Source organism: Streptomyces sp. NPDC051776 (assembly GCF_040681345.1).
GTDB lineage: Bacteria > Actinomycetota > Actinomycetes > Streptomycetales > Streptomycetaceae > Streptomyces.
Genome location: NZ_JBFAYQ010000009.1, coordinates 1 through 115,343, shown reverse-complemented (window position 1 = coordinate 115,343; position 115,343 = coordinate 1). Strand labels below are relative to the sequence as shown.

97 protein-coding genes and 1 riboswitch (1 of these 98 running past the window's edge) are annotated in these 115,343 nt (G+C 70.7%); of the genes, 42 read left to right on the top strand and 55 right to left on the bottom strand.

Translation table 11 applies throughout. The features are described 5' to 3' along the window. Both AB0M26_RS10260 and AB0M26_RS10255 read right to left on the bottom strand, forming a co-directional pair. Positions 1-516: the 5' portion of a diacylglycerol kinase gene (locus AB0M26_RS10260; protein ID WP_365257582.1), read on the bottom strand. 366 nt of this gene lie to the left of the window's left edge; 516 of the gene's 882 nt are visible here — the first part of the coding sequence; its start codon is at positions 514-516; its stop codon lies beyond the left edge, outside the window. Beyond that, positions 513-2,120: an FAD-binding oxidoreductase gene (locus tag AB0M26_RS10255; RefSeq protein ID WP_365257580.1), complete on the bottom strand. Its 1,608-nt coding sequence runs from the start codon at positions 2,118-2,120 to the stop codon at positions 513-515. Before AB0M26_RS10255 ends, AB0M26_RS10260 begins: the two co-directional genes overlap by 4 nt. Positions 2,121-2,137: 17 nt before the next feature. Between AB0M26_RS10255 and AB0M26_RS10250 the strand changes: the two genes are divergently transcribed. Both AB0M26_RS10250 and AB0M26_RS10245 read left to right on the top strand, forming a co-directional pair. Beyond that, complete coding sequence (locus AB0M26_RS10250) at positions 2,138-2,728, top strand: helix-turn-helix domain-containing protein (protein ID WP_365257577.1); 591 nt, start codon at positions 2,138-2,140, stop codon at positions 2,726-2,728. After that, positions 2,725-4,260: a glycerol-3-phosphate dehydrogenase/oxidase gene (locus AB0M26_RS10245; RefSeq protein WP_365257574.1), complete on the top strand. Its 1,536-nt coding sequence runs from the start codon at positions 2,725-2,727 to the stop codon at positions 4,258-4,260. Before AB0M26_RS10250 ends, AB0M26_RS10245 begins: the two co-directional genes overlap by 4 nt. Positions 4,261-4,552: 292 nt before the next feature. Here AB0M26_RS10245 and AB0M26_RS10240 read toward each other — a convergent pair whose 3' ends face one another. The 4 genes from AB0M26_RS10240 to AB0M26_RS10225 form a co-directional block, all read right to left on the bottom strand. Continuing rightward, complete coding sequence (locus AB0M26_RS10240) at positions 4,553-5,239, bottom strand: HAD family acid phosphatase (RefSeq protein WP_365257571.1); 687 nt, start codon at positions 5,237-5,239, stop codon at positions 4,553-4,555. Positions 5,240-5,617: 378 nt separating this feature from the next. Then, positions 5,618-6,391 carry an FAD:protein FMN transferase gene (locus AB0M26_RS10235; RefSeq protein WP_365257568.1) on the bottom strand — a complete coding sequence of 258 codons (774 nt, stop codon included), beginning with the start codon at positions 6,389-6,391 and terminating at the stop codon, positions 5,618-5,620. Next, the gene (locus tag AB0M26_RS10230) at positions 6,384-6,818 is read right to left on the bottom strand and encodes an FMN-binding protein (RefSeq protein WP_365257566.1); all 435 of its coding nucleotides are present in this window, start codon (positions 6,816-6,818) and stop codon (positions 6,384-6,386) included. Before AB0M26_RS10230 ends, AB0M26_RS10235 begins: the two co-directional genes overlap by 8 nt. A gap of 20 nt (positions 6,819-6,838) precedes the next feature. Further along, positions 6,839-8,218 carry a ferric reductase-like transmembrane domain-containing protein gene (locus AB0M26_RS10225; RefSeq protein ID WP_365257563.1) on the bottom strand — a complete coding sequence of 460 codons (1,380 nt, stop codon included), beginning with the start codon at positions 8,216-8,218 and terminating at the stop codon, positions 6,839-6,841. A gap of 275 nt (positions 8,219-8,493) precedes the next feature. Between AB0M26_RS10225 and AB0M26_RS10220 the strand changes: the two genes are divergently transcribed. Both AB0M26_RS10220 and AB0M26_RS10215 read left to right on the top strand, forming a co-directional pair. After that, the gene (locus AB0M26_RS10220) at positions 8,494-9,294 is read left to right on the top strand and encodes a response regulator transcription factor (RefSeq protein ID WP_365257560.1); all 801 of its coding nucleotides are present in this window, start codon (positions 8,494-8,496) and stop codon (positions 9,292-9,294) included. Next, positions 9,291-10,739 (top strand): HAMP domain-containing sensor histidine kinase, encoded by a 1,449-nt coding sequence (locus AB0M26_RS10215; RefSeq protein ID WP_365257557.1) that lies wholly within the window; start codon positions 9,291-9,293, stop codon positions 10,737-10,739. Before AB0M26_RS10220 ends, AB0M26_RS10215 begins: the two co-directional genes overlap by 4 nt. Positions 10,740-10,883: 144 nt before the next feature. Here AB0M26_RS10215 and AB0M26_RS10210 read toward each other — a convergent pair whose 3' ends face one another. Further along, positions 10,884-12,491 (bottom strand): proprotein convertase P-domain-containing protein, encoded by a 1,608-nt coding sequence (locus AB0M26_RS10210; protein WP_365257554.1) that lies wholly within the window; start codon positions 12,489-12,491, stop codon positions 10,884-10,886. A gap of 772 nt (positions 12,492-13,263) precedes the next feature. Between AB0M26_RS10210 and AB0M26_RS10205 the strand changes: the two genes are divergently transcribed. Further along, positions 13,264-14,511: a spermidine/putrescine ABC transporter substrate-binding protein gene (locus tag AB0M26_RS10205; protein WP_365257551.1), complete on the top strand. Its 1,248-nt coding sequence runs from the start codon at positions 13,264-13,266 to the stop codon at positions 14,509-14,511. A 181-nt stretch (positions 14,512-14,692) separates the two neighbouring features. Here the strand turns inward: AB0M26_RS10205 and AB0M26_RS10200 are convergent, their stop codons facing one another. The 3 genes from AB0M26_RS10200 to AB0M26_RS10190 all read right to left on the bottom strand — a co-directional run bounded on the left by AB0M26_RS10200 (position 14,693) and on the right by AB0M26_RS10190 (position 15,804). Continuing rightward, the gene (locus AB0M26_RS10200) at positions 14,693-14,830 is read right to left on the bottom strand and encodes a hypothetical protein (protein WP_365257548.1); all 138 of its coding nucleotides are present in this window, start codon (positions 14,828-14,830) and stop codon (positions 14,693-14,695) included. Between the two features lie 84 nt (positions 14,831-14,914). Further along, complete coding sequence (locus AB0M26_RS10195) at positions 14,915-15,193, bottom strand: hypothetical protein (protein WP_365257545.1); 279 nt, start codon at positions 15,191-15,193, stop codon at positions 14,915-14,917. After that, positions 15,190-15,804 carry a ParA family protein gene (locus AB0M26_RS10190; protein ID WP_365257542.1) on the bottom strand — a complete coding sequence of 205 codons (615 nt, stop codon included), beginning with the start codon at positions 15,802-15,804 and terminating at the stop codon, positions 15,190-15,192. The genes AB0M26_RS10195 and AB0M26_RS10190 overlap by 4 nt, the downstream gene beginning before the upstream one ends. 826 nt (positions 15,805-16,630) lie before the next feature. On the opposite strand from AB0M26_RS10190, the gene pglW reads away from it, so the two are divergent. After that, complete coding sequence (pglW, locus tag AB0M26_RS10185) at positions 16,631-21,379, top strand: BREX system serine/threonine kinase PglW (protein ID WP_365257539.1); 4,749 nt, start codon at positions 16,631-16,633, stop codon at positions 21,377-21,379. Continuing rightward, complete coding sequence (pglX, locus tag AB0M26_RS10180; protein WP_365257536.1) at positions 21,376-24,975, top strand: BREX-2 system adenine-specific DNA-methyltransferase PglX; 3,600 nt, start codon at positions 21,376-21,378, stop codon at positions 24,973-24,975. Before pglW ends, pglX begins: the two co-directional genes overlap by 4 nt. 209 nt (positions 24,976-25,184) lie before the next feature. Here pglX and AB0M26_RS10175 read toward each other — a convergent pair whose 3' ends face one another. Beyond that, positions 25,185-25,394 carry a DUF397 domain-containing protein gene (locus AB0M26_RS10175; protein ID WP_365257533.1) on the bottom strand — a complete coding sequence of 70 codons (210 nt, stop codon included), beginning with the start codon at positions 25,392-25,394 and terminating at the stop codon, positions 25,185-25,187. Continuing rightward, positions 25,376-26,218 carry a helix-turn-helix transcriptional regulator gene (locus AB0M26_RS10170; RefSeq protein WP_365257530.1) on the bottom strand — a complete coding sequence of 281 codons (843 nt, stop codon included), beginning with the start codon at positions 26,216-26,218 and terminating at the stop codon, positions 25,376-25,378. The genes AB0M26_RS10175 and AB0M26_RS10170 overlap by 19 nt, the downstream gene beginning before the upstream one ends. Positions 26,219-26,394: 176 nt before the next feature. Here AB0M26_RS10170 and AB0M26_RS10165 point away from each other — a divergent pair, with 176 nt between their 5' ends. The 5 genes from AB0M26_RS10165 (at position 26,395) to pglZ (ending at position 37,478) form a co-directional block, all read left to right on the top strand. Further along, positions 26,395-26,718, top strand: a complete 324-nt coding sequence (locus tag AB0M26_RS10165) for a hypothetical protein (protein ID WP_365257527.1) — start codon at positions 26,395-26,397, stop codon at positions 26,716-26,718. Beyond that, entirely contained in the window at positions 26,715-26,984 is a 270-nt protein-coding gene (locus AB0M26_RS10160) for a hypothetical protein (protein WP_365257524.1), read from the top strand. The genes AB0M26_RS10165 and AB0M26_RS10160 overlap by 4 nt, the downstream gene beginning before the upstream one ends. Positions 26,985-27,104: 120 nt before the next feature. Further along, positions 27,105-30,455, top strand: a complete 3,351-nt coding sequence (locus AB0M26_RS10155) for an AAA domain-containing protein (RefSeq protein ID WP_365257521.1) — start codon at positions 27,105-27,107, stop codon at positions 30,453-30,455. 211 nt (positions 30,456-30,666) lie between these two features. After that, positions 30,667-34,569, top strand: coding sequence for a DUF6079 family protein (locus AB0M26_RS10150; protein ID WP_365257519.1), 3,903 nt, complete (start codon positions 30,667-30,669; stop codon positions 34,567-34,569). Then, entirely contained in the window at positions 34,566-37,478 is a 2,913-nt protein-coding gene (gene pglZ / locus AB0M26_RS10145; protein WP_365257516.1) for a BREX-2 system phosphatase PglZ, read from the top strand. Before AB0M26_RS10150 ends, pglZ begins: the two co-directional genes overlap by 4 nt. A 6-nt stretch (positions 37,479-37,484) precedes the next feature. On the opposite strand, the gene AB0M26_RS10140 is transcribed toward pglZ, so the two are convergent. Together AB0M26_RS10140 and AB0M26_RS10135 are read right to left on the bottom strand one after the other, a co-directional pair. Next, complete coding sequence (locus AB0M26_RS10140) at positions 37,485-38,525, bottom strand: CBS domain-containing protein (protein ID WP_365257514.1); 1,041 nt, start codon at positions 38,523-38,525, stop codon at positions 37,485-37,487. Beyond that, entirely contained in the window at positions 38,522-40,345 is a 1,824-nt protein-coding gene (locus AB0M26_RS10135) for a DUF262 domain-containing protein (RefSeq protein WP_365257511.1), read from the bottom strand. The genes AB0M26_RS10140 and AB0M26_RS10135 overlap by 4 nt, the downstream gene beginning before the upstream one ends. 152 nt (positions 40,346-40,497) lie before the next feature. Here AB0M26_RS10135 and brxD point away from each other — a divergent pair, with 152 nt between their 5' ends. Further along, positions 40,498-41,832 carry a BREX system ATP-binding protein BrxD gene (brxD, locus tag AB0M26_RS10130; RefSeq protein ID WP_365257508.1) on the top strand — a complete coding sequence of 445 codons (1,335 nt, stop codon included), beginning with the start codon at positions 40,498-40,500 and terminating at the stop codon, positions 41,830-41,832. Continuing rightward, entirely contained in the window at positions 41,832-44,039 is a 2,208-nt protein-coding gene (locus tag AB0M26_RS10125) for a DEAD/DEAH box helicase (protein WP_365257505.1), read from the top strand. Before brxD ends, AB0M26_RS10125 begins: the two co-directional genes overlap by 1 nt. 112 nt (positions 44,040-44,151) lie before the next feature. Here AB0M26_RS10125 and AB0M26_RS10120 read toward each other — a convergent pair whose 3' ends face one another. The 3 genes from AB0M26_RS10120 to AB0M26_RS10110 form a co-directional block, all read right to left on the bottom strand. Beyond that, on the bottom strand, positions 44,152-44,637 hold the full coding sequence (locus AB0M26_RS10120) for a hypothetical protein (protein WP_365257502.1): 486 nt from the start codon (positions 44,635-44,637) through the stop codon (positions 44,152-44,154). Then, on the bottom strand, positions 44,528-44,878 hold the full coding sequence (locus AB0M26_RS10115; RefSeq protein WP_365257499.1) for a hypothetical protein: 351 nt from the start codon (positions 44,876-44,878) through the stop codon (positions 44,528-44,530). The genes AB0M26_RS10120 and AB0M26_RS10115 overlap by 110 nt, the downstream gene beginning before the upstream one ends. A gap of 207 nt (positions 44,879-45,085) precedes the next feature. Further along, positions 45,086-45,559 carry a cation:proton antiporter gene (locus AB0M26_RS10110; RefSeq protein WP_365257496.1) on the bottom strand — a complete coding sequence of 158 codons (474 nt, stop codon included), beginning with the start codon at positions 45,557-45,559 and terminating at the stop codon, positions 45,086-45,088. A 326-nt stretch (positions 45,560-45,885) separates the two neighbouring features. On the opposite strand from AB0M26_RS10110, the gene AB0M26_RS10105 reads away from it, so the two are divergent. Next, positions 45,886-47,028 carry an alpha/beta hydrolase gene (locus AB0M26_RS10105; protein ID WP_365257493.1) on the top strand — a complete coding sequence of 381 codons (1,143 nt, stop codon included), beginning with the start codon at positions 45,886-45,888 and terminating at the stop codon, positions 47,026-47,028. Positions 47,029-47,134: 106 nt separating this feature from the next. Here AB0M26_RS10105 and AB0M26_RS10100 read toward each other — a convergent pair whose 3' ends face one another. From AB0M26_RS10100 to AB0M26_RS10080, 5 genes are all read right to left on the bottom strand, one after another. Continuing rightward, positions 47,135-47,986 (bottom strand): methyltransferase domain-containing protein, encoded by an 852-nt coding sequence (locus AB0M26_RS10100; RefSeq protein WP_365257490.1) that lies wholly within the window; start codon positions 47,984-47,986, stop codon positions 47,135-47,137. A 124-nt stretch (positions 47,987-48,110) separates the two neighbouring features. Further along, positions 48,111-49,100 (bottom strand): NAD-dependent epimerase/dehydratase family protein, encoded by a 990-nt coding sequence (locus AB0M26_RS10095; protein ID WP_365257487.1) that lies wholly within the window; start codon positions 49,098-49,100, stop codon positions 48,111-48,113. A gap of 152 nt (positions 49,101-49,252) precedes the next feature. Next, positions 49,253-50,059 carry a class I SAM-dependent methyltransferase gene (locus AB0M26_RS10090; protein WP_365257484.1) on the bottom strand — a complete coding sequence of 269 codons (807 nt, stop codon included), beginning with the start codon at positions 50,057-50,059 and terminating at the stop codon, positions 49,253-49,255. A 68-nt stretch (positions 50,060-50,127) separates the two neighbouring features. Beyond that, positions 50,128-51,036, bottom strand: coding sequence for a methyltransferase domain-containing protein (locus AB0M26_RS10085; RefSeq protein ID WP_365257481.1), 909 nt, complete (start codon positions 51,034-51,036; stop codon positions 50,128-50,130). Positions 51,037-51,084: 48 nt separating this feature from the next. Continuing rightward, the gene (locus tag AB0M26_RS10080) at positions 51,085-52,320 is read right to left on the bottom strand and encodes a cytochrome P450 (RefSeq protein WP_365257478.1); all 1,236 of its coding nucleotides are present in this window, start codon (positions 52,318-52,320) and stop codon (positions 51,085-51,087) included. Between the two features lie 94 nt (positions 52,321-52,414). Between AB0M26_RS10080 and AB0M26_RS10075 the strand changes: the two genes are divergently transcribed. Together AB0M26_RS10075 and AB0M26_RS10070 are read left to right on the top strand one after the other, a co-directional pair. After that, positions 52,415-53,002, top strand: coding sequence for a TetR/AcrR family transcriptional regulator (locus AB0M26_RS10075; protein WP_365257475.1), 588 nt, complete (start codon positions 52,415-52,417; stop codon positions 53,000-53,002). 416 nt (positions 53,003-53,418) lie between these two features. Next, the gene (locus tag AB0M26_RS10070; RefSeq protein WP_365257472.1) at positions 53,419-54,678 is read left to right on the top strand and encodes a cation:proton antiporter; all 1,260 of its coding nucleotides are present in this window, start codon (positions 53,419-53,421) and stop codon (positions 54,676-54,678) included. A 100-nt stretch (positions 54,679-54,778) separates the two neighbouring features. Here AB0M26_RS10070 and AB0M26_RS10065 read toward each other — a convergent pair whose 3' ends face one another. The 8 genes from AB0M26_RS10065 to AB0M26_RS10030 form a co-directional block, all read right to left on the bottom strand. Next, complete coding sequence (locus AB0M26_RS10065; protein WP_365257469.1) at positions 54,779-54,991, bottom strand: helix-turn-helix transcriptional regulator; 213 nt, start codon at positions 54,989-54,991, stop codon at positions 54,779-54,781. 72 nt (positions 54,992-55,063) lie between these two features. Next, positions 55,064-55,930: a TauD/TfdA family dioxygenase gene (locus tag AB0M26_RS10060; protein ID WP_365257466.1), complete on the bottom strand. Its 867-nt coding sequence runs from the start codon at positions 55,928-55,930 to the stop codon at positions 55,064-55,066. A gap of 75 nt (positions 55,931-56,005) precedes the next feature. Then, positions 56,006-57,295, bottom strand: coding sequence for an NAD(P)/FAD-dependent oxidoreductase (locus tag AB0M26_RS10055; RefSeq protein ID WP_365257463.1), 1,290 nt, complete (start codon positions 57,293-57,295; stop codon positions 56,006-56,008). Then, a complete protein-coding gene (locus tag AB0M26_RS10050; RefSeq protein WP_365257461.1) occupies positions 57,295-59,007 on the bottom strand; it encodes a prenyltransferase/squalene oxidase repeat-containing protein in 1,713 nt (570 codons plus the stop codon). The genes AB0M26_RS10055 and AB0M26_RS10050 overlap by 1 nt, the downstream gene beginning before the upstream one ends. Before the next feature lie 40 nt (positions 59,008-59,047). Beyond that, positions 59,048-60,034 (bottom strand): UbiA family prenyltransferase, encoded by a 987-nt coding sequence (locus AB0M26_RS10045; protein WP_365257458.1) that lies wholly within the window; start codon positions 60,032-60,034, stop codon positions 59,048-59,050. A gap of 1 nt (position 60,035) precedes the next feature. Beyond that, complete coding sequence (locus AB0M26_RS10040) at positions 60,036-61,061, bottom strand: polyprenyl synthetase family protein (RefSeq protein ID WP_365257455.1); 1,026 nt, start codon at positions 61,059-61,061, stop codon at positions 60,036-60,038. Continuing rightward, the gene (locus AB0M26_RS10035) at positions 61,058-61,906 is read right to left on the bottom strand and encodes a fumarylacetoacetate hydrolase family protein (protein WP_365257452.1); all 849 of its coding nucleotides are present in this window, start codon (positions 61,904-61,906) and stop codon (positions 61,058-61,060) included. The genes AB0M26_RS10040 and AB0M26_RS10035 overlap by 4 nt, the downstream gene beginning before the upstream one ends. A 55-nt stretch (positions 61,907-61,961) precedes the next feature. Further along, entirely contained in the window at positions 61,962-63,245 is a 1,284-nt protein-coding gene (locus AB0M26_RS10030) for a cytochrome P450 (RefSeq protein WP_365257449.1), read from the bottom strand. A gap of 713 nt (positions 63,246-63,958) precedes the next feature. Between AB0M26_RS10030 and AB0M26_RS10025 the strand changes: the two genes are divergently transcribed. The 9 genes from AB0M26_RS10025 to AB0M26_RS09985 all read left to right on the top strand — a co-directional run bounded on the left by AB0M26_RS10025 (position 63,959) and on the right by AB0M26_RS09985 (position 71,735). After that, positions 63,959-65,506, top strand: a complete 1,548-nt coding sequence (locus tag AB0M26_RS10025; RefSeq protein ID WP_365257446.1) for an AMP-binding protein — start codon at positions 63,959-63,961, stop codon at positions 65,504-65,506. 1 nt (position 65,507) lies between these two features. Next, entirely contained in the window at positions 65,508-65,783 is a 276-nt protein-coding gene (locus AB0M26_RS10020; RefSeq protein WP_365257443.1) for an acyl carrier protein, read from the top strand. 141 nt (positions 65,784-65,924) lie between these two features. Beyond that, the gene (locus AB0M26_RS10015; RefSeq protein ID WP_365257440.1) at positions 65,925-66,503 is read left to right on the top strand and encodes a flavin reductase family protein; all 579 of its coding nucleotides are present in this window, start codon (positions 65,925-65,927) and stop codon (positions 66,501-66,503) included. 161 nt (positions 66,504-66,664) lie between these two features. Beyond that, positions 66,665-67,873: a cytochrome P450 gene (locus tag AB0M26_RS10010; RefSeq protein WP_365257437.1), complete on the top strand. Its 1,209-nt coding sequence runs from the start codon at positions 66,665-66,667 to the stop codon at positions 67,871-67,873. Positions 67,874-67,964: 91 nt separating this feature from the next. Continuing rightward, a complete protein-coding gene (locus tag AB0M26_RS10005) occupies positions 67,965-68,816 on the top strand; it encodes an alpha/beta hydrolase (RefSeq protein WP_365257434.1) in 852 nt (283 codons plus the stop codon). A 44-nt stretch (positions 68,817-68,860) separates the two neighbouring features. After that, the gene (locus AB0M26_RS10000) at positions 68,861-69,577 is read left to right on the top strand and encodes a tryptophan 2,3-dioxygenase family protein (protein ID WP_365257431.1); all 717 of its coding nucleotides are present in this window, start codon (positions 68,861-68,863) and stop codon (positions 69,575-69,577) included. Positions 69,578-69,617: 40 nt separating this feature from the next. Continuing rightward, positions 69,618-71,189, top strand: a complete 1,572-nt coding sequence (locus tag AB0M26_RS09995; RefSeq protein ID WP_365257428.1) for a tryptophan halogenase family protein — start codon at positions 69,618-69,620, stop codon at positions 71,187-71,189. Then, complete coding sequence (locus tag AB0M26_RS09990; protein ID WP_365257425.1) at positions 71,189-71,479, top strand: DUF6059 family protein; 291 nt, start codon at positions 71,189-71,191, stop codon at positions 71,477-71,479. The genes AB0M26_RS09995 and AB0M26_RS09990 overlap by 1 nt, the downstream gene beginning before the upstream one ends. 115 nt (positions 71,480-71,594) lie before the next feature. Continuing rightward, positions 71,595-71,735, top strand: a complete 141-nt coding sequence (locus AB0M26_RS09985) for a hypothetical protein (protein WP_365257422.1) — start codon at positions 71,595-71,597, stop codon at positions 71,733-71,735. 219 nt (positions 71,736-71,954) lie between these two features. Here AB0M26_RS09985 and AB0M26_RS09980 read toward each other — a convergent pair whose 3' ends face one another. Continuing rightward, positions 71,955-72,596 carry a hypothetical protein gene (locus tag AB0M26_RS09980; protein WP_365257419.1) on the bottom strand — a complete coding sequence of 214 codons (642 nt, stop codon included), beginning with the start codon at positions 72,594-72,596 and terminating at the stop codon, positions 71,955-71,957. Positions 72,597-73,066: 470 nt separating this feature from the next. On the opposite strand from AB0M26_RS09980, the gene AB0M26_RS09975 reads away from it, so the two are divergent. Beyond that, positions 73,067-74,080: an NAD-dependent epimerase/dehydratase family protein gene (locus tag AB0M26_RS09975; protein ID WP_365257416.1), complete on the top strand. Its 1,014-nt coding sequence runs from the start codon at positions 73,067-73,069 to the stop codon at positions 74,078-74,080. 29 nt (positions 74,081-74,109) lie between these two features. Here the strand turns inward: AB0M26_RS09975 and AB0M26_RS09970 are convergent, their stop codons facing one another. Beyond that, on the bottom strand, positions 74,110-75,222 hold the full coding sequence (locus AB0M26_RS09970) for a HAMP domain-containing sensor histidine kinase (RefSeq protein WP_365257413.1): 1,113 nt from the start codon (positions 75,220-75,222) through the stop codon (positions 74,110-74,112). Between the two features lie 2 nt (positions 75,223-75,224). Then, positions 75,225-75,980, bottom strand: a complete 756-nt coding sequence (locus AB0M26_RS09965; RefSeq protein WP_365257410.1) for a response regulator transcription factor — start codon at positions 75,978-75,980, stop codon at positions 75,225-75,227. Positions 75,981-76,105: 125 nt separating this feature from the next. Here AB0M26_RS09965 and AB0M26_RS09960 point away from each other — a divergent pair, with 125 nt between their 5' ends. The 3 genes from AB0M26_RS09960 to AB0M26_RS09950 are packed head-to-tail and all read left to right on the top strand — an operon-like array spanning position 76,106 to position 78,272. Continuing rightward, on the top strand, positions 76,106-76,843 hold the full coding sequence (locus AB0M26_RS09960) for a glycosyltransferase family 2 protein (RefSeq protein ID WP_365257407.1): 738 nt from the start codon (positions 76,106-76,108) through the stop codon (positions 76,841-76,843). Then, positions 76,840-77,457, top strand: coding sequence for a DUF2064 domain-containing protein (locus AB0M26_RS09955; RefSeq protein ID WP_365257405.1), 618 nt, complete (start codon positions 76,840-76,842; stop codon positions 77,455-77,457). Before AB0M26_RS09960 ends, AB0M26_RS09955 begins: the two co-directional genes overlap by 4 nt. A 14-nt stretch (positions 77,458-77,471) precedes the next feature. Then, positions 77,472-78,272 (top strand): class I SAM-dependent methyltransferase, encoded by an 801-nt coding sequence (locus AB0M26_RS09950; protein ID WP_365257744.1) that lies wholly within the window; start codon positions 77,472-77,474, stop codon positions 78,270-78,272. 337 nt (positions 78,273-78,609) lie between these two features. Here the strand turns inward: AB0M26_RS09950 and AB0M26_RS09945 are convergent, their stop codons facing one another. Next, the gene (locus AB0M26_RS09945) at positions 78,610-79,884 is read right to left on the bottom strand and encodes a molybdopterin-dependent oxidoreductase (protein ID WP_365257402.1); all 1,275 of its coding nucleotides are present in this window, start codon (positions 79,882-79,884) and stop codon (positions 78,610-78,612) included. Positions 79,885-79,997: 113 nt separating this feature from the next. On the opposite strand from AB0M26_RS09945, the gene AB0M26_RS09940 reads away from it, so the two are divergent. The 3 genes from AB0M26_RS09940 (at position 79,998) to AB0M26_RS09930 (ending at position 82,700) form a co-directional block, all read left to right on the top strand. Further along, complete coding sequence (locus tag AB0M26_RS09940) at positions 79,998-81,350, top strand: hypothetical protein (RefSeq protein WP_365257399.1); 1,353 nt, start codon at positions 79,998-80,000, stop codon at positions 81,348-81,350. 673 nt (positions 81,351-82,023) lie between these two features. Beyond that, on the top strand, positions 82,024-82,305 hold the full coding sequence (locus AB0M26_RS09935; protein WP_365257396.1) for a hypothetical protein: 282 nt from the start codon (positions 82,024-82,026) through the stop codon (positions 82,303-82,305). Beyond that, positions 82,302-82,700, top strand: a complete 399-nt coding sequence (locus tag AB0M26_RS09930) for a PIN domain-containing protein (RefSeq protein WP_365257393.1) — start codon at positions 82,302-82,304, stop codon at positions 82,698-82,700. The genes AB0M26_RS09935 and AB0M26_RS09930 overlap by 4 nt, the downstream gene beginning before the upstream one ends. A gap of 1,609 nt (positions 82,701-84,309) precedes the next feature. Here AB0M26_RS09930 and AB0M26_RS09925 read toward each other — a convergent pair. Then, complete coding sequence (locus tag AB0M26_RS09925; protein ID WP_365257390.1) at positions 84,310-85,647, bottom strand: TRAM domain-containing protein; 1,338 nt, start codon at positions 85,645-85,647, stop codon at positions 84,310-84,312. A gap of 217 nt (positions 85,648-85,864) precedes the next feature. After that, the gene (locus AB0M26_RS09920) at positions 85,865-88,006 is read right to left on the bottom strand and encodes an APC family permease (protein WP_365257388.1); all 2,142 of its coding nucleotides are present in this window, start codon (positions 88,004-88,006) and stop codon (positions 85,865-85,867) included. A gap of 185 nt (positions 88,007-88,191) precedes the next feature. On the opposite strand from AB0M26_RS09920, the gene AB0M26_RS09915 reads away from it, so the two are divergent. Both AB0M26_RS09915 and AB0M26_RS09910 read left to right on the top strand, forming a co-directional pair. Continuing rightward, entirely contained in the window at positions 88,192-88,860 is a 669-nt protein-coding gene (locus tag AB0M26_RS09915) for a TrkA family potassium uptake protein (protein WP_365257385.1), read from the top strand. Continuing rightward, positions 88,857-89,528, top strand: coding sequence for a TrkA family potassium uptake protein (locus AB0M26_RS09910; protein WP_360852162.1), 672 nt, complete (start codon positions 88,857-88,859; stop codon positions 89,526-89,528). The genes AB0M26_RS09915 and AB0M26_RS09910 overlap by 4 nt, the downstream gene beginning before the upstream one ends. A 172-nt stretch (positions 89,529-89,700) precedes the next feature. Here AB0M26_RS09910 and AB0M26_RS09905 read toward each other — a convergent pair whose 3' ends face one another. From AB0M26_RS09905 to AB0M26_RS09885, 5 genes are all read right to left on the bottom strand, one after another. After that, a complete protein-coding gene (locus tag AB0M26_RS09905) occupies positions 89,701-90,483 on the bottom strand; it encodes a DUF3159 domain-containing protein (RefSeq protein ID WP_365257381.1) in 783 nt (260 codons plus the stop codon). A gap of 3 nt (positions 90,484-90,486) precedes the next feature. Continuing rightward, positions 90,487-90,885, bottom strand: coding sequence for an OB-fold nucleic acid binding domain-containing protein (locus AB0M26_RS09900; protein ID WP_360852168.1), 399 nt, complete (start codon positions 90,883-90,885; stop codon positions 90,487-90,489). Between the two features lie 161 nt (positions 90,886-91,046). Beyond that, positions 91,047-91,877, bottom strand: a complete 831-nt coding sequence (locus AB0M26_RS09895) for a DUF3710 domain-containing protein (protein ID WP_365257378.1) — start codon at positions 91,875-91,877, stop codon at positions 91,047-91,049. Next, positions 91,837-92,352: a dUTP diphosphatase gene (dut, locus tag AB0M26_RS09890; protein WP_365257375.1), complete on the bottom strand. Its 516-nt coding sequence runs from the start codon at positions 92,350-92,352 to the stop codon at positions 91,837-91,839. Before dut ends, AB0M26_RS09895 begins: the two co-directional genes overlap by 41 nt. Then, complete coding sequence (locus AB0M26_RS09885) at positions 92,349-92,933, bottom strand: PaaI family thioesterase (RefSeq protein WP_365257373.1); 585 nt, start codon at positions 92,931-92,933, stop codon at positions 92,349-92,351. The genes dut and AB0M26_RS09885 overlap by 4 nt, the downstream gene beginning before the upstream one ends. A gap of 59 nt (positions 92,934-92,992) precedes the next feature. On the opposite strand from AB0M26_RS09885, the gene AB0M26_RS09880 reads away from it, so the two are divergent. After that, positions 92,993-93,436, top strand: a complete 444-nt coding sequence (locus AB0M26_RS09880; protein ID WP_365257370.1) for a DUF3093 domain-containing protein — start codon at positions 92,993-92,995, stop codon at positions 93,434-93,436. A 49-nt stretch (positions 93,437-93,485) separates the two neighbouring features. On the opposite strand, the gene AB0M26_RS09875 is transcribed toward AB0M26_RS09880, so the two are convergent. The 4 genes from AB0M26_RS09875 to AB0M26_RS09860 form a co-directional block, all read right to left on the bottom strand. Next, positions 93,486-94,184, bottom strand: coding sequence for a hypothetical protein (locus tag AB0M26_RS09875; protein ID WP_365257367.1), 699 nt, complete (start codon positions 94,182-94,184; stop codon positions 93,486-93,488). A 126-nt stretch (positions 94,185-94,310) separates the two neighbouring features. Next, the gene (locus tag AB0M26_RS09870) at positions 94,311-94,610 is read right to left on the bottom strand and encodes a DUF4193 domain-containing protein (protein ID WP_360852194.1); all 300 of its coding nucleotides are present in this window, start codon (positions 94,608-94,610) and stop codon (positions 94,311-94,313) included. Positions 94,611-95,001: 391 nt separating this feature from the next. Then, positions 95,002-96,243 (bottom strand): HAMP domain-containing sensor histidine kinase, encoded by a 1,242-nt coding sequence (locus AB0M26_RS09865; protein ID WP_365257364.1) that lies wholly within the window; start codon positions 96,241-96,243, stop codon positions 95,002-95,004. A 4-nt stretch (positions 96,244-96,247) separates the two neighbouring features. Further along, on the bottom strand, positions 96,248-96,901 hold the full coding sequence (locus AB0M26_RS09860; RefSeq protein WP_365257361.1) for a response regulator transcription factor: 654 nt from the start codon (positions 96,899-96,901) through the stop codon (positions 96,248-96,250). 296 nt (positions 96,902-97,197) lie between these two features. On the opposite strand from AB0M26_RS09860, the gene AB0M26_RS09855 reads away from it, so the two are divergent. After that, entirely contained in the window at positions 97,198-97,371 is a 174-nt protein-coding gene (locus AB0M26_RS09855; RefSeq protein WP_365257358.1) for a hypothetical protein, read from the top strand. 153 nt (positions 97,372-97,524) lie between these two features. Here AB0M26_RS09855 and AB0M26_RS09850 read toward each other — a convergent pair whose 3' ends face one another. Next, positions 97,525-98,325, bottom strand: coding sequence for an inositol monophosphatase family protein (locus AB0M26_RS09850; RefSeq protein WP_365257355.1), 801 nt, complete (start codon positions 98,323-98,325; stop codon positions 97,525-97,527). Then, positions 98,322-99,473 (bottom strand): ferrochelatase, encoded by a 1,152-nt coding sequence (locus AB0M26_RS09845; protein ID WP_365257352.1) that lies wholly within the window; start codon positions 99,471-99,473, stop codon positions 98,322-98,324. Before AB0M26_RS09845 ends, AB0M26_RS09850 begins: the two co-directional genes overlap by 4 nt. A gap of 311 nt (positions 99,474-99,784) precedes the next feature. Here AB0M26_RS09845 and AB0M26_RS09840 point away from each other — a divergent pair, with 311 nt between their 5' ends. The 3 genes from AB0M26_RS09840 to sepH all read left to right on the top strand — a co-directional run bounded on the left by AB0M26_RS09840 (position 99,785) and on the right by sepH (position 104,052). Then, a complete protein-coding gene (locus tag AB0M26_RS09840; RefSeq protein WP_365257349.1) occupies positions 99,785-101,017 on the top strand; it encodes an MFS transporter in 1,233 nt (410 codons plus the stop codon). Next, positions 100,989-102,296 carry a D-arabinono-1,4-lactone oxidase gene (locus AB0M26_RS09835; protein ID WP_365257346.1) on the top strand — a complete coding sequence of 436 codons (1,308 nt, stop codon included), beginning with the start codon at positions 100,989-100,991 and terminating at the stop codon, positions 102,294-102,296. Before AB0M26_RS09840 ends, AB0M26_RS09835 begins: the two co-directional genes overlap by 29 nt. 697 nt (positions 102,297-102,993) lie before the next feature. Next, positions 102,994-104,052, top strand: a complete 1,059-nt coding sequence (gene sepH, locus AB0M26_RS09830) for a septation protein SepH (RefSeq protein WP_365257343.1) — start codon at positions 102,994-102,996, stop codon at positions 104,050-104,052. Between the two features lie 228 nt (positions 104,053-104,280). On the opposite strand, the gene AB0M26_RS09825 is transcribed toward sepH, so the two are convergent. After that, the gene (locus tag AB0M26_RS09825) at positions 104,281-105,123 is read right to left on the bottom strand and encodes a sulfurtransferase (protein WP_365257340.1); all 843 of its coding nucleotides are present in this window, start codon (positions 105,121-105,123) and stop codon (positions 104,281-104,283) included. A 329-nt stretch (positions 105,124-105,452) separates the two neighbouring features. On the opposite strand from AB0M26_RS09825, the gene AB0M26_RS09820 reads away from it, so the two are divergent. Further along, positions 105,453-106,223 (top strand): VOC family protein, encoded by a 771-nt coding sequence (locus AB0M26_RS09820; protein WP_365257337.1) that lies wholly within the window; start codon positions 105,453-105,455, stop codon positions 106,221-106,223. Between the two features lie 73 nt (positions 106,224-106,296). On the opposite strand, the gene AB0M26_RS09815 is transcribed toward AB0M26_RS09820, so the two are convergent. The 4 genes from AB0M26_RS09815 to AB0M26_RS09800 form a co-directional block, all read right to left on the bottom strand. Next, positions 106,297-107,031 carry a thymidine kinase gene (locus tag AB0M26_RS09815; protein ID WP_365257334.1) on the bottom strand — a complete coding sequence of 245 codons (735 nt, stop codon included), beginning with the start codon at positions 107,029-107,031 and terminating at the stop codon, positions 106,297-106,299. Between the two features lie 138 nt (positions 107,032-107,169). Then, entirely contained in the window at positions 107,170-108,378 is a 1,209-nt protein-coding gene (locus AB0M26_RS09810; RefSeq protein WP_365257331.1) for a nucleotide pyrophosphatase/phosphodiesterase family protein, read from the bottom strand. After that, positions 108,378-108,971, bottom strand: a complete 594-nt coding sequence (locus AB0M26_RS09805; RefSeq protein ID WP_365257328.1) for a DUF5998 family protein — start codon at positions 108,969-108,971, stop codon at positions 108,378-108,380. The genes AB0M26_RS09810 and AB0M26_RS09805 overlap by 1 nt, the downstream gene beginning before the upstream one ends. Positions 108,972-109,061: 90 nt before the next feature. After that, on the bottom strand, positions 109,062-111,914 hold the full coding sequence (locus tag AB0M26_RS09800; RefSeq protein WP_365257325.1) for a GNAT family N-acetyltransferase: 2,853 nt from the start codon (positions 111,912-111,914) through the stop codon (positions 109,062-109,064). A 117-nt stretch (positions 111,915-112,031) separates the two neighbouring features. Between AB0M26_RS09800 and AB0M26_RS09795 the strand changes: the two genes are divergently transcribed. After that, positions 112,032-112,313: an HPr family phosphocarrier protein gene (locus AB0M26_RS09795; RefSeq protein WP_365257322.1), complete on the top strand. Its 282-nt coding sequence runs from the start codon at positions 112,032-112,034 to the stop codon at positions 112,311-112,313. 174 nt (positions 112,314-112,487) lie between these two features. On the opposite strand, the gene AB0M26_RS09790 is transcribed toward AB0M26_RS09795, so the two are convergent. The 3 genes from AB0M26_RS09790 to AB0M26_RS09780 form a co-directional block, all read right to left on the bottom strand. Then, positions 112,488-113,249, bottom strand: a complete 762-nt coding sequence (locus tag AB0M26_RS09790; RefSeq protein ID WP_365257319.1) for a GntR family transcriptional regulator — start codon at positions 113,247-113,249, stop codon at positions 112,488-112,490. A 129-nt stretch (positions 113,250-113,378) separates the two neighbouring features. Then, a complete protein-coding gene (locus tag AB0M26_RS09785; RefSeq protein ID WP_365257316.1) occupies positions 113,379-114,155 on the bottom strand; it encodes a M23 family metallopeptidase in 777 nt (258 codons plus the stop codon). 15 nt (positions 114,156-114,170) lie between these two features. After that, positions 114,171-114,367, bottom strand: a riboswitch (cyclic di-AMP (ydaO/yuaA leader). A gap of 246 nt (positions 114,368-114,613) precedes the next feature. After that, positions 114,614-115,343, bottom strand: a 730-nt coding sequence (locus AB0M26_RS09780; protein ID WP_365257313.1) for an insulinase family protein, incomplete at its 5' end; no start/stop codon positions are given.

Sequence of the window (115,343 nt, the reverse complement as noted above, 5' to 3'; positions counted from 1 at the left end):
CAGCTTGGCCAGCTCGGCGAGGATCGCCAGGTTGTAGCGGGCCCGGCCGCGCGGCCAGGACATGGAGTTGGCGCGGTGGGTGACGAGCGAGTCGAAGCCCGAGGTCAGCACCGTCCCGAACCAGCGGTCCCCGCACCGACCCAGATCGACGTACCGGCGGGCACCCTCCGCGATCACCCGCGCCGCCGACGGGGCGTCGTCGCGCGGGATGCCCAGGGACCGGGCGAAGTCGTTGCCGGTGCCCGCCGGGATGACGGCCAGCGGGGTGTCGCTGCCGGCCACCGTCTGCAGGCCGATGCTGACCATGCCGTCGCCGCCGGCGACGGCGAGCACATCGACTCCGGACGCCACGCACTCCCGTGCCCGCGCACGGGAGTCGTCCGCATCCGTCCCGGTGACGACCCACGCCTGCCAGCCGGCCGAGCCCAGCACCCGTACGGCCTCGTCAGCGGCCCGTCGGGCGGCTCCTCGTCCCGCGGCCGGGTTGACCAGCACCGCGGCGCGACGTCCGGTCATGACGGCGTGGGGATGAGCTTGCCGGGGTTGAGGATGCCGAGCGGGTCCACGGCCTTCTTGACCGCCGTCAGCACCTCCACGCCGAGCGGACCGATCTCCGCCTCCATCCACGGGGCGTGGTCGACGCCCACCGCGTGATGGTGGGTGATCGTGGCCCCGCTCGCGGCGATGGCGTCGCTCGCGCTCCGCTTGGCGGCCCGCCACCGCTCCTCCGGTTCGGCCCCGGCGTCCGTGGCCACGGTGAAGTAGAGCGAGGCGCCTGCCGGGTAGGCGTGGGAGAGGTGGCAGAAGACCACCGGGGCCGGACCGTCCGCACCCAGGCTCTCGGTGAGGGCGGCCGTCACGCGCTCGCGCAGCGGGGCGAGACCGGACCAGATCGCCGCGGTCTCCAGGGTCTCGGTGAGGATGCCGGTGTCCAGCAGCGCGTCCCGCAGGTACGGGCCGGAGAAGCGGGAACGGCGCCAGTCACCGGCGGTGTCACCGCTGAGTGGAGTGGCATCGTGTTCACGGAGGACGGCGTCGACCGCGGCACGGCGTTCGGCGATCCGCTCCTCGGTGCCCTCGTAGCCGACGACGGCCAGACAGCCCGCGGGTGCGGAGGCTCCGGCGACGGCGGCGTTGACGAAGGTTTCGGTCTCGTCCGAGACACGGATCGAGGTGGGCAGCGCGCCGGACTGGGCGAGTGCGCGGACAGCCGCGACGCCACGGGCGAAGTCGGGGAACGACCAGGCGTCGTCGCGGCGTTCCTCCGGGACCCTGCGCACACGCACCGTCACCTCGGTGATGACGCCGAACGTGCCCTCGGAGCCGAGGAAGAGCTGACGGAGGTCGGGCCCGGCGGCGGACGCGGGGGCGCGCCCGAGATCCAGGGTGCCGCGCGGGGTGGCCACCCGCAGCCCGGTCACCATGTCGTCGAAGCGCCCGTAGCCGGCGGACGCCTGGCCGGAGGAACGGGTCGCGGCATACCCGCCGATGGTGGCGAACTCGTAGCTCTGCGGGAAGTGGCCGAGCGTGAACCCCTCGGCGTTCAGCAGCTCTTCGGCCTCCGGGGTGCGCAGACCCGCTTCCAGGGTTGCGGTCCCCGACTCGGTGTCGAGCTCGACCAGACGGTCCAGCCGCCGCAGGTCCAGGCTGACCAGGGAGCCGAACTCCCCGCGGAGCGGCTCGACCCCGCCGACCACGCTGGTGCCGCCGCCGAACGGCACGACGGCCACCCGGTGCCATGCGCAGGCAGCGAGCACCTCCTCCACCTCCTGGTGGGTGCCCGGCCGTACGACGGCGTCGGGCGCGGAGGCGACGTCTCCGGCTCGGCGGCGGAGCAGGTCGGGGGTGCTCTTGCCGCCGCTGCGCAGGACGCGCGTCCGGGCATCGGTGAGCACGTGCTCGGAGCCGACGACGGTGACGAGGGCCGCGCGGGCGGCGTCGGGCAGAGCGCTGGGCTCGAGGACGAGTCCGGCCTCCGGTACGGGGGCCTGGGCCTCGGTCGTGACGCTGAGCGCCTGGGTTATCAACTGGCGTACGGAGTCGTTGAGAGTGCGCGCCTGCCCGGGGTCGCCCCAGGCGTTCCAGGCCATCTCACCGACGCGGTGGTGGGGACGAGTCATGGAGTACAGTGTTACACATGACGTCAATGCGTAAAAGAGAGGACGCGATCCTCGACGCAGCCCGGCAGTGCATCGAGGCCTTCGGAGTCCGCCGCACCACGCTCACCGATGTCGCCCGTCGCGCCGGCGTCAGCCGCCCCACCGTCTACCGGCACTGGCCCGACATCTCCTCGCTGGTCGCCGATCTGCTCACCCGCGAACTGCGTGCGGTCTTCGACGCATGCGCCCTTGAGGCGGACGAGGCGACGGCCCGCGAGCGCCTGATCCACCAGTGCGGGGGCACGGTCGGCGCGCTCTGGGCCCATCCGCTCTTCAACCGCTTCGTGGACACCGAGACCGATGTGCTGGCCACGTACGTCTTCCACCGCTTCGGATCCAGCCAGCGCGCGGCCCTCGGCCTGATCCGCGCCGAGATCGAGGCCGGCCACGCCGACGGCTCCGTCCGGAAGGAGGACGCGGGGCGACTTGCCCGGCTGGTCCTCCTCACCGTCCAGGCCGTGACGACCTCGCGCCGCCTCGTCGCGGACACCCTCTCCGACGACCGGCTCCTGGAGGAGCTGCGTCTGCTCCTGGACGGATACCTGCGACCGCTGGAGGCCACGCGATGAACCGCCGCTCCGACCACCGGCCCGGCTCCCTCAACGCCGCACGTCGCGAACGCTCCCTGGACCACCTCACCCACCGGCCCGGCATCGACGTGCTCGTGATCGGCGGCGGCATCACCGGCACCGGCATCGCCCTGGACGCCGCCTCCCGCGGACTGAGCGTGGTCCTCGCCGAGCGCCACGACCTCGCCTTCGGCACCAGCCGCTGGAGTTCGAAGCTGATCCACGGCGGCCTGCGCTATCTCGCCACCGGCGACGTGGGCATCGCGTACGAGAGCGCCCGCGAGCGGGGCGTGCTGATGAGCCGCACCGCCCCCCACCTGGTGCGCGCCCTGCCCATGGTGCTGCCCGTCCACGACGACACCCCCTGCCTGCGGGCGGCCACCACGCGCGCGGGCTTCCTCGCCGGGGACCTACTGCGCCTGTCCGCACGGACCGGGGCCGGCGCCCTGCCGCACTCCCGCGGGATCTCCGCCGCCCTCACCCTCGCCCTCGCCCCCGCTCTGCGCCCCGCCGGCCTGCGCGGCGGGCAGCTCTCCTACGACGGGCAACTCATCGACGACGCACGGCTGGTGGTGGCACTCGCCCGTACGGCCGCGGCCCACGGCGCGCACATCATCACCCGGTGCGCGGCCGTCGAGCTGGACGGGAAGACGGCCGAACTGCGCGACGAGCTGACCGGCGAGACCCTCGACGTCCGCGCGCGGTGCGTCATCAACGCCACCGGCGTCTGGGCCGACACCCTGGCCCCCGGCGTGCGGCTGCGGCCCAGCCGTGGCAGCCACATCGTGCTGCCGGGTTCGGCGCTCGGGCATCCGCGCTCCGCGCTGACCGTTCCCGTGCCCGGCGAGACCAATCGCTTCGTCTTCGCGCTGCCCCAGGCCGACGGCCGGATCTACGCGGGTCTGACCGACGAGCCGCTGGACACCCCACTCCCCGACGTCCCCGAAGCGCCCGAGCGCGACGTCGACTTCCTGCTCGGCGTCCTGTCCCATGTGCTCGCCGCACCGCTGACCCGCGAGCAGGTCATCGGCACGTACGCGGGACTGCGTCCGCTGCTGGACTCCGGGACGGGGCGCAGCGCCGACCTCTCGCGGCGGCATGCCGTTCTGACCTCCTCCGCGGGGGTGATCACCGCGGTCGGCGGCAAGCTCACCACCTACCGGGCGATGGCCGAGGACGCCGTCGACGCAGGGCTGGCCGGGGCAGGGATCGCCGCTCGGCCCTGCCGTACGCGGTCACTGCCACTGATCGGCGCCGCAACTCCGGCCCGGCTCGCGGCGGTTGCCGCCCCGCCGCGCCTGGTCGCCCGGTACGGCACCGAGGCCGACGCCGTTCTGGCCGAGGCCGCGGGCGACCCCACGCTCCTCGAACCGGTCGCCGCGGGCATCACCGGCGCTGAGCTGCGCTGGGCCGTACGGCATGAAGGGGCCCTGGACGAGGACGACTTGCTGGACCGCCGGACGCGTATCGGCCTGGTGCCGGAGGACCGCGCGTGGGCGCTGCCGGCGGCGCGGGCGGCGCTCGGCGCCTGACGCGGCGGGAGGCGCTCGGCGCCTGACCCACCGGGCCCCTGCCGGCCTCCGGCGGCGGCCCCGCGACACGCGCGCCGCCCCTCCGGGGTGCTTTCCGGGAGGGGCGGCTGACGTGGGTCGCCGGGGAGAACGGTCATGCCGGGCGCGCCGGTTCGCGAGGCGGCCAGGTGCGAGCCCATTCAGGCACGCGCCCGTTCAGACACCGGCCCGTTCAGGCACGCGCCCGTTCGGACACACGCCCAAACACGCGCCCGTTCAGACGCGCGCCCCGGACCGGCGCCCGGCAGGGGCGTCAGGACAGAGCACCGTCGTAGTCGGGGAGTTTGAAGGTCTTTTCGGCGTGGCCGCCGACCATGTCGGTCGGGGTGTTGCCGATATTGGCGATGATCTTGTAGCCCTTGGCCTCGATCTCGGCGCGCTTGGCGGTCTTGTACTTGCTGACCTCCTCGAAGAGGTCGGGCAGATCACGCACGTACAGACCCGAGATCGGGAACCCGGTCTTCTCCAGGTTGCATTTGGTGAGCGAGTAGATGATGCCGGGTCGCGCCGTCACGAAGTACACCGCCACACCACGGGAGTCGGCGTAGCGGGCGAGATCCAGGGTCTGCTGGACCGGAGGCGTCGGGTACTCCCAGAGGGGGTGGAAGTGCGTCTCCAGCGAGGTGTTGTCGATGTCGAGGACTATCGCCATCTTCTCGCCGGAGCCCTGGGAGATGCGCTGTTCGAGGTAGGGGCGGGCGACGTCGGTCACCGCGCTGACATCGCGCTTCCAGGTCTCGTAGTCGACATCCGCGAGTCCGGCGTGGGCGCCTGCCGCGGGGGCCGGTGCCGTCGGCACGGCGTACGTGGCGGTCGCGCTCCGGGCGGCGGCCGGTGCGGATGCGGCTGTGGCCGGCGCCGCGCCGACCGCCGTCAGCGAGGTGACGGCCACCGCGGCGACGGATACCGCAATCCGTGTTGTCCAAGTGCGTCCATGCATGGGGGGTTCACTCCTGGGTCGCAGATTCCGACACGGGAAACTCCGGTCCTTCGGTTGGGTAGCCGAAGGACCGCTGGCATGTTCACGCCTCATCATGGACGGAAGAAGTCGTTCCGACTACTGTTCGGTAGCGAGAACTTGCTGTCATGCCGAGGACCGGGCCGCCGGACGCGATGCCCTTACCGGTGAGGGGCCCGTACCGCCGAGGCGTTCACGCTCCCGTGAACCGGTCCGCGGGCGCCGGGTCCCCGCCTCCGCCGAGTCGGGCGGCTCCGGGTCAGCGAGCGCCACGCGGGCGCCGGGTCCCCCGCGTCCGCCGAGTCCCCCAACCCGGGCCGTCCCGCGCCGAGTCCACGCCCCCACCCGCTCGGCGTCCCCTCAGGGGTTGAGCACCGGAACGCATGCGGAGTAGCCCGGAGTCCACCAGGTCTCCCCGTCCCCGGTGACCGCGAACGCCTCGACTCCCGCCATCCGCCCCACTCCCGTACGCGCCTCCTCCCCCATCGCGAACACCGCCGTGGCGAGCGCGTCGACCTCCGTGAGATGACGGCCCACCAGCGTGACCGAGGCGAGACCTGCCGCCGGTCGGCCCGTGCGGGGATCGATGATGTGGTGGCCGCGCTCGGCGATGCCCGACGTCGCGACCGCCACGTCCCGGCCGGACACCACGGTCGCCAACTCCCCGCGCCGCAGCGGGTGGGCGACGCCGATCCGCCAGGGGATTCCGGGCGCGGCCTCGCCCCGGCACTGCACGTCACCGCCGCCGTTGACGCTGTGATCGCGCGCGCCCGCGTCGTGGAGCATCTGCGACGCCCGCTCGATGGCCCAGCCCTTGACCATCGCCGAGGGGTCGAGGCGCCCCCCTGCGCGGGCGTCGAACCAGCCGCCGCTCAGGCGGGTGGCGCACCGGCACAGCTCCAGCACGGTGGCCACCTCCGGTTCGCACTCCGCCACCGTCAGCTCCCCCCGGTCCAGGCGGCTGATCCGGCTGTCCGGCCGGTAGGTCGAGAAGAGGGCGTCGACGTGGTGCAGCCAGGCGACGGAGCGGGCCAGCGCGTCGCGGGCCGCGGGCGTCGCGGGGCCGCGGACATCGAAGGAGAAGACGGTGCCCATGACGTGCTCCACGTGGCGCAGCCGCTCCGGCTCATGCATCGGCGCGGTCCAACGCGCTCTGCAGAGAGGTGATGTAGCCCTCACTGGTGTAGGTGGCCCCCGAGACGCTGTCGATGTCCGCGGACTGCGCGGTCAGGGTCGCCTGCTTGAGCTTCGGTACGGCTTCGGCGCTGGGGCCGCCCGCGTGGACGCCCTGGATCACGTCCACCGCCGTGATCCGTCCCTGGTCCAGCATGACCTTCACCTGCACCGGGCCGCGCTCGGTGTTCACCGTGTCCCCGGTGTAGGCGCCGCTGGCCCCCGCCTCCTGCGATGAGGAGGAACGGCCGCTCGCCGAGGCGCTGGGGCCGGGCTCGGCGGCGAGCGTTCCCGATGCGGTGGCCTCCGGCTCCTCGTGGGGCTTCAGCGAGAGCAGCAGGACCAGTCCCGCCACGGTCGCGGTCGTCGTGAGGACGAGTCGTTTCATGGTCGGCCTTTCGTGCGGATTCAGAACGCGAACGTCTCGTGGTGGATGCGGTGGCGCGGAACTCCCGTGCGGCGCAGGGCGGTCCGGGCCACCGCCGTCATCCCAGGGGGCCCGCACAGATAGACGTCGTGGCCCGCCAGGTCCGGCACCAGCGCGCTCAGCGATTCCGGTGTCAGGGCCACCGCGGCCCCGCCCGGCTCGTCCACCGCGTAGTGCACGCCCGCGCCACGGGCCGCCGCGATGTCGTCCAACTCCTGGCGCAGGGCGAGGTCCTGGAAGGTGCGCGCGAAGTACAGGAGCGTGACCGGTCCCGGCAGGGTCTCGAAGAGCGACCGCAGTGGTGTGATCCCCACCCCGCCCGCGACGAGCAGCACCTTCGTACGGCTGCGACGCTCCGGCGTGAAGGCGCCGTACGGGCCCTCGGCCCAGACGCGGGTACCGGGGCGCAGGGTGGACAGGGCCCGGCTGTGGCCGCCCGCCGCCTTGACCGTGATCCGGAGGAAGCCGGACTCGGCTGGTGCGGAGAGCGAGTACGGGTTCGCGGCCCACCAGTGGCCCGGCATCAGGAATCGCCAACGGAAGAACTGCCCGGGACGCGCTCGCAGCTTCTCGATGTGCCGGCCCGTGATGTGGACGGAGACGATGCCGGGAGCCTCGGGGTGGACCTCGGCCACCCGCAGCCGGTGGCGCAGAGCGCGCCGTACGGGGGTGAGGAAGCGGTGCCAGAGGAGTGCAGCGGCGACGCCGAGATACAGCGCGTACCAGGCGGTCCGCGCGGTGGCCCCGCCCGCGAAGTCCGTCCCGTTGGAGAGCTGGTGGAAGAAGGCGAGGAAAACCGCGAGATAGGTGAGGAAGTGCAGGTAGTGCCACGTCTCGTAGGAGAGCCTGCGGCGGGCGGCGCGCGCGGAGACGATCCCGACGGCCAGGAGGAGCGAGAACCCGATGGCGGCCCAGAGCATGTCCTCGTACTCGAAGACGAGGGTCGCCGTCCGATCGACGACGCCGGTCCCCGTGGTGACGGAGGAGCCCCAGATGATCAGCAGGGTGTGCGCGACGGCAAGGGAAACGGTGTAGCGCCCGCCCATCGCGTGCCAGCGGGCGAGCCGGTCGGACCCGACCGTACGGTCCAGGGCCGGTATCCGCGCCATCAGGCCCAGTAGGATCGCGCATGCGTATCCGGCGAGCAGTCCGGTCAGCCGGCCCGCGTTGCTCAGCCAGCCCCCGAGGCCCACCACCGACTCAGTGTTCCGCCACCACAGGGCGATCACGGCGGCGGCACCGGAGTGGACGAGCACCAGGACCGCGGCACCCGTCACGTACCAGGGCGGCCGGAAGCGGGGCGGAGCGTGCTGCGGGGCGCGCCGGGGGCCGGCGCCGGTGGTCTGCTGAGCGGTGGTCATCACTTCTCCCCGGGTCGGACGTGTCGCGGCCGCCGTCGCGGGCTCGGCTGCCCCGGGCGGCGGTCGGCCCACCGTCGCAGCGCATCCTCTGTGTTTCCTCTGAGCCGCCGGACCGGGGAACGGGCCCCGGCGAGGGTCACGGCGGGCTGGGCGGAGCTCGCGGCGGGCCGGAATCACGGGCGAGGGGCGGGCCGAGGGGCGTTTCCGGATCGGCCGGTGACCGGTATCCGGACTCATAGGAAACTCAGAGGCCGGACCGCGATACTGCCGAAACCATGAGTTCTTCCGAGACGCGCCGCACGCCCGAGACCCGCGCGCCCGAAGCCCGCCGCACGCCCGAGACGCGTACGACCGCCGCCGCCGGGCTGCATCACCCCGACGGCTCGCCGGTGCGTGTCCTCGTCGTCGACGACGAACCCGACCTGGCCGGCATCCTGGCCGATGTCCTGCGCAGCGAGGGCTTCGAGGTGAGGACGGCCGGCACGGGCGGGCAAGCGGTCGCCACCGCCACCGGATTCCGCCCCGACGCGGTGGTACTGGACGTGATGCTGCCCGACATCAACGGGCTGGAGGTGCTGCACCGGCTGCGGGCCGAAGCCCCGGGCGTGTGCGTGCTGTTCCTGACGGCGCGCGACGCGGTGGAGGACCGGATCGCCGGGATCACGGCGGGCGGCGACGACTACGTCACCAAGCCCTTCAGCCTGGAGGAGGTGCTCGCGCGGCTGCGCGGGCTGCTGCGCCGGGCAGGGATGACGCGGGCCACGGACGCTGCGAAGCTGCTGACCGTCGGAGACCTGGTGATGGACGAAGAGGCGCGCGAGGTCACCCGGGGCGGCCGCATCGTGGACCTGAGCCCGACCGAGTTCGAGCTGCTGCGCTTCCTGATGCGCAACCCGCGCCGTGTCCTCAGCAAGGCCCGGATCCTCGACCGCGTGTGGTCCTACGACTTCGGCGGCCAGGCGCACGTCGTGGAGCTCTACATCAGCTATCTGCGGAAGAAGATCGACCAGGGGCGCAGCCCGCTGATCCACACCGTCCGCGGCGTCGGCTACGTCCTCAAACCGGATCCGCGATGAGACTGCCACGCCCGCGTGCCCCACGGAGCCTGAGAGCCAGACTCACGCTCGGGCTGGTGGTGCTGCTCGCCCTGAGCTGCCTGGCCGTCGGCGTGGCGACCACCACCGCGCTCCAAGGGTTTCTGGTCCACCGGCTCGACCAGCAACTGACCGCGGTCGGCGGGCACTTCCCGGCGAGCCTGGACCCGGCGAAGAAGCGCACCTCGTACGGCGGTGGTCCCGACACCCGCGGGCAGGCGGCCGGCACCTTCGGCGCCTGTGTGCTGCGGGGCCGGGTGACCCGGGCGGCCGTGGTCCGCGACCGGTCCGAGCGCACCGTTTCGCTCACCGCCGCCGAGCGACGCGTCCTGGCGAAGGTGCCCGCGGACCGTGAGGGGCGCACGATCACGCTCGCCGCGCTCGGCGAGTATCGGGTGATGGGCGCCCGCGGACCGGCCGGCGACGTCCTCGTCACCGGCCTGCCGCTGGAACCGGTCGAGGACACCGTCCGCAGGCTGGAGTTGGTGGCGGCCGTCGTGTTCGGGGCGGCGCTGCTCGTCACCGGCGTGGCGGGCGCGGTGTGGGTACGGCTGTCCCTGCGGCCGCTGCGCCGTGTGGCCGCGACCGCGTCCGACGTCGCCCGGCTGCCGCTCTCCGACGGCGAGGTGGCCATGCCGCCACGGGTACCGGACACCGACACCCGCACCGAAGTGGGCCGCGTGGGCGGCGCGTTCAACCGGATGCTCCAGCACGTCGAGGAGTCGCTCACGCGCCGGCATGCCAGTGAGGAGCGGCTGCGCCGGTTCGCCGCGGACGCCAGCCACGAGCTGCGCACCCCGGTCGCATCGATCCGCGGGCATGCGGAGCTGGCCATGCGCCACTGCGGGCCGGTGCCGGACGAGGTCCGCCACGCCCTGGGCCGTATCCAGTGCGAGTCCGTACGGATGGGCGAGCTCGTCGACGACCTCCTGCTGCTGGCCCGCCTGGACGCGGGCCGCACGCTCGCGAGCGCACCCGTGGACCTGACCCGCCTTGTCCTGGACGCGGTCGGCGACGCCCGCGCCGCGGGCTCCGATCACCGCTGGGTGATGGACCTGCCGGAGGAGCCGGTGGTGGTGCACGGCGACGAGCGCGGACTGCAGCAGGTGCTGACGAATCTGCTGTCCAACGCCCGTACGCACACACCGTCCGGCACGCGCGTGAGGGTGGCGCTGGCCGAACGGGACGGCGCCGTGGAGGTCCTGGTCGAGGACGACGGCCCCGGCATACCGCGGGAGATGCAGTCCGGGATATTTGACCGCTTCGTCCGCTCCGACAACGGCCGTTCGCGCAGCGAGGGCGGCACGGGACTGGGCCTGGCCATCACCCACGCCGTCACCACCGCCCACCGCGGCGTGGTCGACCTCACGAGCAGTCCGGGCCGGACGGTCTTCCGCGTCCGCCTTCCGCGGGAGGCGGAGGGCTGAGGACGAAGGCCGCGCGTGCGGGCGGCACGGAGGGGCACGCGTGCGGGCGGCATGCGGGCGGCTCGGTGGGACGCCGCCCGCACGGGAACCTCCGCTGCGGCCCCGCGGGGCACGGGACCGGTCGCCGGGCCGGTGCCGCAGACATCAGAACGTCGCCAGACTCCAGGTCGTCACCTTGCCGTTCGTGCCGCCGGTGTGGTCGAGCACCTCCAGCGTGTACGTGCCCGCCTCGTCCTTCTCCAGCGGGACCGTGAACCGCTTCACCTTGGTGTGGACTGACAACGTCCCGGCCTTGGCCAGCGTGTGGACCTCGCCGCTGGGCGTACGGAGCCGCATGCTCAGGTCCGTGTTGCGCGGGTGGTCGAGTTCGACCTCGACATGGCCCAGACCGCCCGGGGTGTCCAGCCCCGGCGGCACCGTCACCGTGGTGCTGTACGGCCTGTCCTCGCTGCTTCCCGGGATCGGTCCCGCGCCGGGGTGGTGGAACTGCGGGGTGACGTCCGCGCGCATGTGCATCGCCGTCGGTGCGATGCCCGGCCCGCCGCTGCAGCGCACCGTGGTGTAGCTGCGCCGGTACGCCTTCTCCAGGCAGTTGCCGAGCGCCTTCTGACCGGAGGCGTTGGGGTGCAGGCTCTCCTGGCCGCCGTCGCCCTGGCCGTGGATGGTGAGCCAGTCGAGGAAGCGGTGGTCGTAGTCGAGGAACCGCCCCCACTCGGCCTTCTCGGGGTACTTGGCCGGTTCGCCCGTCACCCCGCGCACCGTGCGCTTGTCGCAGACCCCGTGGCCGTCGAAGGCGTCCCGGGTGTCGAGGAACGCGACGCCCGGCACCTGGTGGGCGGCCAGCCGCATGCTCGCGTTGAGGCGCGGCACGAAGCCCCCGTCCATGTAGTCGAAGTCCTCGTCCCAGAGCGGACAGTGCCCGGTGTAGGCGCGCCCCGGGCCGTGCTCCTTGTACGCCACGTTGCGGGCGTCGGGGAACACATTGGGGTAGCCCGTGAGGTAGAGGCGGTACTCCGACGGGCTCTTGCCCGCCTCCCTCATGACCGCTCTGATCTCCTTGAGGGACTTGACGACCTTCTCCCGCACCTGGGCGAAGCGGCTCTCGAACTCCTCGCGGATGTTGGCGCGGCAGCGGTTCTCCAGCCCGGGGGGAGTTGTCAGGTAGCCGCGGATGCAGATGTAGGCGATCTTGGCGAATCCCGCGTCGTTACCGCCGATGCCGAGGTAGATCGCCTTGATGTCATGGGTCTTGGCGACGGCGGCGAGCTGCTCGGCCTGGGGGGCTTCACCGCGCGTGGACTCGCCTCCCTTGCTGCTGCGCCAGACGTTCTTGGCGTTCGCGCCCGAACAGGCGAGGTTGATCCGCGCGTCGACGTCGATCGAGGGGGTCGACATGATGGCCGAATTGCCGGCGCGGTGGCAGCGGTTGTCGATGGAATCCATGGTGTAGACCCGGTTCTTGTCCGTACGCCACTTTCCGGCGGCATCACGGTATTTCGCGAGATCCGTTCCACGGAAGTTGTGGCTTCCCGGCTCGTCGGGTTCGCTCGTGTTCCCCGCCCAGCGTCCGCCTTCCCCCGAGGCATAGGAGTCGCCCATGTGCACGACGGCTGTGGGACGTGCTTCGGCGCGGGCGGGCGTCTGAGGGCCGAGGGCGGCGAGCGAGGAGGCGAGTACGCCCAGGAATGCGCAAGCGATCAGCGTGCGTCCGGGCCTGCGATGTCGGCGCGGGGCCGGTCGGTCGTCGTTCACTCCGTGATGTCCTTCCGTGTTCTCACCGAGGCGGTGCGCCTTGGCCGCGCACGGCACTGGCTGTACGGCTCGGGACGGGGAGGCGGTTCTCCCGGGGGCGGCGACTGGCGAGGGGCGACGGGCGCGGCGCGACCGGCGGGGCGCGACGGGCGCGACGCGACCGGCGGGGCGCGCCTGGCGCGTACCGACCGGGCGCGGGCGGCGCATGCCGGCCGGGCGCGGGGCCGGGGGCATCACGCCGGTCACGCCACCGGTGCGGGAGCCTCGGTGAGGAAGCCCCGGGTGAGGGAGCCCCCGGTGCGGGACTCCTCGTGCGGAAGCCCGGTGCGGGAGGCGGTGGCGGATCCTTGGAAGCCGTACCGCCCAATCCCGGTGGCCGGTCCACCGGGAAGGCCCGGAGTTGCGCAATTCAATCCCCGGGGCCCGCATTTCGAACACCTCGGAAGCGCGCCCGGGCCACGGCCTCACCGGCCCCGGAAGACCCCGGCCATTCTGACTGTTCTGTCAGCGGGGCGCGCTACGCGCGATGAAAGGTGTACGGGTCATGATTTCGGCCGCGGCGAATCCCGGCCTCTGCGATTCGGCGTACTCACCCACAGCCGGCACACTGCGCGGTATCACGGCCGAACCGGCGAAGTGCGGTAAGAATTTCGGCGAATTCGGGATCCCGTTCACCCTTTCCCTGCGTAGTGTCTGACGGCAGCGGCGCCAGGGCCGATACCCCGAGTGGAGGGCCCTGCCGCCATGGATTGTTCAGAGAGGTGGCCACCACATGGAGCGGCACCACCGGCCGGACCGGCTCACCCGGCCGCAGCGGGAGGCGATGCTGCGCAGTCTCACCAGCGGCCGGGGAGCACTGACGCGCAGAACCATGCTGCGTACGGCGGGCGGATTCGCGCTGGGCACGGCCGGGGCGGGGGCAGTCGTCGGCTGCGGCGAACCGGTCGGGAGGCAGAGCGCGAGCAGCAGCACCGAGGACTTCTCCGGCGACGAGAAGAGGGTCGACTTCTCCAACTGGCTCGGCTACATCGACGTCAGCGAGGACCGGAAGCGCCGTCCGACACTCGACACTTTCCGGCGCCGCACCGGCATCAAGGTCGAGTACACCGAGGACATCAACTCGAACCTCGAATTCTACGAGAAGCTCCGTCCGCGCCTGATCGCGGGCCGGGACACCGGGCGGGACCTGATCTGCCTCACCGATTGGATGGCCGCGCGATTCGTCCGCAACGGCTGGGTGCAGAAGCTGAACGTGAGCAATCTGCCCAACGCATATGCCAATCTCTCCGCGCAGTTCCGTGGGCTCGACTGGGATCCCGCACGCATTTATTCCTACGCCTGGACCGGAATTTTCGCGGTGATCGCGTACAACGAGAAGGCGACCGGCGGGCGCAAGGTCGACTCCATGGAGCAACTCCTGGAGGACGACCGCCTCGAGGGCAAAGTCGGTCTGCTGACGGAGATGCGCGACACCGTCGGCATGACGCTGCTCGACATGTCCCTGCGACCCGAGCAGTTCAGCACCGACGATTACGACGCCGCGCTCGCGCGGCTGCAGCGCTCGGTCGACCGAGGACAGGTCCGCCGCTTCACCGGCAACGACTACATCGGTGACCTCAAGAAGGGGAAGATCGCGGCCTGTCTGGCCTGGGCCGGTGACCTGGTCCAGCTCCAGACCGACCATCCGGAGATCAAGTTCGCGATACCCGACGCCGGTTACATGACCTCCACCGACAACCTGCTCATCCCCAACAAGGCGCGCCACAAGGAGAACGCCGAGCGGCTCATCGACTACTACTACGAGCCCAAGGTGGCTGCCCGTCTCGCCGCCTGGATCAACTTCGTGTGCCCGGTCGACGGCGTCCGGGAGGAGCTGGAGCAGATCGACCCCGATCTCGCGGACAACCCCCTGATCCTGCCGGACGAGGAGATGGCGGAGAAGTCGCACACGTTCCGCTCGCTGACCCAGGACGAGGAGACGGAGTACGAGAGGAAGTTCAGCCGGCTCATCGGCGCATGAGGCGTACCGGGTTCGCGGCGGCGGACGGCGGCCCAGCACCGGTGCCGCGTCCGCCGCCGCCCGGACGTCGCCTACCCGTACGCTCGCCCGCGCCCTACCCCGAGGGCGCCGAACTCGCCCCGCTTCAGCGGCGGGTGAGCGATCCCGCAGTCCGCGCACCTCGAGATAGCCGGCCGTACCGTCATGTCAGACGGGCACAGACCAGGGTCCCGGCGTCCCCGCCGTCACCCGCCCTGCTGCGAAGGGTGAAGACCGTCGCGATCCGGCTGACCGCGGAGCCCAGCGTCCCGGCGGCCGTGTACCCGTCGGAAACAGACACCGTTCGATACCTCGGGTATTCCGGCGCCGCGGTCCGCTGTGAGAATCCTCAGCCCGTCGCGGCCCGCCAGTGGCGGGCGCGGCGCTAGACCTGGGCGGGACGGGGGCGGTCGCCGGCGGGGCGGGAGACCTCCGCGGCCGTTCCGGTCAGGGTGCGCAGGAGCGTCGAACCCGCGATCACCAGAGCGGACACCGGCGTGCTCACCCATCGCGTCAGATCTCGCTCCAGGTCGGGAGCGACCTCGATGGTCACCCGGACGTACCGGCTGTTCAGCGTGGTGACCCTGGCCGGACGGGGGGCGGTCGCGAGCGGCTCCTCCCCGCGCTGCAGGGCGGCCCGGTACTTGTCCTTGCGCTGGTTCATACCGCTTCCTGACGCTCGATGAGTTCCTCGGCGACGTCCATGTACGCCGAGCCCTTCGCGTGCACCGGGCTCCCGAACGACTGCGCGTACAGATCGAGCCGGGCGATCTGGGTGTCCAGCACCTCGAAGCCCCACTCGGTCAGCGCCTCGCGGGCGTCGGCGTCAGGGCCGGTGCGCGTGGCGTCGGCCCGGTTCGTACGGTTCAGCAGCACTGCGGTACGGGCCGGCTCCGGCCGCAGTGACTGCACGTCACCCATCTCGCCGCGGATGGGAGCCATCCGGTCCAGTTCGATCGGGGCGGGGGTGACCGGCACGATCCATTCGCCCGCGTACCTCATGATGCTGCGGGCGATGCGCGGGTGGTCCTCGAGCTGTGGCGCGTCCAGCACGACGGCCTGCCGGTTGCCGAGGAAGTCGTTCACCCTGCGGTGCACGTCGCCCACGGGCAGGGCGACGACGGGAAACGGAAATCCGTCGGCCAGCTCGCTCCATCGCAGCGCGGAGGCGGCGGGATCGCCGTCGACGAGCAGCGGCGAGAAGCCGGACTCGTGCAGGGCGTGCGCCAGCCACACGGCGCTGGTCGTCTTCCCGACTCCGGGCTTGAGGTTCACGAATGCACAACTCAATAGCACGCGAGCCAACATAAGAGGCTCGCTCGGGCGACCGGGGGTTGGCGCGAGGGCGGAGGCTCCCCGTTCACTCGCACGCAGGCAGGCCCGGGGCCGCACGGCGGCGCCGGGCCTGCTCAGCCCTGCCGCGGGAGCTGGCAGCAAGGGGGCCTCGGTCCGGCGGAGCCGCGCGACGGCGACGCGGAGGACCGTACGGAGACCGGCGCGCCGTCCGCTCCCGCCACCATCGGCTCCCAGCTCCTACCTGCTGGCGGTGCGGACCCCGGAGTCAGGGCGGCGAAGACGACGAGGCCGGCGACGCCGAGGCCGAATCCCGGGTAGGCCAGGTAGGCCCTGTTCCCGTGTTGTGTGCGGTGCCGTGACACAGCGCAAGCGGCAGGGTCGAGGAAGGGCACGGCCGAGGGCCATCCGGCGTGACCGGGTGAGGACGATCACCGACGGTGGAAGGGCACGCCGGGCTACGCGTGGTGGTCGACCACGCCTCGTGGGGAGTTGCTTGCGCAGCCCGCACGGCCTCTTGGCCCAGTGCACACTCAGAAGCACCGGAGGCTGCCGTGGCCTGGTCCACGAGCCGATGCCGGTCGGATACGACGTCCCGGCCGGCTGAGGGCGGCGGCCGGCCCGCGCGGATTTCTGCCCACGAGGCGCGTCTCCGACGCTCCCGCTCATCCGCTGCTCATGCGTGATGAGCACTCCCCAACTGGCTTGCCACCACTAGGATTTGCTCCGAACTCATCACTGGCGGTGCTCGATTCGCGCGACCGGGTCGGGTCGCTGGAGCACATTGATCGAGGAGCGGGGACAGCACATGCGGGAAGGCCGGTGGACCGCGGTCACCGAGTCCGAGTTCGACCATGAGCACCGCGGTCTGGAAGCCATCAGACAACAACTGCCGGACGCCGACCCGTGGCGGGCCTGGTCGAATTTCACCTTCACTGCGAATACCGGCCACGTCCGCGAGGTCGACCTACTCGTCGTCGCCCCCGGCGGCGTATGCATGATCGAGCTGAAGAACTGGCACGGCGCCCTCACCAGCCAGAACGGCACCTGGGTCCAGACCACGTCCACTGGTTACCGCCGCACCCACGGCAATCCGCTGCACCTGGTCAACAAGAAGGCAAAGGAACTGGGCGGGCTCCTCGGCCAGAACGGCAAGCGCGTCCATGTCGGCGAGGCCGTCTGCTTCACCGAACGGTCCTTGCGCATCCGGCTTCCGGCCCATGACCAGAGCGGCGTCTACACCGTCGACGAGCTGATCGCGATACTGAAGGGGCCCCCGCGCGACGAACGCCACCGCATCACGGCGGCCGACTCCCGCCAGATCAAGGCCGCCCTGGAGCGCGTGGGCATCCGCCGCAGCGACGCCGAGTACAGGGTCGGCCCGTACCAACTGGAGCGCAGGGCCTTCGACTCCGGGCCTAGCTGGGCCGACTACCTCGCCCAGCACAGCGAGCTGCCCGAATCGGCTCGCGTCCGCGTCTACCTCCGCGAGCGGGGCTCCGACGCCACCATCCGGCAGTCGGTGGAGAACGCCGCCCGCCGTGAGGCCGCGGTCCTGCAGCGTTTCCAGCATGTGGGCGTCGTGCAGCTCAAGCAGTACCACCCCTCTGGGCACTCGACGGGCCCGGCGCTGATCTTCGACTACGACCCTCAGACCCTGCGCCTGGACGAGTACCTGCTCCAGTACGGGGAGAAGCTCGACATCCTCGGACGCATGGCGCTCGTACGGCAGTTGGCCGAGACGATGCGATCAGCCCATCGCAGCCGCATCTACCACCGCGCGCTGGCCGCCCGCTCCGTGCACGTCCTGCCCCACAACAGCGGGAAGCGGGGGCAGTCGATCGGCGAGGATGCCGCCTGGCGGGCCCCGGATCTCCAAATATCCGACTGGCAGATCGCCACGCAGCGCAGCGGTACCGGCAGCTCCGGAGCCGGCGGGCCCCGGCTCGCGCCGACGGCGCTGTCCACCACGCATCTGGCCGAGGGCTCCGACGCCTATCTCGCCCCCGAACTGCGGGCACTCAGCGCCGACCCCGTGTATCTGGACGTCTACGGCCTGGGCGTCCTCACCTATCTCCTCGTCACGGGCAGGCCACCGGGCGCGAGCCAGGCAGAGCTGCACGCCCGCCTCGAAGCCGGTGAAGGTCTGCGCCCCAGCTCCCTGGTGGACGGCCTGTCCGAGGACATCGACCAGCTGGTGCAGATGGCCACCGCCTACCGGCCCGAGCGACGCCTCTCCACGGTCGACGAGTTCCTGGAGATGCTGGAGCTCGTCGAGGACGCGCTCACCGCCCCCGCTGCCGCGCCCGCACCCGAGGCCCCCGAGAAGGACCCCCTCGAAGCGGTGGCCGGAGATGTCCTCGACGGCCGCTGGGAGGTGCGCCGCCGCCTCGGCACAGGTTCCACCAGCCGCGCCTTCCTCGTCCGCGATCTCGAGGCCGAGGCACGCAGGACCCGGCCCCTGGCCGTCCTGAAGGTCGCTCTCTCGCACAGCCGCGGCGAGGTCCTCATCCGGGAAGCGGAGGTGATGGGGCGGCTGCGCCCCCACTCCGGCGTCATCCGCCTCGTCGAGCCGCAGCCCCTGCGCATCGCCGACCGCACGGTCCTCGCCCTGGAGTACGTGGGCGATGAGCGCGAGGAGACCGGCGAGGGCGCCGAGTCCGCCGGCGGGCGCCGCCGCCGCGAGGAGACGGTGGCCCGCCAGCTCCGCGACGGGGGCCGGCTCCAGATGGACCAGCTGGAGGCGTACGGCGACTACCTGTTCAGCGCCGTGGACTTCCTGGAGGGCGAGAGTGTCTGGCACCGGGACATCAAGCCCGACAACATCGCGATACGCATCCGCCCGAACCGCACCCGCGAACTCGTCCTCATCGACTTCTCCCTCGCCGGCTACCCGGCGCGGGACTACGAGGCGGGCACGGACGGCTATCTCGACCCGTTCATCGGCACGCTGACCCGCACCGCCTACGACTCCCACGCCGAGCGGTACGCCGTCGCCGTCACCCTGCACCAGATGGCCTCGGGCGAGCTGCCCAAGTGGGGAGACGGCTCGGTCCTGCCCCGCCAGACGGACCCCGGGGAGTTCTCCCACCCGACCGTCGCCGCCGACGCCTTCGAACCCGCCGTACGGGACAGCCTGGTGGCCTTCTTCCGGAAGGCCCTGCACCGCGACGCCTCCCGCCGCTTCCCCGAGCTGAAACCGATGCGGGACGCCTGGAAGAAGATCTTCCTGGACGCCGCGCAGACCGTGTCCTCCGGCCACAGGGCCCGCTCCCCCGAAGCACTGGCCGAGGCCCCGCGCTCCGGTGGGCCCGCCATCGCGGACGCCGAACCGCTTACCGCGGAGCAGCAGCGCGACCAACTGGCCCTGCAGGTCAACCGGGACACGCACCTGTCGGCCGCGGGCCTCACCCCGGCCGCGGAGTCCTTCCTCTACGGCCTCGGCATCACCACGGTCGGCGGCCTCCTCGACTACAGCCGCCGCAAGCTCGTCAACGCCCCGGGCCTCGGCGCCAAGACCCGCAGCGAAGTGCAGCGCCGCCAGCGGGAATGGGGTCAACTGCTGCGCGAGGCGCCCGTCACTCCGCTCACCCCGCGCGGACGCGCGGAGGCCAAGGAAGAGCTCGCGCAGCTCACCGCCGCCGAGTCCGCCCTGCTCGACAGGCTCGCCACCAGCGACAAGGCCGACGGCATCCCCGGGTCCGCTCTGCGCTCGGTGAGCCTCGACACGCTCGCCACGATCCTCGTGCCGGAGTTGAACAACAACGGCTCCAACCGCAACAAGGTCGAAATGGTCCACCTCCTGCTGCGCCTCCCCGACGAGCAGGGCGCGCTACCGGACATCGGCGTCTGGCCCAAGCAGAAGGACGTGGCCGGCGCGCTGGGGCTGTCCGCGGGCCGCATCCCGCAGATGCTCAAGGAGGAGCGCAAGCGCTGGAAGAAGAACCCGGCCGTGCGGGCGCTGCGCCAGGAGATCGTGGATCTGCTGGCGGGCCTGGGCCGGGTCGCCTCCGCCGCCGAGATCGCCGACGCGCTCGCCGTACGCCGGGGCACGCAGCTTTCCAAACGGGAGCAGCGTCGCGCGCTCGCCCTCGCGGCCGTACGGGCGGTGGTGGAGATCGAGCAACTGGAGCCGCAGAACGCCCAGTTCCAGCACCAGCCGAACCGCAAGGCCACGGAAGAAGCGCTCGGTGCGGGCCTGCTCGCGCTGGACGTACGGGAGGCCGACGAGGACACGGGAACGGACGGCGACCCGCCGGACACCCCCACCGCCCCCGGTCTCCTCGACTACGCGACGCGCCTGGGCCGGACCGCCGACCGGCTCGCGAAGCTGGACACCCTGCCCACCGCGACGACCGTACTCGCCGAACTCAGCGCGCTCACGCCGCCGCCCGGCACGGTGGAGTGGGACGAACGGCGCCTGGTCGAACTGGCCGCATCCGCCTCCGTGAACGCGGCGGCGACACCGCGTCTGGAGATTTATCCGCGGGATCTGGACCTGGTGCGCGCCCTCCGGCTCACCCAGGCCGGCCTGGTCCGTCTGAATCACGGCATGCCCGAGGGGCGCCAGCCGGGTCTGACCGGCGAGGACGTGCACGAGCGGATACGGGCGCGCTTCCCGGAGCTGGTGGTACCGGACGGCCGCGGCGGGGCCGCGCACGACCTGCCGACCGGCGGCCCGCTGACGAAGGCGCTGCGGGACGCGGGCTTCGACCTCACCCTCTCGACCCGGGAGGACACCGGGACGCTGCGCTATCTGCCGACGCGGATGGACCACGCGTCCAGCTATCTGACGACCGACGCGTGGCGCCACTCCACCGACACCGGCGCGGTGACGCGGTACGCGGACGATCCGCTGCTGGCGGGTGCCGTGCGCGCCGAGGAACAGATCACGGCCTCGGCGCGCCGCGACGGCTACCGGGTTCTGACGGTACGCCAGGGTCTGGCCCAGGACGCCGTACGGGAGTTGGGAGCGGCGGGCGGCCGGATCGACGCCCGTGTGGTGTCGGTGACGGCCCTGTTCCTGGAGTCTCTGCACGCACTCGTCCCCCCGGGGACGAAGCCGACCTGGGAGACGCTGCTGAAGGCGGACGTGGCGGAGCCCGGGTCCCGGGGCGCGCTCAAGTTCGCGGAGTACGCGCGGACGGCGTGGGGATCGGTCGAACCGCGAGTGCGGGAGCTGCTGGGAGACCGCGATGCGGCGTCCGCCGGGTCGGCATCCACCAGGGGTGCGGGCGGAGGCCCGGTGCTGCTGACGGATGCCTCCGTCTTCGCCCGGTACGACGCGATGGGCGTCCTGGACCGGCTCGCGGAGGCAGCCCGCCAGGGCGGTCGGGGCCTGTGGCTGCTGGTCCCGCAGAGCGACCCTGCGCGAGAACCGAAGCTGGGGCAGGTCGCGGTGCCCTACCAGGCGGGCCTGGGCGAGTGGATCGACCTTCCGGACTCGTGGGTCCAGAACGCACACCGGGCAGGCGCGGCACGCAAGGGCGAGCGTGGGCGCGACGCAGGACGGGATGCCCAGGGTGGCACCGAAGGAACCGAGGGAGACGCCAAGTGATCGACCGCAAGGCTCTGTTAGATGACCTGAAGCAGCAGGTGAAGGCGGTCGAGACCGATCTCGCGAAACAGGTGAAGTTCGCCGGGGACATCGGCACGCGCCTGCGCGCCGAGTACGACCGGGCGCGGAAGCTGGGCCGTACGGCGGCGACGTGGAACGCGTGGCTCGATGAAAGGGTCACGCAGGTGGCGGTGGCGTGGGTGCTGGGCACGGTCTTCGTCCGCTTCTGCGAGGACAACCGGCTGATCCCGGAGCCGTATCTGACGGCTCCGGAGGACGACCGCCGGGACTTGGCGCTCGCACGGTACGAGGAGTACGTCGCGACGGCGGACGACCCCACGTATCGCGGTTGGCTGGAGCGGGCGTTCGCGGAACTGGGCGCCGGACAGGCGGGCCGCCTGTTGTTCGACCGCAGGCACAACCCGCTGTTCCAGATCCCGCTGTCCCACGACGGGGCACGGGACTTGGTCGAGTTCTGGCGGGGGCGTGACGAGGCGGGTGTCCTTGTCCACGACTTCACGGACCCACTGAACGAGGACGGCACGGAGGGCTGGGACACCAGGTTCCTAGGCGACCTGTACCAGGACCTGAGCGAGGCGGCCCGGAAGACGTACGCGCTGCTCCAGACGCCGGAGTTCGTGGAGGAGTTCATCCTCGACCGCACGATGGACCCGGCGGTGCGAGAGTTCGGCTACGAGGGCCTAAAGATGATCGACCCCACATGCGGGTCGGGCCACTTCGTGCTGGGGGCGTTTCGGCGGTTGGTGCGGCTGTGGGGGGAAGGGCAGCCGGGCAAGGAACTGCACGAACGGGTGCGCGCAGCGTTGGATTCGGTCCACGGGGTGGACTTGAATCCGTTCGCGGTAGCCATTGCCCGGTTCCGGTTGCTGGTTGCGGCGATGGCGGCGAGCGGAGTGCGGACCATGGCTGAGGCAAGTCAATACGAGTGGCCGGTGCACTTGGCTGTGGGGGATTCGCTCATCAAGGCACGGCAGTTGGAGCTGACGCTGGATGGGGGTAGGGATGGGGACGGGGAGGATGATCCGCTGGCCTCGTTTGCGTACGCCACAGAGGATGTGCACGAGCACCCTGGGATTTTGAAGCCGGGGCGGTATCACGTGGTGGTGGGCAACCCGCCTTATATCACGGTGAAGGACAAGAAGCTCAATGCGCTGTATCGGGAGTTGTACGACGCATGTGCGGGAAAGTACGCACTGTCCGTGCCATTCGCACAGCGGTTCTTTGAGCTGGCTGTGCAGGGTGATGCGGGCGGCCACGGGTACGGCGTGGTCGGTCAGATCACCGCAAACTCCTTCATGAAGCGGGAGTTCGGTACGAAGCTTATCGAGACGTTCTTCGGGCACGAGGTGGAACTGACCGAAGTAATCGACACCTCGGGGGCTTACATCCCTGGGCACGGGACGCCCACGGTCATCCTCGTAGGGAAGCGGCGTGCGGGTAATGATCGGTCCGGGACGATTCGTACGGTACGTAGTGTCCAGGGCGAGCCCAGCGCGCCTGAGAAGGGCGAAGAGGGCAAGGTTTGGAGGGCGATTGTCGATCAGATTGCCGAACCGGGTTCAGTGAGCCAGTGGGTGTCAGTCGATGACCTGGGACGTAAGCGCTACTTCGGCAAGCAGCCATGGGTTCTTACGGATGGCGGACTAGAGATGGTCGAGCAGCTCGAAGGAGCGGCGGAAAAGAAGCTCACAGCCATGACCGAATCCAGCGGCTTCTCAGCAATTACCGGCGACGATGAGGTCTATGCTTTTCCTAGGCCACTTGCCACTTGGGTGCCTGCCCGTGCCGGGCGTATGAGGCCCTTCCTAGAGGGCGATCAGGTTCGCGACTGGGACAGCGACCCTGTCACAGAAGTGATCTATCCAATCAACGCCGATTCAGCCGAGCGCAAGTTGTTGGAGACGGGTGTCCTGTGGCCTGGACGACACATCCTTCGCAACACCCTCTACTTCGCGAAGACCAAGGAAGAGCGTGGGATCCCCTGGTCAAACTACGCTTTCTACAAAGAAGACCGCCTCAATGCGGATCGTCTGATCACGTTCGCATTCGTCACGACGCACAATCACTTCGTCCTGGATCGGGGCGGGAAGGTGTTCAACCGTTCCGCCCCGGTAATCAAGCTGCGGGAGGGGGCAAGCGAGGAGGAACATCTGCGGCTACTTGGGCTGCTAAATAGCTCTATCGCCTGTTTCTGGCTTAAGCAGGTCAGCCATAACAAGGGAGGGCCAGGCGGGGGCTACTCGAAGGGAGAAAAGTGGCGCGACTTCTACGAGTTCACTGGCACCAAGCTCATGGACTTCCCGCTCCCCAACGGATACCCCACCAGGTTCGCCGCCGCCATCGACACCCTCGCTCAGCAGCTCGCGGCCACCAGCCCCTCCGCCATCGTGGCCAAGGCTACTCCCGCCGCGGCCACTCTCCGCGAGGCCCGCGCCACCTGGCACTCCATCCGCGCTCGCATGATCGCTCTCCAGGAAGAGATGGACTGGCAGGTGTACTTTCTCTACAATCTCCTCTCTGAGAATCTGCGCCTCCCCGACCCCTCCACTATCCCCGAACTCGCACTTGGCGAGCGCGCCTTCGAGATCATGTTGGCCCGACGCATTGCCGCAGGCGAAGCTTCGGACAGATGGTTCGTAGACCACGGGTCCACCCCGATCACTGAGATCCCCCCTCACTGGCCCGCCCATTATCGCGAGGTCGTCCAGAAGCGGATCGACGCAATCGAATCGAACCGTGCCATTGGCATGGTCGAACGCCCCGACTACAAGCGCCCCTGGGAAACCGAGGGCTGGGACGCGCTCCAGGAGAAGGCCCTCCGGGCCTGGTTGCTCGACAGGATCGAGAAGCGGGAGCACTGGTTCGACGAGAACGGGATGCCCGCCCTCGTCGCCCTCTCTCAGCTCACTGATGCCCTCGCCCGGGACGACGACTTCGTCTCCGTGGCCAAGATTTATGCTCCTCGCAAGGAACTCCCGGCCGTCGTCGCCGAGTTGATAACCGACGAGCACGTGCCATTCCTCGCCGCCCTCCGCTACAAGCCCTCCGGACTCAAGAAGCGTGAGGACTGGGAGCACGTCTGGGACCTTCAGCGGGAGGAGGACGCCGCGCCGGACGAGCCGACCAAGCGGAAGATCCGCGACTCCATACCCGTGCCGCCGAAGTACACCTCCGCCGACTTCCTCCGAGCCTCCTACTGGCGTGCGCGCGGCAAGCTCGACGTACCCAAGGAGCGTTTCATCTCGTATGGGCAGAGCAACGTCGCCACGCCCACCCTGTACGGCTGGGCCGGTTGGGACCACCGCGAGCAGGCGTACGCACTGGACGCCTACATCGCCTCCCACGAGACGCTGACCACCGAGGAGTTGACCCCGTTCCTCGCCGGGCTACTGGAACTCCAGCCCTGGCTTGACCAGTGGCACAACGAGTTCGACGCGACCTATGGAGCCTCGCCGGCCGCCTTCTTCCGAGGCGACCGGCAAATGGTCCAGGGCGAACACGCCCTAACTGACGACGACCTTCGCGCCTGGCGCCCCGCCGCCGCAGCGCGCGGACGTCGTAGGACCAAGAAGTAGTTCCGACGGCCAAGACCCGGCAGCCCCCGGCGGTACGGGAGGAGGGCGGTGTGGCGGGGTGTCCCCGCAGGGCGGCGAACGAACACGGTGGGAAAGCCGACAGAATTACCCGCACGTTCGCCGCCCGAGGAGATACCCCGGCGCGCCGCCCGACCCACGACGTACGCAAACCATCAAGTGGTCCGCCGGGGGGCGTCGCGCCTACCGGTTCAAGCGCCCAGCTCGCTTTTCTTCACGGCGTCGACGAACGACGACCAGCCGTCCGCAGGGAACACGAGCACCGGGCCGTGCGGGTCCTTGCTGTCACGCACAGGGACGACGGCGGCGAAGTCGTCGGAGACCTCGACGCACGCGCCACCGTCCGGGTTGCTGTAACTGCTCTTGCGCCATGTCGCGGCGCTCAGTTCGATGGATCGCACGGCACTTCCTCCAACATGCGCAGGACGAATTTCCGCGACTCGGGCGGGGACAGTGCCAGGTCGCGCAACGCATCGTACGCACGTTGCAAACGCTCGACCGATCCGTTTTCCTCCACCAGTTCGCCCCGGTAGGCGTTCTCCGCGTACGCCACGGTGCGCCCGTCCGGTAGCCGTAGGAACCATACGTCGGTGCCCACCAAGCCGTGCACCCCGACGCTGAACGGCAACACGTGAACCGTGACGTTCGGCCCCTCCGCAACCTCCCCCAGGTACTCCAACTGCCCCCGCCACTCCCCCACATCCCGCAACGGCGTCCTCAGCACCGCCTCTGACAGGATCGTCCGGAACAGCGGCGCATCGTCCCCCTCCAGCAGTTCCCGCCGACCCATCCGGGCTTCGACCTGCTGATCCAGCTCTTCCCCCTTGAGGCCACCCGCGGCCAGTACCTCCCGGGCGTACCCAGCCGTCTGGAGCAGGCCCGGCAGCACGCTCACCGCGAAGTGCCACAGGCTGGTGGCCTCCGCCTCCAGCGCCATGTAACGCCGGTATCGCTCGCGGAACTGGGTCTGGTCGCTCACCGCAAGCTCCCAGAGGGCAAGCAGCAGGCCCGGTGTCCCGTAGTGCTGGTCGAGGGCCTGGACGACTTCGGGGCCGCCCACCGTCTCGCCGTTCTCCATTTTCCCGAACAACGACCAGTCCCAGCCGAGCCGTTCACCGAGCTGCCGCAGGCTGTCGCCGCGCTGCGTCCGCAACAGCCGCAGCTCCTCGGCGAACCGCGCGCGTGGTTCCCGGCTGCGGCCCGTGACCGCTCGCCTCGTCGGCATGGTGCCCTCCGTGGAAGGTGTGGAACTTGTGCTGTCCTGCGGGGAAGCACATCCCCTCGACGGTGTGTCCGCCCGGATCCGGAGCCATTCTCGTAGCGCCCCCATCACGCACCGTAAGGCAGGTCGTACGGCCGGGGCAGCGAAATCCCACAAGGAACAGGCGAAGGAGCACCCCCATGTCGACCCGGCGTCCCGAAGTCCCCGAGGACCACGACCGAACAGACGTCGATCCCGACGCGACCACCGCGCCGGCCGCCGGGAGAGCCAAGATCCGGGAGGCGGTGCGGGCCCGCGACGCCCTCGCTTCCGCGCTCACTCGCGCGGGCATCCAGCTCCCCGCGATGGACGTCCGCACGCCCTGGCAGGACGTGGCGAGCGGATACGACCACGACTGCGAGGCCGGACGGGCCGCCCGCTACGCACTCGTCCACCTCGGCGTCTGCTCCGCCCCCGTCGCCCGCGCCCTGGCAGCTGTGATTGTGAAGGGCGCCGGGCGGTGACCGGCGGACCGCACGGCAGCCCGCAGCCCCCGCCGGGCAGCGGCCCGCGACCGGAACCGGCCGTCGGCGTCCCGGTCCGGGACACCCTGCTCGACCGGGTCGGTGTCGTCATGGGGCAGGAAGGCCCGTACCTGCGGCTCCGCCCACTCAGTGGCGGCCGCGAATGGGACGCCGACCCCGGCAGCATCCAACTGCTCACCCAGGCCGAGCTGTTGAGCGCTCGCGTCGCCGAGTTGAACGCACGCAGCCGGAAGGACGGCTGCTGAGCACGGCGGGCGGGAGAGCGGACAGACGCGCTCCCCGGCGGCCGGGGTTCACCCTGCCCGGAGCACCCCGTCGGATAACCGACGGTGTTCTCTGGGTAGGGTCCGCTCGGCATCTGCCGATTGCGTGATCTGACGGGGTCGGGGGATCTGCCGGACAGTCAGGAAGCGGGGGCGGCGGCAGTGGGGTGGCGCGAGGAGATCGTTGCGGCTCTGGGCGAGTTGCTTGCGATCATGGGTGGCACGGGTAAGGAGCCGCGCTGGCAGCGGGTGGGGCGCGCGGCCCACACCAAGGACGCGGGCTGGTACGCGGTGGACCTGCGCGGCTCCGACATCGGACCGGATCAGTTGGACGCGCTCCGGCTCGCCGGCCCGGAGCCGGACGGCATCGAGACCAAAGGTTTCGCTGTCTCGGAGACCGTGCAGAACGGCTCCCTGCTCACGCTGAAGGTCGCGAAGTTCGCCGACGTTACGGACCCGTATCTGTGGCTGCTCAAGCAGCCGCCGACCTTCCTGGTCGAGGCGTTACGCGACGGTATCGCCGGGCTTGGCGAGGCACCGCTGGCGAGTGCCCTGGCCGCGGGCTCGATCGGTGGTACGTCCTCACCCGATCCCAGCCCTCCGGGGTTCCACCCGGCGCAGGGGGACGCGTACCGCGCGTGCCTCGGCCAGGGCGTACACCTGGTGTGGGGTCCACCGGGCACAGGCAAGACCACGGTGCTGAAGCGGGCCATCGGCAACCTGATCGCCCGGGGCAACCGCGTGCTGCTGGTGTCCGCCACGAACATCGCCGTGGACAACGCCCTGTTGGGCGTCGTCAGGGAGAACCGGCACAGTCCGGGTGACATGGTCCGCGTGGGCCCGCCCCAACTGCGGGAGATCGCCGAGAATGCCGAGGTGTCCCTGCCGCTGATGGTGCGCGAGCGGCTGGCCGCGACGGCCGAGCGGCGACGCATCGTCGAGGCCACGCTCGTGGAGATCCGGACACGCGCTGCGCAGCTGTCTGCGCTGGACGCCACGCTCACCCGCTTCGACCCGGCCGCGTACTTCGGGGCGCTGGAGCTGCTGCGCACGCCGGGTCGGGACCCGGTGTCCGTCCGCGAGCGGGCGGAGACTGCGGTGGCCCGGCTGGAGGAGTCGAAGGCCGCCCGGGATGCGGCGGAGCGAGTCGCGGTGGCGGCCCGGCAGAGTCTGGAGGCGGCCGACGAGTCGCGCCGGAAGTGGGCCGAGGCCGGCCGGTTACGCACGGAGCAGTCCCGTATCCACAAGGCCGCTCAGAGGAAAGAAGCCGAGGCTTTGATCGCCGAGGACCGCTTGCGCGACCGGAGCGAGGAGTTGCGGCAGCTCGACTCCCAGCGGTCAGTTGCCCGGTGGCGTGCCAGGGACAAGCGGCAGGCCCTACGGGATCAACTGGCCGCCGCCGAGCAGGAGGCGGCCCGCGCCCGCCGGGCAGCACATCACGCGCGCACTACAGCCATGGCACACGCCACCGCGTTGGAGACGAAAGTCGCCGAGCTGATTGCCGACATCACGCACACTCCGGAACAGATATCCGGCCTGGACCAAGCGCTCGACTCGGCAGAGTCCGCCCTCAGATCGGCCGTGCAACTCGCGGAAAGACGCAGCGAGGAGGCCACCCGACTGGAACGGGCCGTCGTCCGCGCTCTGGACGCCGCGGAGCTCACCGCCCGCGCCGAGCAACAGGACTGGCCGGCCCGTCATGCCCGAGCCGAGCGGCTACGTCCCGAGGTGACGGCGGACGCCTCCCGCCGCTCCGCGTTGGAGAAGGAGTTCGAGCAGGTCCAGGAGGAGTACGAACGCCTCTCCCGCAACGCCGAAGGCGAGATCATCAAGAGCGCGAAGCTGGTGGCCACGACTCTCGCCCGGTTCCGTACGAACAAGTCCGTATTCGAGGGCCCGTACGACGTGGTCCTCGTCGACGAGGCGGGCTCGGCGACGCTTCCCGAGGTGATCCTCGCGACGGCGAAGGCGACCCGGACAGCCGTCCTGCTCGGCGACTTCATGCAGCTCGGCCCGATCATCGAGGCGCAGCTGAATGATCTCCACCGTCCCGACGTCAAGCGCTGGCTGCTCCCGGACGTCTTCCAGCACTGCGGCATCCGGGACCCGGCGGATGCCCAGCGGCACCCCGCCTGTGTCACCCTGACCGAGCAGCACCGATTTGGTCCCGCGGTAATGCGGCTGGCGAACGCGCTCGCGTATGGAGGAATACTGTGCGGCGGCAGACAGACTGCGGCACCACGGCCGGCCGACGACCCCGAGATCGTCGTCGTCGACACCGACGGTCTGCACGAACTGGCCAGGCCCCATCTGACGGGCAGCCGAAGCGGCTGGTGGCCGGCCGGGTCGCTGATCGCCAGAGCCCTGGTGGAGTACCACCGCGAGAAGGGTGAGGAGACCGGCGTCGTCACGCCCTACGGTGTCCAGGCGGACGCGACCCTGGAGGCTCTGCGGGACGTCGAGAGCGGCGGCGGCCCGCTGGCCGAAGTGGGTACGGCGCACCGCTTCCAGGGCCGGGAGTTCCCAGTCGTCGTCTTCGACACGGTCGAGGGCGCGGCCGGCCGCGAACTGTGGATGTCACTGGCGCACCGGGGGCCGAACGCAACGGACTGGAATCGGAACGGCTTGCGTCTGTTCAACGTGGCGGCCACCCGCGTCCGGACCCGCCTCTATGTCATCGGCAGCTGGGAGCGCATCCAGGCCGCCAAGGACGGCAGGGCCTTCACCCACCTGGCCGCCATGGTCGGCACTCCCGGCATACGACGGCTGCGGGCCAGCCACCTGATCACCCCGCCTCACGAGGACACCCGGGATCTCGGCGGCTTCGGCACCGCGCTGGCCGAGGTCCTGGCCCGGCACGTCGAGGTGACGGGCATCGACGACGAACGGACCTTCTTCACCACGTTCGAGGAGGCGATCCGCGGGGCCCGTACCTCGATCTGGCTGTGGGCGCCATGGGTGGCGAACCGCGTGCGCGGCATCCTGCCGCTGCTGCGCGACGCCGTCGAACGCGGCGTCCGCGTGACCGTGTTCATCCGCGACGATACCGACCAGATCCAGGCCCGCCCGGACAACCAGAGCCTCATCGCAGATCTCCGGTCCATCGTGCACACGGTCCCGGTGAACGTGATGCACCAGAAGATCGCGGTGATCGACGAGCGCACCGTGATGATCGGCAGCCTCAACGCGCTGTCACAGTCGCGGACCCGCGAGGTGATGGTGACGATGCGCGGCGGCCACTTCGCCCGCAAGCTCCTGGAGCACGAGCACGCGGAGCAGTTCAACCGCCCTCCGAAGTGCGCGCGCTGCGGCGGCACCAGCATCGAATTGCGGAAACGTACGAACGGCACGTGGTTCTGGCGCTGCTACGACGCGGTCTGCAAGACCGGGCCGAACGGCCGGAGCAACGCCTGGAATCAGGACATCAGGCCGGGTGGGGCCGCCAGGCGCTGAGCGCAGTCCACCACATGGGCCGGTTCGGTACGCGCCGCTCACCGCGGCCCGTGCGCGTCCCGGGGACGAATCTCGCGGATGGCCCCAACTCCCCTACGCATAAAGGAGAATGATCCGAGGGGACCTGGGGAAAGGCCCTCGACACCTGCCCTGGACGCCCACGGACGGCGACGCCTGCGTGCACGCCGCCGGAAGGAGAGCGAGTCCCGCAATGGCCTTGGCCCAGCAGCCGCCTCTGCTCCGCGAAGTCATCAAGATCAAGGAGTCGATCTCCACCTCGGACTACGTCCTCCAGTTGTCCGAGGCCACGACCGCTCAGGGCGCCGAGCAGGCCCTGCAGGACTATGTGGTCACTGAGCGGCTTCTGGAGAACTTCGACGAGGCGCTGGGCCTCATCAAGTCCGCGGTGGACGGGCACACGTCCAAGGCGGCCTATCTGCACGGGTCGTTCGGTTCCGGTAAGTCGCACTTCATGGCAGTGCTGCACGCGCTGCTCAGCAGGAGCCCGGTGGCCCGCCGCCGCGGTGACTTCGATCCTGTGCTGACCAAGCACGACTGGCTGGGCACGGACGGGAAGACGTTCCTCCTCGTGCCGTACCACATGCTCGGGGCGAAGTCTCTGGAGCAGCGGATCCTCGGCGGCTACGTCAGCCACGTCAAGAAGGTGCGCAAGGACGCGCCGACGCCGCAGGTGTACCGGACGGACGCGCTCTTCGACTCCATCCGGGCCATGCGGGCGCGCCTGGGCGATCAGGCCGTCATCAGCGGACTGGCCTCGCCGGAAGGGGCCGACGGGGGCGAGGACGACGAGTGGGGCGAGTCGTTCGCCTGGGAGCCGGGGCTGCTGGACACCGCACTCGCGGCCGAGGAGGTGCACGAGTCGGGCCAGACCCTCAACGTGGTCAGCCCCTCCACCCCGGCCGAACTCCGCGCCCGCCTCGTCCAGGACGCCGGCACCAATCTGCTGCCCGGCTTCGCGAAGAACGCCGCCGAGGACGAGCACGGGTTCATATCCCTGGACGCGGGCCTGTCCGTGATCGCTGAACACGCCAAGTCCCTCGGCTACGACGGGCTGATCCTCTTCATGGACGAGCTGATCCTGTGGCTCGCCACCCTCATCCACGACGAGAAGTTCGTGGCCCGCGAGGCCAGCAAGATCACCAACTTTGTTGAGGGCGGCGACGCACGCCGCGCGATACCCGTGGTGTCCTTCATCGCCCGCCAGCGCGATCTGCGGGAACTCGTCGGCGAGGAGGTGTCGGGAGCGGCCGAGGCGTCCATCCAGGACACCCTCAACCTGGCGTCCGGCCGCTTCGACAAGATCACTCTGGAGGACCGGAACCTCCCCCAGATCGCACACGCCCGTCTCCTGAAGCCGAAGGACACCGAAGCCGCAGCGCTCATCAACGCCGAGTTCGAGAAGACCCGCAAAATCCGCCAGGAGGTGTGGGACACCCTCCTCGGCTCCGACCGCGGCGCCGATGGCGTGGGGGCCGACGAGGAGAGCTTCCGGCTCACGTACCCCTTCTCACCCGCTTTCATGGACACACTCGTCCATGTCTCTTCCGCGCTCCAGCGCAACCGAACCGGTATGAAGCTGATGGGGCAGCTGCTCGCCGACCACCGCGACGAGCTGAAGCTCGGCGACCTGATCCCCGTCGGCGATCTGTATCCGCTGATCACCGCGGGCGGCGACAAGCCGTTCACCGACAGCTTGAAAGTGGTCTTCGACGCGGCCGACAAGCTGTACCGGACGAAGCTGCGCCCGTACCTCCTCGGCACGTACACCGTGTCGGAGGAGGACGTCGAGCAGTACACGCACCGCGGCCCGGACAGCATCACCGACCCGGAGCTGCGGGGTCGCGTGAAGGCGTTCACCGGCGACAACCGCATCATCGGCACCCTGCTGCTGTCGGCCCTCGCGCCCAGCGTTCCGGCTCTCGCCGACCTGACGATCCGCCGGCTCTCCGCCCTCAACTACGGCTCCGTCGTCGCCCCGATCCCGGGGCGCGAATACGGCGTCCTGAAGGACAAGGTCGCCGAGTGGGCGGGCCGCTTCCCGGAGATCAAGGAAACCGGCACCAAGACCAACCCGGGGGTCCGCCTCGAACTCTCCGGGGTCGACGTCGACTCCGTGATCGCCAACGCCAAGGTCAACGACAACCCGGGCAACCGCCAGGCACTCGCCAAGCGGTTGCTGTCCGAAGAACTCGGCATCGATCAGGGCCAGTTGATCGGACGTGTGGACTTCGTATGGCGCGGCACGGACCGCAGTGCGGAAGTCGTCTTCGGAAACCTCGCCGACGAGGACGACCTGCCCGACCACGACCTGATGCCCCAGCAGGAGGGGCTGTGGCGGATCGCCATCGACCTCCCGTACGACGAGGGCGTCTTCGAGCCGATCGACGACGTCCACCGGATACAGCGGCTGCGCGAGCGGCAGCAGGAGGGCGAGCGGTCCCGCACCGTCGCCTGGGTTCCGACCCACCTCTCCGCCCAGCGGTACGCCGACTTCTGCCGCCTCGTCGTCATCGACAAGGCACTCGCCGACGAAGCGCGCTTCGACAGCCAGTACGCCGGACACCTCAACGCCGACAGCCGGGCCCGCGCCAAGGGGCTTCTGGAGACCCAGCGCGAGTCTCTGCTCAACACGGTGAAGGCCGCCTTCAAACAGGCGTACGGGCTGGCCGACAAGAAGGCCGGCGATGTGCACCTGGACTTCAACGACCATCTCCAGTCGCTGCGCGAGGTCGACGGGCTCACCCTCTCCTTCGGCCAGTCACTGCGCGACGGGCTGCGGCACATCACGGGCAGGATGCTGGCAGGCCAGTTCCCGGACCACCCGGATCTCGATCCCGATCACACCGGTACGACCGTGAAGGCGGCCGACACCCGCAGGGTGTTCACGCACATCCGAGCCGCCGCGGAAGCCCGTGACGGCCGCACCGAAGTCCCCGCCGGAGACCGTACGTTGATGGAGCGCATAGTCGGTCCGCTGCGGCTGGGAAAGCAGAAGGAGGCGTACTTCGAGCTGTCCCGGTTCTGGGCCGATCACTTCCGGCAGCTCGCGCGAGAACGTGGGACCACCGGCGACCTCAGCCTGATCACGCTCACCGACTGGACGGACGAGCCGCAGCCGCGCGGACTCCCCGATGACCTGGCCAGGCTGGTCGTCGCCTCGTTCGCCGAGATGGACGACCGGGTGTGGGTGCGCGGCGGCATGGCGCTCGACCCAGCACCCGAGCTATCCCAGATCAAGGACCACGACGCGCTGCGCAGCCAGCCGCTCCCGTCCGAGGAGGACTGGGAGCGGGCCCGGCAACGCTTCGCGACGGTGTTCGGCCGCCCGGCGCCGACGCTGCGGCGCGGGCGCATGGTCCACCAGTTCGCCCGCCAGATCGTGGAGGCGGCCCGCTCCCACCAGGAGCACGCGGCCGATCTTGTACGGAAGTTGGAGGAGCACGGGGGCTTCCTCCGGCTCGACGAGACCGACGAGACGGGGCGGCTCGGGCTCGCCCGGCGGTCCGCCGAGTTGCTCGCCGTCGTCACCCGCGCGTCGGGCCAGGGTGCCGCCGGGGCGAAGAAGACGGTGGAGGCGCTCGCCGGGTTCGATCTCGGACGTGTCAGCGCCGAACGCTTCGGCACGTCGATCACGCAGGCACAGGCCGTGGCGCAAGCGCTGGACGCTGCGTCCTGGACGACTCTCGACCTGGCGTCGGGTGAGGGCCCCGAGGGCCGGGCTCTGCTCGACTCGCTGTGCAACGTGGCCCAGAGCGACCAGCGGACCAACGACCTGTGTGCCGCCCTGACCCGTACCCAGCGCGACGTGCTCGCCCTGGTCAAGCGCAACCGGGCCACGCCCCAGCCCGCGCCGCCACCGCCGGTTCCGGCACCGTCGGGCCCGGGTGACATGCCGCTGGACAAGCCGAGCAGCCACCCTCCCGTACGCGAGAAGACCTCCGCGGAATCCGGTACCGGCCGGGTGCGCCGCTCCGGTGACCGGCGGACCACCGCGGCCCGCGCCGCAACCGAATTCCAGGCGGAAATAGCTGAATTGGCGGCTCGGGAGCCCGGCGCTGCGATCGAGATCAGCTGGCGGGTCGTCGAGTCATGAGTGCAGCGGTCACCTCGGTGGCGGCCCGGCTGAATGTCGCGACCGTCACGCAGTACCTGTCGTCCCAGACGTCGCTGGCAGCCTCCCTCGCCCGTGCGGACCGGCGTCGCGTGGTCCTGCTGCGCTCCGCACCCCAGTGGGACGGCCCGGCCGAACCGGTGTGGGGAGATGGCCGTACAGCCCGGATCACCGCGGCACCGTCACCGCTCGCTGTCCACGAACTGATCCTGGACCATCTCGCGGAGCGGGAAGCCGATGCGGCCGTCCCCGCTGTCCTCGTCGTGCTGACCGATCGCGAACCGAGCGAACTCGACCCGGCGGTCCTGGCCCGCGCGCACAAGAAGCGCATCGACACCGTCGACCGATGGGACGTGGTGCGCGAAGCGTTCGGTGCAGAGCAGGTGGATCCGCGGCTCCGGAACGCGAACTGGGCCGCGGAGGCCCTGCTGGACGCAACCCCGCCGGGCGGCTGGCCCCGCCTCCCCGGAGGCATGCTGTCCTGGCGCAAGGCCCTGTCCGACCTCGCGCTGCGACGACTGCGGCTCGGCACGTACGCAGCAGAGCCGGGCCCATCTCGGCGCACCCGGGCCGGCGACACCCTGGACACCCATGCCCTGCTCGGCTGGTCCCTCTCCTCCGGGGGCCCCCAGCGCCTACTGGAGCTGCGCGGCCCCGAGCGCAGGGGGCTGGCGGAGTTCCTGGGCGAAGGAGACCAGGCCGGCCTGGCCGGACAGGCCCTCTTGGCCCTGGTCGAGGCCGAGCACGGCGAGGAGGCGGTCGCGTTCGGGCTCGTGTGCGGCGCGCTGTGGCTGCACGCCGCTCCGGACGCCGACATCTACCGAGCACGGGGCCGCGCCGAGCGCTGGTTGGGCGAACCGTCGCCTGTGACCGGAGAACAACTCGACGCCCTCGCCTCCGTGTTCGCGCAGGCCTGCGAGGAGTACGTCGCTGTGCTGCTCACCACGGCGGCACGCGGCACCGGCACCGACACGGACGAAGCCCGGGAGGCACGCCGCACCAGTGACACCGTCCTGGACCGCGCGTCCGCTCTGGTCCGCCGATTCGGCGCGGAATCCGCCGCCCAGGCGAGCCCGCTGCTGCCGGCGGGACTGGAAGCCAGGTTCACAGCGGTGGGGCGGGCTCTCCGGACCATGCGCCCGGAACCCGTCGCCGAGGCGGTCCGGTCCTTGAACGCGCACAAGCGTGCCGAAGGCGCAGAGGCGCAGGTAAGGATCGAGCGGACTCGTATGGGCCAACGCCTGACCCAGTGGCTCGCGGGCGACCCATCCGTCGGGCCCGGTACCGCGGACATCTGCATCGAGCGCCACATCACGGAGACAGGGTGGGTGGACCAGGCCCTGGAGTACATCGAGGCCGGCGGCGACCCCGACCCCGTACTGGGGACCGCGTACGACCGGCTCGCCGCTCGCGCGCGGGCACGGCGTCACGAGATCGACCGGAACTTCGCGCACACGCTGGCCTCGTGGACCGCTGCGGGCACACCGCCGGGTTCTCTGCTGACGGTGGAGTCCTTCCTCGGCCGGGTCGTCGAACCGATCGTCCGCGCGGAGGGCGGGCGGCGCATCCTCCTGCTCGTCCTGGACGGGATGAGCGCGGCGATCGCGAGCGAGCTGGGCGAGGAACTCCGTGCCTCCTGGGCGGAGTTCGACCCGGTGGCGGAGGGTGCGCCCCGGCGGCGGGGCATGGCCGCAGCCCTGCCCTCGCTTCCCGCCGTCTCGCGTACGTCGCTGTTCGCGGGCACTCTGCTGCAGGGGACGCAAGACGACGAGAAACGGCTCTTTCCCGCTCAGGAGCTGTGGGGTGGGGCGTCCGCAGCGGTGTTCCACGAGGACGACCTGCGGTCCGAGCGCCCCGGGGAGACCTTCGGTCCCGAACTTGCCGCGGCACTCGCCGATGGGGGCACCCATGTGGCAGTTGTCCTGAGCTGCAGCGACGACCGGACCGCCGGGGGCCAGAAGCGCGGTGACGGAGTCTGGCGGGCCCATCGGGTCTCCGGACTCCTCGACCTGCTTCAGGTGGCCGCCGTCGAGGGCATGGCTGTGCTCATGACGAGCGGCCACGGTCACGTGGTGGACCGGCACGCCACGAAGGTCCACGCCGAAGCCCCGGAATCGCCGCGCCATCGCCTGCCCGGCGGGGCCCTGGACGCATCCGAGATCGTGCTCTCAGGGCCGCGCGTCGTCCGGCCCGAGGCGGGTACCCCGATCGTCGCCCTGTGGGACGCGAACTCGCACTACATCGTGCCCGAAGGCGACTGCAACGGTGGAGCGTCCCTCGCCGAAGTCGCCGTGCCGGTACTCGCATTCCTGCCCTTCGGCGCGACGCCACCGCGAGGGTGGCGGGAACTGGGCGACCAGCGGCCATCCTGGTGGCGGCTCGACGAGCAGGCCCCGGAGCCGGGCACGGCGGAAGTCGTCCCGGCCCCCGTCCCCGTGGCGAAGAAGCCCTCTCGCCAGAAGTTGTCCAAGGTGCAAGCCGAGCTGGCCGACACGCACGACTCCCTGTTCGAAGTCTCCGCGGTCCCCGTGGACGACGGCGGCAAGGCCGCTGGCACCCCGGCCCAGGTCCCTGCGGCGGAAGCGCTGATCGGGGCCCTCTTCGCGTCGGACCCCTTCCGGGACCAGATGGAGCTCCTGGCCCGCAAGCCGCGCGAGGGAGACATGGAGAGGTTCCGGCAGGCGGTCCGCGTTCTCCTCGATTCGGGCGGCACGCTGCCCGTGAGCGCGCTGGCACAGCGCGTCGACTTCCCCGCCACCCGTGCGGACGGTTTCGCCGCGGTGCTGCGCCAGCTCCTCAACTACGACGGTGTGCAGGTGCTGGAAACCCTGCCGGACGGTCGGACACTGCGGCTCCACCGGGGCCTGCTGCGTGAGCAGTTCGGTCTGTGATGTGTGTCAGGCGACGCAGTCGCGCAACAGGGCGGTGAAGGCTGTCAGTTCGCGCATGGCTTCGGCCGGAAGCGGTTCCGCGTCGAAATGGGCGATGCGGTTGCGGATGTCCCCCACCCGTTGGAGGTGACGGACGAACTGGGCGCGATCCAGGAACTCGGCCTGCATCGCGATCCAGTTGAGGTCGGCCTGCTGGGCCATCGCCGCCTGGCGCTGCTGTCCGTCCAGCAGACGCACATAGTCGCCGAACGTCAGATCGTCGACTCTCTCCGAGCGGCGTTCAGCTCTCCTGTTGTTCTGGACCGACCTGATCGCCTCTCCGGTGAGCTTGGCGCCCAGCCACCTGCGGAGCAGTGATTCGATCTCCCCGAGCTGGAAGAAGGGGCGCGCCGCACTCTCGAAGCGGTCCACGACGTGTGCCGGCGTGACGAGCCCGGACAGCCCGCCGTCCTCGCCTCGCACCAGGAGATAGCCCTGCTCCGTGAGCATCGGCAGGCAGGCGAAGAACTCCTGCCGGGCATCGGCCACCGGCAAGGAGTCCTGCTGCATGGCGTTTTCGAGCGCCACCTCCTTGCCCTTCTCGTACATAAGCGCCAAGGAGCGCCAGGTGATCACGCCGTGGAGAGTCGTCATGCCTGTGGTGACGGGAAGTTGCCCGTAGCCGCGGTGGCGCATCAGGTACGTCGCCTGGGACAGCGGAGTGTTGGCCGATACGCACTGCACTCCGCCACTGGCGGACGGTAGGTCGCCGATCCGCATGCGCCGGGGAAGCGCGCCGGACGGCAGCGAGTCCTCGGCGGCGCCTTCCTCGGGCTCACCGGACGGTGACGGCGCGGCGGCGAGTGCGACGATCTGCACTCGCTCCCGGGCACCGCAGGTGGCGAAGTCCGGGAGCGTGGCGAGACCCGCGTCGGCCAGCGCCTGGCCGATGTCGTGCACGTTCCAGGGCCGGCGGACCCGGACCCCGAAGAGATCGAGGAGCTTCTCCAGGGACACTTCTGTGCCTTTGAGGACCAGGAGTTCGGCCCGGGTCGGCCTCCTGCTCACCGGGCAGCCTTCTCGTCGGTGATGTCGCGCAGGATCGTCCGCTTGCCCATGGCCGCGTACACCATGTCCTCCAACTGCTTCGCACGCGCCGAGTAGAACGCCTCGTAGTCGTTGGTACGCAGCAGATACGGGTCGATCAGATGGGTGGCGATGACGTCGTCGAACCACTCTCGGCGCAGGTCGGAGGCGGCGGCCAGGGAGTCGAGGTAGGCGGCCGGCGGACCAGTGAGGGACTGGGCGGCGCGCAGGGAGAGCGGTGTCTTGTTGACGATGGAGTTCGCCGGGAAGCCGCTGCTCCCGGACCGGCTCCTGCGCACCCAGCCTCGCGGGAAGACCTGGCAGATGTTGACCCCGTACTCGTCCAGGAGCGCCGGCTTGAGAGGAGCGTCCGTGTAGTGCCAGTCCACCGCGCCCTGCTTGATCAGCAGGGCGTAAATGCCCTTGTAGGCAGCACTGTTGCGGGTGGTCAGGGTGTCGAGCCGCTCGGGGAAGAAGTAGGCGTCGGTAACGGTCTCGGGAGCGACGCCGCGGCCCCCGATCCAGCCGACGAGTTGCTCGACGTCGCGGGTGAAGCGTGTCTCGGTCGAGCCCCCGTACATCTCACCGAGCACGCCGCACCAGTACCACTGGGTGATCATGTCCTCGGCGCCAAGGGAGTCGGTGGCGTCGCGGAGAATGGCACGGACAGCGGCGAGCGGAACCAGCTGCGTGCGATAGGGCAGATCGCTGGCCCGCACGATGCACTGCTTCTCGAGGAAGGCACCGACCCAGGCGAAAGCGTCGGCCAGCCGTGGTGCGAGCGATTCGAAATCGGCGAGAGGCAGTTCCAGCAGGTCGGGCCGCTTGCATGAGACCCCGGTGCCTCGGCCTTCCTGTTTGAGCTGCCATGTGCGGACCAGCGCGACGGCCTGCAGAAAGTCGCTGCTGCTCAAACCGTCGTCGATGCCCAACTCCAGTCGGCCGAAGACCGGGTAGCGGCCTGCCAGTTCCTCCTTCACCGCCTGCCATGCCTGCGGAAGCTGGTAGTAGTCCCCGGTCCGTTCCCGGTAGGCCCGGTCTCCCGCATACGTAGCGGTGAGCAACTCGAAGACGTTGAGCGGGACGCCGCCCGTGTTCACGCGCTCGAAGACCGCGCAGACGGCGTCCATGGAGGTGGAGGCGGCCAGCTTGATCATCGGGACCTGGAACGAGCGGACGTGCTCGAGCACCTGCTCCTCGAATCGGCTCCACCGGTCGAGGTGGGACTCATCCTCCCTCTCGTACACCCGACGCCAGGCGTTGACCCTCGGGGTGTCGAACACGATGTGCAGCGGGAACAGTCCGGCCGCGCACTCCCCCTCGGTACTCGTCAGGTCGTGCACGATGTCACGGGCGAAATTGGTGCGCAGGACCTTGTCTTCCGGAACGGAGACAATCGCCTCGTCGCGGTCCGTGGGAGAGCCGGTGGCCTTGACGATGTCCACGTAGTACCAGCGCTTGACGGGATTGCCCCGGGCGTCATCGGTCTCGACCGGGCCGTCCTGGAACAACGCCTGGAACAGCGAGGTGAGACGCTGCTGACCGTCGAGGAGCAGCAGGCCGGGCTCCATCTCCACCGCCATGCGCGCACCGGTGAGGGCACGGGCCCGGAAGCGGGAATCGCCGCCCGTCTCCAAGGTCATCACCACGCCCAGGGGATAGTCGAGCGTAACCGTGGCAACAATGGCCCGAATTCGATCGTCTTGCCATTTCCACTCGCGCTGGAAATCGGGGAGCTGGAGCGCCCCCGATGCCACATCAGCGAGGAGTGTCTTCAGCCGTACGTTGTCGAGTCCTGCCACGTGCCGGTACCCCACCCTTGCCGTTCTTGCTTACGTCTCGCGAGCGGGCAGCGATTAGACCAACGGTGTCGGCGGCCGTCAACGCAGCCATCCGACGAACGTTCAACTTCGGCCACCCTTCACGGTTCCGACCACGATGGGACACTGGTGACGTGAGTACCGTTGAGCCATTCCGCCCTGCCAACGCCAGCGCGGCGCGGCGCCGTACCGTGATCGACGCGCTGAGACGTGGCGCCGTCCCCGAGAGCGGTCTGGATCAACTGGCCACCGGCCTGGGCCGGTTCGAGGCTGCCATCGACGCCGAGCTGGATTCGGCCGCCTCTGGCGGATCGGTGTTCAAGGCCGTAAGAGGCGAGTACGGCTCCGGCAAGACGTTCTTCACCCGGTGGCTCGGCGAGCGGGCCAAGCGCGCCGGCTTCGCCGTCTCCGAGATCCAGATCTCGGAGACCGAAACCCCGCTGCACAGACTGGAAACCGTGTACAGGCGCCTCACCGAGCGACTGGCTACGGCCAGCTTTCCGCCGAGCGCGCTCCGGCCGGTTGTGGACGCCTGGTTCTACGCCCTCGAGGAAGACGCCCTCGCGGCCGGGGCAGGCGAGGGCGGCCTCGCAGATGAGGTCGAGCGCCTTCTGACCGCCCGCCTGGCCGAGGTGTCGCGGCACGCTCCGTCCTTCTCGACAGCGCTGCGCGGCTACCGGACCGCACTCGCAGAGGGCGACGAAGCGACAGCGGCGGCGATCATGGCCTGGCTGGGCGGACAGCCCCACGTGGCCGCGGCGGCACGGCGCTCCGCAGGAGTCCGCGGCGATCTCGACCACTTCGGAGCTCTGGGCTTTCTGCAGGGGCTGCTGACGGTGCTGCGTGACTCGGGGCACCGGGGGCTGTTCGTCGTCCTGGACGAAGTCGAAACCCTCCAGCGGGTGCGGTCGGACGCCCGTGACAAGGCGCTCAACGCGCTGCGCCAGCTCATTGACGAGGTGCACTCGGGCCGCTTTCCCGGCCTGTATCTGGTGATCACCGGCACCCCGGCCTTCTACGACGGCCCACAGGGCGTACAACGACTTGCTCCACTCGCTCAGAGGCTGGCCACCGATTTCACCACCGATCCGCGCTTCGACAATCCCCGCGCCGTGCAGTTGCGGCTGCCCGGCTTCACCCAGGAGTCTCTGGTGGGCCTCGGCGAAACCATCCGCGATCTCTACGCCTCGGGAGCTGGCGCGCCCGGCCGCATCAAGGCTCTCGCGGATGACCGCTACCTCGCCGATCTCGCCCGAGCGGTCACCGGTGCGCTCGGCGGCAGGGTCGGGGTGGCCCCCCGGTTGTTCCTGAAGAAACTGGTGGGCGATGTCCTCGACCGAATCGACCAGTTCGAAGAATTCGACCCGAGGCAGCACTACCGGCTCACGGTAAGCGGCAGCGAACTCACCCGTGTGGAGCGGAATGCCGCGGCCGCTGCGATGGCGGACGACGTCGAACTGGACGTGTGATGACCGGCACAGGAGACTCTGCAGCCACCGCGCCGCATAGCCGTGCTCGCCGCTCGGACCAGGACGACCCCTTGGACCGGCTCGATCCCGTCGTCCTCCACCACGTGGTGAACACGCTCGGCTGGCCCGACCTGCGCCCCTTGCAGCGCGCGGCGATCCATCCGCTGATGGACGGCGAAGACGCGGTGCTGCTCGCCCCGACGGCAGGCGGCAAGACCGAGGCTGCCTGCTTTCCATTGCTGTCCGCCATGTCCGAACGGCGCTGGACCGGCACCTCCGTGCTCTACCTGTGCCCCCTCAAGGCGCTGCTCAACAACCTGGTGACGCGCATCGACTCCTACGTCCAGTGGCTGGGTCGCCGCGCAGCGCTGTGGCACGGGGACACCAAGGAGTCACAGCGGCAGCGCATCCGCACCGAGCGACCGGACGTTCTGCTCACCACACCCGAGTCCCTGGAGGCCATGCTCATCGGGGTGAAGACCGACCACTCCCATCTGCTGGGCCGAGTACGGGCGGTCGTCGTCGATGAGGTGCACGCTTTCGCGGGGGACGACCGCGGCTGGCACCTGCTGGCCGTTCTGGAACGCTTGGAACGGGTCGTCGGGCGGCGCATCCAGCGGATCGGGCTGTCAGCGACCGTCGGCAATCCGCATCATCTGCTCACCTGGCTGCAGGGTGCCGGCGCGGGGAAACGGACGGGGCGGGTCCTCGCACCGGAGCTCGCCGTCGGACCAGCGGCTCCCTCAGGTGCGGCGACCGCGGAGAACGCCCGCCCTCCGGGGGATGTGGAACTGGACTACGTGGGTTCCCTTGACAACGCCGCCAAACTCATCGCCGCTCTGTACCGGGGTGAGAAGCGTCTGGTGTTCTGCGACTCGCGGCGGCAGGTGGAACAACTGGGTGCGGCACTGCGAAACCGCGAAGTAACGGTATTCCTGTCACACGCGTCCCTGTCGGCAGAGGAAAGGGCCCGCTCCGAGCAGGCTTTCGCCGAGGCTAGGGACTGCGTCATCGTGTCCACATCCACCCTTGAGCTGGGCATCGACGTCGGCGACCTGGACCACGTCATCCAAATCGACTCGCCCAGCACCGTCGCCTCATTCCTGCAGCGCATTGGACGCACGGGGCGCCGCCAGGGCAGCACACGCAACTGCTTGTTCCTCGCGACGCGCAAGGACACCCTGCTCCAGGCCGCAGCGTTGCTCTTGCTCTGGGGGCGGGGATGGGTCGAGCCGGTGTCCGCACCGCCCGATCCACGCCACCTGGTGGCGCAGCAGCTCTTGGCCCTGGTCCTCCAAGAGCACACGATCGGCGACGCGGTGTGGCCCGACGAGTGGAACGGGCTGGCTCCCTTCGACCGCTCGGCCACGCCCATCCTCCACCACCTGATCACGGATGGCTTCCTCGACCGGGACGGAGGGCTGCTGTTCATAGGTCCCGAGGCCGAACGGCGCTTCGGCCGACGGCATTTCATCGAGCTGACCGCGTCGTTCACTGCGCCCCCGCAGTTCACTGTCTTCGCCGGGCGCACAGAGATCGGGCAGATAGATCCCTCCATCCTGTCCGAGGAACGTGCCGGCCCCCGTCGGCTCCTACTAGGCGGACGCAGTTGGCAAGTGATGTTCATCGATTGGGGACGCAGACGGGTCTTCGTCGAGCCGACTGAGGGTGGTGGTGTCGCCAAATGGACCAGCAGTTCCGTCGCGGGACTCTCCTACTCCCTCACACGTGCGATGCGGGACGTACTCCTGGGGGCCGAACCTCCGGTGTCGCTCACGCGACGCGCTGAAGCATGCCTGGCCGCGTGGCGGGAGGAAGACGCCCCTGACCTTGTAGACCCCGGCGGGACACTGGTGGCGCGGATGGGGGGCGATACTCGCTGGTGGACGTGGGCCGGCTTCCGCGCGAACGCAACTCTCGCAGCAACGCTCCGGTCGATTGCCGATCCCGTCCAGCGACCCACGGACTGCTCGCTGAGGCTGCGCGAGGACCTGACGCCCGAAATGTGGCGCGCCGCCCGCGAAGCCACGGCCGGTGATGAGGCAATAGTGCTGCCGGACGTCGACCGCCGTGCGGTGCACGGTCTGAAATTCTCGACCGCACTGCCCGAGCGACTCGCGATGGCCACAGTCGCCGCCCGACTCGCCGACATCGACGGGGCGAAGGCCGCACTGCGGGAAGCCGTCCGTTTTCACGGACGGCCTTAGAAAAACTCCCGCCACGAAACCGCGTGCGGACATGGCGGGCTCTTTGCGGGCGGGCTCCCGTCCGGCCGAGTGCTCCGAAGTCGCGTCGGCCTGCGGAGTCCGGAGTTCTGTGTCACCCCGAACTCGCATCCCCGACGTGGTCTCCTAGATGGCGTTCGAGCCAGTGGCCGGTCCGGCTGTCCTGGTTCCTCATCAGCTGCGCCGGTGTGCCCTGGGCGACGATGCGGCCGCCGTCGGGGCCGGCGCCGGGGCCGGCGCCGGGGCCCATGTCGATCACGTGGTCGGCGTTGGCGATGACATCGAGGTCGTGGTCGATGACGACGACGGTGGCGCCGAGGTCGAGGAGTTGATCGAGGACGCCGAGGAGTGTGCGGACGTCGCGGGGATGCAGGCCGATGGAGGGCTCGTCGAAGACGTAGAGGCTGCCGGGACGGCGTTTGCTCAGGCCGGTGGACAGGCGCAGGCGCTGCGCCTCTCCGCCGGAGAGTTCAGGGCGAGGACGTCGGCAATGTCGTGCCCACGGTGCTGCGCCGTCCGGGGACCGGTGGACGCTGGTGCAGGGCGAGGGCGGAGGGCAGGAACTCGATCCGGTCGACATCGGGACGGGCGACCTGGCCGATGCGCCGGCGCGTGTACGCGGACAGGGCGTCGAGGTAGCGGCGGGAGCCCTCCCCGTACATCACCCCCATCGCCAGCGACGACTTGCCGGAGCCCGAAAGACCGGTCAGCAGCACCAGCCGCCACAACGGCACCTCGATATCGACGTTCTTGAGGTTGTTGGTCCGGGCTCCGGTGATCCGTATGGCACTGGGCAGATGCGTGTCGTTGCTGTACTTCACGGCAGGACTCTCTGTTGGGGGAAACGGCCGGCGTGAGGGGGTCCGGGCCGGTTCATGCCGGCGCATCAGCCGATGAGCTCCCCGATGGGGTGCTGTCCGGGCCCGGTGCCGGTGCCTTCCCCTTGAGCAGCTTCACCGCCGTGGCTGGGAACACAAGTACCGACACCACGCCGGCGCAGGTCAGAGCAGCCGCGTTGATGGGCGTGATCAGCCGCAGCTACAGCAGGATGACCGCTCCGAAATCGGCCATGGCACCCCCTGCCATGGCGGTCTGGCCCAGATCGGTCTCGTGACGCCGGCGCCCTTGAGTACCGAAGCGATGAGGCCCGACGACGCTCCCGACAGGGTGATGGCGATGAGCACCAGACTTTCCACCCAGCCCGCTGCTCCGAAGCCGAGCCCCGCCACCGCACCGATGGCCAGGGTGAATCCGTAGCCGCCGAGGGCGAGCCGGAGCCTTCGCCCACGCAGTCGGTGGACGTCTGTCTCCAGACCCGCGAGGAACAGCAGGAAGGACAGCCCCAGGAGCGAAAGGATCTCCACGGGGAGGTCCGCCTTCACCCAGCCGAATCCCGATCCGGGTACGGAGGCCCCGGGTACGGCGCTGCCACGGCAGGAGCGGGTCCGGCCATCGCCCCCGCCGGGGGCCGCGCCGCGCTGCCCGTTCCGCCGCTGCCACATCCATGACGCCTCCGGACGCGCACTCCGCCCATGTTCCGGAAACGGCAACAGAGTGGGCCGGCGTCGGCCCGCGCCCTGCGCCCGGCACTCCACGCCCGGCACCCGGCACCCGGCACCCGGCACCCGGCACCCGGCACCCGGCACGACTGAAACACAACTTCCGCGATTCCAGGAGCGCTTGCCGTCCCCGCTGCAGGGGCGCCAGCCCTCGACGCGGTGCGTCATCGCAAGAGCCGCGCATCGTTCGGGGAGCAACAACAAGGAATCGCACGCCTCTTCGACAAAATGGGGTGGGCAATTGCCCATTTCCTTGTAGCGTGAGGTCCATGCCCCAACGATTCATACGCCTTGTCGCCCCGTTGGCCGCTCTCCTCGGACTACTGCTGGTGACGGGCGCGCCGTCCGCGTCTGCGGCTCCTGCCCAGCCGTTGACGCCGGCCACCGCCACCGGTCCCGAGCTGCCCGCGCCGACGGGCAACCGGCCGGTCGGCACCAGGACGCTCCATATGAAGGACACGTCACGACCCGACCCGTGGAAGCCGGACATCAACTTCCGGGAGCTGATGGCCACCGTCTGGTACCCGGCGTCCGTCCCCTCGGACCGCAAAGCTCCTTTCATGTCCGCGCAGTTGTCCACGACGGCCTTCGGCACGGACGCACTCAGCACGGTGCGCACCCACGCGACCATTGACGCGGTCCCGCTGCCCGGACGGCATCCGCTGGTCGTCCTGTCCCCCGGATTCGGAATGAGCCGCGTCTCCCTGACGGCGCTGGCCGAGGACCTCGCCTCCAAGGGCTACTTGGTGACCGCACTGGACCACACCTACGAAGCGGTCGTCGAGTTCCCCGGGGGCCGTCTGGAACCCTGCCTGAACTGCACCGGCCAGGGCGGCCCCGATGTCGTCCGCAGCCGTGTGAAGGACGTACGTTTCCTCCTCGACCGGCTGGCCGGTCCCCGCTCCGGATTCCTGGTCGACCGTTCCTGGATCGCCGTCGTCGGCCATGCCGTCGGTGGTTCGAGCGCCGTCGAGACCGCGGCCCAGGACCCGCGCGTCGACGCCGCCGTCAACATGGAGGGCACCTTCGTCACGCCGCCGCCCGCGCAACCGCTGGCGCGGCCGGTGCTGCTCCTCGGCGCCCAGTGGCCCACGGCCGGAGGCACTCCTGCGGCCAACTGGGCCGACCGCTGGGCCGGTTTCGCCGACTGGAAGCGCTGGCTGAGTGTTCCCACCGCCGGCCACATGTCCTTCAGCGACGCCCACTGGCTGTACGAGCACTTCGATCTGACGAAGGTGATCCCGCCCGCCCTGGCCCCCGCCATGTTCGGGACCGTCTCGGGTGAGCGTGCCACCGAGATCACCCGCGCCTACGTCGGCGCCTTCCTCGACCTGCAGTTGCGCGGCGTCCCGAGCACACTGTTCGACAAGCCCTCTCCGCGTTTCCCCGAGGTCGGGTTCGTGCAGCCGTAGCGTGCCGCGGTCCTGCCGCCGTCCTGCCCGCGCACGCACGAGCCGGCCCGCAACCGCCCGGAAGGGACTGATGCGGGCCGGCTCGCTGCGGCGCCCTGGTCTGTGCCTAGTGCCCGGGCCGGTCGGCGACGACGATGCCGTAGCCGAATCCGGCGGCCTCCAGGCGCAGGACGATGCCGTCGAACCGGTCCACGACCTGAGCGCCGAACCGCCGTGTGAGCGACGCGCGGTCGCCCTCCAGTGTCCGACGCATGCAGCCCAAGGTCCGGGCCACCGTCCGGTCGCTGACGTCGGTCATCTCGACGGGCACCAGGCCGGCTTCCTGGAGCAGCACCGGATAGTCCTGAAGCAACATCAGTTTGCCCAGCAGCACCGCGTACTGCGGCGCGTCGGTCTGCTGCGCGCCGAAGGATGACGCAGTCCTGTCCAGGAAGTCGGTGAGGGCAAGGCGCCCGCCGGGCCTGAGGAGGGTTGCCGCCTGCCGCAGCATGGCGAGCCGGTCCGGCATGGCCATGATCGACTCGAGCAGCCAGACCGCGTCGAAGGACCGCCGCGGGAAGTCGAGTTCCCCGGCATCCTCGCAGCGAAAGCTCACTCGGTCGGCGACTCCGGCTTCCCGAGCCTGCTCCGTGGCCAGCCGGGCCTGGACCGGACTGTTGGTGACCCCGACGACCACGGCGCCCGTCGACTGCGCGAGCTGGATCGCCGGCGCGCCCGTCCCGCAGCCGATGTCGAGGACCCGGTCCCCCGGGCCGATCTTGAGCCGATCCCCCATGAGTTGGGTGAGCCGCCGGGATGCCTCGGCCATCGTCGCACGGTCCGACGGGGACTCCCAGTAGCCCATGTGCAGGCTTCCACCCGACAGTTCGGCCAGAAACTCACTTGTGTCGTTGTAGAAGCCGTCCTCCGCCTCCTGCTGGGAGAGACGGCCCGCCGGCGACCCCGCACCCCTCGTCATTTTCCCTCCATCGGTTCGACCACGGCTGCCGCCGGGCAGGATGCCGTCGGTGTGCCATGGCCGACCCCATCGTCGTTGCCGGTCACGCTGTCATCCGCTGCTCCGCCGACTCCGCGCGGAGCGTTCAGAGGACCTGGTCCAGTACGCGTTGCTCGACGGCCGGGTCCAGCCCCCGAGTCGTCGCACCCTGCCACGGCGGCTCACCCTCACGCTCCAGCCAGGACCAGCTGTCGGCCAGGGTGTTCCGGAGCGGGCGGCCGGTGTCGAGCCCGGCGCGGTGGGCCGCCGAGACGTCGACGTCGTTGATGCCTCCCCTCATGGCGGCGGGGAGCCACAGCGGGATGTCGACGTAGGGACGGACGCCCGCGGCCAGGAGGTCGTCGTCACCGACCCAGGCCAGCTCCGCGTCGGAGCCGGTCACCTCCCGCATCGTCTCCAGCAACTCGCCCATCGTGCAACGGCCGCGGCCACACACGGTGTTGAACACCCCGCCGGTGCCGCGCTCCGCGGCGTCCAGCAGCCAGGGCGCGTGGTCGCGCACGTCGACGTACTGGAACGGGTCGTCCGCACGCCCGGGAGCCAGGACCCGCCCGCCGCGACGGATACGGCGCAGCCACCAGGTCAGCGAACCGACATCCTCGTAGGGGCCGAACATCGGCCCGGGGCGGGTGATCAGCGCGCGGTCGGCGAAGGCGCGCTGGACGGCGAGCTCGCAGCCGCGCTTGGCGACCGGATAGAAGCCGTCGGCCTCGTCGTCCGGATCGCCGTCGATCGTGGCCGCGCTCTCGTCGGCCCCACCGGGAACCGGCGGCCGGTACACCACCCAGCTGGAGACATATGCGAAGTGACCGGCCCGGTCCACCAGTTGCGCGCAGGAGTCGCTCAGGACCCGGGGCGCACCGGTCCAGGTGTCGATCACCACGTCCCATTTCCGGTCGCCGACCGCTCGGCTCAGCGCCTTCGGGTCGGTCCGGTCGACGATCAGCGACTCGACCTCCTCACCGGCCGGGCGACTGCCCCGGTTGAGGATGCTGACCTCGTCACCGCGCTCCAGCGCGGCGCCGACGATGCTGCGTCCCACGAAGTGCGTTCCACCCAGCACCAGAACTCTCATGACGCCCTTCCCAAGGAATCCGGCAGAGTGCCCAGGTCCGCGGTGCGGCGAGCGATGCCGCGGCCACCCTGCCCAGCTCGGGCGGGCGGCCGCGGGATTCACCTTCCGCCGCCGACGCCCCCTGCGATGTCGGACGCAGCGGGCCGGCGGCTTCAGGCAACGGGGCGCGCCGCGGTGACGGCCACCGTCGCGTAGTTCATCGTGAAGCTTCCGCCCATGGCATCGATGGCGGCCCCGGCGCCTTCCAGCACCTCCGCCATCTTGTCCGCCGGGAGCCGGGTGAAGGCACCCAGCGTGGGCATCTGGTCCAGCCAGGCATCGCGGCTGTAGGTCCACTCCCAGTCGAAGCGCCACTGCTCCGGCTCACCGAAGCCGCCCGCCTCGCGGATCCCGTCGGAGGTCTTGGCGAAGAATGCCTGGTATCCGTCCATGGCGCCCTTGAGCATCGTCCGGAAGTCGAAGGGCGCGTCGGGCATGACACGCTGGCAGACGTCGGCGATCGTGTCCGCCACCTCGGGCGGAAACCGGAAGACGTTCCAGAAGGCCGCCAGGCGGCCACCGGGACGCAGGATCTGCGCGGCCTTGGTCGCTCCCGCGACCGGGTCGACCCAGTGCCAGGCCTGAGCGGCCACGATCGCGTCGAACCGCCGACCGGCCGGCTCCCAGTCCTCGAACGTCGCCACATCGACTTCCAGGCCGAACTGGCGCGCCAGTTCGGCCAGTCGCTCGTCCGGCTCGACCCCGATCACGCTGCAGTCGGCCTTCTGGAACTGACGGGCGGCGATGCCGGTGCCGGTACCGACGTCGAGGACCTCGCGGCCGGAGCTGCCGGCGACGATCTGCTCCACCATCGGCTCGGGGTAGCGGGGCCGGGCCCGGTCGTAACGTTCAGCGTCCGCACCGAACGACTCCGCCACCTGTCGCTGCTGGTGGACTTCACTGTTCGAGTTAGTGGGCATGCGCCCATTCTAAGTGGGCACATGCCCACTCGTCAACTCGGCGCGGAGCGGCACGGCCTGACTAACCGTCAGGCTAAGTGCTCGTCACGGCCGCTCGGGGCGGCGGCGACCACCACGCCGTAGCCGAATCCGGCCTTCTCCAGGAGGGGAAGGACGGACTCGTACTGCCGCACGACCTGACCCCCGTACGTGCGCACGAGTTCCGCGTGGTCGTCGGCGAGCCTCTGCCGCAGGCAGGCGAGGGTCGGGGCCACCGTGTGCTCGGTGACGTCGTTCCGCTCGACCAACACCAGACCGGCCTGCTCCAGGAGAGAGGAGTACTCCTCCAGACGGACCGGCTTGGCCACCAGGGCGGCGTGGCCCTGCTCCCGCGAGTGCTCGGCCAGATCGCCCACCGCCTGCTCCATCGGGGCCGGCGCAGGGTCCAGGTCCAGAAGGTCGGTCAGAGCCACCCGGCCACCGGGCCTGAGCACCCGCGCCACCTCCCGCAGCGCACCGAGCCGGTCCGGCAAGTGGAAGATCGACTCGATCATCAGGACGGCGTCGAACGACTCCGCCTCGAAGTCCAGGACCGTCGCGTCCGCGCAGATGAAGGACACCCGGTCGCCCAGTCCCGCCTCCTGTCCGTTGCGGACGGCGGCCTCGATCTGCACCGCGCTGTTGGTGATGCCCACCACCTGCGCGCCCGTCGTCCGAGCGAGCCTGATGGACGGAGCGCCCGATCCGCACCCGAGGTCGAGGACCCGGTCCCCCGGCTTCACTTGCAGCTTCTCCGTCAGCAGATCGGTGAGCTGCCGGGAGGCCTCAGCCATCGTCGCCGGGTCGTCCGGGGACCTCCAGTAGCCCTCGTGGAGGCTCCCGCCGAACAACTCGGTCAGCAGACCGCTGAGATCGTTGTAGAAGCCGGCCACCTCCTTCGACGGCGGGGCCTCGGCCGTCTGCTCCGGAGTTCCGGGAGTGGCCATCTGATCGGGCATCAGCTCATCCTCTTTCACGGTCGGACACGGAAGGCGGTGTGTGCGGAATCACCAGGTGACGGGCAGCGCCTGCATCCCGCTGATCAGCCGGCCCCGGGCGTTGGCCAGTTCCTCGGCGGGGACGGCCAACCGCATATCGGGGAAGGCGGCGAGCACACCGCTGAACGCCACCTCCAGTTCCATCCGGGCCAGTTGGGCACCCAGGCAGCGGTGCGCGCCGTACCCGAAGGTGACGTGGCCGCCGGTGTCCGGGCGGGTGATGTCGAACCGCTCGGGATCGGGGAACGCCCCCGGATCGAAGTTGGCGCCGGGCAAGCTGGCGAAAACCACACTCTGCGCGGGGATCAGCACACCGCCGAGTTCGACGTCGCACGTGGTGGCGCGCACCTGGCCGGCGTTCTCACGGGCGCTCAGCGGCGCGTACCGCAGTACTTCCTCCACGGCGGCGGGCACCAGTGCGGGGTCGGCGCGCAGCGCCGCGAGCTGAGCCGGGTTGTCCAGCAGGGCCGCCAGTCCCTTGCCGAGCTCGGTCGCGGTGGATTCATTGCCGGCCATGAGCAGGCCGCACCCGAGGTGGACGAGCTCCTCCTCGCTCAGCCGGTCCTCCTCGTCGCGGGCCGTGATCAGCTCCTGGAGCAGGCTGTCGTCCGGGGTGCAACGCTTGGCCGCGACCAGGTCGGTCATGTAGGAAACCACCGACTCGAGCGCCTTCAGCGATTCCCCGGGCGGGTAGGCGGTGGTGGCCATGACGCGGTCGGCCCAGTTGCTGAAGCGTGCCCGGTCCTCCTGCGGGACACCGAGGATCTCGAAGATCACTGTGAGCGGCAACGGGCGGCAGAGGCCGGCGACCAGGTCGGCCGGCGGGCCAGCGTCGGCCAGCGGCGCGATCAGCTCGTCGGCGATCTCCTGGATGCGCGGCCGCAGTGCGCGGATCCTGCGGGCGCTGAACGCTCCTGCCACCAGGCGGCGCAGCCGCGCGTGCTCGGGTCCGTCGAGATCGTTGATGCCGGGCTTGGCCAGGACCGCCGACGGAACGACCACCGCACCGATCCGCCGCGCCTCGGCGCGGCTGAACCGCGGGTCGGACAGCACGGTCCGGACCTCGGACATCCCGGTGACCAGCCAGCCCTTCTGGCCGGATTCGGTGGTGACCTCGCGAACCGGCGCCTGCCGCCACGCCTTCAGCACCCGCGTCGGCACGGAGTAGGTGTCACGCCCGGCGGCCGCCGCCCGGGGGCACCCCGAGGGCATACCCGTTGACGAATTCGGGGGTATAGTGGGCATGCGCCCACCCTAAGTGGGCGCATGCCCACTCGTCAAACATTGCCCATCCCAGCGCCACGGAAGACCAGGCCTGCAAGGAACGGAAGGAGGCACGATGCCGACAGGGACAGCAATCCGTGACGTTCCCCGGCAACTGTTCGACGCTGCCGAGCGGGTCCTGCTCCAGGGCGGGCCCAACGCACTGACCAGCCGGGCGGTCACCACCGAGGCGGGCTGCGCCAAGGGTGTCCTGCACCGGCACTTCGCCGACTTCGACGCCTTCCTCGCCGAACTCGTGATGGACCGCCTCGGCCAGATCCGCAACCAGGCACGGGCGCTTCAGAACGCGGCCGGAACCAACACCGTCGCCGACAACCTCACCAAGGCGCTGACGGACCTGTTCGGATCAGTCGCCGTGGCGATCGTCAGCCTCGTCACCGCTCGGGACGAGTTGCGCAACCGGCTGCACCAGGCCGGGTCTTCGGGTGTCCCGGTGCTGACGGAGGCCACCGCCATGATCGCCTCGTATCTCACCGCCGAGCGCGAACAGGGCCGTATCGCGCCGGACGCCGACGTCGACACGCTCGCCCTCACCCTGATCGGCGCCGGCCACCTGCTGTTCGCCGGCCGGCAGGGCGTCGCACCGAAGACCGGCGAGGTCCACAAGGTCGTGACCTCGGTCATCGCCGACGCCGCGAGGTAGCCGCAGCTCCCACCGCCCGGACGTGCAAGCACGGCCGGGCGAAGGGCATTCACGGGTTGACGAGTGGGCAGGCGCCCACTAACGTGCGGCGTATTCACTTCCGCGCTGACGCACGCGGGTTCCGCCTCACGCGGCACCAGGCGCCCCGGGCAGTCGGCCGTCGGATTCCGGCCCGGCACCGTGGTGCCCCACACCCGGGATCCTGCCGAACGCGCGGACGCGGCACTCCTCTTGGCGATCCGTCGCCACGTGCTGCTCGAACCGCCGCTCCGGCCCGGGACATGCCACCGGACCCGAGACGGATCCATCGAACGACGGGGGATCACGACCGCTGTGCCCACCGGCCGCCGGACCACCGGGGCCGGTTCTCGGTCCAGTGCGTCCTGTTCCTGCCCGTCACACCGAAACGGGGGCCAGTGAAAGTCCAGCACACCACCGAACTTCTCGTCGGACTCGCGGCCGTCGTGTTCCTGGCTCGGCTGCTCGGAGCGCTGGCCCGGCGGTTCGAGCAGCCTGCGGTGACAGGCGAGGTCCTGGCCGGCATCCTGCTGGGGCCCACGCTCTCCGGCGACGTGATCTCGAGCCACCTCTTCCCAGCCGGTATCCGGCCGCAACTCACCGCCCTGGCCACGGTCGGGGTGGCCGTCTTCATGTTCACCGTCGGCCTGGAATGGGACCCCTCGAAGGCCCGAGGCTCCGGCGGCTTCGTCCTCTCCGTCTCCCTCGGCTCCATTCTCCTTCCGTTCGGTCTCGGATCCGCGCTGGGCCTGTACTTCCTGCGGGAGCACCAGAGCCCGAACGGCACCGCCTTCATCCTCTTCATGGGGCTCGCGATGTCGATCACCGCGTTCCCGGTGCTGGCCCGCATCCTCACCGACCGCGGCCTGGGCCACACCACGCTGGGCACCTTGGCGCTCGCCTGCGCCTCCATCGACGATGTCCTGGCCTGGTCGATCCTGGCCTCGGTGACCGCGATCAGCGGCGCGGCCGGCGCCGGCCAGTGGCGCATCCTGCTCGTCGTGCCCTACCTGCTGGGCATGATGTTCGTGGTACGGCCGCTCCTGCGACGCCTCCGGACGAGTTCAGGCGCCCTCGCCCCGGCCGGATTCGCCTGCGTTCTCGCGGGGCTGCTGCTGTCCGCGGGCGCGACGGAGTGGACGGGCCTGCACTTCATCTTCGGGGCGTTCCTGTTCGGCGCCGTCATCCCGCGCCGGCGGACGGCGCGCCTGCGCGCGCAGATCCACGACCAGTTCGGGAGCCTGGGCCGGACCCTGCTGCTGCCGGTCTTCTTCCTCACCGCCGGTCTCAACGTCGACCTGTCCGGGATCGGCCCGGGCGGTCTGCGCGACCTGGGCCTGATCCTCCTGGTGGCCATCGGCGGCAAGTTCGCGGGGGCGTATCTCGCGGCCCGCGGCCACGGGATGCCGGCCCGGCAGTCCGCGGCGCTGGCCACCCTGATGAACACCCGTGGCCTGACCGAACTCATCGCGCTGAGCGTGGGATTGAGCCTGGGAATCATCGATCGAGAGCTTTACTCGCTCATGGTGGTGATGGCGGTGGTCACCACGGCGATGGCCGGGCCACTGCTGCGGTGGATCCTGCCCCGGCGGCTCATCGAGGCGGAGGCCGCCAGGGAGACGGTCTCCGGCCCCGTACGCACCGCCCTGGGGAAGTGAGCGCATTGCGGAGCGGCCACCGGACAAGGAGGGCGGCGGCCCGATCGTGCACAACTGGGCCGCCGCTGTCCCGCCGAGCACCCTCTTCGGGGACGGGTCGTCAGAGCTGGACGATCCCGGACGCGACCGCCCATCCGATCAGCCGGGACTTACTCGCCGCCCCGACCCGCAGCCGGGCGTCCCGCAGGTGCTCGTCGACGGTGTTCTTCGAGATGCCCAGACGGCGAGCGGTCTCCTTCGCGGTCAGGCCCAGAACCGCGAGCCGGACCACTTCGGTCTGCCGGGGGGTGAGTAGTTGGGTTGTTCCTAGCATGTCACTCAACACCTCGCATTTCACGTGCATATGACATCGAGCTGTCCATCGGCGCCCTCCCGGTAAGGGGCGTCAGTAGGACTCCTTCGCATTCATCCGGGCCGGTGCGTAGCGCTCGCCCGGCTTGGGCCGGTAGTGCTCCCAGCGGGCCTCGTTCCCGGTGGGGGTATCGCCGAGCACGACGACGCGCAGGCCGGTCCGGCGCTCCTGGTAGTCGTCGACGGCGTAGTGCTGGGTGACCCGGTTGTCCCAGATGGCCACATCGCCCGGCCGCCACCGGTAACGGCAGGTGAACTGCGGGGAGGTGGCGAACTCGGTGAGGTACTGCAGCAGCGCGTCGCTCTCGTTCCGGCCGAGTTGGGCGATGTGCGAGGTGTGGGCCCGGTTGACGAACAGCGCGCGGCGGCCGGTCTCCGGGTGGACCCGGACGACGGGGTGCTCCGCCCGGCTCGCCAGCCCCGGAATCCGGATGGCATGGACGGCGGTGAGTCCGCCGAGCATGTCTCTCAGCGGGGCGGACAGGGCCTCGTAGGCCAGGTACTGGTTCGACCACATGGTGTCGCCCCCGACACCGGGGCTGCGGACGATCTGCAGGATGGACCCGATGGGTGGGTTCGGCGAGTAGGTCATGTCCGTGTGCCAGATAGGGATCTTGCCGTCCTGCTCCGAGTCGATGATCTGAATCTCGGGATGCCCGTCCAGGTGGGGCAGGTAGGGGTGCACCTCGAGTTCCCCGAAGCGGCGGCCGAAGGCCGTACGCGATTCGGGCGACCATCCCTGCTGGTCCGGGATGAAGAGCACCAGGTGCTTCAGCAACAGCCGACGCAGTTCGGCGAACTCGTCGTCGGTGATCTCCTCCAGGCGCAGGCCGTGGATCTCCGCGCCCAGAGCGGCGGTCAACGGACGGACGTCGAAAGCCGTCCCGAGTGTGTCCGACATCTTTTCAAACCCTTCTCATCTTGCGGCTGTTGGCCGCCCTGCATGGATCCCCGCTCACCGACCCGCGACCGTGGATCACCGTGTGGCGACGAGGGGCCCCGTCCTGCGGTCGGGCACCACCCCGAGCTGGACCAGCCGGTCCAGGGCGCCGAGCGGACGCATGCCGAGACCGGACATGTTGTAGGTGGTCAGATAGCGCAGCCGGCCGCTCCTGGCAGTGCCGCTCAGCAGGCGGTGGCCGAGGATCCGGCCGCCGCGCGAGGTGCTCGTCATCATCCGCGCGGCGTTGTGGCTCATCCTGTGGATGTCCTTGATCCGCCCCAGGCGTTCCGTCTCGTAGGCGCGCAGCGCACCGTCGACCGCCGTCCGGTCCTCGAGGTCCACTCCGGCCAGCCGGGGGGCGAGCGCGGCCGCGTCGCCGATGGCCGTGTTCATCCCCTGGGCCGCCAGCGGATGGACGCCGTGCGCCGCCTCGCCGACCAGTGCGATGCCCGGTCGCACCAGAGACGGCGCCCGGAAGTGGAACACCGGCAGCAACTGCCTGCTGTCCAGGCCGTCCCCGAGCACCGTGGCCAGCGGGCCGAGTGCGGGCACGTCCGCGAGGAGTGCCTCGCACCACTGCCGCAGCCGCGCACGGTCCGCCTTCCGGAGCTCGTCCGCCGTGACTTGGACGTAGACCCGGATCCGCTCGTCCGGCAGCGGATAGACCATCACCAGCCCGCGCTCCGTTACGTAGGCGGACACCTCGTCGGGCACCGGCGGCGTTCCCGAGAGCTCGAAGGAGAGCAGCCGGTGACCGTACGCCACCGGGTTCGCGGTCATCCCGGACAGGCGGCGCAGACGGGAGGACCTGCCATCGGCGGCCAGCACTACCCGCGCGCGGATTTCACGTCCGCTCCCGCCGCCGGTCCGCACGCCCCTGATACGGCCGTGGTCGTCCTTAAGGAGATCGTCGACCAGGACGCCGCGCTGCCGGTGCACGCTGTCCCCCAGCGACTCCGCCAGACACTCCAGGATCGTCGCGTAGTCGTGGGACAGCATCCAGGAGCGCTCGGTGTCGAGCTCGCCGAAGTCCATGGTGAGCAGTTCGGAGCCGTCGGCCCGCCTGGCGACCAGCCGGTTGAGCCGGACGGCCCGCCTGGCCTCCAGCGCCGGCAGCACACCCCAACCGTGCAGGATGTTCAGCGAACCCGGCTGGAGGACCTCGCCCTTCGCCACCGGGGGCTGACGCCGCTGCTTCTCCAGCAGCAGGACGTCGAGCCCCAACCGGCCGAGCGCGCAGGCCGCCGCAAGGCCCGCGACCCCGGCACCGCAGATCACGATGTCCACGTCCACCGGTCCTGCCGTCTCCTGCCCCACGCTCATCACGCCTCCCGTTCTTCGTGGTTGTCCGCCGCCAGCGCGGCTCGATAGCTTCCGAGCGCCTTCAGGGCGAGTCCGTTGACGATCAGGCCGTCCACGTAGTACGCGAAGTTCCGGATGTGCATGCAGACTTGAGCCGCCTGCCACAGGCCGTCCGGCTGCTGCGCCGCCAGGGTCCAGTCGGCCGCACGCCGCACGTGCGGGTCGTCGGCCGGTACTCCGGAGGCGAGCAGCGCCCGCAGGGCCCAGGCGGTCTCCTCGACGGTCCCCGGGGAGGGATCGTCGCCTGGCGTTCCGGTCTCGCCCGGACCCCAGGAGCCGTCCGGGAGCTGGGCACGCAGCAGGGCATCGCGGGCGCGCCGGGCCACCGCGTGGCCGGAGAGTCCGGCGCGGCCGAGGACGACCAGCGCCATGGCGGTGCCCGGGGTGAGCCCTCGGTACCACAGCGCCTCGAAGGTTCCGTCCGGCCGCTGGTGGGCGAGCAGCCAGTCCAGGGCCCGGCGTACGCCGGGGTCGTCCGGGGAGGCCCCGCTGTCCAGCGCAACCTCGACGGACTGCGCGGTGGTATAGGGGCAGGGGCCGTCGTTGGGCAGCGTGGTGTCCGGGACGAAGGTCCCCCACGAGCCGGTGCGATCCTGCCGCGATTCCAGCCATCGCAGCCCGCGGCGCAGCCGGCCGCCGCCCTCCTCCTCGCCGGCGACGACGAGCGCGGACAGCACATTTGCGCTGTCCAGGAAGTTGGGCCAGCCACGGGGCCCTTCCCATCCCCAGCCGCCGGACGGCGCGTCGAAGACGGGGAACCCCTGGTCCTGCTGGCAACCGCGGAGCCACTGCCGTGCCCGTGCCAGGCGTTCGTCGTCGGCGTAGCCGGCGTCCGCCAGGCCGCGGGCCACATAGGACCCGCCGATCAGGTCGAGGCCCTGCATGATGTGCCAGGAGCCGTCCGCCTGCACGTTGGAGCGGAGGTAGCCGACGGCGTCCGCGATGTCCGCGGGCGGGGCCCCGGCACAACTGAGGCCGATGCAGACCACCGCGACCAGCCAGTTGTCCCCGCCATAGCCGCCGCGATCGTTCTCGCCGCGTTCCACCTGTTCCAGCAGGCGCAGCCCGGCCTGCCGGGCCGCGCGGTGCAGCAGGCGCCCGAGGCCGGTCGGCGGGCTGTGCCGGGCCTGGATGAACGCCATCGCGACGAACGGGGCCAGCCGGAAGGACAGCTGGCCGCGCCAGAGGCGAGGGGGCAGCAGGAGCAGTTCGAGCGGGATACGCCGCGAGCCTTTCAGGTCCCCGAGGCCCGCGAGAGCGAGAAAGGTCCTGGCCATATGGGCCATACCGGGATCGGTGAGCGCTTGGACCCCACCGTGGGAGCGCACCAGATCCAGGGCGCGGCGTACGGGCTTTTGGTGCTCGTCGGGGTCCAGCAGGTGCAGGGTGGCGGCCGCGATCACAGTGGGGACCAGTTGGGTGGTGGCGCCGGCGACTCCGCCCCAGCCGCCGTCCGCGTTCTGGGCGGACAGCAGCCACCGGGCCCCGCGATCCACCTGGTCGCGGGAGCGCTCGGGGTCTGCGATGTGCAGAGCGGCGGCCGCGCCGGCCGTCCCCAGGACGGCGGTCGGGCGCCGGTTGGGCCAGGAGCCGTCGGGGCGCTGCGCGGCGAACAAGGCCTCGGCGGCGTGCGCGATCGACGCTTCGACACGACTATCCACAGCTGAGCACACGAAATCGTTTCTCCTTCTCGTTCGGCGTCGGCCGGTCGGTTCAGTGGGCGGGCTGCGCGCGGTCCTCCGGTGCGAATTCGTGCCCGGAGCGCATCGCGCGCTGGATGCCGATGGTGAGGAGGAGCAGCGGAACGAGGACCCCCAGTGCCGTGGGCAACCCGAGGCCGGGCACCAGCAGGGCGTCGGCGAGGATGAGCCGTTCGGCGACCAACACCTCATGTGCGCGAAGGGCCATGCGCGGCGTGAGGTTACGTCCGGGGGCGAGGACCAGCCGGAAGGCACCGCAGCCGGCCACGGCCGCGAGCAGCACCACGAGGAGGTACGCCGCACGGTCGCGCGGTACGGCCAGGAGCCCCGCCGCCGCGGTCGCCACGGCCAGGCCGTAGAGGGCGGCGGCCGTCCGGCCGGCCGTCCGCAGTCCGCGGCGCACGGCGAACGTGGCGTAGCCGCCCTCGCGGTCCCCGGCGACGTCGCGCAGGGTGCCGACGAGGTTCGAGGCGGCGTCGTGCGACCAGAACACCACGACGAACGGCAGCAGTTCGGCCGGCGGGTACGGTACGGCCATCATGGTGCCGAAGGCGAAGGCCGCGCCGGTGAGCGCGCCGCGGACGAGGTTGCCCCAGATCCCGCGCGCTTTGAACAGACCGTTGTAGGCGAGCGCGCCGCCGACGCCGACGGCCAGGAGCAGGATTGTCCGCCAGTTGACGGCCAGCGCGGCGATCCACGCCGCGGCGGCCAGGAACGCACCGCAGGCAAGCGCCGTCGTGGGCCGCATCCGGCCCGAGGGGATGGGCCGTTGCGGCTTGCTGATGGCGTCGAGGTCCCGGTCGAGGTAGTCGCCGAGGTAGTGAGCGGCCGTCCAGATCGCCGTGGGGACGAACCAGGCCGCGAGCAGCCGGGCGTGGGTATGGGGCCCGGCGGCCAGGGTCGCGCCCGCGAGCCCGACCAGGCCGGGGTACCAGATCGTGTACGGCCGCCAGGTGCGCAGGTGCGCGCCGAGCATCCGGACGAGACGGGTGCCGCCCATGTCAGAACGCGCGCCGGGACGCGTAGCCCGCTATCTCCGCGAGCGTGTCGGTGCTGTCGCCCGCCGGCAGCCGCGTGAGGCGGTCCTTGGCTTCGGCGACCAGTTGCGCGGCGGTCTGCGCGGCCGCGTCCCTGCCGCCGGTGGTCTCGACGATCGTGCGGACCAGGGCGAAGGACTCATCGGCGGGGAGCTCACCGCTGAACGCCTGCTCCAGCTGGGTGCGTTCGTGGTCCGCGGCCCGCTGGTAGGACAGGAGGATCGGCAGGGTCGGTCGGCGGTTGTGCAGGTCGCTCTCCTTGGGCTTGCCCATGAGCGCCGGGCTGTCGTCGAAGGCCAGGAGGTCGTCCCGGATCTGGAAAGCGGTGCCCAGGTTCATCCCGTACTCGCCGAGGGCGTCCGTCCAGTCCTGCCGATCGGTACCGAGGATCCCCCCGATCCGGCACGCCGATTCGAAGAGCACCCCGGTCTTCAGCCGAGCCATCGTCAGGTACTGCTCCACGGTGCAGTCCAGGTCGCCGACGAACTCGGACTCCAGCAACTGCCCACGGCACAGGCCCACTCCGGCCGAGGCCAGGACCGATGTCACGGCCACGATGGCGGCGTCCGAGACGCCGGCGGGCCGGGAGCCGGTCAGGGCGGCGAAGGTCTCGAGGATCAGCCCGTCGCCGGCCACTATGGCTGCCGGCACGCCGAACTCCGCCTGGACGGAGGGGCGTCCGCGGCGCATGTCGTCCTCGTCGATGATGTCGTCGTGGATCAAGGTGGCGACGTGCAGGTACTCGATGGCGAGCGCCAGCTCGGTCAGCCCCTCCGCGGTGCCTCCGACGCACCGTGCAGATTCGAGGACCAGGAGGGGGCGGAGCAGCTTCCCGGCCGGGACCAGCGCGTGCTCCGCAATCCTGCCCAGCCGGTCGGGGCGGCTGCCCCAGATGCCGAGCAGTTCGCGCTGCAGGAGGTCACCGTCGGCCAGGAACGAGGCGAGGCCCAACTGGTCAGCTTCCCGCGTCACGTTGTTGACGATCGTCATCGCTCGTACTGCCCTTCTATCGGCGTGCCGATGGTCGTGGTGAGGGTGCCGATGTCCGCGATCGCCACCTCGACCCTGCTGCCGGGCGGCAGCGAGCCCGAGGCCGCGGGCGTTCCGGTGAGGATCACGTCTCCGGGCAGCAGCGTCATGTGCTCGCTGACCGCCGCGATCACCTCGTGCACCGGGGTGAGCAGGTCACGGGTGCCGGCGCGCTGCACCATCTCGCCGTCGACGGTGCAGGTGATCTCGATGTCCGCCGGGTCGAGTTCCGTGGCGAGCCAGGGACCGACGGGTGTGAAGCCGTCGAAGTGCTTCGCCCAGACGGGCGGGAAGCCCGTCGGACCGGAACCTCCGGAGCCGTCCGCGGACGGCTTCGCGTACGCCGTGAGGTCGTTGGCGCAGGTGTACCCCGCCACGACCCGCGCGGCCTCGCCCGGCGTGACCCGGATGCAGCGCACGCCGATCACTGCGGCCAGCTCGGCCTCGTATTTCAGCTCCCACTCGGCTCCCGGGTGGCGCACGGTATCCCCTGAACCGGCCAGCGAGGACGGTGGTTTGAGGACGACCGCGCAGGAGGCGGCGCCCGTGGTACGCCGGTCGTCGGCCGCTGCGTGACCGGACGGTGCGCGGTTGAGCGCGACGCACGCGATCTTGCTCGGCTCCGCCGGTGGCAGGAGGGTGATCTCGCTGAACGGACGTGCCCGGCCGGGGCCGTTCACCCAGCGGCCGAACGCCCGGTCGTACACGACGGGAACGACGCTGCCTCCGTCACGTTTCTGTTCCAGCCGTCCGTATCCGGGACGGCCGATCCCGGTAGCACTGTCGATATATCTACAGATGAACACGCAAAGTTCCTTCCTGGCCTGCCGGCCGAGGCGGACCTCATGGGGGGACGCGGCCTCACCAGGCGACGGGCAGCTCCAGCAGGCCCACGGTGACGTGGCCACCGCGCCAGTGCAGGCTCTCGGCCGGCACCGCCAGGCGCAGGTCGGGGAAGCGTCGGAGGATCGACGAGAACACCGTCTTCATTTCGAGTCGTGCGAGGGCGGCGCCGAGGCAGTGGTGTGCACCGTGCCCGAACGCGAGATGCGGGTTCGGCTGCCGTGCGAGGTCGAACCTCGCGCTGCCGGAGAAGACTGTTTCGTCGCGGTTGGCGGCGTTGACGGAGATCTGGACCAGCTCGCCCGCGCGCACGAGCTGCCCGCCCAGCCGGACGTCCTCGGTGGCGACTTGGACCCGATTGAGGTCGATGACCGGCTGGTGGCGGAGGATCTCCTCGACGGCGGGGTCCAGGAGTTCGGGGTCCTCCTTCAGCCTGGCGAACTGATCGGGATGGCGGAGGAGTTCGAGCACACCGGCGCTGATCGCGGTCTGCGTCGTCTCCAAGCCGCCCGCGAGGATGACGATCGTCAGGGAGACGAGTTCCTCGTAGCTGAGCCGGCCCTCCTCGTCGTGGGCGCGGACCAGGGTGCTCAGCACGTCGGCGTCGGGCCGGCCGCCCTGCTTCAGTTCGGAGCGCTTCCGCTCGACCGTAGCGCCGACATACGTGCCGAGTTCCCGCCAGGCCGACTGGTCGAGGCCGCCGGGGCCCACCGTGGTGATCCGGTCGCACCAGGAGCTGAGCCTGTCGTGGTCGGCAGCGGGGAATCCCAGCAGTTCGCAGATGACGACGGCCGGCAGCGGCGCGGCCACATGGCGCACCAGGTCGGCGGGCGCTCCGTCCCGCTCCAGGCTGTCGAGCAGGCCGTCCGTCAACTCCTGGACACGCGGGCGCATGCCATCGATCTGCCGGACGGTGAACGCCTTGGAGACCAGGCCGCGGAGTTCGAGGTGCGGACGGCCGTCCATGTTCACCGTCCGAATCGTGGTCCCGGCAGCGGCCGGAGCGGCGGCAGCGGACCGAGCGGCGGCAGCGGCCGGAGCAGCGGCAGCGGACCGAGCGGCGGCAGCGGCCGGAGCAGCGGCAGCGGCCGGAGCAGCGGCTGCGGCTGCCGACAGGTCCCGGGTGAATCCCGCACCGGAGAGCACCCGGCGCACGTCGTCGTGGCGGGTCACCAGCCAGGCGGTCCTGCCGTCCGGCAGGCGGACCGGGGAGACGGGGCTCTCGCGGCGTAACCGGTCGAGATCCGGCGGGAGTTCACCCGCGTGATCGGCGGAACTGGGGTAATCGGCGACGTAATCCACAGGTGGAACTCCGATCTGCGCGCGTTCGCGGCAGAGCGCGCACTGAAGCAGCCCACGGCGTCAGGCACCGCGCGGGCACAGGCAGGCAGGGAATATCGGGCTGCCTGTCAGAGTGAATTGATCGAAGGGAGAAGGCGGTTCAGCTCCGGGCTGTCCACGGAGAAACCGTCCACGACCACAGGAAAACCGGGAAACCCGGTATCGGAATAACAGACGCCACTTCAGATACCCCCGTAACTCGTGCTCGTCCGTCGCGACACTGTACACAAGGCGGCGCCGGAGATCCGGTCGGCCGGGATAACCTCGCGCTTGGGTCGCTCGCGCATCAACAGTAACACTGCCACACTGACCCTCCCCTGTAACAACCCCTAATTTTCCGGCAGTCGGCGACCAGGGAACATGTGCGGTTCGACGTTGCATGACGGGCCGTCAGATCGCTGACACGGCTCTCCGCGTTTTCGGAGGGAGTGATCTCTGCCGGTGACCGGCCCGGTGGCCCCGCTGATGCGTTGGAGGGCACCGGATGCCACGGATCCGGGGGTGCACATCCGCGTGCGTACCCCGCCTGCCCAAGAGGGGCGCGCACTGTAGCAGACGATTCCCCCGACGGGTACCCCAGCAAAGTGAGGGTTGTTGGCCCCGCCGCGGTCCCGGCAGTGTGCACGGTGCGAGCGCTTCGAAACCACGAAGGCCGAGACGGGGGGAATCGGTTCATGTCCTGGATGGCTCTGCTTCTGGAGAGAGGCCGGCAGCGGCACGGCGAGCGGATCGCCATCCGCGACGGTGAACGGAACGTCACCTTCGGGGAGTTGGACCGACGGACCGACAGTCTGGCCACGGCCTTGCTGAAGCTGGGCATCGAACGCGGCCACCGGGTCGCGGTGGTCTCGCACAACCGCCTCGAAGTGCTGGAGACCTATTTCGCCCTGGGAAAGATCGGGGCGGCGGCGGTCCCCCTCCACTACGGGGCCGTGGCGAAGGAAGTGACAGCCGCCGCCGAGCGGTTCGAGGTCTCGGCGCTCGTCGGCGAGGCGGGGCTCCCCGGCACCGCGGACCCCTGCCCCGGCCTTCCCGTTCTGCACTACGACAGCGAGGAATACCGGCAGGCGCTGACCTGCGACCCCGCCCTTCCGCCCGGCGACATACCCGACGACGAGTTGATGTTCATCCTGCAGACCTCCGCCACGACCGGCCGGCCCAAGGGCGTCTGCGTCGACCACCACTCGCTGCGGTCCGTGGCACTGGGTTACCAGGCCGACGTCCGGCCGGACCCGGGCCAGGTCTTCCTGCACTGCGGGCCGCTGTCCCATGGGGCGATGGTGATCCCGCTCATCTATCTGGCCGCCGGCGCGACCGTGGCGCTCATGCGCATGTTCAGCCCGCAGGAGTGTCTCGCCACGATCCGCCGGGACCAGGTGACCCATCTGTTCCTGGTTCCGGACATGCTCCGCTTCCTGCTGAAGTCCCGGGGACTCTCGCAGGCATTGCCGGCCGGCCTGCAGGAGGTGATCTACGGCGCGGCACCGATGCCGCGGCCGCTGCTCCTCGAGGCGCATGCGGCCTTCGGCTGCGGCTTCCGCCAGCTGTACGGCCTGACCGAGGCGGGCGGCCCCGTGGTGACCCTCCCGCCCGCCGACCACGACTACACGCCGGGAGAAGCCCGGGGCCGGGCCGCGTCCATCGGCCGGGCGACCCCGGGCACGGCGTTCCGCAGCCTGGACGACAAGGAATACCCCTCCCCCACCGGGCGGATCGGCGAACTGTGGGTGCGCAGCGCCGCCGTCATGCGCAGGTACTGGAAGGATCCCGAGGCCACCGCAGAGGTCCTGCGCGACGGCTGGGTTCGCACCGGCGATCTCGGCACGGTCGACGAGCAGGGGTACATCTACCTCACCGGGCGGGCGAAGGACGTCATCTTCCGTGGCGGCCAGAAGGTATACCCGGCGGAGGTCGAGCAGGTGCTCGCCCGTCACCCGGCCGTGCGCGAGGCGTGCGTGGTCGGGGTTCCGAGCGACCAGTGGGGCGAGCTCCCCGTCGCCTACGTGGTGGCGCCCGGACAGGACGCGGAACTGCTGGACGCCCTGCGGGACCTGACGCGCCGGCACCTCGCCCGGTACAAGCGCCCGGAGGAATTCCGGGCCGTCTCGGAACTGCCACGAAATTCCGCCGGAAAGATCGACCGACGCACGCTGCGCGCAAGGGCGGCCGGTGAGTCTGCCGGTGAATCGGCCGGGGCCGTCCGGCCGGAACAAGAGGAATGAAATGGGAAACGCCGGACTGGAACACGTACTCACCCGTCTCAAAACGATGCTCGTGGAAGTCTGGGACGAGTGCCCCGGCGGAGAGCCGATCGACCACGAAGCCTCGCTCCTAAGTCTCGGTGTCGACTCGCTCACGCTGATGATCCTGCTCGACCGGATAGAAAACGAATTTTGCACCGAATGGGATCCGGATAACCCGCCCACCGCCTTCAGTTCGCTTCTCACCCTCGCCGAATCCGTGACCACGGGACAGCCGGACGGCGCAGCGCGGAAATGAGCCCCGGTCGCCCGGCCGCGGGAAGTCAGGACACGGAGAACCGGGACGCCTGCCGCCCGCCGCCCACCGCCCGCCGGCGTCCGGCGTCCGGCGTCCGGCGTCCGGCGTCCGGCGTCCGGCAGAACCAGCAGAGGATTTCTCGTGGAACCCGTTCACACCGCTGTCGCCGGTCCCGGCGCGCTGCACGACGTGCGGCGCCACGTCGGCGCAGACGACTTCCGATCATTGATGAGCTCGTTTCCCACCGGTGTGGCGGTTGTGACGAGCACTGGCTGGGACGGGTCACCCCGAGGCGTCACCTGTACCTCGCTCAGCAGTGTCGCCCTCGCCCCGCCGACCCTGCTCGTCTGTCTGAAGACCCGTGGCAGCACCCTGGACGCGATCCGGACACGGGAGTGGTTCGCGGTGAATCTGCTGCACGCGCGGGCGCGCGGTACCGCGGAGGTCTTTTCGTCCCCCGTGGCGGACCGCTTCGCCCACGTCTCCTGGCGGCCGACAGGGACAGCGGGGCTGCCGTGGCTGCACGAGGACGCCTTCGCCGTCGCGGAGTGCGCCGTCACCGCGCTGTACGCGGCAGGTGACCACACGGTCGTCCTCGGAGAGGTGGCGGGCGTGGAGCTCCGGCCGGACGATCCGCTGCTTTACGGGATGCGGCAGTTCTCGGCCTGGCCGGACGCCGCCGCGGGCCGGAGCGGGCCCGATCAGAACTCCAACCCGTGACAGGTCATCACCGCGCCGAAACGCGCCCGGGGTTGCCGCCGCAGGCCACGATCACCGACCACCGACCACCGACCGGCCACCGGCCACCGGCCACCGGCCACCGGCCACCGACCCGAGTGCTGACCGACCAGAGTGCTGACCGACCCGAGGGGGATGCCGCGATGACCGCAACCGAGCGTGGCCTCGGACTGGCCGACCAGTCCGGCGACGCCGAGTCGACCCTGGCCTGGTTCCGGCACATGAGGGAAACGGACCCCGTCAGCCACGACGAACAGGCCGGCGTCTGGCATGTGTTCCGGTACGCCGATGCGGAGCAGATCCTGGCCGACCCGGCCGCCTTCTCCTCCGACTTCAGCGATCTCACCCCCTCCCAGGAGGACGTCGACCTCTTCTCCCGGGGCAACCTCATTCGGAAGGACCCGCCCGACCACCGCAAGTTGCGCACACTCGTCGGCAAGGCGTTCACTCCGCGCGTGGTGGCCCGGCTCGAACCCCGCATCACCGAGATCACCGGCGAACTGCTGGACGCGGTGCGGGGCTCGCACCGGATCGAGGTGATCTCGGACCTGGCGTACCCGCTGCCGATCATCGTCATCACCGAGCTCCTGGGCATCCCGGCCGAGGACCGCGCGATCTTCCGGCGGTGGGCGGAGGCCCTCGTGTCGCCGAACGGCGGGGGCGGCGGACTGATCCCGAACGAGCAGCGCATCCATTCCATGGCGGCGGTCATGCGGGAGATGAACCCGTACTGCCTGGAGCACATCCGCTCCCGCCGGGCCCGGCCGAAGGACGACCTGATCAGCGCGCTCGCGGCGGCGGAGGTCGACGGCCAGCGGCTGGCGGACGAGGAGATGGTCGGGTTCGTCAGTCTGCTGCTGCTCGCCGGCCACATCACCACGACCGTGCTGCTCGGCAACTCCGTGCTGTGCCTGGGCGAGCATCCCGAAGCCGTCGCGGCCCTGCGCGCCGATCCGGGCCGACTGCCCACCGCGATCGAGGAGGCGCTCCGCTACCGCGCACCGCTGGCACCGATGACGCGACGGACCACCAGGGAGGTCGAGATCGGCGGACGCACCGTTCCGGCCGGCGAGATCATCGTCACCTGGCTCTCCTCGGCCAACCGTGACGAACTGATGTTTTCCGACCCCGACCGCTTCGACTTCCGCCGCAAGCCCAAGCCGCATCTGAGCTTCGGTCACGGGATCCACTTCTGCGTGGGGGCTCCGCTGGCCCGGCTGGAGACCCGCATCGCCCTGGAGCTGATGCTCGACCGCTGGAGCGAATTCTCGGCCGGTCCGGATGTCCGGTTCCACGACGCACGGGGGATCTTCGGCCCCAAGTACCTCCCCCTCCACGTGCGCTGGGCCTGAGCGGGTCCATCGTCACCGGGCCGCCACCGCGGCGCCCCGGCCGTGCGAACCACCCCGGCCGCGCGAACCGAATAGAAAGGACGAACCGGATATGGCGACGACCGCCGACCCGACCGAACACACGCTGAACCTGTCGGGCACACGTCTGCACTACGAGACCAGCGGAAGCGGCCCTCTGCTCCTGCTCGTCGGCGCGCCCATGGGCAGCAGGGGGTTCGCGACCATCGCTCCGCTCCTCGCCGAGCACTTCACCGTCGTCACCTACGACCCCCGCGGCATTCTGCGCAGCACCGTGGAGGACCCGGACGCGGAGGTGACGCTCGACCTGCTGACCGACGACGTCCACCATCTGCTGGCGGCGCTCGGCAGCGATCCGGCGTACGTCTTCGGCAACAGCGGCGGAGCCTCCATCGGGCTCGCGCTCCTCACCCGGTATCCCGAGCAGGTCCGCGCCCTGGTCGCCCACGAGGCGCCGCTGGTCGAACTGCTGCCGGACAGCGGGGAGTTGCGCGCCGCTCTGGAGGATGTGTGCGACACCTATGCCGACGAGGGCCGCAACGAGGGGCTGAAGAAGTACGCCGCCGTGACCGGCGTCGACCGTTTCTCCCGGCCTCCCGGCGGCGGGCGGCACGGGGTGACCGACCTGGAATCGTTCACCCCGCCGGCCGACGTACGGGCCATCCTCGACCGGTTCTTCCTGCACATCCTCCGCCCCACTGCCCTCTACCGCCCCGACCTGTCCGCGCTGCGGGCCGCATCCGCCCGCATCGTGGTGGCGGGCGGCATCGCCTCCAAGGGCCAGCTCTCCCACCGGTCCGCAACGGCTCTCGCCGGAGAACTCGGTACCGCGCTCGTCGACTTCCCCGGTGACCACACCGGCTTCCAGGGCGAGCCCGAGCCCTTCGTCCGCCTCCTGCGCCAGGTGCTCACAGGGACGGCGTGAGCCGACGCGGTGTCATCGACCGAGTACTGCACCTGGAGTGACTTATGACCGATCCGACCTACTCGGAGTACCTGCGGGTGAACACCCTGCTCTCGCTCCAGCAGCCGCTTTCGTCGGGCACGGAGGACCGCGCGGTGGTGCTGGCCGAGCACTTCTTCATCGTCACGCACCAGTCCTGCGAGCTGTGGCTCAAGCAGCTGGTCGCCGATCTCGAGGGCGTCGTGGACACGCTCGCGTCCGCGTCCGGTACGGCGGACCTCGAGCTGAGCGAGGAGTTGCTGCGGCGGGCGGACGGCGTGCTCCGGGTGCTGCACGAGCAGGTCCTCGTACTCGACCGCCTGCCGCTGCGGCACTTCGCCAAGTTCCGCCCCTTCCTGGGCAATGCGAGCGGGGCCCAGTCCGAGCAGTTCGCGGTGCTCACCCGGCTGATCGGCGACAACCGTCGGGCGGGCGCGCTGTACGAGGCATTCGTGGCCGCGGCGGCACGCTCCTGCCTCTCTGTGACGCAGGTGTGCCGGCTGGGGCCCGGGGCCGGCGGACTGCACCGGGTCGCCGAAGCACTGCTCGACGTCGGCGACGGACTGTGGCGGTGGAAGGTCGCCCATCTCGCCCTGATGTCGAGGATGGTCGGCGGGGAGCGGGGCACGGGCGGCAGCAACGGGGTCGACCACCTGATGCGCCGTATCACCCTGCCCTTCTCCGAACTCCGGGCCCACCGGGGGCAGTTGCACGCGGCCGAATTCGCCGGAAGCACGAGCTGAGCGCTCTCTTTCGCTCCATGGAAGACCGAGGTGAAGACCAATGATCTCCAGTGTGGTAATCGTCGGTGGCGGTACCGCGGGATGGATGACCGCCACCTACCTGAAGGCGGCCCTCGGCGAGCAGATCGAGGTGACGCTCGTCGAGTCGAAGAACATCTCGACGATCGGCGTGGGCGAGGCCACCTTCAGTACCGTCCGGCACTTCTTCCGGTTCCTCGGGCTGGCCGAGCACGAGTGGATGCCGGAGTGCCACGCCTCGTACAAGCTCGCCATCCGCTTCGAGAACTGGCGGGAAAAAGGGCACTACTTCTACCACCCGTTCGAACGGCCGCGGGTCGTGCAGGGCCACTCGCTCGCCGACTGGTGGCTGCACCTGCGCCCGAGTGACCGCTTCGACCGGGACGCCTCCGTGCTGGCCGCGCTGTGCGACGCCAAGGCCTCCCCCAAGTACCTCGACGGGACCATCTTCGAGCACGACTTCGCGGCGGGAGACGGGGATCCCCACCGCGCGACGCCGCCCGACGGGCCCACCCAGTTCCCCTACGCCTACCACTTCGACGCCACCCTGCTGGCCCGGTACCTCACCGGGTACGGGACCGAGCGCGGTGTCCGGCACGTCCTCGACGACGTCCTCGACGTGCGCCTCGACGAGGACGGCTACATCGAGAACGTCCTCACCAAGGAGCACGGGGAGCTCGCCGGCGACCTGTTCGTCGACTGCACCGGATTCCGCGGCATGCTGCTGAACCAGGCACTGGGCGTGCCGTTCCTCTCGTACCAGGACAGCCTGCCCAACGACAGCGCGGTCGCCCTCCGGGTGCCGGTGGACGTGGCGGCGCAGGGCATGCGCCCGTGCACCACGGCCACCGCCCAGGACGCCGGCTGGATCTGGACGATCCCGCTGTTCGACCGGCTGGGCACCGGCTACGTCTACGCCAGTGACTACTGCTCGCCGGAGGAGGCCGAGCGGACCTTGCGGGAGTTCGTCGGCCCGGCGGCGGAGGACCTGTCGGCCAACCACATCCGGATGAGGATCGGGCGCAGCGCCCGCTCCTGGGCGAAGAACTGCGTGGCGATCGGCCTCTCCAGCGGATTCGTCGAGCCGCTCGAGTCGACCGGCATCTTCTTCATCCAGAACGGCATCGAGCAACTGGTCCGGCACCTTCCCGGCGGCCGGGACGACGAGCAGCTCCGAGAGGCGTACAACCGGCAGGTCGGACGCGTCCAGGACGGGGTCCGCGAGTTCCTCGGCCTGCACTACTACGCCGCCGCCCGCAACGACAACCAGTACTGGCGGGACGCCAAGACCCGTCGTATGCCCGACGGCCTCGCCGAGCGCATCGAGCAGTGGCGCACCAGGTTGCCCGACGAGGACTCGGTCCACCCCTACTTCCACGGCTTCGAGCCCTACTCGTACACGGCCATGCTCCTCGGGCTCGGCGGACTGCCGCTCCGGTCGCTGCCGGTGCTCTCCAAGCTCGACGACACCGACGCGGTCGAGGAGTTCGAGCGGATTCGCCGGCAGGCGGGCACCCTGATCGACCGGCTGCCCAGCCAGTACGCCTATCTGGCGCACCAGCACGCCACCGCCGCCGGCCGGAATCTGCCCTGATGGGACGTCATGGTGACCGCTGGCCGGTCAGATTCCTCAGGTCGCTGCAGCCGGGGCTGGCCGCCATCGGCGCGTTCTGGGGCCTCACCCCGCCCTTCGGGTGGGGCACGGAGGGGGAGTCGTATCCGCCGCAGCGGTCCTCGCGCTCCCGCCCCTCACCCGGGCCCGGCCATCCGGAGCGCCTCGTCCCGAACGAGCCGCTCTCACCGGCCGAGCGGGCGTTGTGGAGCCAGCTCACCTTCGGCGCTCCCGGAGCGCCGGAATCCCGCCGCGCCGATCCGCTGCCCTGACCGCCCTGCCGGCATGCGGTGCTCGATGGCGAACACGTTCCCCTTGGGAGAAGGATCTGATAGCAAGTCAGTACAGCGTCACGGCCCGTCCCGAGCCGGGACCGAGGGACGGGTCATGCTGGCCCGGCCGATAGGTTTCTGCGCGGGCGTGCGCCGCGCCATCGGCATCGTGGAGCGGGCTCTGGACCTGCACGGCGCGCCCGTCTTCGTACGCAAGGAGAAACCCGGCGCCCCGAGCATTGCGATCGCCGGCTGACCGAGCGACCCGGCCGTCTCGCTTGCACGGGTGGGAAATAAGGAACCCGCCACGACGTCTGTCATCGCTCAGCCTGCGTCGACGTGAAGGACGAGGCTTGCGTCGAGGGATGCCTGTGACGCTGCCCCATCGACGCCTCATCGGTAGATGTCCGGCTCCTGTTCGGGTACGGCTGCGTCGGCGGCGTGACCTGTGGGGGGTCAGCAGGTGCAGTCGGCTTCACGTCCCCTGGCCTCCCGCATGGCGGCGGGGAGGCGTGCGGGCATCGCTGTGCGCGCTCCTTCCGGTCCCCCAGGCGAGCAGCGCGAAACCCAGGGCGAAGCCGAGCATCGTCCCGACGCCGCGTGGCCAGAAGATGTGGCTGTCGACGAACGACCAACCAGACGTAAGGAGCACTGCCGTGCCGGGAACGATTCGGATGCCGTGCCTCGGAAGCAGGGCGACCGCCGTGGCCGCTACGGCGCCGAGGAGGGCGTAAGCACCGGCTTGCCCGAGCGCCTCGCCCGTGTCGTAGAGCGGTCGCTTGATCGGCCCAAGGCTCGCCGTCTCTCCGGCGTGCTCGACCGCGGTTCCGGCTGCGATGCCGGCGACCGCGTCGAGCCCCGTGTAGAAGGCCGCGTAGACGAAGGCACCTGACCAGGCCGCCACCGTGGCGAAGCCCGTGAGGCCGAGTCGGGGGCGATGCCACAGGGGGACGAGGAGACCGACCGTGAGCAGCGGAAAGATCGGCAACAGCGCGATGTGCAGCCGTGCCCAGTCCGAGGCCGTCGACGCGGACAGCCCGTGCGGATGTGCGATGCCCGCGGCGGCCAGCACAAGAGGGGCGGCGGTGACGAGGGCGATGTTCCGGATGGTCGACACGCCTGCGAGCCTAGGCACGCGATGCCACCTCACGCGTCCGCGTAAGGGTTCCGTAAGACTCCCTCCGTCCTCGGTTCGCCGACTCGCTCGTCTCAAGAGCTCGGGGCTTGCCGGGCCCAGGGGCCCGAGCCGCGGCACCGAGGCGGCCCTGGCTCGGCCCGGCACCCATGTCTGCGACAAACCAGCCGTCCGAAGCGCGCCTGGTCCTCGTCGGCGGAGCCACCCTCACGAAGCACCCGTCTCACGAAGGCACCCGCGGACGCCTGCACAACTGGTCGCCTGCTCAGGAGACCGACAGCGGCCGAGGCCCGGCACGTCGGTGCCCCAGCTGCACCAGGTCAGTGATCCCGCCGATGTGCATGCTCCACCCGAAACAGCCGTGTCGCCGGGCGGGCGTGTGTTCTTACGGACTCGTGACGTGGTTGGCGCGGTCGCATGGTGCGGCTGGTGCGCAGCCCTAGCGTGAGCTCATGCGCGTACTGGTCACCGGCGGTGCCGGGTTCATCGGGTCTCATGTGGTCGAGGCGCTGGCGTCGCGGGGGCATGAACCCGTCGTATTCGACGTGCGCGAAGGCCACGAGCGCGCTGCCGCGGACGTGCGGGACCGGGAGGCGGTCGGCCGTGCCCTCTCGGGTGTGGACGCCGTATGTCATCAGGCGGCGATGGTCGGGCTCGGTACGGGGTTCGCCGATGCGGCGGAGTATGTCTCCCGTAACGACCTCGGTACGGCTGTACTGCTCACTGCCATGGCCGATCGGGGCGTCCGGCGACTGGTGCTGGCCGGCTCGATGGCGGTGTACGGGGAGGGGCACTACGTCTGCGCGCGGCACGGTGTGGTGCGGCCCGGGCCACGGACGGTCACCGATCTGGACGCCGGGCGCTTCGAGCCGTTGTGTCCGGTGTGCGGAGAGGAGTTGTCGCCGGGGTTGGTCGGGGAGGCCGCCCTGGTCGATCCACGGAGCGTATATGCGACGACGAAGCTGGCCCAAGAGCATCTGTGCGGTGCGTGGGCGCGGTCGACAGGCGGGTCGGCGGTGTCATTGCGGTACCACAACGTGTACGGGCCCGGGATGCCGCGCGACACACCGTATGCCGGGGTTGCTTCCTTCTTCCGCTCGGCGCTTGCCCGGGGTGAGGCCCCGCGTGTTTTCGAGGACGGACTGCAGCGACGGGACTTCGTGCACGTCCGGGACGTTGCGGCGGCCAACGTAGCGGCGCTGGAGGCGGATGCGACCGTCCCCCGCGCGCTGACCGTGTACAACACCGGTAGCGGCGAACCGCATACCGTCGGGGAGATGGCGCAGGCCCTGGCCTCCGCGTACGACGGGCCCGGGCCCGTCGTGACCGGGGAGTACCGGCTGGGAGACGTGCGGCACGTCACGGCGGACTCGTCGCGTCTGCGGGCCGAGCTGGGCTGGAAGCCGGAGGTCGGCTTCGTGGAGGGGATGCGGGAGTTCGCCCGAGCTGGGATGGGTCGCTCGTAGGCCCAGATGGACCGGTGGTGCGGCCCCCGTCAGGAAGCCGCTGCGGGCAGTACCACCTCGAAGCGGCAGCCGCCGGGAATGTTGGTTACGACAGCGCGGCCCTGGTGGGCCTCGACGATGCCGCGGACGATGGCGAGGCCGAGGCCCGCGCCGGCCGGCGGGGTACGCGCGTGCGTGCCGCGCCACCCGGTGTCGAAGACCCGGGGCAGGTCCTCCGCCGGGATGCCGCCGCAGCCGTCCGTGACCGACAGCACCACGCCCTCGGGCGAACGCTCCGCGGCGATGGCAACCGTCCCGTCAGCGGGGGTCCGGCGGATCGCGTTGACCAAGAGGTTGCCCAGGACCCGGCTCATCTCCTTGCCGTCGACCTCCACGGGGACGGGCTCGATACGGTCGCCGACCAGCTTCACCCCGTGTTCGCGGGCGAGCGGGTCGGCTCCCGCAAGGGCGTCACCGACCAGGTCGTACAGCGAGATCCTGGCGGGCGTGAGGGAGAGGGTGCCCGCGTGGATACGGGAGAGCTCGAAGAGGTCGCCCACCATGGCGTTGAGGCGTTCGACCTCGGTGCGGATCTGCCGCAGGTATCGGCCGGGGTCGGTGGCGACCCCGTCCTCCAGCGCCTCGGACATGGCGCGCAGACCGGCGAGGGGGGTGCGCAGGTCATGGGAGATCCAGGCGACGAGTTCACGGCGGGAGGACTCCAGCATGCGTTCACGCTCCCGGGACTCGGTGAGTCTGGCGCTGGTGGCCGCCAGTTCGCGGCTCAGCGCCGCGAGTTCGGCGGTCGCGGGGCCGACAGGGGCCGTGAAGTGGCCGCCGTCGCCGAAGGAGCGAGCGGCGAGGGCGAGTTCATGGCTGCGGGCGACCACCCAGCGGCCCAGCAGCAGCGCGGTGACGAGGGAGACGACGGCGGCCATCGCGACGACGGTCGTGACGACGGACAGGTCGTGCGCGGACAGGAACATCGCCCGGGTCGTGGCCAGTGTCCCCGCGAGCATCGCGGTCACGGCGACGGCGGCTACGACGGTGAGTGAGGCGGTCAGTGAGCGGCGGCGCAGCAGCCACAGTGTTCCCGCGCCGAGCAGCCCGGCCACACCGGCGCCGAGGAGGGCGTACAGGGCGATGAGGACCGTGTCGCGCATGATCACTCCTCACCCTGGCCGGAAAGGCCGACGGGGTCGAAGCGGTAACCGACGCCCCACACCGTCTGGATCAGTCGGGGACGGGTGGGATCGTCCTCGACCTTGTTGCGCAGCCGTCGGACGTGGACCGTGACGGTCGAGAGGTCGCCGAAGTCCCAGCCCCACACCTCCCGCATCAGGTCCTCGCGGGTGTACGCCAGGCCCGGATGGCGCAGGAAGAACGCCAGCAGGTCGAACTCGCGGAGGGTGAGGGCGAGTTCAGTGCCATTCTTGGTGGCGCGGCGGGCGGCGGGGTCTACGGCCAGTCCCGCCGCGCTCAGGGGCCGCGTACCCCCGAGGGGACGTGTCCGGCGCAGTACCGACTCCACCCTCAGCACCAGCTCCCGGGGGCTGAACGGCTTCGTGACGTAGTCGTCCGCGCCCACCTCCAGCCCCAGGACGCGGTCGTCCTCGTCACCGCGGGCCGTGAGCATGATGATCGGGACGGGAGCGCGGCCGCGCATCCGGCGGCACACCTCCAAGCCGTCCATGGCGGGCAGCATCAGGTCCAGCACCACCAGGTCCGGCCAGTGCGCGGCGGCCCGCGCCAGCGCCGCCGGCCCGTCCCCGGCCCGGTCCACTATGAATCCGGCTCTGTCCAAATATGTCGAGACGACCTCGGCAACCGTGGGGTCGTCGTCGACAACGAGGACGCGGGCGTCCCCCGCACCTCTACCAGCGGTCACGCCCGCTGTCGGCTCGTAAGGCTGCTGCTCCATGCGACCAGCCTCGCACTGCGCGCCGTTCGCCGTCGCTCTCCATGTGGCCGCAGGCGCCGACGTCCGTGTTTCGTAAGGAGCCGAAGTCCGATTTATGCCGTCCGCGTTCGTAGGGTGAAGCCGTGATGACCTCTTCCGCACGCCCGGACGTCGATGTCGTCCTCCCCTGTCTGAACGAGGCCGAAGCCCTGCCCTGGGTGCTCGACCGCATCCCTCCCGGCTGGCGGGCCCTCGTCGTGGACAACGGATCCACCGACGGCTCGGCCGACATCGCCCGCGAACTCGGGGCCACGGTCGTCCACGAACCACGCCGTGGCTTCGGCGCCGCCTGCCACGCGGGACTGATGGCGGCCGCGGCCGGCATCGTGTGCTTCTGTGACTGCGACGCCTCGCTCGACCCGGCTCTGCTCATTCCCTTCGTACGCGAAGTGCAAGGCGGCGAATCCGAGCTGGTGCTCGGACGGCGCCGACCTCAGGGCCGAGGTGCCTGGCCCACACACGCACGGGCCGGGAACCTCGCTCTCTCCCTGCTGCTGCGTCGCCGCACCGGACTGCACCTGCACGACCTCGGTCCCCTGCGAGCCGCCCGCCGCGAGGCGCTGCTCGCTCTCGGCCTGACCGACCGGCGCAGCGGCTACCCCTTGCAGATGGTCGTGCGCGCCGCCGATGCGGGCTGGCACATCACCGAGCACGACGTCCCGTACCGGCCGCGCACCGGCGGCTCGAAGGTGACGGGCACCTGGCGCGGCACCTGGCAGGCCGTACAGGACATGAGCCGCGTCCTGGCCGAAGCGCCCGAAGCATCCGCCGCACCCGCGGTGTCCGGTACGCAGGCGCAAGCACGAGGAGGCATCGGCCGATGACCACCCTGCTCGTGATCGCCAAGGAGCCCCGGCCGGGACAGGTGAAGACCCGACTCACCCCGCCCTTCACCCCGGCCGAGGCCGCGGCGCTTGCCGAAGCGGCCCTCGCTGACACCCTGCACGCGGTGGCCGCGACACCCGCCCGGCGCCGGGTCCTCGTACTCGACGGAGAGACCGGGCCCTGGCTGCCGCCCGGATTCGACGTCGTACCGCAGTGCGCGGGCGGACTCGACCAGCGGCTGGCCGCGGCTTTCGGGGACTGTGACGGCCCGGCCCTGCTGATCGGAATGGATACGCCGCAGCTGACCCCGGACCTGCTCGCCGTGGACTTCGACAGAAACGACGCGCACATCGGCCTGGCTGAAGACGGCGGCTTCTGGGCACTCGGGCTGGCTGAACCGGACCCGGGGCTGCTGCGCGGGGTCCCGATGTCGACGCACACCACCGGCGCCGTGCAGCGTGACCGGCTCGTAGCCGCCGGTCTGCGCGTGCGTGAGCTGCCGGTCCTGCGGGACGTCGACACGGCCGCCGACGCCGAAGCGGTCGCCTCCACGGCGCCCCACAGCTGCTTCGCCTCGGAGCTGGCCCGGCTGCGGGCGGTCGGCGACCGATGAGCACCGCGCATGACATGACGGCCACGGCACATGCGGTGATGGCGCGTGGCACCGCCGAACACAGCTGGTCCGCCGACCCCTACGCCGACGCCCTGCGCGCCGGCCACGGGCCGCTCTTCCTCCGCCGCAGCGACGGCTGGCTACTGCCGCTGGACGTGGAGCGGTGGTGTGCGCGGGCCGACGCCGTGGACGTCCAGGTGCTGGACCGGTGCGAAGGTGCCGTGCTCGACGTGGGCTGCGGGCCGGGCAGGCTGGTCGCTGAGCTCGCCGCTCGGGGCCGGACCGCGCTCGGCATCGACGTCAGCGAAGCCGCCGTCGCGCGCACGGTGGGGCACGGAGGGCAGGCACTGCTGACTTCCGTCTTCGAACCACTGCCGGATGAGGGCCGGTGGCGCACCACCCTCCTCCTGGACGGAAACCTCGGCATCGGTGGCGACCCGGACGCGCTGCTCGAACGGCTTGCCCGGCTCCTGGTTCCCGGCGGCCTGCTGGTTGCCGAAACGGTCCCGACGGACGTGGACGAACGGGTCAGCGTCACCTTCGTCCGGTGGACGCGCGACGTCGGCCTCACCAACGCTCCGGCCGGTACGAGCGTCCCGTTCCCGTGGGCCCGGCTCGGCACCCGGGCGCTGCTCCGGTATGCGGGCCCGCTGGGCTGGCGTACGGTCGATCAGTGGTCGGCCGGTGGCCGCTGTTTCGTCGCCCTGCGCAGCCGCAGCACGAGCAGGAGCGCCGAGCCTCCGAAGAGCCCGGCCGTGATCAACAACCAGCGGGCGAGAAAGCCGTCCCCGGAAAGTCCGGTTGCCGACGGGTAGTGGTCCGCCACCCGGCCGCTGATGAGCGGAAACCACACGAGCAGAATGAGCCCGGACAGGGCGGCCGGCACACGGACGTACATGGCCCACTGCCGGTGGCCGACCGCGCCGAGCGATCGTAGGACTGCACGGTCCGTCATCGCGTACAGCGGCAGCAGCACCAAGTCGTGAATCAGGACCGCCCCCACGAACCACAGCGCCACCGGGAACCAATCACCCGCCAGCAGCTCCACCCCCGCGTATCCGGCCAGCGTGAACGAGCATGCCAGGAGCAGGAGTTGCAGCGGGCTGCCCACCTTCACACGGAGGCGCATCACAGGTCGTCCTGCGCACCTTCTCACAGATCACCGAAGGTCATCCGGGCCACCCACTTGGTGTTCAGCACGCCGGGAGCAGCAGGGACAATGACGCGGGCCGGGTAGCCGTGGTCGCGTGTCAGTGGCTCTCCGTTGACGTCCAGGGCCAACAGCGAGCGCGGGTCCCGCACCTGGTTGGCACGCAGGGCCGACCGGCGGAAGGCACCGCGACGCTGGAGGGACTCCACCAGCACGTCGGGCGCCACGTCCGCGTCGGATCCCACCAGGGAGGCGAGATCCCGCAGTCGCACGCCCCGCCACCACTGGTCGGATGTCGACCAGCCCTCCACACAGGCGATGGGCAGCGCTGAACTGTGCAAGGGAAGCCCCAGCAATTCGGCCCGGCTCAGCCGGACGATCCCGGAGCGCCCTTCGACGACCAGTCCCCACGCCTCATCGCTCGTCTCCGACGCACGGATCCCCCTGGAAGCGGCCGTCTTGTTGATCTGGAAGCCGCCTGGGCCACTACCTGGGTCGGAGCCTCCGTGCGGTGCGAGGAGAGCCGTCCGCCGCAACGGACCGTCGAAGTTCTGTCCTGCCGTGGTCCCAAGCAGCAGCAATGACCCTCCTCCGATCAGCCACAGCGCCCCGCGTCGCGACACGGTGGGCTCAGTCGTCCGCGGGGACACCAGCGCGAACTCCGGCTGCGCGCCGGTCTCCTCCTGCAGGCTCTTCCCCTCCCGCCTGCGACGCAGATTGCGCACGGCGGCCGGTGCCCGCAGCACCACGTGCACGACGAACGCGCCAAAGAACACCCACGCCCCGTAGAAGTGCAGCGGATAGAAGGAGCCGGGGAAGACGTAGTCCAGCTGGATGTTGAGCACACCCGTTACGAACTCGAAGAGCGCGCCGCCGACGAGCAGGAGCAGCGAGATCCGCTCCAGGGCGTGCTCGAGCGACCGGGCGGGTGGCAGAGCGAACAGCTTCGGCACCACCGACCACAGCTTGGCCAGCAGGACCGGGATGAGTGTGATGCCGAGCGTGACATGGACGCCCTGGTTCAACCGGTACAGCCAGTACGGATCCGTAGGCCAGGAAAAGAGGTACAAGCCGAGGAGGCCCTTGTCCGGTGTTTTGTCGTTCACCGGCGAGAGGTCGGGGTTGTAGGCGGCGTAGGACAGCAGGCCGGTCGCGAACAGCACCGTGATGCCCACGAGGAGCACGACACCGAGCACCGAGGTGAACCAGGGGCCCCGCAGGGGGCTGCGCCAGAAGCCAGGAGAGGAGGGAGAGGCGGGAAGCCGTTGATCGGGCATGGCCCGACGTTAGGCCGGAGCCGGCCCGCGCAGGGGTGCTCATCCCATGACGAAACGCTGACGTCAGCATCGCGGACGACCATCTCTGCCCCTTCGGCCCTAGCTTTCCCGATGTGATCCGCACTCCGCTCCGCGACCTCGCCGCCGCTCTGGCAGCAGCCGTCCTCGTCGTGGCGGCCGTCCTGGTCGGCCGACACATCCACTTCACCCACGACACCCTGCACGTGGGCTGGCCACCCCTGTACGCGGACTGGCGCCCGCATGTGGGTCCGGGCACCCCGGCCGCCCTGGTGGTGGCGGCCGCCGTCGTCGCGTACGGCTCCGCCCTCGCCGACCGGCTCCCCTGGCGCGCCCTGCTCGCCGCGGCATGGGGCACGGCGATGGCCTGGTCCTGGTCTCTCGCCCTGATCGACGGCTGGCACCGGGGCATCGCTGTGCGGCTCACCACCCGCTACGAGTACCTGCAGGTGATCGACCGCTTCCACGACATCCCGGCGACACTGCGCGACTTCACCCACCACATCCTGCTCGGCACACCGAACCACTGGCCCCCGCACGTTGCCGGGCACCCGCCGGGGGCCACGCTGACCTTCGTCTTCCTCGACCGGATCGGCCTGGGTGGCGGCGGCTGGGCCGGAACCTGGTGCATCACCGTCGGCGCCACGGCGGGCCTGGCCGTGCTCGTCGCAGTGCGGGCGCTGGCCGGGGACGACCTGGCGCGACGAGCGGCACCGTTTCTGGTCATGGCCCCTGCCGCTGTGTGGATGGGCACGTCGGCCGACGGATACTTCGCAGCGGTCGCCGCATGGTCCGTGGCATTGCTCGCGCTCGCCGTGACCGGGCCGCCGGGGCCCCGAGCGCGGGCCGCCGCATTCGGATCGGGACTGCTGTTCGGCCTGACCTGCTATCTCTCCTACGGCCTCACGCTGTTCGCGCTGATCGCCGCGGGGGTGGTGCTGCTCGGACGGAACAGGGCGCGCCCCCTCCCCCTCCTGCTCGCCGGAGCCACCATCGTGCCGCTCGCGTTCACGCTCACCGGCTTCAACTGGTGGGAGGCATACCACCTCGTGGTCGAGCGCTACTACCAAGGTGCAGGCGGCTTCCGCCCCTACGGCTACTGGGTTTGGGCAAACCTCGCCTGCACCGTGTTCGGCGTGGGCCTGGCGGTCGCAGCCGGCCTGCGCCGTTGCGGCGCCGTCCTCGCACAGCCGCGTGGCGGGATTGTCGCCCGCCCGGGCGGCCCCGTCGCCGACGCCCGCCTCGCCCTGCTCGTGTCCGCGGCCGTACTCGCCGTACTCGCGGCCGACCTGTCCGGGATGAGCAAGGCCGAGACGGAGCGCATCTGGCTGCCGTTCGCGATGTGGCTGCTCCCCGCGTGCGCCTTCCTCGCACGTGCCCGCGCCTGGCTCACGGCCCAAGCCTCCCTTGCCTTGCTCGTCAACCATCTACTTCTGACAGGGTGGTGACACCAACGTCACGAGAGGCAGCGGTGTCCGGCGCCGGATCGGCAGCGACCACCCGCGTCCTCTCCACACCACACTCCCCCGCCAAACTGCCCCTCCCCGTTAGGCGGCCTCAACTCAAGCCGACCAGCGGCACGATGGCCCCCGCACGGTGTGGGCTTCGCCGAACACGTCTGGGGGGCTCCTCGGCGATCCCCGCCGTCAACAGTGTCTTTCCGATCTTCCCTCGCTCAGTAGCGTGTTCCATATCCTGGTGAACAGCTCGTCGGTGAGGCCTCGCGGTTGCGCAGCACGCGCCGCCGGGCTTACCACATCCCGCTCACTGGCGCGTCCGCGTCGGCCGAAGATTGGGGCAATGCTGCGGGGCCTGACACTGGACAGCATCCTGTGAATACTGCCCGTAGCGCACCATGCATAATGCGCACGCATAGATCCGCAGGTCAGGCGCCCTTCGCGGCGGGCTCGAGGATCGCCACGCACTCCACGTGGTGCGTCATCGGAATGATGTGAATCAACAACATGTGGAAGGAACTCGCAGGTCAGCGGCGCGTCAGCAGCAAAATCGGGCCTTATGTCGATGTGCACTGCGTGCGCTATGGGCGCTACGTGCGATCTCTCGACGCACGCCCCAACCGAGATGGTCGCGGTATGGCATTAGAAATGCTATACTCGCGTCATGGCTGACGACGACTTCGTCCCCGGCGACGGCCCCAGCAGCGGGATCTCCGTCTCCCTCACCGCCGGCACCCTGCAGGCCATTCGTGAACGGGTCGGCAAGCGCGGTGTATCCGCGTACCTGGAGAAGGCCGCACAACGTCAGATCGAGCGCGACAACCTGGACGAGCTGATCGCCGACTTCGACGAGGCCAACGGTCCGGCCGATCCGGAGGCCGTGGCCGCCAAGCGGGCAAAGCTCACCGCAACCGCCCCCGCTTCCGATGCCGGGGCTGCCGCGTGAGCGGCGCCCTCGTCCTCGACAGCGAGGGTCTGGCCAAGGGCGTCCAGCGCGACCGCGAGGTCCACGAGTGGCTTACCGCTGCCCGCGACGCCGACCTGCCCGTCGTCACCTCCGCCGCGGTGCTCGTCGAGGCAATCCACCCCAGGATCAACGACGCCGCACTGAAGTGGACGCTGTCCCGGCTGCGGGTCGAGCCGGTCACCCAGGCCATCGCCCAGTCCGCCGCCACCCTGCTGCGTGCCGCCGGGCTACACGGCCACAAGTACGCCATCGACGCCATGCTCTGCGCCACTGCCCTCGCTCACCCTGGCCGCGTCACGATCCTGACCGCGGACGTCGAGGACATCGCCATGCTCACCAATGACCATGCCCGGATCGCGACCGAGAAGGTCTGACCTCGTCTGAGCACGTTGGATTCCCGCATCCGAATCTGGAACGGTGGACCGCCTCGCCCACGGTGCAGTGCCTTTTCGCCGACTGCTCGCTCGGCCGCCCTCTCTATCAGCGCCCCCACGCCCAACTGCCGCGTCTACTGATCGTCGACCGACCACGCCCTCAGCGTCTCGTGGAGCGCCCTGTTCTGCTGGAGTGCGACCGATCGCCGGCTGAACTCCCGTCGCTGCTGTCGAGCGTGATCTCCCGCAAGGGTGTTCTCTCGGGTAAGACGCTTCTGGTCGTCCTCCATCTGCTTCCGTGCCTTCGCACGCGACGCGTCAGTCTCGGATTCGACAGCCTCCGAAGGCCCGTCCCAACCTTCGACTACGTCCCGCCCCCGCCGCGTAGCGCACAACCTCGGGTTCTCTCCAGCCCTCCCCAGCGCCTGGCCGTAGCCACGCCCGCTGCGTGACCGGCTGCTCCGACAACGCATGCGACTTGAGCGCCGGAGAAGACTGGCTTGCTCAAGAGGACACGGCACGGCAAGCAACTCGCGAAGGCGAAGTGGAGCAGGTTTGGGCCGGTTCCGGATTCGGCGCCAGACCGGCCATGCCGACCGGCCCGACGTTGCGATCACCGGTACGAGAATGGCTGGCTGCCGCCCAACCTGCTCGCACTGTCGTCGAGTTGGCCGCCATGGGTTGTCAGCGCCGGTCGCTATCGTCGAATGCCGAGCCGAGGAACGCCTGAACTCCACCCGCGGGGCACCGACTGCCCCCTTCGCCGATTAAGGATTGCCCGTGACCTACGTGCGCCCCCATTACCGCCGCGATGGCACCTACGTCAAAGGCCACAATCGCCGCAACCGACCCCGCGCCGCGCAGCCTTCTGCGGCAACCCGACGTACCACTCCTGCAACGCGGCCCCGCCCAGCCTCCACCGGGCCGACAGCCTATGTCCGTCCCTACTACCGTTCGGACGGCACCCGTGTACGCGGGCACCGCCGGCCCATCAGCCCTCGCGCTCTCGGCGTGGCAGCGGGCACGGGAGGAGGCGGTCTCCTGCTGTTCCTGTTACTGCTGGCCCTGTCGAGCGGGCCTGCAACAGGAAACAAAGCACCGGCTGGTACGAGGCCGTCGCACTCGGCGTCGGTCTCGACGACGCACCACCCATAGGCCACGGCCTACACAGCAGGCCCCTCGAAGCTGACGGGGCGCCCTGCTGCGACAGTCGTGCCAACTCGGCCACCGTGCGTACGATCTTGCTGCTGTCACGGGGCGCTCGTACTAGAGCCCATCATGATCCTTCCCGACGCCCCACCGACTCCGCCTCAGCGCCGAAACTACCCAGCCCGCCGAAGCCCAGCGGCGACGACCTCAAGCCGTTCCTCGACCACTGGAGCCCCTACGGCCCCCGCGCCTACTGAGCCCCAAAGTGGGCCACAACCCGCGGATTTTCACCAAGAGGTAGTAAAAAGGAGCTCCGACAGGCCGCACCCGACGCACCGCCACCTGTGCGAACGACCACCTGGCGCCCCATCAGAACGTGCGTCTCATGCGTGGTTCATGCGTCAAGATATCGCCCGTAACGCCCACAGCGCACATAATGCACACCCAACGAAACAGCAGGTCAGGCGCCCTTCGCGGCAGGCTCGAGGATCGCCACGCACTCCACGTGGTGCGTCATCGGGAACAGGTCGAACGCCCGCAGTTTGCGCGGGGTGTAGCCCGCCGCCGCGAAGTACGCCAAGTCGCGGGCCAGCGCCGCCGGGTCGCAGGCCACGTAGGCGATGCGGCGCGGGCCCAGGCCCGCGAGGTGCGTGACGGTCTGCTTGCCCGCGCCCGCGCGGGGCGGGTCCAGGACGATCAGGTCGGCTTCGGTGATGCCCGTACGCGGCAGGACCTGCTCGACCTTGCCGTGTTCGATACGGACCCGTTCCAGGTCCTCCAGGTTGTGCCGGGCGTCCTCCGCGGCACGCCTGCCGGACTCGATGCCCAGCACCGCGCCCTTCTCGCCCACACGTTCGGCCAGCGCCCCCGCGAAGAGCCCCACCCCGCAGTACAGATCGAGCGCCATCTCGCCCTTGCGCGGCATCAGCCCCTGCATCACCGCTTCGACGAGCAGTTCCGCAGCCCTCGGGTGGACCTGCCAGAAGCCGCCCGAACCGACGCGCCACGTACGGCCGATGGCGCGTTCGCGGACGAAGGGGCGCCCGTGGACGCGGTGCACGCCCCCGGTCTTCTCGTCGACGCGCATGACGGAGACGGGCCGGTCCAGGTCGACGATCGGCAGCCGCCCGCCCGGCCGTGGCGTAAGGATCACCTGGCGGTCGTGCGAGCCGGTGGCCGCGATGGCCTCGACAGCCTCGATCTGCGGCCATTCCCGCTTCTCAACGCCCAGCTCGTTGACGCCCGGCCCCGCGATGAGGCAGTGGTCGACCGGCTGCACTTCGTGCGAGCGGTGCTTGCGCAGCCCGGCTCGGCCGTCGGCGTCCACCGCGTACTGCACACGCGTGCGCCAGGCCGGGACCTCGCCCTTGGCGACCTTGTCGCCCGGCGCCGGCTCGACCGTTCCGTCCCAGCCCGCCTCCTGCGGGGTGAGTCCGGCCAGACGGCTCAACTGCTCGGTGATGACCGCGACTTTGAGGCGGCGCTGCGCACCGGGGGCCGCGTGCTGCCAGTCGCAGCCGCCGCACTTCCCCGGTCCCGCGAACGGGCACGGGGCCTCCACCCGGTCCGGTGACGCCAGAAGCACCTCGACGGCGTCCGCGCGCAGAAAGCGCGAGTCCTCCCGGCCCTCGGTGACGCGGGCGACGACACGCTCGCCAGGGAGGGTGTGCCGGACGAACAGCACCTGCCCCTCCGGGGTGCGGGCGATGCAGTGCCCGCCGTGGGCGACGGGCCCGACCTCGACCTCGTACTCCTCGCCGACCAGTGAGGGGGCGGCGGCGGGGGAATCTGTGGACACGGGGGAGGCGCTCCTGTGCGGGTGGTGGCGTGCAGTGGACGTGACACGGGCGGTGCGGTTCAAGGGCCGGTCATGGACCGCGGCCGCCGTGAACAGCAGCCGTCCAGTGTACGTGCGTCCGGCGGGGCGGGGCCTGCCGCCCCTCGGCCTCCGGCCCGACAGATCCCGTCACCGTCACGGCGGCACCACCTGCCCGTGGCGGCCCCGCAGTGCGGTGCTACTCCCCCGTGGCGGTCCCGCCGTTCGCAGTCCTCCCGCCGTTCGCGGTGTTTTCGCCGTTCGCGGTCTTTCCGCCCTGGGCAGTCTTCCCGCCGTTCGCCGCCTTGTCGCGCTGCGCCGGGGGTCCCACCGGGCCGCGCCGCACCGAACCCGGCGCGTTCCATGCCTCGCGCCTGCGGGCGCGCTGCTTCGCAAGCTCCGAGGACTCCAGCTGGTACGGCACCGAGGTCACCATCACGCCGGGTGTGAACAGCAGCCGTCCCTTCAGCCGCAGGGCGCTCTGGTTGTGCAGCAGATGCTCGTACCAGCGGCCGACCACGTACTCCGGGATGTAGACGCTGACAGCGTCCCGCGGACTCTCGCGCCGCAGCCGCTTCACGTAGTCGATCACGGGCCGGGTGATCTCGCGGTAGGGCGAGTCGAGGACCTTCAGCGGTACGTCGATCCCGCGCCGCTCCCACTCCTCGTGGAGTGCCTTGGTCTCGGCCGGGTCCACGTTGATCGTCAGCGCCTCGAGGCTGCCCGAGCGCATCAGCTTGGCGTAGGCCAGCGCCCGCAGGGTCGGCCGGTGCACCTTGGAGACGAGGACGATGGAGTGCACGCGGGAAGGGCGTACCGCCTCGTCGCCGGGCTCGTCGGGCGCGGAGATCTCCTCGGCCACCCGGTCGTAGTGGCGCCGGATGGCCGTCATCGTCACGTAGAAGATGACCATGCCGAGCAGGGCGACCCACGCGCCGTGGGTGAACTTGGTGACCAGTACGACCACCAGCACCAGGCCCGTGAAGAAGGCGCCGAACGTATTGATCGCGCGGGAGCGGATCATGTGGCGGCGCTTGGCGGGGTCGGTCTCGGTCAGCAGGTGCCGGTTCCAGTGCCGGACCATGCCCGTCTGACTGAGCGTGAAGGACACGAACACACCGACGATGTAGAGCTGGATCAGCCGGGTCGAGTCCGCTCCGTAGATCCACACCAGCAGTACGGCGGCGCCCGCCAGCAGCACGATGCCGTTGGAGAAAGCGAGCCGGTCGCCGCGGGTGTGGAGCTGGCGCGGCAGGTAGCGGTCCTGAGCGAGGATCGAGCCGAGGAGCGGGAAGCCGTTGTACGCGGTGTTGGCCGCGAGGAACAGCACCAGCGCGGTGGCCGCGGCGAGCAGGATGAAGAAGAACGTCCCGTCGCCGAAGACCGCGGCGGCGACCTGCGAGATCACGGGGTTCTGGACGTAGCCGGAGCCGACGGGCGAGCCGTTGTTCAGCAGGTCGTGCGCCGGGTTCTCGGCCATCTTGACGTCGGTGGCCATGGCCAGCCCGATGATGCCGCAGAACATGGTGACGGCGAGACCGCCCATGAGCAGCAGCGTGGTGGCCGCGTTGCGGCTCTTGGGCTTGCGGAAGGCCGGGACGCCATTGCTGATCGCCTCGACGCCGGTGAGCGCCGCACAACCGGAGGAGAAGGCGCGCAGCAGCAGGAAGATGAGGGCGAAGCCGGCAATGCCGGTGTGCTCGGCCTTGATCTCGAAACCTGCGGTGGGGGCGTTCATGTCGTCGCCGAGGACGAGGGAGCGGTACGCGCCCCAGGCGATCATGATGAAGACACCCGCCACGAATATGTAGGTGGGGATCGCGAAGAGCTTGCCCGATTCCTTGACCCCGCGCAGGTTCATCAGGGTCAGCAGCACGATCATGCCGATCGCGCAGAAGACCTTGTGCTCGACGAAGAACGGGATGGCCGAGCCGAGGTTCTCCACGCCCGAGGAGATCGACACGGCGACGGTGAGGACGTAGTCGACCAGCAGTGCGCTGGCGACGGTCAGACCTGCCCTGGGCCCGAGGTTGGTGGTGGCGACCTCGTAGTCGCCGCCGCCGCTCGGGTACGCGTGCACGTTCTGCCGGTACGAGGCGACGACCGTGAACATCAGCACGACGACCGCGACGGCGATCCACGGACTGAAGCTGTACGCCGACACTCCCGCGACGGAGAGCACGAGCAGGACTTCGCCGGGCGCGTACGCCACGGACGACAGCGGGTCGGATGCGAAGACGGGCAGTGCGATCCGCTTCGGAAGGAGCGTCTCCCCCAGTTGCGTGCTCCGCAGGGCCCTGCCGATGAGAATCCGCTTGGGCAGGTCGGTCAGTTTGGACACGCAGAGGATCGTAAGCCGTCGTTCCCTCCGGAGCCCAGCCGCCCATGGGCGCACTTGCGGGGTTCGCGGGTAGCGTTACCGGCGACGGCACCGGAGATGAGTTGCCGCCACCCGGGACGCGGAAGGATGATGGACGGTGTTTGCGCAGGTCACAGCACTAACGGAAGGTGCAGGGTAGAGGCCTCATGCACATCGTGATCATGGGTTGCGGCCGGGTGGGCTCCGCTTTGGCGCAGACACTTGAGCAGCAGGGGCACACGGTCGCGGTCGTCGACCAGGACCCCACGGCCTTCCGTCGACTCGGCTCGGGATTCGGCGGGCGCCGGGTCACAGGCGTCGGCTTCGACCAGGACACCCTGCGCGAAGCGGGGATCGAGGAGGCCGGCGCGTTCGCCGCGGTCAGCAGCGGCGACAACTCCAACATCATCGCCGCCCGCGTGGCCCGCGAGATGTTCGGAGTGGAGAACGTGGCGGCGCGTATCTACGATCCGCGCCGCGCCGAGGTCTACCAGCGCCTCGGCATCCCGACCGTCGCCACCGTGCGGTGGACCGCCGACCAGATGTTGCGGCGGTTGCTGCCGTCCGGCGCCGAGCCGCTGTGGCGCGACCCGAGCGGCGCGGTGCAGCTCGCCGAGGTGCACGCCTCCCCGGCCTGGGTCGGCGAGAAGGTCAGCAAGCTGCAGGAGGAGACGGGCGTACGCGTTGCCTTCCTCACCCGGCTGGGCGAGGCAATGCTGCCGACGTCGCAGACGGTCCTGCAGGAGGGCGACCTCGTGCACGTGATGATGCGCGCGGACGAGGTCGAAAAGGTCGAGGCCGCGTTCGCCGAGGGCCCCGAGGAGGCGCAGGGATGAGGGTCGCCATTGCGGGCGCGGGTGCCGTGGGGCGCTCGATCGCCGGCGAGCTGCTGGAGAACGGGCACGAGGTGCTGCTGATCGACAAGGCGCCGACCGCCATCTCGGTCGAGCGTGTGCCACAGGCCGAGTGGCTGCTGGCCGACGCCTGCGAGATCACCTCGCTGGACGAGGCAGCGCTGCAGCGCTGCAACGTGGTCATCGCGGCCACCGGCGACGACAAGGTCAACCTGGTCGTCTCGCTGCTGGCCAAGACGGAGTACGGCGTACCGCGCGTGGTGGCCCGGGTGAACAACCCCAAGAACGAGTGGCTGTTCAACGAGTCCTGGGGAGTCGACGTCGCCGTGTCGACGCCGCGCCTGATGTCGGCGCTGGTGGAGGAGGCGGTGAGCGTCGGAGACCTCGTACGCCTGCTGCGGTTCAGCCACGGCGACGCGAACCTGGTCGAGCTGACGCTCCCACCGGAGTCGGCACTGGCCGGGACACGCGTCGGTGACGTGGACTGGCCCGAGGATACCTCGCTCGTCACGATCATCCGCGGCAACCGAGTACTCACGCCCAACCGGGAGGACTCGCTGGAGGCCGGGGACGAGCTGCTGTTCGTCGCCGCCCAGGCGCGGGAGGAGCAGCTGGAGGACCTGCTGTCGGTGCGGCAGGAAGTCCAGTAGCGGCCGCTCGGCCAGGAGTTGCGGGAAGGGCCCGGGGACCGAGGTCCCCGGGCCCTTCCGCCCTCTGTTGCCCTGTGCTCTCTGCCCTGTGCTCTCTGCCCTGCCTCCGTCCTCCGGAGGGTTGGGCGCCTTCGCCGGGCGTCACCGACGGGCAGCCGCTGCGCCGCGGCGGTCAGTCGGTCGCGGGTGCGCCGGAACGCTCCTGCTGCAACCGCTCCTTCTCCGCCCGCTGCGCTTCCTCCTCGGCGTTCTCCTTCGCCTCCATCTCGGCGAAGACGTCGATCGGCGGTGGCGCCTTGGCGAGGAAGATCCAGGTCAGATAGACGGCAAGCAGGAACGGCGGGATCTTGAGCGCGACGAGCACCCAGCCGAACTTGGTCGCGTCCGCCCACAGGTAGAGCGGGAAGAGGATCGCGGACTTGCCCAGGAGGATCAGGCCCCAGGCCCAGCTCGCCTTGGTGTAGGCCCTCTTGCGCCCAGGGTTCCGCTTGCGCCAGGACATGTTCTCCTTGAACACCGGCCCGAGGATCAGGCCGAGCAGCGGGACGCCCGCGATCGCGGTCGCGATGTAGGCCACCCCGAGCCCCAGCGTGTAGAACATGCCGGGCAGGTAGAAGTCCTTGGCGTTGCCCGTCATCATCGCGAAGACGACACCGAAGGCGACCCCGAAGACACCGCTGAACGCGTGCTTCACGGTGCCCCTCTGGACGAGCCGCGCGACGCCGAGCAGCACGGCGAGCACGAGGGCGGCGATCGCCGAGAGGTGAATGTCCTTGTTCACCGTGTAGATGGCGACGAAGACCAGGCCGGGCACGGTGGTTTCCACCAGCCCGCGCACGCCGCCGAACGCCTCGAAAAGGGCCGCCTCCGTGGCGGCCCTGCTTTCGTGGCCGGGCGCACCGTCCTCGGCGGACCGGGCGTCGCGCTGGGGTGGCTGCTTGTCCGGAGTGGTCACCGGCTACTCCTGTCCGAGCGGTCGGAGTTCGTACTTCGGGTTGAAGAGCACCCGGCGGCCGTGGCTCATGGAGATCCGGCCCGATGCGATGAGCTTGCGGCCCGGCTCGATGCCCACGATGGAGCGCCGGCCGAGCCAGACGACGTCGAGTGCGGCCGAACCGTCGAACAGCTCGGCCTCCAGTGCGGGCACACCGGCCCGCGGTCGCAGCGTGACCGTCCGCAGGGTGCCGGTGACCTTCACGATCTGACGGTCGCCGCAGTCGGAGATCCGCGTGCACCCCGCGGCTTCCGCGGCCTGCTGCAGCTCGTCGGCGTGCAGCTCCTCCTCGCTGGAGGACAGCCGGTCGAGCATGCGCCGGAACCGCCCTGCCGGCTTCTGGGAACGGGGGACAGCACTCATACGGGAAGCGTACCGGGGCGGAGCCCGCCGGATGCCTGCGCGCCGTACCGCCCATCCCTGCGGGCGACTTCCCATCCCCCGCGCGACGACCGACAAACGCCGGTGGGCCGTACGCCCCGCCGGGGCGTACGGCCCACCGGATGGACCGGATGAAGCCGCCGTCAGCGCACCTCGGAGATCTCCGGGCCGCGCTGCAGCCGGTCCACACCGCCCGCGAACCGCGAGCCTTCGACCTGGTCCTGCTGCACGCCCTCGGGCACCATCTGGGCGTCCTCCGGCAGCTTGAGCACGATCGGGTCGCGCGGGGCCATCGGCCCCTCGCCGCGCACCACGACCGTGTCCTTGAAGATCTGCTCCAGCAGCCCCGCGGCCTGCGGCTGCACGGCACCCTGCCCGGAGATCACACCGCGCAGGAACCAGCGCGGCCCGTCGATCCCGATGAAGCGCACCAACTGCACACCGTTCGTGCCGTCCGGCAGCTGTACGGGAACCTGCGCGCGCAGCTCCCAGCCGAGCGGGCCCTCGACCTCGTCGACGACACCGCCCTGCTGGGTGATGCCGCCCGCGATCTCGCCGCGGACCTCGCTCCAGATGCCTTCCCGCTTGGGTGCCGCGAAGGCCTGGAGCTGTACCGCGCTGTCCCTGAGCACCACGGTCGCGGCGACGATGGAGTCACCGGCGACCTCGACCCGCAGCTCCATGCCCTCGACCCCGGGCACGAGGATCCCTCCCAGGTCCACGCGCCCCTCACCGGGGTTGCGAACCTCGGAGACGTCCCACGGGCCCTCGGGCCGGGGGGCGGGCGGCAGGCTCACCCGGCGGTGCTCACCGGTGTCCTGGGCGGCGTCGTCCGGCTCGAACTCGTCCGAGCCGACGCCGTCGGCCCGCCGGTCGGCTGCGCCTGCGACACGCTCCGTGTCTGCGCGTTCCTTGCGACGACGTCCGAACACGTCACTGTCCTTCCCGGTCGGCAACGACCGCTGCGTAATCATTTCCCCCGGCGGAGCCGCCCACAGCGGCATGACCGCCGGTGGACCCGAAGCCCCCGTCGGCCCTCGCGGAGCCGGGAAGCTCCGCCACCTCGTGGAAGCGCACCTTCTCGACCTGCTGGACGACCAGTTGGGCAACCCGGTCGAACCGCTCGAACCGTACGGTCTCCCGCGGGTCCAGATTGACCACGATCACCTTGATCTCTCCACGGTACCCGGCATCGACCGTCCCGGGGGCATTCACCAGGGCTACGCCGCAGCGGGCGGCCAGTCCGGAGCGCGGATGCACGAAGGCCGCGTAGCCGTCGGGGAGGGCGATCGAGACCCCGGTGGGCAGCACGGCCCGCTCCCCCGGGGCAAGCTCGGCCGGCTCGGTGGTCACGAGATCGGCGCCGGCGTCGCCGGGGTGGCCGTAGGCGGGCAGCGGGACCTCGGGGTCCACCCGCCGGATCAGCACGTCGACCGGGGCACGGCTCACGGGTTCACCTCGAAGGCGCGGGCGACCTTCACCTGGTCCGGATCGGAGAGTGCCGCCTGAATGTCCTGGTCGCGCCCGTGCTCGATGAAGTGGTCCACCTTGACCTCTATGAAGAGCGCGTCGGCGCGCACCGCGACGGGACCGTCGGGGCCGCCGATGCGGCCGACCGCCGAGGAGTAGATCTTGCGGCCGTGCACGGCGGTCACCCGGGCGTCCAGATGCAGCACGGTGTCGACCGGCACGGGCCGCACGAAGTCGGTCTCCAGCCGCCCGGTCACCGCGATCACCCGCAGCAGCCAGTTCAGCGATCCGAGGGTCTCGTCCAGGGCTGTGGCCAGGACGCCGCCGTGGGCCAGGCCGGGTGCGCCCTGGTGGGCGGGCCTGACGGTGAACTCGGCGGTGACGCTGACGCCCTCGCCCGCACGGGCCTCCAGGTGCAGGCCGTGCGGCTGGTCCCCGCCGCAGCCGAAGCACTGGTCGTAGTGAGACCCGAGGAGCTCACCGGGCGCGGGCGCCTCGGGGTGCCGCTGCGGCGGGGTGGCGCCCGCCGGCGGCTTCAGCGATACAGATGGTGCACTCACGAGTGCTGACCCTACCCGCGCGGGCGGACAGTCGGTGAGGGCGTGCCAAGCTTGTGCGCATGCAGTCCTACGAAGAACGCCTGACCGCGCCCCGGTCGTGGTGGCTCGTCGCCGTGCTCGCCGGGCTCGCGCTGGCGTTGGTCCTGGTCCCCTTCGGCCCACTGCCGATGCTGGGCGGGCTGGCCGGCGGCGTGGCGCTGGCGGCGGTGGCGGTCAGTTCGTACGGCTCGGCGCGGATCCGCGTGGTGGCGGGGTCACTGGTCGCGGGGGACGCGCGCATCCCGGTCGAGGCGCTGGGGGCCACCGAGGTGCTGGACGCCGAGGAGGCGGCCGCCTGGCGTACGTACAAGGCCGATCCCCGGGCGTATCTGCTGCTGCGCAGCTACATCCCCACCGCTCTGCGGGTGGAGGTCGTCGACCCGGCCGACCCGACGCCGTATCTGTATCTGTCGACCAGGGACCCGGAGGGTCTGGCGGCGGCGCTGCGGACCGTGCGCGCCTGAGGGCGCGGATCCCCCGCCCGTACGGGACCGGTGCGGAACCGGGGGCCGGTCAGTCGTCGGACGGTTTCGGGGGGTCCTGCAGGGCCTTCGGGCCGCCCGGCTCCTCGAGCTCGAACTTTTCGTAGGGACCGTGCGCGGGAGGCAGCGCCTCCCAGGGGACCTGGCGCTTGCGCAGATCGGCCCGGATCTTCTCGGCGAGTTTCCTGGTCTCCCGCCGGTTCATCATGGCGCCGACCGTGGCGCCGATCATGAACGGCATGAGGTTGGGCAGGTTGCGTACGGTGCGCTTGAGGACGCGCTGACGGAGTTCCCGCCGCATCTGGACCCCGAGGGCCGCGTTGATGGTCATGGGCCTGGAGACGTCGATACCTCGTTCGTCGGCCCAGGAGCCCAGATAGGCGGTGCCGCGTTCGGCGAAGGTGCCGGGCGGTCGGATGCCGTAGACCTCGTGCAGCTCGGCGATGAGCTTCAGCTCGATCGAGGCCACACCGACGATCTCGGCGGCGAGCTCGGCGGGAAGCGCCGGCGGCACGGGCATCATCGCGGCCGCGCCGACACTGGCGCCGACGGCCGCGGATCCCTTGGCGGCTCCGGCCACCAGCCGGTCCGCCAGCTCCTCGGGGCCGAGGCCCGGGAACTGGCGGCGGAGTGCGGCGATGTCGCGCACCGGGATGCGCGGCGCTGTCTCGACGATCCGGTCGACGATCACCGAGAGACCGTGGCGTGCGCCTCGTCGGCCGCGTGTCACGCCACGGCCCGCCGCATGGGCGAGCGAGGCCGCCCGCCCCCGCTCGACGCGTGCATCCGGATGAGACCGCCACCGCCCGAAGGTTCCCCCGCGGGGCGGCGTGGAGCCGGTCACGGCCGCCGGTTCTCAGGCCGCGCAGTCGCGGCAGATCGGCTGGCCGTTCTTCTCCGCGGCGAGCTGGCTGCGGTGGTGGACGAGGAAGCAGCTCATGCAGGTGAACTCGTCGGCCTGGCGGGGCAGCACGCGCACGGACAGTTCCTCGTTGGAGAGGTCCGCACCGGGCAGCTCCAGGCCTTCGGCCTGCTCGAACTCGTCGACGTCGACGGTCGAGGTCGACTTGTCGTTCCGCCGGGCCTTCAGTTCCTCGATGCTGTCCTCGTTGAGATCGTCATCGGTCTTGCGTGGGGTGTCGTAGTCCGTTGCCATGTCGCTCTCCCCCTCTGGGTGTCTGCGGTGTCTCCAGCGCACGTAACGCGTGAGAGGCCGGACTTGTGCCCGACCCGAGGCGGAGATTTTGCCTCACATCAAGGTCTGTTACTCAATCGACACCCAACCGCACCCCTGAAGAGGTGATCGGCTTGGATGGCGATCGGGACCGTACACGGTCCTGTTGTCGCACTACACAGGGCCTCCCCGTGTACTTCCCGTGATCAGGACGTTGGGAAACCCGGATTTTCCCGGCTTTCGCCACCCCTTGTGATCACACTGTGTAGATGGCCGAAAAATCGTCCATGTGATCGATCACACATCGTCCAGCATGGAGATTTCCGAGGATAACTCGGAAAATTCCCCTCAAAGCGAACACCTCCTCGAACGCTCACACCGGCAGGGTGACGCGCATCACGAGTCCCCCGCCCTCGCGCGGCTCCGCCGTGATGGAGCCGCCGTGGGCCCGCGCGACCGACCTGGCGATCGACAGCCCGAGACCCACACCCTTGTCGCTTCCGGTCCGCTCCGACCGGAGTCTGCGGAACGGTTCGAAAATGTTGTCCAGCTCGTACGCCGGCACCACGGGCCCCGTGTTCGAGACCACCAGCAGCGCCTGACCCGGCAGTGCCTCGGTGGTGACCTCGACCCAGCCTCCGGAGTGGTTGTAGCGGACGGCATTCTGTACCAGATTCAGCGCGATCCGCTCAAGTAGCACTCCATTGCCCTGTACGACGGCGGGCTCGCGCACACCGCGCAGCGCCACGTCCTGCGCCTCGGCCTCCCCCCGGATCTGCTCCACCGCACGAGAGGCGACCTCGGCGAGATCCACCGGCTTGCGTTCCACGATCTCGTTGTCGCTCCTGGCGAGCAGCAGCAGGCCCTCGACGAGCTGCTCGCTGCGCTCGTTGGTGGCCAGCAGCGTCTTGCCGAGCTGGACCAGCTCCGGGGACGCCCCGGGGTCGGAGAGCTGGACCTCCAGCAGCGTGCGGTTGATGGCCAGCGGGGTGCGCAACTCGTGCGAGGCGTTGGCCACGAAGCGGCGCTGGGCGTCGAAGGCCCGGGCGAGGCGGCCGAGCATCTCGTCGAAGGTGTCGGCCAGCTCCTTCAACTCGTCGTCGGGGCCGTCCAGTTCGATCCGCCGGGACAGGTCGGTGGCCGCCACCTGGCGGGCCGTACGGGTGATCCGGCCGAGCGGGGAGAGCACGCGGCCGGCCATCGCGTAGCCGAAGGCGAAGGCGACGACGCTGAGGCCGAGAAGGGCCAGCAGCGAGCGCCGGAGCAGGTTGTCCAGCGCCAGTTCCTTCTGGTGGTCCATGCAGGAGTCGAGGACGACGTTGGCCTGGTCGGCCGACATCCCCTCCTTGAGGCCCGGGCAGGTGTTGCTGGTCAGGGCCACCTTGCTCCCCGGAAGCAGCTTGAAGAGCGGCTCGTTGCCGACGTTGAGCGCCTGCGCCGCGAGCAGATAGATGATCGAAAGCAGCAGGATGCCCGCGATCAGGAACATGCCGCCGTAGAGCAGGGTGAGCCGTATCCGGATGGTGGGCCGCAGCCAGGGGAAGGGGCGCGAGGGCTGCGCCGGGTCCCAAGTGGGCTTCGGGGGAGCTGCCAGGGGTGCGGGCGTCTGGGCCATGACGTCAGATCCGGTAGCCGGAGCCGGGGATGGTGACGATCACAGCCGGCTCACCGAGCTTGCGGCGCAGCGTCATGACGGTGACCCGGACGACGTTGGTGAAGGGGTCGGTGTTCTCGTCCCAGGCCTTCTCGAGAAGCTGCTCGGCCGACACCACCGTTCCCTCACTGCGCATCAGCACCTCCAGCACCGCGAACTCCTTGGGTGCGAGCTGCACCTCCTTGCCGTCCCGGAACACTTCGCGCCGGTTCGGGTCCAGCTTGATCCCCGCGCGTTCGAGCACGGGCGGGAGCGCGACGGTCGTACGGCGCCCCAGCGCGCGGACGCGCGCGGTCAGCTCGGTGAACGCGAAGGGCTTGGGGAGGTAGTCGTCGGCGCCGATCTCCAGGCCCTCCACGCGGTCGCTGACGTCACCCGAGGCGGTGAGCATCAGGACGCGGGTGGGCAGACCCAGTTCCACGATGCGGCGGCAGACGTCGTCGCCGTGGACGAGCGGGAGGTCGCGGTCGAGCACGATCACGTCGTAGTCGTTGACCTCGACGCGCTCCAGGGCGGCCGCGCCGTCGTAGACGACGTCCACGGCCATGGCCTCCCGGCGCAGTCCTGTGGCCACCGCATCGGCGAGCAGTTGCTCGTCCTCGACGACGAGTACGCGCACGGGGTTCGTCCTTCCCTACGGGCCTGTGGTCAGGCCGGATACCGGTTTCCGGGCTTCTCCATCCTGCCTCGAAGCCCCTTAAACCGGCGGTAAGGGGTGCGAGCGGAGTGAGAAATTCGGATTCCCCGCTTTTTTGAGGTTTCTCTGAGGTGGAGGAGGGGGAGGACGAGGGCACATCCGAGATCACGGCCCGTGCGCGGCTTGGCGCATCCTGCTGTCCCCCGCAGGATCCGGGCGCGTGGTCACCCGCCGTCGGCACATCCCCCGTGCCACCGACCCACGACGAGGGGGCGCACATGGACGCGTTCACCGCAGGACTGCTGCAGCGCATACGAACCACGGAGTCCGACCTCATGCGCGCTCGCGAGACGGGCGACGACTTCCTCGCCGAGGTGGAGCAGGGAGAGCTGGACGACCTGCACCGCCTGGCCGCCGAGCACGGTGTGGAGGTCGGCGCCCTGAGCTCCTGACGAGCCCCGGCCCTTCCGGAGGCGCCCCGGCACCGAACAGGTGCCGGGGCGCCTCCGCGTTTGCGCAGGCCCTCCGCGTTTGCGCAGGGGCTCCGCGTTTGCGCAGGGGCTTCACGGCTGCACACAGGCCTCCGCACACGGCCGCGTGACCGTTCAGTCGTGCCAGGCCCCCAGCTCGTCGAGCATCCGCTGCAGCGGCTCGAAGAGCCCGGGCGAGGCGGCGACGGCCAGTTCCGTCGACAGGGGCACGCCGGGCCGTCCGCCGGTACGTGCGCCGGCCTCGCGGGCGATCAGCTCACCCGCGGCGTAGTCCCATGGGTTGAGCCCGCGTTCGTAGTAGCCGTCCAGACGGCCGCAGGCCACGTCGCACAGGTCGATCGCCGCGGATCCGCCGCGGCGGATGTCCCGGACTTCGGGCAGCATGCGGCGCACCACTTCCGCCTGGCCGAGCTTGCGCTCGACGACATAGCCGAAGCCCGTGCCGATGAGGGCCTGGTCCAGTGGCGGCGACGGCCGGCTCCGCAGGGGCCGGTCCCCGAGTCGGGCTCCTTCACCCGAAGCGGCCGAGAAGGTCTCGCAGCGACTGGGGATCTCCACGACGCCGACGACCGTCTCGCCGTCGATCTCCGCGGCGATGCTGACGGCCCAGGCGGGCAGCCCGTAGAGGTAGTTGACGGTGCCGTCGATGGGGTCGATGACCCAGCGCACCCCGCTGCTGCCCTCGGTGCTCGCGCCCTCCTCTCCCAGGAAGCCGTCGTCGGGGCGCGCCTCGGAGAGACAGCCGATGATCAGTTTCTCGGACGCGATGTCCATCTCGGTGACCACGTCGATGGCGCTGGTCTTGGTCGCGGCGACACCGAGGTCGGCCGGGCGGCTCTTGCTCAGCAGGGCGCCCGCCCGGCGAGCGGCCTCGAGGGCGAGGTCCAGGAGTTCGTTCTTCAGCCGGTCGGTCACAGTGCTCCCTGCTCCTGCGGTCGGGGGTACGGGCTGTCGCCGCCCGCGGCGGCGGGCCGCGGGTCACGCGCGGGGCAGCAGCCCACGGGGCAGAGGTCGTGGCTCGGGCCGAGCCCGCCCAGCGCGCAGCGCTCGACCACGCGGCCCTGCTCCACTGCCGCGCGCTCCAGGACGAGATCGCGGATCCCTGCCGCGAAGCGCGGATCGGCTCCGACTGTCGCGGCGCGCGTGACCGGCAGCCCCAGCTCCCGTGCCTTCGCGACGGCCTCGGTGTCGAGGTCGTACTTGACCTCCATGTGGTCGGACACGAAGCCGATGGGCACCATCACCGCCGCATGGGCCCCGGCATCGTGCAGTGCCCCGAGATGGTCGCAGATGTCCGGTTCCAGCCACGGGATGTGGGGGGCACCGCTGCGCGACTGGTAGACGAGCTGCCAGGGGTGCTCGGTCCCGGTGGCCTCGTGAACCGCCGCGGCGATCTGCCGGGCCACGTCCAGGTGCTGGGCGACGTACGCACCACCCCTGCCGTGGGCGTCGAGGGGGCCCGAGGTGTCGGCGGAGGACGTCGGGATGGAGTGCGTGGTGAACGCCAGACGGGCGCCGCCGCGGACGTTCGCGGGCAGCTCGTCGAGGGCCGCCAGCGTCGCGTCGACCATCGGGCGGACGAATCCGGGGTGGTTGAAGTAGTGGCGCAGCTTGTCCACGCGGGGCAGCGGCAGCCCCTCCTTCTCCACGGCCGCCAGCGCGTCCGCGAGGTTCTCCCGGTACTGCCGGCAGCCCGAGTACGAGGCGTAGGCGCTCGTGGCGAGGACGAGGATCCGCCGCCTGCCGTCGACCACCATCTCGCGCAGCGTGTCCGTCAGATACGGCGCCCAGTTGCGGTTGCCCCAATAGACGGGCAGGTCGACGCCGTGGTCGGCGAAGTCCTTGCGCAGGGCGTGCAGCAGTCCGCGGTTCTGGGCGTTGATCGGGCTCACGCCGCCGAAGAGGAAGTAGTGCTGCCCCACCTGCGCGAGGCGCTCGCGCGGGATGCCGCGGCCACGGGTGACGTTCTCCAGGAACGGGACCACGTCGCCCTCCCCCTCGGGGCCGCCGAAGGAGAGGAGCAGCAGCGCGTCGTACGGGGCGTGGGCCGGTTGCTCGGGCATGCCCTCGATCCTGCCACCCTCGCGGGGGCTCCGGGGCGGGCGCCCCTGGGCCCCGCCCTCAACGCCCCGTCTGCCGCGCTTCGTACGGACGGCGCTACTTCGCAGCCGCGCCCTCGTGCGGTTCGGTGCCCGGGAGTCGCCGGTGTGGCAGCGCGGCCGTCGTACGGGTTCGGGCGGGCGGCGAACGCGTGCCCCGGGCGTCGCAGGAGTGAGCCCGGAAAACATCTGGCGCCGGACCCCCCGTTTCCCCGTAAGCTCTATCGGCCGCAAACGTTCCTTACGGCGCTCCGGCCCTCTCCTGCGGAGGTCACTTGGCCAGCCCCTATCGCGCGATCTTCGCCGCCCCCGGCACCAAGGGGTTCTCCGCCGCGGGGTTTCTCGGCCGGATGCCACTGTCCATGATGGGCGTCGGCATCATCACCATGATCTCCCAGCTCACCGGACGCTACGGGCTCGCCGGCGCGCTCTCGGCCACGATCGCGCTGTCCGCCGCCCTCATCGGCCCGCAGGTGTCGCGGCTGGTCGACCGGTACGGCCAACGGCGCGTCCTGCGGCCGGCCACGCTCGTCTCGGTCACTGCCGTGGGCGGGGTGCTGCTCTGCGCCGAACTGGGGCTGCCGGACTGGACCCTGTTCGTCTTCGCCATCGGCGGCGGATGCGTGCCGAGTCTCGGCTCGATGATCCGGTCGCGCTGGGCGGCGATCCACACCGGCGCCCCGCGGCTGCTGCACACCGCCTACTCGTGGGAGTCGATCGTCGACGAGATCTGCTTCATCCTCGGCCCGATGCTCTCGATCGGGCTGTCCACGGCCTGGTTCCCGGCGGCCGGGCCGCTGCTGGCCGGGGTCTTCCTCACCACCGGCGTCCTCTGGCTGACCGCCCAGCGCGCCACCGAGCCGGTGCCGCACCCGCGGAGCCGCCACACCAAGGGCTCCGCTCTGCGCTCGCCCGCCCTGCAGGTTCTGGTGGCCACGTTCGTGTCGACGGGCGCCATCTTCGGCTCGGTGGACGTGGTGACGGTGGCCTTCGCCGAGGAGGAGGGGCACAAGGCCGCGGCGAGCCTGGTACTCGCGGTCTACGCGCTGGGATCGTGCCTGGCCGGGGCCGTCTTCGGACTGCTGCACCTCAAGGGGCGGGCGGATCGGCGGTGGCTGCTGGGCGTCGTCGTGATGGCAATGAGTATGATCCCCCTCCAACTGGCCGGGAACCTGTTGTTTCTGGCCGTGGCGCTCTTCGTCGCGGGCCTGTCCGTTGCGCCCACCATGGTGACCACGGTGGGCCTCGTCGAACAGCACGTACCACGCGCGAAGCTGACCGAGGCACTGACCTGGGTGAGTACCGGGATCGCGGTCGGCGTCGCACTCGGCTCGGCCGCCGCGGGATGGGCGGTGGACGCCGCCGGGGCGGACGCGGGATACGGGGTGCCGGCCGCGGCCGGGGCGCTCGCGGCGGCGGTGGGTTTCCTGGGGTACCGCCGGCTCGCGCCGGCACCGGAGCGGGGAGGGGCATCAGCGGATGACCGCACAGAGCACCGCGTGGCGTAACTGGGCGGGGAACGTCACCGCCCGCCCGGCACGGTCCCTGGCACCCTCCTCGGTGGAGGAGCTGGCCCGGATCATCACGACCGCGGCCGAGGACGGGCTGACGGTCAAGGCCGTCGGTACCGGCCACTCCTTCACGGCCGCAGCCGCCACCGACGGGATGCTCATACGCCCCGAACGCCTCGCCGGGATACGGGAGATCGACCGTGCCGCGGGCACGGTCACCGTAGGGTCCGGCACGCCGCTGAAGCAGCTCAATCAGGCCCTCGCGGCCGAGGGCCTGTCGCTGACCAACATGGGCGACATCATGGAGCAGACGGTGGCCGGGGCCACCAGCACCGGCACCCATGGCACGGGCCGCGACTCCGCCTCGACAGCCGCCCAGATCAAGGCCCTTGAGCTGGTCACCGCCGACGGCTCCGTCCTGCAGTGCTCCGACAAGGAGAACCCGGAGATCTTCGCGGCCGCGCGCCTGGGGCTCGGCGCCCTGGGCGTCATCACCGCGGTCACCTTCGCCGTGGAGCCGATCTTCCTCCTCACCGCGCGCGAGGAACCGATGGCCTTCGCGCGGGTGGTCGAGGAGTTCGACCAGCACGTCGCGGAGAACGAGCACTTCGAGTTCTACTGGTTCCCGCACACCGAGGGCTGCAACACCAAGCGCAACAACCGCAGCGCGGGCCCGGCCGCCCCGCTCGAGCGGATCAGCGGCTGGTTCGAGGACGAGCTGCTCTCCAACGGCGTCTTCCAGGCCCTCTGTTCGGTCGGCCGGACGGTGCCCGCGGCCATTCCCGGGATCGCCAAGATCTCCAGCCGGGCCCTGTCGGCACGCACCTACACGGACATCCCTTACAAGGTTTTCACCAGTCCCCGCCGGGTCCGTTTCATCGAAATGGAGTACTCCGTTCCGAGGGCGGCGGCCATGGAGGCGCTGGGCGAGGTGAAGGCGATGGTCGACCGCTCGAACCTGCGCATCGGCTTCCCCGTGGAGGTGCGCACCGCGCCGGCCGACGACATCACGCTGTCCACCGCGTCGGGCCGGGAGACCGCGTACATCGCCGTCCACTTGTACCGAGGCACCCCGCACCAGGCGTACTTCACCGCCGTCGAGCGGATCATGACCGCCTACGAGGGCCGGCCGCACTGGGGCAAGCTGCACACACGAGACGCCCTCCAGCTGGCCGAGGTCTATCCGCGGTTCGGCGAATTCACGGCTTTGCGCGACCGGTTGGATCCGGAGCGGGTGTTCGGCAACGCGTATCTGCGGCGCGTCCTCGGCGACTGAGCGGACCGGTAGCCGTCACCCCCGCTCTCTTCCCGGCGATTTGACGACGCAGAGGGCCTGTGGCCCCGAACACCGGGAGCACTCGGGCCGGGACCGGGCGCGGTGACGACCGCGCCGATGGCCCGAACTCCCGCCCGAGCAGCCACCCGAGCCGGTGGAACTGCCCTGGCTGACGCATAGCGCAGGGCGTACGGGAGAACGTCCGCGCCGGCTCGAGCGGTCACGCCGGGCTCCGGTCACGGAACGTGCCGTCGGCGGCGGGTGGTTGAAGGCCCCCGCACCTTCCGCCGATCCCACTGAAGAGGAATCAGATGTTCCGATTCAGTGGATTCAGTGAAAGTCCCCACCAGGTCACCACGAGCTCCACACCCAACTCCCTTGCGCACGGCAAGTTCCGCGGCGCGGCGGCTGCACCGGCATGGCACGAATGGAGTACTGTGGCGAGCCCTGGCTCCGGTTTCCCATCCTGCCGCCGGACCCATCGGGGCGCCGCAGGTGGCACTCGGATCGGTGGAGCCGCGGCGGGACACGGGCAACGGTGCACAGGACAACCGATACGGTCACTGAGAGTTGCAAAAAGGTAACCGTGTCATAACGGCGTATCCGGGCGCATGCCCGACACGCCAGGCAACTCGGCAATGATGTGGCAGGCTGCACCCGGGCAGGCCACACTCGACCAGCGGAAGCAGCGACGCACGTGACGTCGGCAGGCACCACCCGGGAGGTCCCCATGCCCGAACTGCGTGTCGTGGCCGTCAGCAACGACGGCACACGGCTGGTGCTCAAGGCTGCGGACAGCACGGAGTACACGCTTCCGATCGACGAGCGGCTGCGTGCCGCCGTCCGCAACGACCGGGCGCGTCTCGGTCAGATCGAGATCGAGGTCGAGAGCCACCTCCGGCCCCGCGACATTCAGGCACGCATACGAGCCGGTGCCTCCGCTGAGGAGGTCGCGCAGCTCGCAGGCATCCCCGTCGACCGCGTACGGCGCTTCGAGGGCCCCGTCCTCGCCGAGCGGGCCTTCATGGCCGAGCGGGCCCGGAAGACACCTGTCCGCCGCCCCGGCGAGACCACCGGGCCGCAGCTCGGCGAGGCCGTCTCCGAGCGGCTGTTGCTGCGCGGTGCCGACCGGGACACGGTCCAGTGGGACTCCTGGCGCCGGGACGACGGCACCTGGGAGGTCCTGCTCGCCTACCGCGTCGCCGGCGAGCCGCACTCGGCGAGCTGGACGTACGACCCGCCGCGGCGGCTCGTACAGGCCGTCGACGACGAGGCGCGTGCGCTGATCGGCGAGACGGACGACACCCCGGAGCCGAGCTTCCCGTTCGTGCCCCGGATCGCCCGGCTGCCGCGTGAGCGGTCCGGCGACCGGCCCGCCGAACGGCCGGCTCCGGCCGCGGCGTCGGTGCCTGAGCCCGAGGAGAGCGGTGACAGGGACTCGCTGACGAGCCTTCTGGAGGCGGTGCCGAGCTTCCGGGGCGACATGGTCGTCCCGGAGACCTCGGCGGCACCGGAGGAGGAGCCGGGCGAGGAGCCGGAGCCCGCGGAGGAGCCGGCGGCTCCCCCGGCCGCTGCGGGGGCGGGTTCGGCGTACGCGGACGTGCTGATGCCGCGGTCGGTGGCCGGTCACCGTGACCGCCTCACCGGCACGACGGATCGTCAGGCAGAGGCGGACGGCGTCCGACCGGGCCGCCGGGCGGCGGTCCCGAGCTGGGACGAGATCGTCTTCGGCACCCGCCGCAAGAAGCAGGACTGAAGGGCCGTCGAGCAGAGGCCTGACGGCCGCCACCGGCGGACCGGCGATGGAGCCCCCGGCCCTTCCGCAGCCGGGGGCTCCGTCGCTGCCGGACGCAGCCGTCGTCGGCGCTGCGTCAGCGCCGGGGCTGCCGCCATCGTCGCGTCAACTCCCCCGTGCCGTACGCCTCTCAGTGACGCTCCGGCACCGGGGAGTTGACGGCCATCGCCCCATACGGGTGAGGAGGCATCAGCCCGGATCCGCACCCATGGCCACCGGGCGGTCCGGATCGGCGGACCACTCGCTCCACGAACCGACGTACAGCGCCGCCGGGATGCCGGCGACGGCGAGCGCCAGGATCTCGTGAGCGCCCGAGACGCCCGAGCCGCAGTAGACGCCCACCGGCACCTCTGGCTTGATGCCCAGCGCCGAGAACCGCTCGCGCAGCGCCTTGGCGGGCCGGAAGCGGCCGTCGTCCGTGACGTTGTCGGTCGTGGGTGCGGACAGCGCGCCCGGAATGTGCCCGGCGACCGGGTCCATCGGCTCCACCTCCCCGCGGTACCGCTCCTCCGCCCTCGCGTCCAGCAGCACACCGGAGCGCGCGAGCGAGGCCGCGTCGTCGGCGGAGAGGAGAGGAAGGCCGCCGGGCCGCGGGACGAACGTGCCCTCCACCGGCTCCGGGTCCTCCGTCGAGAGCCGGCGGCGGCCCTGGGCGGTCCAGGCCGCGACACCGCCGTCCAGGACCCGTACGTCCTCGTGCCCCGCCCACTTCAGCAGCCACCAGGCCCGGGCCGCGCCCCACCCCAGCCCGCCGTCGTAGACGACGACCGGCCGGTCGGCCGAGACACCGGCTTTCCGCATCGCCGCGCCGAAGACCTCCAAGTCCGGGAGGGGATGGCGGCCGCGGCCCTCTCCCGCGGGTCCGGCGAGTTCATGGTCCAGGTCGATGAAGACGGCCCCGGGCAGGTGTCCTGCCTCGTAGGCGGACCGCCCCAGCGGGCCCCCGAGCTGCCAGCGGACGTCGAGCAGGACCGGCGGGCGCTCCCCCGACAGGGCGCTCGCGAGTTCGGATGCGCTGATGATGGCATTCATGGTTCCCATCCTCGCGCAGTCACCGCGGCGCCGCGCCGAACACCAGTGAGGCTGTTGTGGCGCCGGTGACTGACCGGGCCCACCCGCGGCGGCTCCGGCCCGCACCGCACGCGCGTCCCGAGCGGGCTCGGACGGGGGCACATGCCAGGGGCGGGGCACATGCCAAATCGGGGCATCCTCCGGCAGGAACCGGCAGATTGCGGCGCGGCCGAGGGTTGGACGGCCCTCAGTGGTGCAAGCATCTGGACGGGCGCCGCACAGCACACCCACGACGTCGGCGCGCCCGTTTCCCGGCACGACCACCACGATGGTCCGAGGAGAGACTCACGATGACCGGTGCACCGACCCGGCGCACACCGGGCACGCCCTGCTGGGTGAGCCTGATGGTTCACAGCATGGCCGCGACCCAGGACTTCTACGGCTCCCTGTTCGGCTGGACGTTCGGCCCGGGCCCCCGCCAACTCGGCCCGTACGTGCTGGCGTACCTCGACGGCCGGGTGGTCGCCGGGATCGGTGAACTGCCGCGCGGGCGGCATCTGCCCGTGGCCTGGACGACCTACCTGGCCTCCGACGACGCCGACACCACGGCCGAGCAGATCCGCGCCTGCGGCGGGACGGTGGGGGTGGGGCCGCTCGACGCGGGCAGCGCGGGCCGGATGGTCATCGCCCTGGACACCACGGGCGCGGTGTTCGGTGTCTGGCAGGGACGCGATCACCTGGGCGCGGAATCGGCAGGACAGCCGGGCACACCCGTGTGGAACGAACTGCTCACCCAGGAAACGGCGGTCGCAAAGTTCTACGGGGCGGTCTTCGGCCACGAGGCCGAGGCGGTCACTACCGTCGGACACGACTGTCAGACGCTGCACCTGGAGGGCCGGCCGGTGGCCGCGATCCACGGCTTGGGCAGCGCACTGCCGCGCAACCGCGGTCCGCACTGGATGACCTACTTCGAGACGGCCGACGCCGATGCGGCTGCGCGACGGGTGGCGGAGCTGGGCGGTCGGGTCGTCCGGCAGCCGCGGGACACCTCGAAGGGGCGGCTCGCGACGGTCGAGGACCCGGAGGGCGCGGTCTTCTCCCTCGTGGCCTCGGTGCGGTGATGCCTCCCGGGTCATCGGCCCGTAGGCGTCCGGAGGTTGAGGCCGACCGGGTGCGGCGTTGCTGCGGAAGTCCTTACGGTGCGGGCCGCGGCTCCGGTGGGGCGCCCGGTGTGGCGACGACGGCCCGGCCGGCGGGCGGCTGGGCCGGTGCGGGAACCACCGGCGGGTCGACCGGCAGCACGTCGGGAGAGAGCGTGGCCGCCCGCGCCGCGGCCGCGTTCATCCGGCGCTGGTGGTGGCGACGGCACAGCACTTCGTAACCCACCTCGTTCTCCGGCCGGTTGACGTCACCGACCACCACCTGGGCGCCTTCGACGACCATCTCGCCGCCCACCGTACGGGCGTTGTGGGTCGCACGGGCCCCGCACCAGCACAACGCCTCGACCTGCAGGACCTCGATGCGGTCAGCGAGTTCGACCAGGCGCTGGGAGCCGGGGAAGAGTTTGGTGCGGAAGTCGGTGGTGATGCCGAAGGCGAAGACGTCGAGCCCGAGGTCGTCCACGATCCTGGCCAGTTGGTCGATCTGCTCGGGCTCGAGGAACTGCGCCTCGTCGGCGATCACGTAGTCGGCACGGCCGCCGGAGGTGAGACGGCGGACGAGATGGGCGTAGAAGTCGAAGCCTGCCCCCGCCTCGATCGCCTCGGTGACCAGGCCGAGGCGGGAGGAGAGCTTGCCCTCGCCCGCCCGGTCGTCCCGGGTGAAGATCATTCCCTGCAGGCCGCGCGCCGAGCGGTTGTGCTCGATCTGCAGAGCGAGCGTGCTCTTGCCGCAGTCCATGGTGCCGCTGAAGAACACGAGCTCGGGCATGGGGGAGGTGGACCTTCCTCGGACGACGGTCGCGGGCGCCCGGACGCGCCCTGGGTCGCAGAGCGCATACGGGATCAGGGGCATACGGGGTCAGGCGTACGGGTCGGGGGCGTACGGGTCAGGGGGCACGGGCGCGGATCAGCTGCGGACTTCGAGGAGCGGGACGAGTTGTTCGGCGGCGGTCATCGAGCCGTGCAGACCGACCATCGCGGACTCGTGCGGCTCGGTCTCCAGGGCGACGATCGCGACGTCGTCGCAGGCCGCGGCCACCACATCGCCGATCCTGCCGTACACCCGCTCATCCACCCCCGCTCCCGGCGGCCCGAACCAGCCCGCCTCGATCGCCTCGTCACGCGTCGCCACCCACATCCGGTCGCCCAGGACCTCCCGCCAGACCGCGGCCACGTCGCCCGCGGCTCCGGGCACGGCGTAGACGTGCCGGGCCCGGCCCTCGCCGCCCAGGACCGCCACTCCGGCACGCAGTTCCCAGTCCTCGTCGAAGTCGATGCGCGACTCCGGGTCGAAGGGGATGTCGATCATGCCGTGGTCCGCGGTGACGTACAGCACCGAGCGGGGCGGCAGTTGCTCGGCCAGGCGCTCGGCGAGCCGGTCCACGTACGCGAGCTGGCCGCGCCATGCGTCGGAGTCCACGCCGAAGCGGTGCCCCTTGCCGTCCACGTCGCTGTAGTACGTGTAGACCAGCGAGCGGTCCCCGGCCGCCAGTTGCTCGGCGGAGAAGTCCATCCGCTCCTCGCCGGAGAGCCGGCCGTGGAAACGGCCGCCGCTGAGCGCGATCCGGGTCAGCGGCGTGTGCTGGAAGTCGGGCGAGGTGACCTGGCAGGTGTGGACCCCCGCGGCGTCGGCGCGCTGGAACACCGTCGGGTACGGCTGCCAGACGTGCGGGTCCGTCCACGGCTTCCAGCGGAGCTGGTTCATCAGGGCGCCGGTGTCCGGGTCCATGACCGTGTAGCCGGGCAGACCGTGCGCGCCGGGCGGGAGTCCCGTGCCGACGGACGCGAGAGAGGTCGCGGTCGTCGACGGGAAGCCGGCGGTTATCGGCGCGCCTGTGCCGCCGTACGAGCTGCTCAGCAGGCCGGTGAGGAACGGCGCTTCACCGGGGTGGGCCAGCAGCTGCTCCCAGCCGAGGCCGTCGACGAGGAAGACGCAGACGCGGTCTGCCGGTTCGAGGCCGAGGTCCGCGGTCAGACCCGGTACGCCTTGGCCCGCGGCCACGGCCGGCAGCAGATCGGCGAGCGACCCCGTGCCGTAGGCCGGCAGCGGGGCGCTGCGCGGATCGAGGAGCGCGGGCTCGTGCCGGCCGGAGTCTGCGGTGGCGGGCTGGATCATCAGCGACCGGTCGAGGGGGCCACGGTGGCCTCGGAGAGCGCCTGCGCGAAGGCGAGGGTCTGCCGGACGGAGTCGGGGCCGTCACCCGCTTCACTGACGCGGAGTGACAGGTCGTCAGCCGTGGAGGAACCGGTGTAGCCGTGGTCCGCCTCGCAGTTGGGGTCGCCGCAGGCCGCGGGCTCGAGGTCGAGGCGGTTGACGGCGCCCCAGCCGATGGTGAGGACGACCTCGCGTGGGAGCGTGCCCGGTGTGTACGACTCGGGGTTGGCGACCACCCGGCTGACCACGACCGAGGAGATCCGCTCCAGCTTCACGGACTCCGTGGAGGTCGTGGCGTAGGGGGACGGGGACGAGCCGTCGGCCGCCTGTTCGTCGGTGTGGCTGACGATGAAGCGGGTGCCCGTGAGGACGAGCACGGTGACGTGACGGCGGACCTCGTTCGCGTCGAAGGTCGTCTCCTGGTGGACCAGGTAGGACGCGACCGGCTCACCGCCCACGGCGGCCTCCACCGCCTCGGCCACGAGGGCCGGGTAGTAGCCGCTGCGCTCGATGGCCGCGCGCAGACCCTGGGTCGTCGTACCGGTCTTCGCCATGCCGCCCATCCTACGGGGCCCGCGGCCCCTCGAAACTCCCCATCGGCATCGACCCGCGGCGGTTCCCGGCCGGACCGGTGCGCGCGGCGCTCAGTACGCCGGGAGGCGGCGGGGCCCCGGGTCCGCCGGAGCGGGGCTTGGGGCCAGGCGCACCGAGGCGCCGAGGACGGTGAGCCCCTGCGGGGCCACGACGACCGGCTCCAGCTCGACATGGACGACCTCGGGATGGTCGTCCACGAGGCGCGAGACACGCAGCAGCAGTTCCTCCAGGGCGCCGGTGTCGACCGGTTGCGAGCCGCGCCAGCCGAAGAGGAGCGGCGCGGTCCTGATGGAGCGGATCAGTTCGGCCGCGTCACGGTCCGTGACGGGGATGAGCCGGTGCGCGGTGTCACCGAGCAGTTCGGACGGGGCACCGGCCAGCCCGAAGGAGAGGACCGCGCCGGCCGCGGGATCGATCGCGGCCCGTACGACGGTGTCCACGCCCCGCGGCGCCATGGCCTGCACGACGGGCCGCAGCTCGTCGGCCTTGCCGAGGTGCTCGGTGAACTCCTGGTGGGCGCGGCGCAGCTCGGACTCGCTCGTGAGGTCGAGGCGGACGCCGCCGAGGTCCGCGCGGTGGCGGAGGTGGGGTGCGGTCGTCTTGAGGGCGACGGGATAGCCGAGCAGCTCCGCGGCGCGAGCGGCCTGGTCCGCGTCGGGTGCGGGGAGCGTGGGCCGTACGGCGATGCCGTAGCGGGCGAGCAGGCGCGCCGTGGCGTCGGGACCGAGCGGGCTGGTGCGGGGTACGGGCCCGCTCCCCGGCTCGTCGGCGGCCCGGGTGTCGCCGTTCCCCGCGGCGTCGAGCAGGCCCTCGATGTCCGCGCCGGCGGCCGCCTCCTCGATGTCCTCGTACTCCGGCACCCGCCCCGGTTCCGCGGCCTGCCGGCGCCACTGCGCGTAACGGACGGCCTCGGCCAAGGCGCGTACGGCGCGCTCGGCGGCGGGGTAGACGGGGATTCCGGTGGCGGCGAGGGCCTCGGTGAGGCCCTCGATCTCCAGATGGACGACGGTCACCGGCTTGGCGGCGCCGCTGTGGTCCACCGCCTCTCGCAACGCGGCGGCCAGCGCACGGGCCTCCGCCGCGCGGTCGGGCTCCGGCGACGTGTCGTCACCGACCCAGGGGATCGCGTTCACCACGACGGCGTCGCAGAGGTCGTCGGCCAGCGCGGCGGCGAGCGCGGCGCGGTAGGTCTCGGGGGTGGCGGCGGTCGTGAGGTCCCGGGGGCGCAGCGGGCGCAGGCGTTCGGTCAGCGCAGCGTCGTAGGTGAGCAGTCCGAGGGATTCGGAGTTGCCGAGGATGGCCACGCGCGGGCCGTCGGGCAGCGGCTGGCCGGCGAGCAGCAGCCCCGCGTCGGCGAGCTCGGTGACGGTGCCGACGCGGATCACCCCGGCCCGGCGCAGGAGCGCGGACACCGTGGCGTCGGGGATACGGGTGGTGGGGACGGTGTGCCCGGTCGGGGCGCTGCCGGTGTGCCGGGCACCCTTGACCACCACGACGGGCTTGACGGCTGCGGTGCGGCGGGCGAGGCGGGTGAACTTCCGCGGGTTGCCGATGGATTCGAGGTACATGAGCACGACGTCGGTGTCGGGGTCGTCGTGCCAGTACTGCAGAAAGTCGTTGCCGGAGACGTCCGCGCGGTTGCCCGCGGAGACGAAGCTGGACAGGCCGATCCGTCCGGCGCCGCGCCGGTGGAGCCCGGAGAGCAGCGCGATGCCGATGGCGCCGGATTGCGTGAAGAGCCCGAGCCGGCCGGGAACCGGAAGCTCGGGCGAGAGCGAGGCGTTGAGCCGTACGTCCGGTGCGGTGTTGAGGAGGCCGAAGGCGTTCGGCCCGATGATCCGCATGCCGAACGAGCGGGCCTGCCGGACGAGTTCGCGCTGGAGCTCGCGTCCTCCGGGGCCGCTCTCCGCATAGCCGGAAGCCAGCACCACCAGCCCCTGGACCCCGTGCTCGCCGCAGTCGGCGACGACGGCGGGGACGGCCTGCGCCGGTACGGCCACGACCGCGAGGTCGACCGGCTCGTCGATCTCGTGCACGAAGCGGCGGGCGGGGACCCCGGATTCGCCGAGTTCGGGGGCGCGCAGCGTGGTCTCGCCGTCGGGGAACGCGTGGTTGACGGCGTGGATGCGCCCGGTGAAGCCCCCCTCGACCAGATTGCGCAGCACCTGGCGGCCCACACCGCCGGGACGGCGGCTGGTGCCGATGACGGCGACCGAGCGCGGGGCGAGCAGCCGCTTGACGGAGCGGGCCTCGGCACGCTGCTCGCGGCCGCGCTGGACGGCCAGGGACCGGTCGGTGGGTTCGAGATCGAACTCCAGGCGCACCACCCCGTCCTCGAAGCTGCGCTGCTGGGTGTACCCGGCGTCCGTGAACACCTTGATCATCTTGGTGTTGGCGGGCAGCACTTCGGCGGCGAAGCGGCGGATGCCGCGCTCGCGGGCGACCGCGGCGATGTGTTCGAGAAGGGCCGAGGCGACGCCTCTGCCCTGGTGCGCGTCCTGGACGAGGAAGGCGACCTCGGCCTCGTCGGCGACATCGGGCGCGGTCGCGAAGCGTCCGCCCGAGGGGGTGGTGGGCGACGGGTGGGAAGAGGCGGGCCGGCCGTCGGCGTCGATGCGGTCGTAGCGCACGGTGGCGATGAATTCTCCGCCGACGATGGCCGCCAGGCCGACCCGGTCGACGTAGTCGTGGTGCGTGAAGCGGTGGACGTCGCGATCGGAGAGCCGGGGGTACGGTGCGAAGAAGCGGTAGTACTTCGACTCGTCCGAGACCTGCTCGTAGAAGCTGACCAGCCGCTGAGCGTCGTCGGGGGTGATGGGCCGGATCTGCGCGGTGCCCCCGTCGCGCAGCACGACGTCTGCTTCCCAGTGGGCCGGGTAGGCGTGTTCCGGCGTCGTCCCCATGGGGCCAGCGTACGGGCGAGGGCCGGAGCGGGGCACTCCGCGGGCCATGAGAGACTGTGCGAGAGCTGGTCTAGACAACGCCGTCGGATTTCCTGACACGACCGGAAGGGCAACACCATGGTTGAGCGCCGCGTCACCGTCGGCTGGGCCGAGGGACTGCATGCCCGGCCCGCTTCGATCTTCGTCCGAGCGGCGACGGCGGCGGGTGTTCCCGTGACGATCGCCAAGGCCGACGGCAACCCGGTCAACGCCGCCTCGATGCTGGCGGTGCTGGGGCTCGGCGCGAAGGGTGGCGACGAGATCGTGCTCGCTTCCGACGCCGACGGCGCCGACGTCCCGCTCGACCGCCTGGCGAAGCTCGTCTCCGAAGGGCTGGAGGAGCTTCCGGAGACCGTCTGAACGGCGCCGCCCGGAACCTCCCCGGAAATACGAGCGCGTTCGAGGGCCCACCGGTACGGAAAACCGCGGCGGACCAATTCGGTCACCGCCGTTCTTTCTTCTGCTTCTTACTCTCCCGCCGCCTGTTTCCGAATTCCGCGCAGAATTTCCCGCATTCTGTATACGGCAGTCCTGTTAATTCCGTGCGCCCATGGTGTTGACACCATGTTTCGAAGAACTCACACGGACCGGGCGGCGCATGCGGTGGATCGCGAGCGAGCGCTCGGTGTGCACCGCCATGAGGGAACGGGCGCGGTCCGCGTCGCCCCGTGCCACCGCGTCCGTGATCGCCGCGTGCTCTCCCCAGGAGTCCGCGGCACCCACCGGCGCGGGCGCGTACATCCACGCGATCTTGCGGCGGACCTGGGTGAGCAGCGCCGCGAGACTGGGGCTGCCCGAGGCCTGGGCAAGCGTCTCGTGGAACCAGCCGCCAAGGGACCGCAGATCCGCCACCTGCCCGCCCTGCGCCCGCTCCTGACCGAGCCGTACCAGGCCGCGCAACACCTTGAGATGGGCTTCCGTACGCCGCTGTGCGGCACGGGCGGCGCCCAGCGGCTCCAGCAGCGCGTGGATGTCCAGCAGATCGGCGGCCTCCTGTTCGGAGGGCTCGGCGACGCATGCCCCTGCGTGTCTGCGGGTGGTCACGAACCCCTCGGATTCCAGGGTGCGCAGGGCCTCGCGGACGGGGACGCGGGAGACGCCGTAGCGCCGGGCGAGGACCTCCTCGGTCAGCCTGCTGCCGGGGGGATGGACACCGGAGACGATGTCGTCACGGATCGCCTGGCACACCGCGCGCGCCGGAATGCGACCGGCCTCCGGACCCCCGCCGTTCACACCCGATCCCGCATGGCCGGACCTCCGCTGCAATTCCCGGGAAACACGTTCGACCGCGTTCATTCAAGAACTGTATGCCACGGTGGAGGAATTTCTATCGGGCGGGCCCGGACATGGATATCTTTTGGCCTTCGGACGGCCCCTTCCCTCCTGCCGCCTGCGGGCGCGGCAGGAGGGAAACCCGTCAGCGGCTCACAGACTCACTCCGTGCGAGCGGAGATAGGCCACCGGATCGATGTCGGAGCCGTAGTCGGGGGATGTACGGGCCTCGAAGTGCAGGTGCGGGCCGGTGGTGTTCCCGGTGCTGCCCGAGAGGCCGATCTTCGCGCCCGGGGCGACGCTGTCGCCGACGGAGACGTGGATCGCGGAGAGGTGGCCGTACTGCGTGTACGTGCCGTCCTTCATCTTGATCACGACGTTGTTGCCGTAGCTGCCGCCCCAGCCGGCCTCGACGACGGTGCCCGCGCCCACCGAGCGCACGGTCGTCCCCGACGAGGCGTGGAAGTCGACGCCGGTGTGGCTGCCGGAGGACCAGGCGCCGCCCGAGGCTCCGTACGAGGTGGAGATGTAGCTGTTCTCGACGGGCGGGACGAACGCGTTGAGACGCTTGCGCTCGGCCTCGCGCGCCGCGCGCTTCTTCGCGGCCTTCACCTCGGCCGCCCGCTTCTTCGCGGCGGCCTCGGCCTTGGCACGGGCCGCGGCGACATCGGCCGCGGCCTGCTGCGCCTCGGCCTGGGCGTCGACGGTGCGGGCGAGGGAGTCGTCGATGACGATTGCCTGGCGCAGACCGGTCTGTTCGGCCTCGGGCACCTTGCCGGGCGACGCGGCGGACGCGGGGCCGGCGGCCAGCGAGGTCACGATCCCGGTGGTGGCGAGGGTGGCGATGCCCGCAAGGTTCGCGCCGGAACGGGCGAGGCGACTGGGGCGGCGGTGACGGTGCTTCCCGGTAACTCGGGTGAACGACGCCATGCGGCGGCGGTGCTCCTTTCCTTCCTTCTCGCCTACCGGGTTAGCTGACGGGTTCGGAGCAGGAAGGTCTCCTACGGGCCCCTCAACGGGAGGCGCCCGATTCACCCCAGGGGACTGCGTGCGCCCTCCCGCGCCGGTGCGGCGCGCGGCGGGCAGGGTGGGTCCCCGGCTCCCCTGGCTCGCGCCGTACGGGGACTCGGCGATGACTGCCCGGAGCCGCGGGTGCGGCACGTGTACCGGCCGGACAGCCGGACCGACGCTAAACGGGACAACTGTCAATCGCCAAAGAAATCAGGGTCTTTGTAGCCGACACCACAAAGGAAACGGCAGACTCAATAACAAACCGGACATACAGCAGTACCCCGGAGTCACAATGGACTCCGGGGTACCGGTGCCGTACGTCGGGGGACGCCGTAGGGCCTGACGGCACGTCAGCCGTCTCCTCCGGCGTCGCGATGTCAGCCGCTGACCACCTTCACCTCGCCGATGCCCAGGGCCCGCACGGGCTCCTCGATGGCGGAGGCGTCACCGACGAGGATCGTCACCAGGCGGTCCGACGGGAAGGCGCTGACGGCCGCCGCGGTCGCCTCGACCGTACCGGTGTCGGCGAGCTGGGCGTACAACTGCGCCTGGTAGTCGTCCGGGAGGTGCTGCTCGACCTGATCGGCGAAGGTGCCGGCGACAGCCGCCGCCGTCTCGTACTTGAGCGGGGCGACACCGACGAGGTTCTGCACGGCGGTGTCCCGCTCCGCGTCCGTCAGGCCCTCCGCGGCGAGAGTGCGCAGCACCTTCCAGGTGTCCTCCAGCGCCGGGCCGGTCGAGGCGGTGTCCACCGAGCCGCTGATGGCCAGCAGCGAGGTGCCCGTGCCGTCGGGCGCCGAGCGCAGCACCTGGCCGAACGCCCGCACGCCGTAGGTGTAACCCTTTTCCTCGCGCAGCACCCGGTCGAGCCGGGAGGTGAGCGTACCGCCGAGGCAGTAGACACCGATGACCTGCGCGGGCCACACACGGTCGTGCCGGTCGGATCCGATGCGGCCGATCAGGAGCTGGGTCTGCACCGCGCCGGGGCGGTCCACGATGACGACCCGGCCGGTGTCGTCGGCGGTCGCCGGGGAGGCGGGCCGAGGCGCGGCGGTGTTGCCGGTCCAGGCGCCGAGGGTGTCCCCGAGGACGGACGTGAGGTCGATC

Excerpts from the sequence above, each read along its gene's own strand:
- AB0M26_RS10255 (WP_365257580.1), bottom strand. The coding sequence starts at position 2,120 with ATGACTCGTCCCCACCACCGCGTCGGTGAGATGGCCTGGAACGCCTGG.
- AB0M26_RS10250 (WP_365257577.1), top strand. The coding sequence starts at position 2,138 with ATGACGTCAATGCGTAAAAGAGAGGACGCGATCCTCGACGCAGCCCGG.
- AB0M26_RS10245 (WP_365257574.1), top strand. The coding sequence starts at position 2,725 with ATGAACCGCCGCTCCGACCACCGGCCCGGCTCCCTCAACGCCGCACGT.
- AB0M26_RS10240 (WP_365257571.1), bottom strand. The coding sequence starts at position 5,239 with ATGCATGGACGCACTTGGACAACACGGATTGCGGTATCCGTCGCCGCG.
- AB0M26_RS10235 (WP_365257568.1), bottom strand. The coding sequence starts at position 6,391 with ATGCATGAGCCGGAGCGGCTGCGCCACGTGGAGCACGTCATGGGCACC.
- AB0M26_RS10230 (WP_365257566.1), bottom strand. The coding sequence starts at position 6,818 with ATGAAACGACTCGTCCTCACGACGACCGCGACCGTGGCGGGACTGGTC.
- AB0M26_RS10225 (WP_365257563.1), bottom strand. The coding sequence starts at position 8,218 with ATGACCACCGCTCAGCAGACCACCGGCGCCGGCCCCCGGCGCGCCCCG.
- AB0M26_RS10220 (WP_365257560.1), top strand. The coding sequence starts at position 8,494 with ATGAGTTCTTCCGAGACGCGCCGCACGCCCGAGACCCGCGCGCCCGAA.
- AB0M26_RS10215 (WP_365257557.1), top strand. The coding sequence starts at position 9,291 with ATGAGACTGCCACGCCCGCGTGCCCCACGGAGCCTGAGAGCCAGACTC.
- AB0M26_RS10205 (WP_365257551.1), top strand. The coding sequence starts at position 13,264 with ATGGAGCGGCACCACCGGCCGGACCGGCTCACCCGGCCGCAGCGGGAG.
- AB0M26_RS10195 (WP_365257545.1), bottom strand. The coding sequence starts at position 15,193 with ATGAACCAGCGCAAGGACAAGTACCGGGCCGCCCTGCAGCGCGGGGAG.
- pglW (WP_365257539.1), top strand. The coding sequence starts at position 16,631 with ATGCGGGAAGGCCGGTGGACCGCGGTCACCGAGTCCGAGTTCGACCAT.
- AB0M26_RS10170 (WP_365257530.1), bottom strand. The coding sequence starts at position 26,218 with ATGCCGACGAGGCGAGCGGTCACGGGCCGCAGCCGGGAACCACGCGCG.
- AB0M26_RS10165 (WP_365257527.1), top strand. The coding sequence starts at position 26,395 with ATGTCGACCCGGCGTCCCGAAGTCCCCGAGGACCACGACCGAACAGAC.
- AB0M26_RS10150 (WP_365257519.1), top strand. The coding sequence starts at position 30,667 with ATGGCCTTGGCCCAGCAGCCGCCTCTGCTCCGCGAAGTCATCAAGATC.
- pglZ (WP_365257516.1), top strand. The coding sequence starts at position 34,566 with ATGAGTGCAGCGGTCACCTCGGTGGCGGCCCGGCTGAATGTCGCGACC.
- AB0M26_RS10125 (WP_365257505.1), top strand. The coding sequence starts at position 41,832 with ATGACCGGCACAGGAGACTCTGCAGCCACCGCGCCGCATAGCCGTGCT.
- AB0M26_RS10120 (WP_365257502.1), bottom strand. The coding sequence starts at position 44,637 with ATGTCGACCGGATCGAGTTCCTGCCCTCCGCCCTCGCCCTGCACCAGC.
- AB0M26_RS10110 (WP_365257496.1), bottom strand. The coding sequence starts at position 45,559 with ATGTGGCAGCGGCGGAACGGGCAGCGCGGCGCGGCCCCCGGCGGGGGC.
- AB0M26_RS10105 (WP_365257493.1), top strand. The coding sequence starts at position 45,886 with ATGCCCCAACGATTCATACGCCTTGTCGCCCCGTTGGCCGCTCTCCTC.
- AB0M26_RS10100 (WP_365257490.1), bottom strand. The coding sequence starts at position 47,986 with ATGACGAGGGGTGCGGGGTCGCCGGCGGGCCGTCTCTCCCAGCAGGAG.
- AB0M26_RS10095 (WP_365257487.1), bottom strand. The coding sequence starts at position 49,100 with ATGAGAGTTCTGGTGCTGGGTGGAACGCACTTCGTGGGACGCAGCATC.
- AB0M26_RS10090 (WP_365257484.1), bottom strand. The coding sequence starts at position 50,059 with ATGCCCACTAACTCGAACAGTGAAGTCCACCAGCAGCGACAGGTGGCG.
- AB0M26_RS10085 (WP_365257481.1), bottom strand. The coding sequence starts at position 51,036 with ATGCCCGATCAGATGGCCACTCCCGGAACTCCGGAGCAGACGGCCGAG.
- AB0M26_RS10080 (WP_365257478.1), bottom strand. The coding sequence starts at position 52,320 with ATGCCCACTATACCCCCGAATTCGTCAACGGGTATGCCCTCGGGGTGC.
- AB0M26_RS10075 (WP_365257475.1), top strand. The coding sequence starts at position 52,415 with ATGCCGACAGGGACAGCAATCCGTGACGTTCCCCGGCAACTGTTCGAC.
- AB0M26_RS10065 (WP_365257469.1), bottom strand. The coding sequence starts at position 54,991 with ATGCTAGGAACAACCCAACTACTCACCCCCCGGCAGACCGAAGTGGTC.
- AB0M26_RS10060 (WP_365257466.1), bottom strand. The coding sequence starts at position 55,930 with ATGTCGGACACACTCGGGACGGCTTTCGACGTCCGTCCGTTGACCGCC.
- AB0M26_RS10055 (WP_365257463.1), bottom strand. The coding sequence starts at position 57,295 with ATGAGCGTGGGGCAGGAGACGGCAGGACCGGTGGACGTGGACATCGTG.
- AB0M26_RS10045 (WP_365257458.1), bottom strand. The coding sequence starts at position 60,034 with ATGGGCGGCACCCGTCTCGTCCGGATGCTCGGCGCGCACCTGCGCACC.
- AB0M26_RS10040 (WP_365257455.1), bottom strand. The coding sequence starts at position 61,061 with ATGACGATCGTCAACAACGTGACGCGGGAAGCTGACCAGTTGGGCCTC.
- AB0M26_RS10025 (WP_365257446.1), top strand. The coding sequence starts at position 63,959 with ATGTCCTGGATGGCTCTGCTTCTGGAGAGAGGCCGGCAGCGGCACGGC.
- AB0M26_RS10020 (WP_365257443.1), top strand. The coding sequence starts at position 65,508 with ATGGGAAACGCCGGACTGGAACACGTACTCACCCGTCTCAAAACGATG.
- AB0M26_RS10010 (WP_365257437.1), top strand. The coding sequence starts at position 66,665 with ATGACCGCAACCGAGCGTGGCCTCGGACTGGCCGACCAGTCCGGCGAC.
- AB0M26_RS10005 (WP_365257434.1), top strand. The coding sequence starts at position 67,965 with ATGGCGACGACCGCCGACCCGACCGAACACACGCTGAACCTGTCGGGC.
- AB0M26_RS10000 (WP_365257431.1), top strand. The coding sequence starts at position 68,861 with ATGACCGATCCGACCTACTCGGAGTACCTGCGGGTGAACACCCTGCTC.
- AB0M26_RS09995 (WP_365257428.1), top strand. The coding sequence starts at position 69,618 with ATGATCTCCAGTGTGGTAATCGTCGGTGGCGGTACCGCGGGATGGATG.
- AB0M26_RS09990 (WP_365257425.1), top strand. The coding sequence starts at position 71,189 with ATGGGACGTCATGGTGACCGCTGGCCGGTCAGATTCCTCAGGTCGCTG.
- AB0M26_RS09985 (WP_365257422.1), top strand. The coding sequence starts at position 71,595 with ATGCTGGCCCGGCCGATAGGTTTCTGCGCGGGCGTGCGCCGCGCCATC.
- AB0M26_RS09975 (WP_365257416.1), top strand. The coding sequence starts at position 73,067 with ATGCGCGTACTGGTCACCGGCGGTGCCGGGTTCATCGGGTCTCATGTG.
- AB0M26_RS09970 (WP_365257413.1), bottom strand. The coding sequence starts at position 75,222 with ATGCGCGACACGGTCCTCATCGCCCTGTACGCCCTCCTCGGCGCCGGT.
- AB0M26_RS09965 (WP_365257410.1), bottom strand. The coding sequence starts at position 75,980 with ATGGAGCAGCAGCCTTACGAGCCGACAGCGGGCGTGACCGCTGGTAGA.
- AB0M26_RS09960 (WP_365257407.1), top strand. The coding sequence starts at position 76,106 with ATGACCTCTTCCGCACGCCCGGACGTCGATGTCGTCCTCCCCTGTCTG.
- AB0M26_RS09955 (WP_365257405.1), top strand. The coding sequence starts at position 76,840 with ATGACCACCCTGCTCGTGATCGCCAAGGAGCCCCGGCCGGGACAGGTG.
- AB0M26_RS09950 (WP_365257744.1), top strand. The coding sequence starts at position 77,472 with ATGACGGCCACGGCACATGCGGTGATGGCGCGTGGCACCGCCGAACAC.
- AB0M26_RS09945 (WP_365257402.1), bottom strand. The coding sequence starts at position 79,884 with ATGCCCGATCAACGGCTTCCCGCCTCTCCCTCCTCTCCTGGCTTCTGG.
- AB0M26_RS09935 (WP_365257396.1), top strand. The coding sequence starts at position 82,024 with ATGGCTGACGACGACTTCGTCCCCGGCGACGGCCCCAGCAGCGGGATC.
- AB0M26_RS09915 (WP_365257385.1), top strand. The coding sequence starts at position 88,192 with ATGCACATCGTGATCATGGGTTGCGGCCGGGTGGGCTCCGCTTTGGCG.
- AB0M26_RS09910 (WP_360852162.1), top strand. The coding sequence starts at position 88,857 with ATGAGGGTCGCCATTGCGGGCGCGGGTGCCGTGGGGCGCTCGATCGCC.
- AB0M26_RS09900 (WP_360852168.1), bottom strand. The coding sequence starts at position 90,885 with ATGAGTGCTGTCCCCCGTTCCCAGAAGCCGGCAGGGCGGTTCCGGCGC.
- AB0M26_RS09895 (WP_365257378.1), bottom strand. The coding sequence starts at position 91,877 with ATGATTACGCAGCGGTCGTTGCCGACCGGGAAGGACAGTGACGTGTTC.
- AB0M26_RS09880 (WP_365257370.1), top strand. The coding sequence starts at position 92,993 with ATGCAGTCCTACGAAGAACGCCTGACCGCGCCCCGGTCGTGGTGGCTC.
- AB0M26_RS09870 (WP_360852194.1), bottom strand. The coding sequence starts at position 94,610 with ATGGCAACGGACTACGACACCCCACGCAAGACCGATGACGATCTCAAC.
- AB0M26_RS09865 (WP_365257364.1), bottom strand. The coding sequence starts at position 96,243 with ATGGCCCAGACGCCCGCACCCCTGGCAGCTCCCCCGAAGCCCACTTGG.
- AB0M26_RS09855 (WP_365257358.1), top strand. The coding sequence starts at position 97,198 with ATGGACGCGTTCACCGCAGGACTGCTGCAGCGCATACGAACCACGGAG.
- AB0M26_RS09845 (WP_365257352.1), bottom strand. The coding sequence starts at position 99,473 with ATGCCCGAGCAACCGGCCCACGCCCCGTACGACGCGCTGCTGCTCCTC.
- AB0M26_RS09835 (WP_365257346.1), top strand. The coding sequence starts at position 100,989 with ATGACCGCACAGAGCACCGCGTGGCGTAACTGGGCGGGGAACGTCACC.
- AB0M26_RS09825 (WP_365257340.1), bottom strand. The coding sequence starts at position 105,123 with ATGAATGCCATCATCAGCGCATCCGAACTCGCGAGCGCCCTGTCGGGG.
- AB0M26_RS09820 (WP_365257337.1), top strand. The coding sequence starts at position 105,453 with ATGACCGGTGCACCGACCCGGCGCACACCGGGCACGCCCTGCTGGGTG.
- AB0M26_RS09815 (WP_365257334.1), bottom strand. The coding sequence starts at position 107,031 with ATGCCCGAGCTCGTGTTCTTCAGCGGCACCATGGACTGCGGCAAGAGC.
- AB0M26_RS09810 (WP_365257331.1), bottom strand. The coding sequence starts at position 108,378 with ATGATCCAGCCCGCCACCGCAGACTCCGGCCGGCACGAGCCCGCGCTC.
- AB0M26_RS09805 (WP_365257328.1), bottom strand. The coding sequence starts at position 108,971 with ATGGCGAAGACCGGTACGACGACCCAGGGTCTGCGCGCGGCCATCGAG.
- AB0M26_RS09800 (WP_365257325.1), bottom strand. The coding sequence starts at position 111,914 with ATGGGGACGACGCCGGAACACGCCTACCCGGCCCACTGGGAAGCAGAC.
- AB0M26_RS09795 (WP_365257322.1), top strand. The coding sequence starts at position 112,032 with ATGGTTGAGCGCCGCGTCACCGTCGGCTGGGCCGAGGGACTGCATGCC.
- AB0M26_RS09790 (WP_365257319.1), bottom strand. The coding sequence starts at position 113,249 with ATGAACGCGGTCGAACGTGTTTCCCGGGAATTGCAGCGGAGGTCCGGC.
- AB0M26_RS09785 (WP_365257316.1), bottom strand. The coding sequence starts at position 114,155 with ATGGCGTCGTTCACCCGAGTTACCGGGAAGCACCGTCACCGCCGCCCC.